Annotated in this window: 105 protein-coding genes and 1 pseudogene (2 of these 106 running past the window's edge); 77 read left to right on the top strand and 29 right to left on the bottom strand. The window is 40.1% G+C overall.

The window, feature by feature from the left end:
- Positions 1–389, top strand: partial view of a transposase gene (locus WCV65_RS19565; protein WP_338778822.1) — the 3' portion only. 163 nt of this gene lie to the left of the window's left edge; 389 of the gene's 552 nt are visible here — the last part of the coding sequence; its start codon lies off the left edge, out of view; it ends in the stop codon at positions 387–389.
- A gap of 560 nt (positions 390–949) precedes the next feature.
- Here WCV65_RS19565 and WCV65_RS19560 read toward each other — a convergent pair.
- Together WCV65_RS19560 and WCV65_RS19555 are read right to left on the bottom strand one after the other, a co-directional pair.
- Complete coding sequence (locus WCV65_RS19560; RefSeq protein WP_338778821.1) at positions 950–3,694, bottom strand: DEAD/DEAH box helicase; 2,745 nt, start codon at positions 3,692–3,694, stop codon at positions 950–952.
- Positions 3,687–5,276 (bottom strand): SWIM zinc finger family protein, encoded by a 1,590-nt coding sequence (locus WCV65_RS19555; RefSeq protein ID WP_338782374.1) that lies wholly within the window; start codon positions 5,274–5,276, stop codon positions 3,687–3,689. Before WCV65_RS19555 ends, WCV65_RS19560 begins: the two co-directional genes overlap by 8 nt.
- Positions 5,277–5,564: 288 nt before the next feature.
- Between WCV65_RS19555 and WCV65_RS19550 the strand changes: the two genes are divergently transcribed.
- The 26 genes from WCV65_RS19550 (at position 5,565) to WCV65_RS19425 (ending at position 33,932) form a co-directional block, all read left to right on the top strand.
- Positions 5,565–5,705, top strand: a complete 141-nt coding sequence (locus WCV65_RS19550) for a hypothetical protein (protein ID WP_164462274.1) — start codon at positions 5,565–5,567, stop codon at positions 5,703–5,705.
- A 275-nt stretch (positions 5,706–5,980) separates the two neighbouring features.
- Positions 5,981–6,115, top strand: a complete 135-nt coding sequence (locus tag WCV65_RS19545) for a hypothetical protein (protein ID WP_338778820.1) — start codon at positions 5,981–5,983, stop codon at positions 6,113–6,115.
- A 195-nt stretch (positions 6,116–6,310) separates the two neighbouring features.
- Positions 6,311–7,048 carry a Wzz/FepE/Etk N-terminal domain-containing protein gene (locus WCV65_RS19540; RefSeq protein ID WP_338778819.1) on the top strand — a complete coding sequence of 246 codons (738 nt, stop codon included), beginning with the start codon at positions 6,311–6,313 and terminating at the stop codon, positions 7,046–7,048.
- Positions 7,038–7,745, top strand: a complete 708-nt coding sequence (locus WCV65_RS19535) for a CpsD/CapB family tyrosine-protein kinase (RefSeq protein WP_338778818.1) — start codon at positions 7,038–7,040, stop codon at positions 7,743–7,745. The genes WCV65_RS19540 and WCV65_RS19535 overlap by 11 nt, the downstream gene beginning before the upstream one ends.
- A 117-nt stretch (positions 7,746–7,862) precedes the next feature.
- Positions 7,863–8,627 carry a CpsB/CapC family capsule biosynthesis tyrosine phosphatase gene (locus tag WCV65_RS19530; RefSeq protein WP_338778817.1) on the top strand — a complete coding sequence of 255 codons (765 nt, stop codon included), beginning with the start codon at positions 7,863–7,865 and terminating at the stop codon, positions 8,625–8,627.
- A 248-nt stretch (positions 8,628–8,875) separates the two neighbouring features.
- Entirely contained in the window at positions 8,876–10,687 is a 1,812-nt protein-coding gene (locus WCV65_RS19525; RefSeq protein ID WP_338778816.1) for a nucleoside-diphosphate sugar epimerase/dehydratase, read from the top strand.
- Between the two features lie 289 nt (positions 10,688–10,976).
- Positions 10,977–12,107, top strand: a complete 1,131-nt coding sequence (locus tag WCV65_RS19520; RefSeq protein ID WP_338778815.1) for an aminotransferase class I/II-fold pyridoxal phosphate-dependent enzyme — start codon at positions 10,977–10,979, stop codon at positions 12,105–12,107.
- Complete coding sequence (locus WCV65_RS19515; RefSeq protein ID WP_338778814.1) at positions 12,107–12,751, top strand: sugar transferase; 645 nt, start codon at positions 12,107–12,109, stop codon at positions 12,749–12,751. Before WCV65_RS19520 ends, WCV65_RS19515 begins: the two co-directional genes overlap by 1 nt.
- The gene (locus WCV65_RS19510) at positions 12,748–13,365 is read left to right on the top strand and encodes an acetyltransferase (RefSeq protein WP_338778813.1); all 618 of its coding nucleotides are present in this window, start codon (positions 12,748–12,750) and stop codon (positions 13,363–13,365) included. Before WCV65_RS19515 ends, WCV65_RS19510 begins: the two co-directional genes overlap by 4 nt.
- A 2-nt stretch (positions 13,366–13,367) precedes the next feature.
- The gene (locus tag WCV65_RS19505) at positions 13,368–14,594 is read left to right on the top strand and encodes a glycosyltransferase family 4 protein (protein WP_338778812.1); all 1,227 of its coding nucleotides are present in this window, start codon (positions 13,368–13,370) and stop codon (positions 14,592–14,594) included.
- A 5-nt stretch (positions 14,595–14,599) separates the two neighbouring features.
- Positions 14,600–15,637, top strand: coding sequence for a polysaccharide biosynthesis protein (locus WCV65_RS19500; RefSeq protein WP_338778811.1), 1,038 nt, complete (start codon positions 14,600–14,602; stop codon positions 15,635–15,637).
- A 13-nt stretch (positions 15,638–15,650) separates the two neighbouring features.
- The gene (locus WCV65_RS19495) at positions 15,651–16,760 is read left to right on the top strand and encodes a capsular polysaccharide biosynthesis protein CapF (RefSeq protein ID WP_338778810.1); all 1,110 of its coding nucleotides are present in this window, start codon (positions 15,651–15,653) and stop codon (positions 16,758–16,760) included.
- A gap of 3 nt (positions 16,761–16,763) precedes the next feature.
- Entirely contained in the window at positions 16,764–17,897 is a 1,134-nt protein-coding gene (gene wecB, locus WCV65_RS19490) for a UDP-N-acetylglucosamine 2-epimerase (non-hydrolyzing) (RefSeq protein ID WP_338778809.1), read from the top strand.
- The gene (locus WCV65_RS19485) at positions 17,887–18,876 is read left to right on the top strand and encodes an acyltransferase (protein WP_338778808.1); all 990 of its coding nucleotides are present in this window, start codon (positions 17,887–17,889) and stop codon (positions 18,874–18,876) included. Before wecB ends, WCV65_RS19485 begins: the two co-directional genes overlap by 11 nt.
- Positions 18,877–18,898: 22 nt before the next feature.
- Positions 18,899–19,930: a glycosyltransferase gene (locus WCV65_RS19480; RefSeq protein WP_338778807.1), complete on the top strand. Its 1,032-nt coding sequence runs from the start codon at positions 18,899–18,901 to the stop codon at positions 19,928–19,930.
- On the top strand, positions 19,930–21,042 hold the full coding sequence (locus tag WCV65_RS19475) for a glycosyltransferase family 4 protein (RefSeq protein ID WP_338778806.1): 1,113 nt from the start codon (positions 19,930–19,932) through the stop codon (positions 21,040–21,042). Before WCV65_RS19480 ends, WCV65_RS19475 begins: the two co-directional genes overlap by 1 nt.
- 54 nt (positions 21,043–21,096) lie before the next feature.
- Positions 21,097–22,278, top strand: a complete 1,182-nt coding sequence (locus WCV65_RS19470) for a glycosyltransferase (protein ID WP_338778805.1) — start codon at positions 21,097–21,099, stop codon at positions 22,276–22,278.
- Positions 22,279–22,295: 17 nt separating this feature from the next.
- Complete coding sequence (locus WCV65_RS19465) at positions 22,296–23,519, top strand: hypothetical protein (RefSeq protein WP_338778804.1); 1,224 nt, start codon at positions 22,296–22,298, stop codon at positions 23,517–23,519.
- Complete coding sequence (locus tag WCV65_RS19460) at positions 23,516–24,514, top strand: glycosyltransferase (protein ID WP_338778803.1); 999 nt, start codon at positions 23,516–23,518, stop codon at positions 24,512–24,514. The genes WCV65_RS19465 and WCV65_RS19460 overlap by 4 nt, the downstream gene beginning before the upstream one ends.
- An 11-nt stretch (positions 24,515–24,525) precedes the next feature.
- Entirely contained in the window at positions 24,526–25,614 is a 1,089-nt protein-coding gene (locus WCV65_RS19455) for a polysaccharide pyruvyl transferase family protein (RefSeq protein ID WP_338778802.1), read from the top strand.
- A gap of 482 nt (positions 25,615–26,096) precedes the next feature.
- Positions 26,097–27,629: an oligosaccharide flippase family protein gene (locus WCV65_RS19450; RefSeq protein WP_338778801.1), complete on the top strand. Its 1,533-nt coding sequence runs from the start codon at positions 26,097–26,099 to the stop codon at positions 27,627–27,629.
- A 95-nt stretch (positions 27,630–27,724) separates the two neighbouring features.
- Positions 27,725–28,945 (top strand): acyltransferase, encoded by a 1,221-nt coding sequence (locus tag WCV65_RS19445; protein WP_338778800.1) that lies wholly within the window; start codon positions 27,725–27,727, stop codon positions 28,943–28,945.
- 501 nt (positions 28,946–29,446) lie between these two features.
- Entirely contained in the window at positions 29,447–30,028 is a 582-nt protein-coding gene (locus WCV65_RS19440) for a YdcF family protein (RefSeq protein ID WP_338778799.1), read from the top strand.
- Positions 30,029–30,413: 385 nt separating this feature from the next.
- On the top strand, positions 30,414–30,779 hold the full coding sequence (locus tag WCV65_RS19435) for a DUF4238 domain-containing protein (RefSeq protein WP_338778798.1): 366 nt from the start codon (positions 30,414–30,416) through the stop codon (positions 30,777–30,779).
- Positions 30,780–31,990: 1,211 nt separating this feature from the next.
- A complete protein-coding gene (locus WCV65_RS19430) occupies positions 31,991–32,779 on the top strand; it encodes a hypothetical protein (protein WP_338778797.1) in 789 nt (262 codons plus the stop codon).
- A gap of 520 nt (positions 32,780–33,299) precedes the next feature.
- The gene (locus WCV65_RS19425; RefSeq protein ID WP_338778796.1) at positions 33,300–33,932 is read left to right on the top strand and encodes a hypothetical protein; all 633 of its coding nucleotides are present in this window, start codon (positions 33,300–33,302) and stop codon (positions 33,930–33,932) included.
- Positions 33,933–34,199: 267 nt separating this feature from the next.
- Here WCV65_RS19425 and istB (WCV65_RS19420) read toward each other — a convergent pair whose 3' ends face one another.
- The 3 genes and pseudogenes from istB (WCV65_RS19420) to WCV65_RS19410 all read right to left on the bottom strand — a co-directional run.
- A complete protein-coding gene (gene istB / locus WCV65_RS19420) occupies positions 34,200–34,790 on the bottom strand; it encodes an IS21-like element helper ATPase IstB (protein WP_338778795.1) in 591 nt (196 codons plus the stop codon).
- Positions 34,791–34,797: 7 nt separating this feature from the next.
- Positions 34,798–35,562: an IS21-like element helper ATPase IstB gene (gene istB, locus WCV65_RS19415; RefSeq protein WP_338782372.1), complete on the bottom strand. Its 765-nt coding sequence runs from the start codon at positions 35,560–35,562 to the stop codon at positions 34,798–34,800.
- A pseudogene (locus WCV65_RS19410) lies at positions 35,562–36,146 on the bottom strand (IS21 family transposase); the annotation flags it as partial. The gene istB (WCV65_RS19415) and the pseudogene WCV65_RS19410, both read right to left, overlap by 1 nt.
- Positions 36,147–36,775: 629 nt before the next feature.
- On the opposite strand from WCV65_RS19410, the gene WCV65_RS19405 reads away from it, so the two are divergent.
- The 14 genes from WCV65_RS19405 (at position 36,776) to WCV65_RS19340 (ending at position 51,954) form a co-directional block, all read left to right on the top strand.
- Positions 36,776–38,320, top strand: coding sequence for a YifB family Mg chelatase-like AAA ATPase (locus WCV65_RS19405; RefSeq protein ID WP_338778794.1), 1,545 nt, complete (start codon positions 36,776–36,778; stop codon positions 38,318–38,320).
- 25 nt (positions 38,321–38,345) lie between these two features.
- Positions 38,346–39,125, top strand: coding sequence for a transposase (locus tag WCV65_RS19400; RefSeq protein WP_338778793.1), 780 nt, complete (start codon positions 38,346–38,348; stop codon positions 39,123–39,125).
- 224 nt (positions 39,126–39,349) lie between these two features.
- On the top strand, positions 39,350–42,610 hold the full coding sequence (locus WCV65_RS19395) for a dynamin family protein (RefSeq protein WP_338778792.1): 3,261 nt from the start codon (positions 39,350–39,352) through the stop codon (positions 42,608–42,610).
- 12 nt (positions 42,611–42,622) lie between these two features.
- The gene (locus WCV65_RS19390) at positions 42,623–44,572 is read left to right on the top strand and encodes a dynamin family protein (RefSeq protein ID WP_338778791.1); all 1,950 of its coding nucleotides are present in this window, start codon (positions 42,623–42,625) and stop codon (positions 44,570–44,572) included.
- Positions 44,573–44,664: 92 nt separating this feature from the next.
- Positions 44,665–46,356, top strand: a complete 1,692-nt coding sequence (locus WCV65_RS19385; RefSeq protein ID WP_338782370.1) for a dynamin family protein — start codon at positions 44,665–44,667, stop codon at positions 46,354–46,356.
- Positions 46,349–46,720, top strand: coding sequence for a hypothetical protein (locus tag WCV65_RS19380; RefSeq protein WP_338778790.1), 372 nt, complete (start codon positions 46,349–46,351; stop codon positions 46,718–46,720). The genes WCV65_RS19385 and WCV65_RS19380 overlap by 8 nt, the downstream gene beginning before the upstream one ends.
- Before the next feature lie 300 nt (positions 46,721–47,020).
- Entirely contained in the window at positions 47,021–47,593 is a 573-nt protein-coding gene (locus tag WCV65_RS19375; RefSeq protein WP_338778789.1) for a hypothetical protein, read from the top strand.
- Positions 47,594–47,802: 209 nt separating this feature from the next.
- Positions 47,803–48,258 carry a 5'-nucleotidase gene (locus WCV65_RS19370; RefSeq protein WP_338782368.1) on the top strand — a complete coding sequence of 152 codons (456 nt, stop codon included), beginning with the start codon at positions 47,803–47,805 and terminating at the stop codon, positions 48,256–48,258.
- Positions 48,259–48,376: 118 nt separating this feature from the next.
- Entirely contained in the window at positions 48,377–48,751 is a 375-nt protein-coding gene (locus WCV65_RS19365) for a hypothetical protein (protein WP_338778788.1), read from the top strand.
- Positions 48,752–49,518: 767 nt separating this feature from the next.
- A complete protein-coding gene (locus WCV65_RS19360) occupies positions 49,519–49,746 on the top strand; it encodes a hypothetical protein (RefSeq protein WP_338778787.1) in 228 nt (75 codons plus the stop codon).
- Entirely contained in the window at positions 49,747–50,076 is a 330-nt protein-coding gene (locus tag WCV65_RS19355) for a type II toxin-antitoxin system PemK/MazF family toxin (RefSeq protein WP_338778786.1), read from the top strand.
- A 695-nt stretch (positions 50,077–50,771) separates the two neighbouring features.
- A complete protein-coding gene (locus tag WCV65_RS19350) occupies positions 50,772–50,936 on the top strand; it encodes a hypothetical protein (RefSeq protein ID WP_338778785.1) in 165 nt (54 codons plus the stop codon).
- A gap of 112 nt (positions 50,937–51,048) precedes the next feature.
- The gene (locus WCV65_RS19345; protein WP_338778784.1) at positions 51,049–51,336 is read left to right on the top strand and encodes a hypothetical protein; all 288 of its coding nucleotides are present in this window, start codon (positions 51,049–51,051) and stop codon (positions 51,334–51,336) included.
- A gap of 108 nt (positions 51,337–51,444) precedes the next feature.
- Positions 51,445–51,954, top strand: a complete 510-nt coding sequence (locus WCV65_RS19340; protein WP_338778783.1) for a hypothetical protein — start codon at positions 51,445–51,447, stop codon at positions 51,952–51,954.
- Positions 51,955–52,046: 92 nt separating this feature from the next.
- On the opposite strand, the gene WCV65_RS19335 is transcribed toward WCV65_RS19340, so the two are convergent.
- Positions 52,047–52,217: a hypothetical protein gene (locus WCV65_RS19335; protein ID WP_338778782.1), complete on the bottom strand. Its 171-nt coding sequence runs from the start codon at positions 52,215–52,217 to the stop codon at positions 52,047–52,049.
- A gap of 155 nt (positions 52,218–52,372) precedes the next feature.
- Here WCV65_RS19335 and WCV65_RS19330 point away from each other — a divergent pair, with 155 nt between their 5' ends.
- The 17 genes from WCV65_RS19330 to WCV65_RS19250 all read left to right on the top strand — a co-directional run bounded on the left by WCV65_RS19330 (position 52,373) and on the right by WCV65_RS19250 (position 69,624).
- Positions 52,373–53,473 carry an Ig-like domain-containing protein gene (locus WCV65_RS19330; RefSeq protein WP_338778781.1) on the top strand — a complete coding sequence of 367 codons (1,101 nt, stop codon included), beginning with the start codon at positions 52,373–52,375 and terminating at the stop codon, positions 53,471–53,473.
- 809 nt (positions 53,474–54,282) lie between these two features.
- Entirely contained in the window at positions 54,283–54,669 is a 387-nt protein-coding gene (locus WCV65_RS19325) for a DUF5082 family protein (protein WP_338778780.1), read from the top strand.
- A gap of 12 nt (positions 54,670–54,681) precedes the next feature.
- Entirely contained in the window at positions 54,682–54,957 is a 276-nt protein-coding gene (locus WCV65_RS19320) for a DUF5344 family protein (protein ID WP_338778779.1), read from the top strand.
- Between the two features lie 25 nt (positions 54,958–54,982).
- Positions 54,983–56,548, top strand: a complete 1,566-nt coding sequence (locus tag WCV65_RS19315; protein ID WP_338778778.1) for a T7SS effector LXG polymorphic toxin — start codon at positions 54,983–54,985, stop codon at positions 56,546–56,548.
- Positions 56,549–56,560: 12 nt separating this feature from the next.
- Positions 56,561–57,343 carry a hypothetical protein gene (locus WCV65_RS19310; protein ID WP_338778777.1) on the top strand — a complete coding sequence of 261 codons (783 nt, stop codon included), beginning with the start codon at positions 56,561–56,563 and terminating at the stop codon, positions 57,341–57,343.
- Positions 57,344–57,358: 15 nt separating this feature from the next.
- Positions 57,359–57,745 (top strand): hypothetical protein, encoded by a 387-nt coding sequence (locus tag WCV65_RS19305; RefSeq protein ID WP_338778776.1) that lies wholly within the window; start codon positions 57,359–57,361, stop codon positions 57,743–57,745.
- A gap of 20 nt (positions 57,746–57,765) precedes the next feature.
- Entirely contained in the window at positions 57,766–58,710 is a 945-nt protein-coding gene (locus WCV65_RS19300) for a hypothetical protein (protein ID WP_338778775.1), read from the top strand.
- An 11-nt stretch (positions 58,711–58,721) separates the two neighbouring features.
- Positions 58,722–59,153 (top strand): hypothetical protein, encoded by a 432-nt coding sequence (locus WCV65_RS19295; RefSeq protein ID WP_338778774.1) that lies wholly within the window; start codon positions 58,722–58,724, stop codon positions 59,151–59,153.
- 329 nt (positions 59,154–59,482) lie between these two features.
- On the top strand, positions 59,483–59,770 hold the full coding sequence (locus tag WCV65_RS19290) for a DUF5344 family protein (RefSeq protein WP_338778772.1): 288 nt from the start codon (positions 59,483–59,485) through the stop codon (positions 59,768–59,770).
- A gap of 23 nt (positions 59,771–59,793) precedes the next feature.
- Complete coding sequence (locus tag WCV65_RS19285; protein ID WP_338778770.1) at positions 59,794–61,605, top strand: T7SS effector LXG polymorphic toxin; 1,812 nt, start codon at positions 59,794–59,796, stop codon at positions 61,603–61,605.
- Complete coding sequence (locus WCV65_RS19280) at positions 61,602–62,228, top strand: SMI1/KNR4 family protein (protein ID WP_338778768.1); 627 nt, start codon at positions 61,602–61,604, stop codon at positions 62,226–62,228. Before WCV65_RS19285 ends, WCV65_RS19280 begins: the two co-directional genes overlap by 4 nt.
- 101 nt (positions 62,229–62,329) lie before the next feature.
- Positions 62,330–62,830 carry a hypothetical protein gene (locus WCV65_RS19275; protein ID WP_338778766.1) on the top strand — a complete coding sequence of 167 codons (501 nt, stop codon included), beginning with the start codon at positions 62,330–62,332 and terminating at the stop codon, positions 62,828–62,830.
- A 66-nt stretch (positions 62,831–62,896) separates the two neighbouring features.
- Positions 62,897–63,316 carry an SMI1/KNR4 family protein gene (locus WCV65_RS19270; RefSeq protein WP_338778763.1) on the top strand — a complete coding sequence of 140 codons (420 nt, stop codon included), beginning with the start codon at positions 62,897–62,899 and terminating at the stop codon, positions 63,314–63,316.
- A 53-nt stretch (positions 63,317–63,369) separates the two neighbouring features.
- Positions 63,370–63,780 carry an immunity protein YezG family protein gene (locus WCV65_RS19265; RefSeq protein WP_338778761.1) on the top strand — a complete coding sequence of 137 codons (411 nt, stop codon included), beginning with the start codon at positions 63,370–63,372 and terminating at the stop codon, positions 63,778–63,780.
- Positions 63,781–63,892: 112 nt separating this feature from the next.
- Positions 63,893–64,342, top strand: coding sequence for a DUF1569 domain-containing protein (locus tag WCV65_RS19260; protein WP_338778759.1), 450 nt, complete (start codon positions 63,893–63,895; stop codon positions 64,340–64,342).
- A gap of 200 nt (positions 64,343–64,542) precedes the next feature.
- Positions 64,543–66,804, top strand: coding sequence for an Ig-like domain-containing protein (locus WCV65_RS19255; protein WP_338778757.1), 2,262 nt, complete (start codon positions 64,543–64,545; stop codon positions 66,802–66,804).
- Between the two features lie 393 nt (positions 66,805–67,197).
- Positions 67,198–69,624, top strand: coding sequence for an EAL domain-containing protein (locus tag WCV65_RS19250; protein WP_338778756.1), 2,427 nt, complete (start codon positions 67,198–67,200; stop codon positions 69,622–69,624).
- A 72-nt stretch (positions 69,625–69,696) separates the two neighbouring features.
- Here WCV65_RS19250 and WCV65_RS19245 read toward each other — a convergent pair whose 3' ends face one another.
- From WCV65_RS19245 to WCV65_RS19235, 3 genes are all read right to left on the bottom strand, one after another.
- The gene (locus WCV65_RS19245; RefSeq protein WP_338778755.1) at positions 69,697–70,593 is read right to left on the bottom strand and encodes a helix-turn-helix domain-containing protein; all 897 of its coding nucleotides are present in this window, start codon (positions 70,591–70,593) and stop codon (positions 69,697–69,699) included.
- 129 nt (positions 70,594–70,722) lie between these two features.
- On the bottom strand, positions 70,723–71,934 hold the full coding sequence (locus tag WCV65_RS19240; RefSeq protein ID WP_338778753.1) for a PqqD family protein: 1,212 nt from the start codon (positions 71,932–71,934) through the stop codon (positions 70,723–70,725).
- Positions 71,931–73,061: a ThiF family adenylyltransferase gene (locus WCV65_RS19235; protein WP_338778751.1), complete on the bottom strand. Its 1,131-nt coding sequence runs from the start codon at positions 73,059–73,061 to the stop codon at positions 71,931–71,933. The genes WCV65_RS19240 and WCV65_RS19235 overlap by 4 nt, the downstream gene beginning before the upstream one ends.
- Before the next feature lie 538 nt (positions 73,062–73,599).
- Here WCV65_RS19235 and WCV65_RS19230 point away from each other — a divergent pair.
- Positions 73,600–74,268 carry an LPXTG cell wall anchor domain-containing protein gene (locus tag WCV65_RS19230; RefSeq protein WP_338778750.1) on the top strand — a complete coding sequence of 223 codons (669 nt, stop codon included), beginning with the start codon at positions 73,600–73,602 and terminating at the stop codon, positions 74,266–74,268.
- Entirely contained in the window at positions 74,265–74,837 is a 573-nt protein-coding gene (locus WCV65_RS19225; RefSeq protein WP_338778749.1) for a class D sortase, read from the top strand. Before WCV65_RS19230 ends, WCV65_RS19225 begins: the two co-directional genes overlap by 4 nt.
- Positions 74,838–74,875: 38 nt before the next feature.
- Here WCV65_RS19225 and WCV65_RS19220 read toward each other — a convergent pair whose 3' ends face one another.
- From WCV65_RS19220 to WCV65_RS19200, 5 genes are all read right to left on the bottom strand, one after another.
- Positions 74,876–75,661 carry an HAD family hydrolase gene (locus WCV65_RS19220; RefSeq protein ID WP_338778748.1) on the bottom strand — a complete coding sequence of 262 codons (786 nt, stop codon included), beginning with the start codon at positions 75,659–75,661 and terminating at the stop codon, positions 74,876–74,878.
- 68 nt (positions 75,662–75,729) lie between these two features.
- Entirely contained in the window at positions 75,730–76,026 is a 297-nt protein-coding gene (locus WCV65_RS19215; RefSeq protein ID WP_338778747.1) for a hypothetical protein, read from the bottom strand.
- An 89-nt stretch (positions 76,027–76,115) separates the two neighbouring features.
- Entirely contained in the window at positions 76,116–76,547 is a 432-nt protein-coding gene (locus tag WCV65_RS19210; protein ID WP_338778746.1) for a DUF350 domain-containing protein, read from the bottom strand.
- A gap of 25 nt (positions 76,548–76,572) precedes the next feature.
- Complete coding sequence (locus WCV65_RS19205) at positions 76,573–77,823, bottom strand: glutathionylspermidine synthase family protein (protein WP_338778745.1); 1,251 nt, start codon at positions 77,821–77,823, stop codon at positions 76,573–76,575.
- Positions 77,823–78,143, bottom strand: coding sequence for a hypothetical protein (locus WCV65_RS19200; RefSeq protein WP_338778744.1), 321 nt, complete (start codon positions 78,141–78,143; stop codon positions 77,823–77,825). The genes WCV65_RS19205 and WCV65_RS19200 overlap by 1 nt, the downstream gene beginning before the upstream one ends.
- A gap of 106 nt (positions 78,144–78,249) precedes the next feature.
- Here WCV65_RS19200 and WCV65_RS19195 point away from each other — a divergent pair, with 106 nt between their 5' ends.
- Both WCV65_RS19195 and WCV65_RS19190 read left to right on the top strand, forming a co-directional pair.
- The gene (locus WCV65_RS19195) at positions 78,250–78,690 is read left to right on the top strand and encodes a hypothetical protein (protein WP_338778743.1); all 441 of its coding nucleotides are present in this window, start codon (positions 78,250–78,252) and stop codon (positions 78,688–78,690) included.
- Positions 78,687–79,076, top strand: coding sequence for a DUF2809 domain-containing protein (locus tag WCV65_RS19190; protein WP_338778742.1), 390 nt, complete (start codon positions 78,687–78,689; stop codon positions 79,074–79,076). The genes WCV65_RS19195 and WCV65_RS19190 overlap by 4 nt, the downstream gene beginning before the upstream one ends.
- Before the next feature lie 17 nt (positions 79,077–79,093).
- On the opposite strand, the gene WCV65_RS19185 is transcribed toward WCV65_RS19190, so the two are convergent.
- A complete protein-coding gene (locus tag WCV65_RS19185; protein WP_338778741.1) occupies positions 79,094–80,893 on the bottom strand; it encodes an SEC-C domain-containing protein in 1,800 nt (599 codons plus the stop codon).
- 547 nt (positions 80,894–81,440) lie between these two features.
- Between WCV65_RS19185 and pepF the strand changes: the two genes are divergently transcribed.
- The 5 genes from pepF to WCV65_RS19160 all read left to right on the top strand — a co-directional run bounded on the left by pepF (position 81,441) and on the right by WCV65_RS19160 (position 86,207).
- Positions 81,441–83,354 (top strand): oligoendopeptidase F, encoded by a 1,914-nt coding sequence (gene pepF / locus WCV65_RS19180; protein WP_338778740.1) that lies wholly within the window; start codon positions 81,441–81,443, stop codon positions 83,352–83,354.
- A gap of 281 nt (positions 83,355–83,635) precedes the next feature.
- Complete coding sequence (locus WCV65_RS19175; RefSeq protein ID WP_338778739.1) at positions 83,636–84,187, top strand: signal peptidase I; 552 nt, start codon at positions 83,636–83,638, stop codon at positions 84,185–84,187.
- 22 nt (positions 84,188–84,209) lie between these two features.
- Complete coding sequence (locus WCV65_RS19170) at positions 84,210–84,806, top strand: CalY family protein (RefSeq protein WP_338778738.1); 597 nt, start codon at positions 84,210–84,212, stop codon at positions 84,804–84,806.
- An 86-nt stretch (positions 84,807–84,892) separates the two neighbouring features.
- The gene (locus tag WCV65_RS19165) at positions 84,893–85,651 is read left to right on the top strand and encodes a hypothetical protein (protein WP_338778736.1); all 759 of its coding nucleotides are present in this window, start codon (positions 84,893–84,895) and stop codon (positions 85,649–85,651) included.
- Positions 85,638–86,207, top strand: a complete 570-nt coding sequence (locus WCV65_RS19160; RefSeq protein ID WP_338778734.1) for a signal peptidase I — start codon at positions 85,638–85,640, stop codon at positions 86,205–86,207. The genes WCV65_RS19165 and WCV65_RS19160 overlap by 14 nt, the downstream gene beginning before the upstream one ends.
- Positions 86,208–86,234: 27 nt before the next feature.
- On the opposite strand, the gene WCV65_RS19155 is transcribed toward WCV65_RS19160, so the two are convergent.
- The 10 genes from WCV65_RS19155 to WCV65_RS19110 all read right to left on the bottom strand — a co-directional run bounded on the left by WCV65_RS19155 (position 86,235) and on the right by WCV65_RS19110 (position 94,641).
- Complete coding sequence (locus WCV65_RS19155) at positions 86,235–86,558, bottom strand: helix-turn-helix domain-containing protein (protein WP_035404906.1); 324 nt, start codon at positions 86,556–86,558, stop codon at positions 86,235–86,237.
- Positions 86,559–86,951: 393 nt separating this feature from the next.
- Positions 86,952–87,110 (bottom strand): hypothetical protein, encoded by a 159-nt coding sequence (locus WCV65_RS19150; protein WP_338778732.1) that lies wholly within the window; start codon positions 87,108–87,110, stop codon positions 86,952–86,954.
- Between the two features lie 29 nt (positions 87,111–87,139).
- The gene (locus WCV65_RS19145; RefSeq protein ID WP_338778730.1) at positions 87,140–87,493 is read right to left on the bottom strand and encodes a hypothetical protein; all 354 of its coding nucleotides are present in this window, start codon (positions 87,491–87,493) and stop codon (positions 87,140–87,142) included.
- Between the two features lie 1,258 nt (positions 87,494–88,751).
- Positions 88,752–89,081: a hypothetical protein gene (locus WCV65_RS19140; protein ID WP_338778728.1), complete on the bottom strand. Its 330-nt coding sequence runs from the start codon at positions 89,079–89,081 to the stop codon at positions 88,752–88,754.
- Positions 89,082–89,610: 529 nt separating this feature from the next.
- Positions 89,611–90,405, bottom strand: coding sequence for a hypothetical protein (locus WCV65_RS19135; RefSeq protein ID WP_338778726.1), 795 nt, complete (start codon positions 90,403–90,405; stop codon positions 89,611–89,613).
- 21 nt (positions 90,406–90,426) lie between these two features.
- The gene (locus tag WCV65_RS19130) at positions 90,427–90,759 is read right to left on the bottom strand and encodes a hypothetical protein (RefSeq protein WP_338778724.1); all 333 of its coding nucleotides are present in this window, start codon (positions 90,757–90,759) and stop codon (positions 90,427–90,429) included.
- 28 nt (positions 90,760–90,787) lie between these two features.
- Complete coding sequence (locus WCV65_RS19125; protein ID WP_338778722.1) at positions 90,788–92,329, bottom strand: LXG domain-containing protein; 1,542 nt, start codon at positions 92,327–92,329, stop codon at positions 90,788–90,790.
- A 21-nt stretch (positions 92,330–92,350) separates the two neighbouring features.
- A complete protein-coding gene (locus WCV65_RS19120) occupies positions 92,351–92,623 on the bottom strand; it encodes a YwqI/YxiC family protein (RefSeq protein ID WP_338778720.1) in 273 nt (90 codons plus the stop codon).
- A gap of 15 nt (positions 92,624–92,638) precedes the next feature.
- Entirely contained in the window at positions 92,639–93,022 is a 384-nt protein-coding gene (locus WCV65_RS19115) for a DUF5082 family protein (RefSeq protein WP_338778718.1), read from the bottom strand.
- Positions 93,023–93,363: 341 nt separating this feature from the next.
- Positions 93,364–94,641, bottom strand: a complete 1,278-nt coding sequence (locus WCV65_RS19110) for a GTPase (RefSeq protein WP_051860537.1) — start codon at positions 94,639–94,641, stop codon at positions 93,364–93,366.
- Between the two features lie 139 nt (positions 94,642–94,780).
- Between WCV65_RS19110 and WCV65_RS19105 the strand changes: the two genes are divergently transcribed.
- From WCV65_RS19105 to WCV65_RS19090, 4 genes are all read left to right on the top strand, one after another.
- The gene (locus tag WCV65_RS19105; RefSeq protein ID WP_338778714.1) at positions 94,781–94,972 is read left to right on the top strand and encodes a hypothetical protein; all 192 of its coding nucleotides are present in this window, start codon (positions 94,781–94,783) and stop codon (positions 94,970–94,972) included.
- 59 nt (positions 94,973–95,031) lie between these two features.
- Entirely contained in the window at positions 95,032–95,253 is a 222-nt protein-coding gene (locus WCV65_RS19100) for a hypothetical protein (RefSeq protein ID WP_338778712.1), read from the top strand.
- Positions 95,254–95,488: 235 nt separating this feature from the next.
- The gene (locus tag WCV65_RS19095) at positions 95,489–96,490 is read left to right on the top strand and encodes a sugar-binding protein (protein WP_338778710.1); all 1,002 of its coding nucleotides are present in this window, start codon (positions 95,489–95,491) and stop codon (positions 96,488–96,490) included.
- Positions 96,487–97,905 carry a sensor histidine kinase gene (locus WCV65_RS19090; RefSeq protein ID WP_338778708.1) on the top strand — a complete coding sequence of 473 codons (1,419 nt, stop codon included), beginning with the start codon at positions 96,487–96,489 and terminating at the stop codon, positions 97,903–97,905. Before WCV65_RS19095 ends, WCV65_RS19090 begins: the two co-directional genes overlap by 4 nt.
- 27 nt (positions 97,906–97,932) lie before the next feature.
- Here WCV65_RS19090 and WCV65_RS19085 read toward each other — a convergent pair whose 3' ends face one another.
- Positions 97,933–98,562 carry a hypothetical protein gene (locus WCV65_RS19085; protein ID WP_338778706.1) on the bottom strand — a complete coding sequence of 210 codons (630 nt, stop codon included), beginning with the start codon at positions 98,560–98,562 and terminating at the stop codon, positions 97,933–97,935.
- A gap of 206 nt (positions 98,563–98,768) precedes the next feature.
- Here WCV65_RS19085 and WCV65_RS19080 point away from each other — a divergent pair, with 206 nt between their 5' ends.
- Together WCV65_RS19080 and WCV65_RS19075 are read left to right on the top strand one after the other, a co-directional pair.
- Positions 98,769–99,074, top strand: a complete 306-nt coding sequence (locus WCV65_RS19080; RefSeq protein ID WP_338778704.1) for a transposase — start codon at positions 98,769–98,771, stop codon at positions 99,072–99,074.
- Positions 99,047–99,943: an IS3 family transposase gene (locus tag WCV65_RS19075; protein ID WP_338782110.1), complete on the top strand. Its 897-nt coding sequence runs from the start codon at positions 99,047–99,049 to the stop codon at positions 99,941–99,943. The genes WCV65_RS19080 and WCV65_RS19075 overlap by 28 nt, the downstream gene beginning before the upstream one ends.
- A gap of 589 nt (positions 99,944–100,532) precedes the next feature.
- Here the strand turns inward: WCV65_RS19075 and WCV65_RS19070 are convergent.
- Positions 100,533–101,438, bottom strand: coding sequence for a CPBP family intramembrane glutamic endopeptidase (locus WCV65_RS19070; RefSeq protein ID WP_338778702.1), 906 nt, complete (start codon positions 101,436–101,438; stop codon positions 100,533–100,535).
- Between the two features lie 144 nt (positions 101,439–101,582).
- Between WCV65_RS19070 and WCV65_RS19065 the strand changes: the two genes are divergently transcribed.
- Positions 101,583–102,227, top strand: coding sequence for a competence protein ComK (locus tag WCV65_RS19065; protein ID WP_338778700.1), 645 nt, complete (start codon positions 101,583–101,585; stop codon positions 102,225–102,227).
- 27 nt (positions 102,228–102,254) lie between these two features.
- Here the strand turns inward: WCV65_RS19065 and WCV65_RS19060 are convergent, their stop codons facing one another.
- Positions 102,255–105,092: an EAL domain-containing protein gene (locus WCV65_RS19060; RefSeq protein ID WP_338778698.1), complete on the bottom strand. Its 2,838-nt coding sequence runs from the start codon at positions 105,090–105,092 to the stop codon at positions 102,255–102,257.
- Between the two features lie 153 nt (positions 105,093–105,245).
- Complete coding sequence (locus tag WCV65_RS19055; RefSeq protein ID WP_338778697.1) at positions 105,246–106,190, bottom strand: LytR family transcriptional regulator; 945 nt, start codon at positions 106,188–106,190, stop codon at positions 105,246–105,248.
- A 169-nt stretch (positions 106,191–106,359) separates the two neighbouring features.
- Here WCV65_RS19055 and WCV65_RS19050 point away from each other — a divergent pair, with 169 nt between their 5' ends.
- The 3 genes from WCV65_RS19050 to WCV65_RS19040 form a co-directional block, all read left to right on the top strand.
- Complete coding sequence (locus WCV65_RS19050; RefSeq protein ID WP_338778696.1) at positions 106,360–108,321, top strand: hypothetical protein; 1,962 nt, start codon at positions 106,360–106,362, stop codon at positions 108,319–108,321.
- A gap of 834 nt (positions 108,322–109,155) precedes the next feature.
- Positions 109,156–114,153, top strand: a complete 4,998-nt coding sequence (locus WCV65_RS19045; protein ID WP_338778694.1) for a lamin tail domain-containing protein — start codon at positions 109,156–109,158, stop codon at positions 114,151–114,153.
- A 194-nt stretch (positions 114,154–114,347) separates the two neighbouring features.
- Positions 114,348–115,343: the 5' end (the start) of a S8 family peptidase gene (locus tag WCV65_RS19040; RefSeq protein WP_338778692.1), read on the top strand. It continues 2,484 nt past the right edge of the window; 996 of the gene's 3,480 nt are visible here — the first part of the coding sequence; its start codon is at positions 114,348–114,350; its stop codon lies off the right edge, out of view.

Genomic DNA, 115,343 nt, shown 5'->3' with positions numbered 1-115,343 from the left:
GCCTCATGTCCAATCACATCCACCTTCTTATCGAAACCGAAATCCAGCCGTTAGGCTCCATCATGCGAAACCTTCACTCCCGTTACGCCCTCTACATCAATAAACGCCACAAACTCGAAGGACACCTATTCCAAAACCGCTTCGGAGCAACGGAAATTATGAGTGATCAGCAATTCAGGGAGGTTAGCCGCTACATCCATATGAACCCTGTCAAATCCGGCATCGTCCATAACCCAAGCGAATACGTATGGAGCTCCTACGAAAGCTACATCCGCAGCACCCCAGATCCCCTCATCACCAAAACCAAACTCCAATCCATGTTCATTCAGCCATTCGAAAAAAACTACCAAAAATTCGTCGAAACTAGCAAACAGCCTACGGCTAATTAACACTCCGGGCGGCAGCACGACGGACTGATCAGAAAGGAAACCCGCCTTTCTGTCACTCCGTAACGTGTCGCTTCAGGACTAAATGGGCCGATAACCGCGGGCTGTACGGCTTGCGCCTACACCCCGCAGGTTCCTGTCCCATTTGCGGCAAGCCGCCGCCCCGAACGAGCCGAAAATCCCCTCGAAACTTGTTTACTAACATAATCAAGTTATAAGGAAATAGACAGCCGGCCGGCTGTCTATTTCCATTCCCTCATTCATTTGTTTGCACTGACCCCCGCTCCGCTAAAGCACTAAATCTCCGTCCCCGTCACTTACAAAGCTGGTAGAGAGAAGGGAGTGTGGTCATACTGCTCATTCCCCCGGTACTGTACAGCAATGGGGGTCAGTGCATTGCACTGACCCCCACTTCGCTAAAGAACTAAACCTCCGTCCCCGCCTCACACGAACCCAGACAGGAGAAGGGATAGCGCCTTCGTTCCTCTGACCCCCGATACGTTACCATACTGGGGGTCAGTGCAAACCTCCGGTGTAAGTGAACCTTACGGTCCACCCAACCACTAAACCGTCAACGAAAACAATTCCTCCAACTCATCCGTACTCAATTCCGTAATCCAGTTCTCACTCTGCAAGATCTCCTCATTCAGCGACTGCTTCTTCTCCAGCATCCCATCAATCTTCTCTTCAATCGTCCCGGTCGTAATCAGCTTATGCACATGCACAAACCGCTCCTGACCAATCCGGTACGCCCGGTCCGTTGCCTGGTTCTCCACCGCCGGGTTCCACCACCGGTCAAAGTGAATCACATGGTTCGCAGCCGTCAAATTCAATCCCGTTCCGCCGGCCTTCAGTGACAGGATCAAAAATGGCACGTCACGGCTCTGAAACTTCTCCACCATCCGATCACGATCCACCTTCGACACGCTCCCGTTTAAAAACAGCACGCCTTCACCAAACGAGCGCTCCAGCAGCTTCTTCATCATTTCACCCATCCCAATATACTGGGTGAAAATCAAACAGCTTTCATCCTGCTCTCTTATCGCGGTCACAAGCTCAATCAGCTTCTCCATCTTATTCGAACGCTCCACCACCTTGCTCGGCGAATCCTCCTTCAAATAAAGCGCCGGATGATCACAAATCTGCTTCAGCTTCCCAAGCATCTTTAAAATCAAAGCCTTCCGCTGCATCCCCGCAAGCTGACTCACCTGTTCAAACGTATCCTTCACAAGCTGCTCATACATCGAAGCCTGCTCCACCGTCAGCGGGATATACTCCTTCTGCTCCAGCTTCTCAGGCAGATTCAGCGCCACCTGCTCATCACGCTTCGTGCGCCTCAATAGAAACGGCCGGATATACCGCCGCAGCTGCTCCACACGCTCAGTCTCCCGGTCCTTCTCAATCGGCAGCACAAACTGCTTATGAAACTTATGCAGACTGCCTAAATACCCTCGATTAATAAAATCAAATATCGACCAAAGCTCCGTCAATCGGTTCTCCATCGGAGTACCGGTCAGCGCAATATGATGCAATCCCTGCAGACTCCGGATCGCCCGCGACTGCTTCGTATGGGCGTTCTTAATATTCTGAGCCTCATCGATACAAACCGTACTCCACGTAATCGCCTCTAAATCCTCTAAATCAGAATGCGCCAGCCCGTAAGACGTCAGCACAATATCCTGATCCAGCACATTGGCTGCAAACAGCTCGCCTCGAGACCTCATCGGCCCGTAGTGCAGCCTCACCTTTAAGTGAGGCGCGAACTTCTCAATTTCCTTCTGCCAGTTTCCAAGTACAGACGTAGGAGCAATAATCAGCGCAGGCGTATCTGGCTTCTCATTCGCCCTCACATACGTAAAGTAGGCAAGCATCTGAATCGTCTTCCCAAGACCCATATCGTCCGCGAGGCACGCCCCGAACCGGTTCTCACGCAGTCCAAGCAGCCAGTCAACTCCCTGCTGCTGGTAAGGCCGTAGATTTCCCTGGAAATAGTCAGGCACCGTATACTCCTGATCGCTTTTCATTGTCGTCAGCCTCTTCATCATGCCGCGCATCTGCTTGCTGAGCTCGATCTCAATCTCCGCAAAGGCACCACTCGCCTCACCGGAATCCTCATCCCGGTCCCCGGCCAGCTCCTGATGCAGCACATCGGACACATGCAGGCCTTCCTTCTCCGCCTTTTTCAGAAGCGTCTTTACCTGCTGGATGAACGCAGGATCAAGCTTAATCCACTGTCCCCGGATATTCACGAGTCTCCGCTGATCATTCACCAGCCGGTTAAAATCCTCCTCCGACATCTCAATCCCGTTCGTCGCAAACCGCCAGTTAAAATCAACCAGCGTATTCATGCCCACAAACGACTGTCCGCGGGGAGTGGAAGAGAGCTTCGCCTTCACCATCATCTGCGATTCCTTCACCACCTGCCACCATGATGGAAGCAGAATTTCAATTCCCATATTCACCAGCGTCTCACTGGACTCCGTCAGAAACTGCCACGCCTCGTCCTCCGTGACAAGGGTCACACCGCCTGTAAAACTAAGAAACGGAACAACCTGCTGAAACCGGTCCAGCTCCCGTTCCACTTCATCCGCAAAGCCCTTCCAGCCGCGAGGAAGACTTTTTACACCCTCATAAACGTGAAGCTCATCCTCACGTTTCTTATTGCGCAATAATACTTCGAGGCGCCATTCCCCGCCGTCATACTCCGGCTCATTCAAGCGAAGGCCAATCGTAAACGGCTTATCATCCACCACCCAGCCGATTCGCTCCAGCCAGTCCTGTTCATCCAGAAAATAACCGGTGAAGTTAAACAGCACCGGGTGGGCATCCGTAATCGCCCCCCACGCCATACGAAGACTCCGGTTCAAAGAAATCAAATCGCTGACAGCCGCAGAAAACCACTCCGCCTCAAAGCCCTCAAGCGCCTCACCCTCAGGCTTCCACCCAGACTGCCCAATTTGCCACGCCCGATAGTCCGGCATATACTCTCCAGCAGCCACAAGCTCATAAATCCGCTTGGCAGCCTCCTGGAACCCCTCATGCTGAACCGTCACCTCAGCCATCGAGTTGAACGAGTCATGCCCGATCAGTTCTGCCATCATCCATGGAGAAAGCAAGTAAGCGGGGGTCCCGATAAAGGTGATGTCCTCTAGATTTGTCCCGTAATGAGAGGACTCATGCCACGTGAAAAAGATCCTGCGCATTTCATTTAAATTAACCGGCTCTTCTTCACCCTTCGTTGCCCAGACGGTGAAATGATAGTCTTCTGTTTGTTCCATATGAAGTTCGTATCGCAAAGAACTATCCATCAATCAACTTTCCCTTCACCAATTCTTCCCGGAATGCCCGTAATCGTTTATACCGTTCCTGGAGCATATCCAAATAGTCTTCCCATTCTTCTTCACTTTTCATCTTCTTATAAAGACGTTTCACTTTTTTTAGCAAACGAACCGCCCGTTTATAGCTGTCCCGGTTCCGAATCTCCATCTCAAGGTAAATCGTCTGCTTATAAAGGGAAAGCACTGCTTCCGGCTCTGCCTTCTCCGCTTCCTTCAAAAACCGGTCCTCGACCTCATAAACCGGGTACCCAAGCAGCATATTCAGCTCCGCCCACTCATAATACCGTTCATCAAGAGCGAGCATATTTTCGTACTCATTATAACTATACGGAAGCAGCGTTCGGCATGCCTCTTCATATAAATCATCTTTTCTGGAAGCGCGCGCGTAAGCCCCGACTACATCCAGCAAAAACGCGGCACCGCTCCGGACTTCCTTCCTTGGAAGATCCGCCTCCACATATTCGGGACTGAGTTCCATCACATACGGCAGCCATTTACTAAGCCGGTCCCACTGCTTCTTTTCCGTCATTTCCTCCAGCCACAAAAAAGAAGAAGGGAAAAGGCTGACATTTCCGGCCCGCAAATAATCGAGAACGGCTTCGTCCTTTTTTAATAGAAAATCAATGTGCAGCATGCCCATTAAATCCTTTTTGGTGATGACCGCATCATCCTGCTTTTCCTCAAACGCCTTCCGTTCCATCTCCAGCCACTTCGGCCGGTTCATCAGCCCGGACCACAGCAATTTATAAATACCGAGCGTACCGGAATAGAAAGGATCCGGAGCCTCTAATAGCTTTCTGAAATAATTTGGACTGCCTTCAAGCAGCGGATCGAGTGCAAATGGAGTCGCATACCGCTTCATTTCCTCAAGCTCCGTCTCAATCGCATTCGCCATATGGTTCACATACACCATCGCCATATGCTGCAGAGAGGGGTCCTTGACCTTTGTCCGGTTATAGGAAGCGAGCATCCGCGTGATGGTCACAATCGCGAGGTGAATGACAAACAGCCGCTTGAGCTCAAGCTTCTTTGGTGCCTTTTGCTTTAATTTAAAAAAGAACTGATGATAGAGCCCCTGCATCGTTTTGACCTGCAACATCTCATATTCCCGTTCGAATAATTCATGCCAGCTTTCAAGCGAATCATCTTGCAGGACAAACTCCCGCTTCAGCAGCTCGCTCGCCCGGCGCATCTGTGACAAAACATGGGCCGCCCGATCGTCTTTCCAGGCGTCCACAAACGTTCCGACGCGCTCTACACTTGCATATACATATAAAAAAGCGGCCATTAAATGCCGGCAAAAACCGTTTGCAGGACAGGAGCAATAGCTTGCCTGGACGAAATCCAAATCAAGCGTAATTAACACAGGAGACACATCCTGTACCTTCGCCGAAATCCGCTCAGCGGAAACGTTCACATTATAGACACTTCCCTGACGGTAAAGAATCAGCCCTTTTTTTACAAGATTCCGGTCTTCTTCATCAGCCGGACTTAAGATCGTCCGCAGCCGTTCCGCTGTAAGCAAAACGCGCTCCTTATCAAGGTCTCGCATAAGCAAAAGCCATCTCTCCTTTCGGGCGGCAGAGGAAAAATGCACACCCGCTTGTCGAAACTTCAGATAGTCCTAGCACCATAGGCACTTCCAAAGAATGTATCCATTCCTATATTATAACGTAGAAAAATGTTTCGTTAAAAGGTTTCGAAAAAGGAAAATGCGGGGACATAATTGTCAGAACGACTCGAAGTTTATAATTACCTGTTGCGAAAGATGCAAACCGGGATTATAATAATCTTCGTGCATGCTGTATAAAATTGTAAAAATGAGAGGGAATCATGTACAATGGACACTAAGCAGATGAAGCAAGAGGAGTTTCTGCAAATCCTTATGCACGCCTACCGCACAGGCGAGCAAAGAAACGTATCAACGAAAGAAATGGTCGAAGAAATCATCTTGCAAATGAAAAAAGTGTACGCATCCTAGAAGATGTTAAGCACCCATTGCCGATCGGCAAACAATAAATGAAAAGGAGTCCGGCCACCCGCGCCTGACTCCTTTTCTGCCTACTAAAAGGATTTCATTAAATATAGAGCCGACAGACTCCCACCGCAGCAACCGCAAAAACCGCAAGATCCCCATCTTTGCGGTTTTTGTCATACTACGTGACTATATGCCTATAAAAACAAAATCTCCTCTTTCGATATTAAAAGTAAGACAAATTATCGACACCACTCGACAATCACAAGGGGAGATAAAACATGGCACATCACTGGCTCACTCCAGAGGAAGCAGAACTAAAGAGACAGCGAAAAAACAAAATAATTTCAATCAGTATTCCACTAATGGCCATCATTCTTGGAGCTTTGTTAACAATCATCGCTAACAGCATATAAGCAAAAAGGAACAGACTTCGAGGAGTCTGTTCCTTTTTTTAGGTTTAAATACACAGGAGGAAAAGGATGAAAAATAGCTCGAAATTGTAAATATAATGTATCTTTTTCCTAATTTGTGTGGTAAATTGCAAAATTGGATATTATAATTGCTTGTATTATTATAAATTCAATTTAATAAATTACACGGAGGCTACTATGGAAGAAACCATCAGCTTAAAAGAGCTGTTCCAGACGCTGAAAAAACGTCTCGCTCTTATTCTCATTATTACCGCGTTAGCCACTGCAACAAGCGGTGTCGTCAGTTACTTTTTTCTCACCCCGATCTATCAAGCGTCCACTCAGATTCTCGTCAACCAATCCAAAAATGATCAGCAAGTCTATGAAATGAGTCAGGTTCAAACCAATATTCAGCTGATCAACACTTACAGCGACATTATTAAAAGTCCAGTTATCCTGGAAAAAGTAAAAGAGCAATTAAAATTAGAAGGCTTGTCAGAAGAATCTATAACCGTTGCAAGTAAAACTAACTCTCAAGTTTTTCTGCTTACAGTCCAGAATGAGGATCCTGTATTAGCAACTTCTATTGCTAATACGACAGCTAACGTTTTTCAAAAAGAAATCAAATCCATTATGAAAGTAGATAATGTAAATATCCTTTCACAAGCAGACATCGGTGAAAACCCATCCCCAATCAAACCGCAGCCTGTCCTTAACATGGCCATCGCATTTGTCGTCGGCATTATGGCTGGAGTAGGTGTTGCTTTCCTTCTCGAATACCTGGACAACACCATTAAAACCGAACAGGATATTGAAAAGCTTCTTGAGCTGCCCGTATTAGGAGCGATTACAATAATCAAGGAAGATATGGAAGAAAAGGATAAATCCCGACCTTCCGCAATTGCCAAAACAAGAGGTGAAACATATGGCGCGTAAAGACCGGAAGCAAATCTTTCAATTTCAGAACCGAAGCTTAATCTCGATGAACAATCCGAAATCACCGATTGCCGAACAATACCGGACCATCCGTACAAATATTGAATTTTCGAATGTGGAGGGGAACCTTTCCTCCATGCTTGTGACTTCTTCAGGACCAAGTGAAGGGAAATCAACCACTTCCGCAAACCTGGCTGTTGTTTTTGCACAGCAGGGGAAAAAAGTTCTTCTGATTGATGCGGATCTTCGGAAGCCAACAGCTCATTTTACGTTCAAGCTCGATAATCATACAGGCCTCACCAATGTGCTAACGAAGCAAATGGATCTTCAGGATACAGTAAAACCAAGCGGACAGGATAACCTGCATTTACTGACAAGTGGTCCGATCCCGCCAAATCCGTCCGAGCTTCTTGCGTCCCGCAATATGAGAGCGCTGCTGGATGAAGCAAGAAAGCTGTATGATCTGATCGTTTTCGACACTCCTCCTGTTTTAGCTGTAACAGATGCTCAAGTATTGGCCAACCAAGTAGAAGGCGTAGTCCTCGTTGTCAGCTCAGGCAAAACGGAAATTGAGCGCGCTCAAAAGGCGAAGGAGCAGCTTCATAACGCGAATGCAAAGCTTCTTGGGGTGGTATTAAATAACAAAAAACAAGAAGACAGCCACTATTATTATTATTATGGTGGAAAAAAGTCATAATTCGACAAAATAACCCTCTATCACTAAATTAAGGAAGATGATAGGATAAAAATAGTGTTGAAATATAGTTTAATAGGTCAAAAGAATTAAAAATAACGCAAACTTGAGGTGTTTTACGTGATCGACATACATTGTCATATTCTCCCTGGTTTAGACGACGGAGCACAAAATTTGGATGATTCCATTCGCATGGCTAAAGCAGCTGCAGCAGAAGGGATCACGAAAATTGTAGCAACTCCCCATCACATGAATGGAACGCACATAAACCAGAAGGCTGTCATCGTGGATCACGTAAATCGCTTAAATAAAGCTTTAGACGAACAAAAAATTCCGCTAACCATCATACCCGGTCAAGAAACCCGCATCCACGGCGAGCTCCTTCAAGGAATAGAAAACGGTGAAATCCTTCCCATACAAGATACAAGATATATGTTGATTGAACTGCCATCCGGCCATGTTCCAAGATACACAGAAACGATGCTGTTTGATCTTCAGATTAAGGGGTTCACCCCTATCATCGTTCATCCAGAACGCAATGCAGAAATCATCGAGAACCCGGACCTCCTCTACAACTTAGTAAAAAAAGGATCGCTAACCCAGGTAACCGCAGCAAGCCTGACCGGTCACTTCGGGAAAAAAATACGTAAATTCTCGCTGGAACTAGTAGAAGCACAGCTCACCCACATCATCGCATCAGACGCACACAACACCACTACTAGAGGATTCCAGCTTTTAAATGGCTTAGATGTTCTTAATAAGGAATTTGGAAGCGAAGCCGCGTATCTTTATAGAGAAAACGCAGAAATTATCCTGCAAAATCATTCAATAGGCGGACATCCACCAAGTCGAATCAAAAAAAAGAAATTCTTAGGCATATTCTAAAGCAACGTTTTTCCATTCAGGTGATGCCTCCTTACCTTTATCAACGGAGACACTCGGCTGTACTGTGGGTGAAAACCTTAGACGCTTGTCGTCAGAAGTGCGGTGTGAGGATGGGTTGGATGCCCAATTTTATTAAGTTTAATGAAATATCTAATGAGAGAATAATGTTCTGTTCTTTCATTAGATATTTTCATTTATCGCTATTAAAGAATTGAGTCAAAGTATAAGCCCGAAAGGAGAGTGGTTAAATGACGTATAGAAAAAGATTGGCCTTTTTGGTGTTTTTAGATTCTTTTACCGTTGTTGCTGCTATTTATCTTAGTTATTTCATTATTAATCCATCCAAAGAGCTATTGAACCCAACGATCATTATCAGTTCATTAATTCTTCTAATTTCCCACCATGTATTTGCCTCCATTTATCGCTTGTATAAGAGGGCATGGGAATATGCCAGCATAAAAGAGCTTCTTGCCATATTTAATGCTGTTTCATTATCGGCGATTACAACCGGGGTTTTTCAGCAGATTGCAAACCAAGATGTGTATGTACGGATTTTGGGCATTACCTGGCTGATTCACATGGTGCTGATTTGTGGAACCAGATTATCCTGGAGGATATTTAGAGATCTATATTACAAGGTGTCCTCTGATAATAAGCGGACTTTAATCATTGGTGCCGGCATGACAGGAACCATGGTCGTAAGGCAGTTATTGAATAACCGTCAATCCAAGCTGTCACCTGTTGCTTTCTTAGATGATGATAAGAAAAAACACCACCTGCAGATCTTTGGTTTACCTGTAGCTGGAGGGATTGATGAGCTGGAAGAAGTTTGCCGGGACCTAAAGATCGATACAATTATCTTAGCCATTCCTTCATTAAATAAAAGAGAACTGAATACAATCTATAAAAAATGTGAAGAAACCGATATGAAGGTCCTTACCATTCCTAAGATGGAAGACATCATGTTAGGGAAAGTTTCTTCAAATGAATTTAAGGATGTAAAAGTAGAAGACCTGCTGGGCAGAGAGCCTGTAGAATTGGATATTGAAGGAATCACGGAAACAATATCTGGAAAAACCATTCTGGTAACCGGTGCCGGCGGCTCGATAGGATCTGAAATATGCCGGCAGATCTGCCGCTTCAGTCCATCAAAGATTATACTTTTAGGTCACGGAGAAAACAGCATCTATCAAATAGATATTGAACTGCGAAATTCATTTCAAGAAGAGATAGAGATTATTCCGGTCATCGCAGATATTCAAGATCGCGAACGCATATTTGAAGTCATGGAGCAGTACCAGCCATTTGTCGTTTATCATGCTGCGGCTCATAAGCATGTACCGTTGATGGAATACAATCCAAGAGAAGCAGTGAAAAATAATATTTTTGGCACTAAGAATGTAGCGGATGCAGCCGATGCATTTGGTGTAAACACTTTTGTCCTAATTTCCTCAGATAAAGCCGTCAACCCACCTAATGTGATGGGTGCTACGAAACGTTTTGCTGAAATGATGATCCAGCATCTCTCACAAAAGAGTTCCACCAAATTTGTAGCTGTACGTTTTGGAAATGTTTTGGGCAGCAGAGGAAGTGTCATTCCTCTATTCAAAAAGCAAATTCAGTCAGGTGGTCCAGTCACCGTTACCCACCCGGAAATGACAAGATATTTTATGACCATCCCTGAGGCATCCCGCCTTGTTGTACAGGCGGGTTCGTTGGCACAAGGCGGAGAAATCTTCGTCCTTGACATGGGAGAGCCGGTGAAAATAATAGATCTCGCTAAAAATCTCATTAAACTGTCTGGATATACTAGTGAAGAGATAGGTATAAATTTCTCAGGTTTACGTCCTGGAGAGAAGATGTATGAAGAGCTATTGAATGAAAATGAGATTCATCCACAGCAAGTATTCCCTAAAATACATATTGGGAAGGCGGCTTTAATAAACGAAGAGGCATTACTTAATTTTATGGAAGATTTCCCTGTATTAGAGACAGGTGAAATCAGGGGTAAATTGTTGGACATGGCAAATAATCGCATAAAGGTGACTGCTGCTGTTTAGGACTACTTGCATTCCCCACGGGAGGGTAATGAATAGTCATCTAAAGTGAAGATTAAATCCAAATGAATAATGAAACCTGAAAGGATCCTATACTTTAATAAAGGTAAGGATCCTTTTACCCTTCTTCCAGTGTAAAAGAACAAGCAGGAAAATAAAGTTAATCTAATTTTTAGTTAATGTTAAAAGCAGATTTAATTTAGTGGGCTAGTAGTTGGTTGGAAATACTTTATACTCCAATTAAGTCCTAATCTACTAAATTATTACTCAACTAAGAAAGGAAGTCGAAAAGATGGAATCGACAAAAGTAAAAGAAAGAATATTCCTTTCTTCACCTCATATGAGTGAAGAAGGTTATGAAATGCAATATATAAAAGAAGCTTTTGATACGAACTGGATTGCACCCCTCGGTGAAAACGTAAATGGATTTGAACGAGAGCTTGCTGAAATGGTTGGTTCTAAAGCTGCAGCAGCACTGTCGTCAGGAACAGCTGCTATCCATCTTGCTCTAAAAGCAGCTGGAGTCGGTGAAGGAGATATTGTATTCTGTCCAACACTTACTTTTTCTGCTACTGCAAATCCAATTATCTATCAAAATGCTATTCCTGTGTTTATAGATAGTGATTATGAAACTTGGAATATGAGCCCAAAAGCATTAGACGAAGCTTTTGAAAAGTATCCAGAAGTAAAGGCAGTGATAGTCGTTCATTTATATGGCTTATCTGCAGATATGGAAAAAATTATGGACATTTGCAAGAAACATAATGTAGTAATAATTGAAGATGCTGCGGAGTCTCTTGGTACTTACTATAAAGGTAAGCATACAGGAACTTTCGGTGACTATGGCATTTTCTCTTTTAATGGAAACAAGATTATCACTACTTCCGGTGGTGGAATGCTTGTTTCTAATGATGAAGAGAGAATTGCTAAAGCGAAATTTTGGGCCACTCAATCCCGAGATCAAGCAAGGCACTATCAACATAGCGAATTAGGGTTTAATTACCGGATGAGTAATGTGGCTGCCGGGATCGGAAGAGGGCAGCTTAAAGTATTAGATCAGAGAGTAGCCAAAAAGAACGCCATTTACCAGTTTTATAAAAAAGAGCTAACCGGGCTGGAAGGCATTGAGTTCATGCCTAACAATGAATGGGATGCACCAAATTATTGGCTAAGCTCGATAACGTTGTCTGGTAAGGTAAGGCCTATAGATTTATTTGAAGCATTGGAAGCTGAAAACATTGAGTCGAGACCAGTATGGAAACCAATGCATATGCAGCCATTCTTTGAAAAGTATGATTTTGTCGGGACGGATGTATCTCGGGCGTTGTTTGAAAATGGTGTATGTTTGCCGTCTGATACGAAGATGACAGAAGAAGACTTAGAAAGAGTCGTTAAAATCATTAAAGGATTGTGGTTAAAATAATGAAGAATTTTCAAGGTGCTATTTATAGACGGTTTGTAAAAAGACCGATGGATTTCATCCTTTCTTTAATCGCGATAATTGTTCTTAGTCCCCTGTTTCTAATTGTTGCTGTGCTAGTAAGAACCAAGTTAGGTAGTCCTGTATTATTCAAGCAAAAACGACCTGGATTAAATGAGAATATTTTCAAGATGTATAAATTTAGGACTATGACGGACGAGAGAGACGGACATGGAAATTTACTCCCTGATCATATTAGGTTGACCGAGTTCGGCAAATTCTTGCGTTCTACCTCTCTTGATGAGCTCCCGGAGCTTTTTAATATTTTGAAGGGAGATATGTCGATTATCGGCCCCAGACCACTGTTGGTGCAATATTTACAGCTGTATAGCACTCATCAAAAAAGACGTCATGAAGTCAGACCAGGGTTATCTGGTTTGGCACAGGTTAATGGCAGAAATGCAATTAGCTGGGAGGATAAATTCAATCTCGATGTTGAGTATGTAGACAATATAAGTTTTATTGAAGATTGGAAAGTCATCTTTTTAACCGTCAAAAAGGTCTTTGTTAGAGAAGGTATTAATTCAGGAACTGCAGCAACTATTGAGCCTTTCAAAGGAACTAAACAAGAAAGAATGAAACTATGAAAAACAAACTTTTGATTATTGGTGCTAGTGGACACGGAAAAGTAGTTGCAGACATTGCATTAAGAATGAACAAATGGCAGAACGTAGCATTTATAGATGATAACAAAAATATCACTACATCAATGGGTTTGGAAGTTATTGGTACATCAGAAGAAGTATCTTTACATATAAATGATTGCGATATTTTTGTTGGGATTGGCAATAATGTTCTGAGACAAAGTGTTCATGAAAAGCTGGAAGCGTCAGGAGCCAGTATTCCATCATTGATTCATCCGGATGCAATTATAGGGTCACAAGTGAATTTAGGAATTGGGACAGTGGTTATGGCTAGGACGATTATCAACTGCGGCAGCATTATAGGGAAAGGGTGCATTATTAATACTGCATCTACAATAGATCATGATAATTATATTGCAAATTTTGTTCACTTATCACCTGGAGTTCATTTAGCTGGATCAGTTACAGTTGGGCAAGGGTCATGGTTAGGAATTGGAAGTGTAGTTAGCAATAATGTAAGTATCACAGGTGGATGTACAATGGGTGCTGGTGCTGTTGTGATTAAAGATGTAACTGAAGCCGGAGTTTATGTTGGTGTTCCAGTTAGGAGAGTTTAGTTGTGAATATCCTATTTTTAACCCTTTTAGATTTTTCTACACTTGATGAAAGTGGTATATATACAGACCTGATGAGAGAGTTTATAAAAGATAACCATAAAGTGTACATTATTTCACCAACTGAGAAGAGAAAAAAACAACCTACAAAATTAATCGATAGTGAAAACTACAAAATACTAAAATTACAGATAGGTAATACACAAAAGACTAATGTTATAGAAAAAGGGATTTCGACTCTCACTCTCGAGTCAAAATTTAAGAGGGGAATAGAAGTTTATTTTTCCAATGTAGCATTTGATTTAGTGATTTATACAACACCTCCAATAACTTTACATAAGGCTATTGAGTATGTGAAGAAAAGGGATAGTGCCGTTACTTATCTATTATTAAAAGATATATTCCCACAGAATGCTGTGGATCTTGGAATGATGCGGAAAACTGGGATCGGAAGTTTAATATATAAATACTTTAAATCCAAGGAAAAAAAATTATATGAACTCTCTGATTACATTGGATGTATGTCCCAAGCAAATGTGGAATTTTTATTAAGACAAAATCCTGAAATCTCTTCTGACACAGTGGAAGTATGCCCCAACAGTATAGAGCCTAGAGAACTAAAGAGGGATCAACAAAAGATAAGGATAATAAAGGAGAAGTATAAGATTCCACTTGATTGTACTGTGTTTATCTATGGTGGGAACCTTGGTAAACCCCAAGGTATTGACTTCTTAAAAGAGTGTTTAAAGTCAAACAAAGATAATAGTCAGGTTCATTTTATAATAGCTGGTTCAGGAACTGAATTTGATAAGCTGAACGAGTTTTTTAATATTGACAACCTCAAGAATGCTCAGATATTTTCTCATCTACCCAAAGAGGATTATGAAATTCTTGCAAATACATGTGATGTTGGGCTGATTTTCTTAGATAAACGCTTTACAATACCAAATTTCCCATCAAGGCTACTTTCTTATATGCAAGCGTCAATGCCAGTGTTAGCAGCTACGGATGTAAACACTGATATAGGTCAAGTTATTGAACAAAACAACTTTGGTCTTTGGTGTGAAAGCAACAATGTTACACACTTTAACAAAAATGTTGAACAGCTATGTAGTAAAGAAGTAAGAAAACAAATGGGTGCTAATGCTAGAAAGTATTTAGAAGAAAATTATACCAGCAAGCATTCGTACGAAATTATAATGAGTCATTTTAAAAAAAATGAGAGAAGGTAAAATATATGTTCAAAAATAAAACTCTATTAATAACGGGTGGTACAGGCTCTTTCGGTAATGCCGTAATGGAAAGATTCCTAGACACAGATGTAAAAGAAATTCGTATTTTTTCCCGGGATGAAAAGAAGCAAGATGATATGAGAAAACGCTATAAAAATGAAAAGCTAAAGTTTTATATAGGTGACGTTAGAGACTTGGCTAGTGTGAAAAATGCTATGCATGGTGTTGATTATATTTTTCATGCTGCAGCATTAAAACAGGTTCCATCATGCGAGTTCTTTCCTCTAGAAGCCGTAAAAACTAACGTATTGGGCACTGATAATGTGTTAACTGCTGCTATTGAGTATGGGGTCAAAAAAGTAATTTGTCTCTCTACAGATAAAGCAGCCTATCCAATAAATGCAATGGGCATTTCTAAAGCAATGATGGAGAAAGTGTTAGTTGCAAAGTCAAAAACTGTTGAACCAGATAGAACTTTAATTTGTGGTACTAGATATGGGAATGTAATGGCTTCACGGGGGTCCGTTATCCCATTATTTATTGAACAAATTAAGAGTGGACAACCCTTAACTGTAACAGACCCTGATATGACAAGATTCCTTATGAGCTTAGAAGAAGCAGTGGAGCTAGTTGTCTTTGCATTTCAAAATGCGGATGCAGGAGATGTTATGGTTCAAAAGTCTCCAGCTAGTACAATTATTGATCTGGCCCAAGCTGTTAAAGAATTATTTAATGCAGATAATGAGATAAAGATTATCGGTACAAGACATGGTGAAAAAAGATATGAGACCCTACTCACTAAAGAGGAGTATGTAAAGGCAGAGGATTTACCAGGTTTCTATAGAGTGCCTGCTGATCGAAGAGAGCTTAACTATGAAAAGTATTTTGCAGAAGGAGATAAAAAGCTTACGTCTGTAGAGGAATATAATTCTGATAATACACAGATTCTTACCATTGAAGAAATTAAAGGGAAATTATTAGAATTAAATTATGTTCAAAAAGAACTAAATGAATGGAAGAACAGAGCCGAAGTAACGAGATAAAAAGGAGACTCTTATGAAGATTCTTGTAACAGGTGCAAATGGATTTGTAGGAAAAAACCTTATCGCAGAGCTTAAAAATAAAGGATATAATGATGTATTTCCGTATACTAAAGAAAGTGATCCTTCGCTATTAGAAGTATATACCAAAGAATGTGATTTTGTCTTTCATTTAGCTGGAGTAAACAGACCAAAAGAAGAAAGTGAATTTATGGAAGGAAATTTCGGGTTTACTTCTCAATTGCTTGGATTATTAAAGAAACATCGTAACATAGCCCCAGTTCTTATTACTTCTTCTATACAAGCAGAAATAGATAACCCTTACGGAAGAAGTAAAAAAGCAGGGGAGGATTTATTATTTAATCATTATTATGAAACTGATGCAAAAGTTTATGTATATCGACTTCCTAATTTATTTGGCAAGTGGAGTAAACCAAACTACAACACAGTGGTGGCTACATTCTGTAATAACATAGCTAGAGAAATCGATGTTCAGATAAATAATCCAGATGCAGATCTTAATCTATGCTATATAGACGATGTGTTAGAAGAATTTATTAAAGCTCTAGAAGGAAGGCCAACTGTTCAAGATGATTTCTGTGTGGTACCTGTAACACATAATATTAAACTTGGAGATTTAGCGGACCTTATAAAGAGTTTTAAAGAAAGCAGAACAAATTTAAGTCTCCCGAATATGGAGGATGCTTTAACTAAAAAACTATATAGTACTTACTTAAGCTTTTTACCAGAAGATCAGTTTTCTTATGATCTTACAATGAATTCCGACCATAGAGGTTCTTTTACAGAGTTTTTGAGAACACCTGAAAGAGGACAAGTTTCTGTAAATGTATCAAAGCCAGGGATAACGAAGGGAAATCATTGGCATCATACTAAAAATGAGAAATTTTTAGTTGTTAGTGGGGAAGGCTTAATTCGCTTTAGAAAAATAGATTCTGATGAATTTATAGAATATAAAGTAAATGGGGAAAGCTTACGCGTCGTAGATATTCCAACTGGGTATACACATTCAATTGTAAACGTAGGGGAAAACGACTTGGTAACAGTAATGTGGGCAAATGAATGTTTCGATCCAGAAAAGCCGGACACTTATTTCGTGGAGGTATAAATTATGAAGAAACTAAAAGTTATGACAGTCGTTGGTACTAGACCTGAAATTATTAGGTTGTCAGCAGTTATTAATAAATTAGTAGAATCAAATGCAATTGAACATACCCTTGTTCATACGGGACAAAATTATGATTATGAATTAAATGAAGTCTTTTTTAAAGATTTTAATTTAAAGAAACCAGATTTTTTTCTTAATGCAGCTACGGGAACAGCTGTAGAAACTATTGGTAATATTTTGATTAAAATTGATCCGATTTTGGAAGAGGTAAAACCAGATGCTTTTTTGGTTCTTGGTGATACAAACAGCTGTTTAACTACAATTGCAGCTAAAAGAAGGCATATCCCGATTTTTCATATGGAAGCAGGCAATAGATGTTTTGACCAAAGGGTGCCGGAAGAAACCAATCGCAAAATAGTTGACCATACAGCTGATATTAATTTAACTTACAGTGATATAGCCAGAGAATATCTTCTTAGGGAGGGTTTTCCTTCAGATCGAATTATTAAAACTGGAAGTCCGATGTTCGAGGTTCTTAATTCTAAAAAAGATGAAATAGAGAGTTCAGACATCTTAGAGAGATTGGACTTAGAAGAAGGAGAATACTTTGTAGTATCAGCCCATAGAGAAGAAAATATAAGTTCAGAAACCAATTTCTTAGATTTAGTGGATAGCTTAAATACTATCGCTGAGAAATTCAATATACCTGTAATAGTAAGTACTCATCCTAGGACTAAAAATATGATTGAATCTAAAGGAATTGTGTTTAAACCATTAGTGAAAACAGTAAAACCTTTAGGTTTTAATGATTACAATAAACTTCAAATTAGAGCAAAAGCTGTTCTTAGTGATAGCGGTACGATAAGTGAGGAGTCTTCAATTCTAGGCTTTAGTGCACTAAATATTAGACAGGCTCATGAGAGACCAGAAGCAATGGAAGAAGCAACAGTTATGATGGTAGGTTTAAAGAAGGAAAGAATCTTACAGGGATTGGAAATATTACAAACTCAGGAAAGTGACACAATAAGACTTGTAGAGGATTATAGTATGCCTAACGTGTCAGAAAAAGTACTAAGAATAATATTGTCCTATACTGATTATGTTAAAAGGGTCGTTTGGGAGAAAAATGGGAGCTAATATAAAAAGAAATACATTTGAAGAAAGACAATGTATAGACTCTATGAAGGCGTTCTCTATTATTAGTGTGATCTTTGCGCATACATCAAGTTCGCCAGAGGGGGCTGTTCCCTTTTTTAGCTTGTTGTCAGCTAATATAGGTACTGTAGGTGTAGTAGTTTTTTTTATCATATCAGGGTATTTATTTGGGAAAAAACAACCACCATTTTTTCTTTTTCTTAAAAAGAAAAAAGTTGTTTTTATTCCTTGGATATTTTGTGGGTCTTTAATATATCTTGTGACTCAGTATGGAGGGACTATAAGTGAACCTCTAACACTAACGAAGCTTTTTTTATATTTAATTGGCTATGATACATATTTGTACTATCTATCAATGTTAATTGTCTCTTATTTAGTACTATTTAAACTCAAAGAATATAATATATTTTTGTATCTATTCATCTTAATGACAGTTATTTCTGTCTTTCTTACCTCTTTAAATAAGTTATGGATGATCCAACCCTATATTAATCCGTTTAATTGGTTGGGGTTTTTTTCATTAGGAATCTTACTTTTTAAAAAAGCAAATATTACTAAAATATATATCATTTGTAGAAAATATTCTATGTTAATTATACTACTGTTTGTGGGTTTTCTCTGTTTATCTATTTATCTTAAAGAAGGATCATATTGGTCAAGTTTTTCATTATTTATTGAACTTAGCGGTGCTATGATTATTGTTATTATAGCTGGGAGAACCTTTTCAAACACATTAGTTAGATATATAGGTAAACAATCATTTGCAATATATTTGCTCCATATGCCTGTGGCCGGTATAACAAATATTATAATTAATAATACATTAGGTATTGGGATTGTACCTTTAATCAAACCCATTATAGTTTTATTTATAGTAGTTATTAGCATTAACACATTTGGAAATTTTTCTAGAAATACCTGGATTGGTAATAAACTCTCATTTGTTTTAGGAATGAGGTAAACTAGTTTATGGAAGGGATATTATGGACAACAATGTTTTAGTAAATGCAACTTCTCTTGGATCAGGCGGAGCGCTTACAATTCTTAATAATTATTTACAACAATTAAAAAATCAAGTTCCAGAGGATAAATTATATTATATTTTTGTTCCAGATACTTGTGATTATTTTAGTCATCCAAAGATTATACTAATACAAAACTCAAGAAATCCATATTATAAAAGTCGAAACTACTGGAATTTAGTGGGCTTTAAGAAGTGGTGTATTGACAAGAAAGTAAAACCTTATGAAATATATTCTATGCAAAACTATTTCCCTTTTGGATTTTCAGAGGATAGAGGAGTTAAAAAGAAATTATATCTTCATCAACCAATTCCTTTTTTTGAATATGAATGGAGTCTATTTAAAAAAAATGAAAGGAATTTATGGTTTTATAAAAATATATATATCCATTTAATAAATAAAAGTATAAGAGAAGCAGATAAAGTTATTGTTCAAACAGAATGGTTAAAGAAAAAGATTGTTTCAAAAGCAAGTATAAATAAAGACAATGTGCATGTTGAAAAGCCTATTCTAAACACTATAAATCCAAACTTATATACGCGTATCCCTGATTTGGAAGATACTACAACTCTGTTTTATCCTTCTAGTAAAAACTTATACAAAAATCATAAGGTTTTATATAAAGCTATGGATATCATTGTGAATAAGTTTAACTTAAAGAATGTTGTGTTATACCTTACTTTAGATAAAGCAGATGATACTGCATTAAAGTATATAAATCAATTTAATTTAGGTGCAAATATTATTTTAACTGGGGAATTGAACTATAAACAAGTGATGGAACACTATAAGTCCGTAGATGCGTTATTATTTCCAAGTAAAATTGAGACCTATGGTTTACCACTTGTGGAAGCACAATTTTTTAATCTGCCTATCATTGCCTCAAATTTGGATTTATTTAAGGAAGTAATCGGGGATTATCCTAGAATAACATTTTGTGGAGTGGATGATGAATTTGATTGGGCAAATAATATAAAGGGTATGATTAATTAATGAAAGTACTATTTTTAACTAATATCCCTTCACCTTATAGAGTGGAATTTTTTAATGAACTAGGGAAAAAGTGTGATCTAACAGTATTGTTTGAACGAGAAAATGCTAGTGATAGAAATGAAAAATGGTTCGATAATAATTCAAATAACTTCAAGTCCTTTGTACTAAAAGGTATAAAAGTTAGGGCAGATTCAGCATTAAATATTGGAGTTATAAAATTCCTGAATTTTAATTACGACATTATTGTTATTGGTGGTTATGCAACACCAACATCTATGTTATCCATACTATATCTAAAGGCAAGGAGAATATCATTTATCCTTAATGCTGATGGTGGATTTATTAGTAAAGATGAAAAATTCTTCAAAAAGAGTATTAAAAGCTTTTTTATATCAAGTGCAGAATATTGGCTGAGTACCGGAATAAGAACAAGTGAATATTTAAAATATTATGGTGCAAATGAAAATAACATATTTCAATATCCATTTACATCTATTACAACAAAAACAATTACTAATAAAAGAGTGTCTGTCTTTGAAAAAAAATTATTAAAAAATAAATTGAATATTCATTCAAATAAAGTTGTGATTTCAGTAGGCCAGTTTATTCATAGAAAAGGCATGGACATCCTACTTAATTGTTGGAATGAAATAAGAGTTAGTGGGGAAAAAGTAGAACTTTTATTAGTAGGTGGTGGAGAATTAAAAGAGGAATATCAAAGAATTATTAAAGAAAAGGATATAAGTGTAAGAATCATTGATTTTAAGCCAAAAGAAGAATTGCAAATGTATTATAAAATTGCAGATATAATGGTATTGCCAACAAGAGAAGATATATGGGGATTAGTAATTAATGAGGCTTTTTCATATGGTCTGCCTGTTATAACTACAGATAAGTGTGTAGCGGGTATAGAACTTATAAAAAATCATGAAAATGGCTATATAATTCCAATGAAGAACATAGAGGCGTTACCATACAAGATAAATGAGTTACTTTCCAATAGTTTACTAATTGACAAAATGGCGAAAAATAACTTGGAAAAGATTAAAACATATACAATTGAAAATATGGCTTCTAAACATATGTATTTATTTAAAAAGGTTAAATTGTAATTTTACTCTATAGTTATAAAATTATACATTGTATTTTAATACAGGGAGAAAATAATGAAACTATTATATATAGGTTATGCAATACCAAAGGATATTTGCGATCATCAAAGGGGAGCATCGGTTGCCGGAAACAATATGCAAATAGGTGTCGTTCAAGAACTCAAAAAGAAATTTAAAGATGACATGGAGATATTAACGATTTATCCTACAGCACCTTATCCTAAAGTTAAGAAACTGTGGGTAAGGAAAAAGCAGTTGAGAATCTCGGACAATTGTTATGTTAAATGCGTAAGTTACCTAAACATACCTATAGTTAAACAAATTTGGCAGGTATTCTCAGTGTATGTTGCTGCACGAAAATTCATATCTAATAATAAACAAACTAAGATACTGACCTTTAATGCCTTTCCTGCGATTGGACTTCCTGTCAAATATCTATCAGAAAAGTACAATTGCGAAACCATTTGCTTATTGGCAGATTTACCTATAGATATGGAAAAAAGAAATATCATCTCAAAATTTCTAAGAATTCTCATGGATAAATTAACAGAAATATCAATAAAGAATTTTGATAAGCTAATAGTACTAAATCAAAGAGCTATAAAAGAATATGCACCAGAAACTCCATATATTATTGTGGATGGAGGATTTTCACCTAAAGAAAACAAATGTGAAAAAGAAGAAAAAAGAATATATGAACAAAGTGGTGAGGTGATCTTACTCTTCTCTGGGTCACTCGTAGAGTATAATGGAATTAGACAACTAATAGAATCTATGAAATACGTATATAATAATGTTAAATTATATATTTATGGAGATGGACCACTTAGAAGATATGTAATGGATCAATGTATCACTTATTCAAATATAGAATACAAGGGAAAGGTTCCAAATGAGGAAATGATTAAAATACAAAAAAAGGTCTACATGCTTATAAATCCGAGGCCAAAAGATGATCCAATAAGTTTGGTTACTTTCCCATCTAAGATTTTTGAATATATGTTAAGTGGAACACCTGTACTCACTACGAAATTAAATGGCCTTACCAAAGCTTATCTTGAACATATTAGTATATTAGATGATGAAAATGCAGAAAAGATGGGAGAAAGTATAAATAAGGCTTTAAAAGTACCCTATAATGAATTAATGTCTAAAGCAGCTTTTGGAAAAGAGTTCATACTGAAAGAAAAAAATTGGGGAAAACAAAGTAAAAAGATTTTTAATTTTATTAAATAATTAATGTAGGGATGTTTATGAAAAATAAAGAGAATATAAAAAGTAGCTTAAATTGGAATGCTTTTCTGTCATACTTTATAATTATTGATATTTTATTTTTTCCTTATTTCAAGTACTTTGTTATCCCATATTCCTTAGTGATAGTATTTCTATGGACTTTAAGAAATTATTCTAAACTTAAAGTTGGATTAGATTTTAAATTATTTATTTTTATAAGCTTTTTTGTTTTACTGAGTACTTTTTTATCTTATTTTTACACCCCACATTTTATTAATGGATACGATATATGGGGAGACAATTTAAAACGACCTATACAACTTTTGTCATCTTTTTTATATTATTTCTATTTTACTACAAAATTAAAATGTGTTTTCATTCCTATTAAAAATATCTTATTAGTTTTTATTTTATTTGTAGATGCACTAGCAATAATAACTATTTTTGATGTGGCTATGTACTTTGATATAAAAAATCTATTTTCAGTAAGAGACCCATTTGTAGATTATTATTATGCAACAACCAATGACTATTTTTTTAGGTATAGTTATTTGTGGGTAGATCCTAATAATGCAGCATACATACTGGTTTCAGTATGTATATTTTTGGTTTTTAATGAAAAATTAAATTCATTAACTAGATTATTTATTTTTTTGTCAATCGGATTAATATTGATTACTTGTATGAGTACAGGTGCATTCCTGGCTATGGCAATTGTAATGTTGTTTTCATTGTTTTCTGCTATGAGGAATATTAAATTTAATATTACTTTTAGAAAAAAAGATTTATTTATACTTCTGTTTTCAGTATTTATTATTTTTATATTGTTACTAAACATTAATAGTTTATTGAATTTTGATATGTTTAATTATAGTTTGAATAGGGTGACAGAAAATAATCCAGAGTCTAGGGAGTCCGTATATGATGATTTATTAAAAACAGAGCTTATAAAAAACGTGGTCATTGGAGATGGATATACACTAACCAAAGATGGTCAAATTAGAAGACCGCACTCTGATCATTTTAGAATTATATACGGTTACGGCTTTCTTGCATACTTTAGTTTACTTCTTTTACTTTTTAGAAAAAGAAAAGGGAGTAAATTTTCAAAGCATATATTTATAATACCTGCATTTATATGTTTTTCTATAAATAGTATAGTAGATGAGCAGAAGATTTTTATTATCTATTTAATATTACTCGCATATTTGGAAAGTAGTAATATCAAGGAGTCTAAAATATGAAAGAGCAACCCTTATTATCTATAATTGTTCCTGTATATAATGTGGAGAAGTATTTAGCAAAATGTTTAGATAGCATAATTGATCAGACATACTCTAATCTTGAGATTATTGTTGTTAATGATGGGTCTAAAGATAAGAGTAAATTAATTTGTAATGATTATGCTTTGAAAGATAAAAGAATTAACGTGATACACAAAGAAAATGGCGGTCTATCTTCAGCACGAAACACTGGTTTAGAAATAGCAACGGGAAAATATATTGGTTTTGTGGATAGTGATGATTGGATAGATAGCGATATGTATGAAACTTTGTTGTCTAGTGCTACAAAATTTAATTCTGATATTGTTGAATGTAATGTGAGATATGTTTATAAAAATAAAATTGAAGAAAATGTAAGTGGCGAAACAATAGTGTGCGATAACAAAGCAGCACTTTCTTACTTCTTAAGTGATTATAAATATTTTAAACCAATGGTGTGTAATAAAATATTTCATAGAAATATATTTAAAAGCTTAAGGTTCAAAGAGGGTTATATACATGAGGATGGTTTCTTTACCTATAAAGCTTTGTATAAAGCCGAAAAAGTTGTTTATACTGCAGTGGCTAAGTACAATTATTTGCAGAATAGAGATGGTAGCATTATGGATGCTAAATTTAGTATGAGTAGATTGGTAATATTGGAAGCTTTTAAAGAAAGGACATTATTTTTTGAGGAAAATGGAGATAATAAACTTGCAAATAAATCAATGGATGAATATTTAAGAACACTATTAACTTTTTATGTTAAAGCAAAAGAAATAGAAATAGCTGAAAAAGATAAAGGGTTAGGAACTGTCCTTCAGTCTGAAATATTGTCGAATTATAAAAAAGTAATAGATGGTCCATTTAGTTCAATGTTAAAATTACGTTTTTACTTATTTAAAATAAATCCTTATTTATATATATATTGCTTTAAAACCATTATTACAATAAGGAAAAAATTGAAGAAAAAATAGGTGGTCATGAAATGAATTCAGTTAAAAAAGTATTTAAAAGAGTACCGTATATGCAGAAGGGCATTGCACTGGTAAGAAAAAAAGAATATGACATTAAAAATTACAAAAGGGTAAGTAATAACATTAACCATCAAAGGGGCGAAAATAATCAACCAATTATTTATTTGTTTGCTTGCCCGAGACATCGTAATTTAGGTGATCATGCAATTGTATTAGCAGAAAAAAAATTAATTAAGGATTTGTGTCCTGTCTACAAAGTAATTGACATTTATCTTGATGACACATTTATTGCTGCTAAAGAGATTAGAAAGCAAATAAAAGAAAACGATATAATTGCTTTTAATGGTGGTGGGTATATAGGGGATGAGTATTTACATGCTGAGAAAGCGATTAGATATTTGTTAGGATTATTTAATGATAATAAATGTTTATTTTTTCCTCAAACAATATTTTTTAGTAATACTGAAAGAGGAAGAATAGAGTTTAATAAAACTATTGAGGAATACTCTAAACATCCAAATTTATTGCTGGTAGCAAGAGAAAATAAAAGCTACAATATAATTAAACAAAATTTCACTAAAAATAAAGTGATATTGGCCCCTGATATTGTATTCTATTTAAATGAATCTAAAGAAAATATCGTAAGAAATAATATTCTGACTTGCTTACGAGATGATGTTGAAAGTAGCCTTTCGGTTAGTGAAAAGAATGGAATAATTAGTGAGTTAAAAAAGAAATATAATAATGTGAAAATTACGGATACTTTATCCAGTGAAAATGTGTCAAGTAGTGAAAGAGAAGAAAGCTTAAAACAAAAACTTGATGAATTTAGATCGTCGAAAATAGTTGTAACGGACAGAATTCATGGGATGATTTTTGCTGCAATAACTGAAACTCCATGTATTGTATTGAATAATTATAACCATAAAGTTAAGGGAACCCATGAATGGATAAAAAATTTGAATTATATAAAGTTCGTTGAAAATAAGGATGACCTATTTAAACTTGTTGAAGATCTTCAAGGATTGAAAACAGATAAATTTGACAATAATTTTGCATTAAAATACCATAAGGAAATTTGCAACTTTATAAATTCCTAATTATGCAATGAAAAGATGCTAATAATAATAATGATAGTCATATGGGTAACGTATTCGGTGAATATATTATTTAACAACTATAACCATCTAAAACTTAACTCAGTAATGTATTAATATTATTTAATTTGAAAAATATAAAGAAGTTTTTTTCGAGAGGAAGATTTCTTAACGACTGGAATATTGTATCTAGCAAAAATATGAAACATAGAGCGACTTAATCCGTTAGTTATGTTAATAGGTTGTCTAAAGTAGTTTAAAGAAAAGAGACTTTTAAAGAGCGTTCTTAAATCATAAAACACCTGTAGATAAGTAGGTGTTTTTTTGTATTAGAAAGAAAGCTCACCAATTTTAATTTTGTATGATGATACGATTAGAGATAGGTCACGATGTGTGAAATACAATAGTTAGGGGGCTCTAACAACATTGTTTAAGTACTATGTATGTAGGAGGCTCCTTAAAAATTTAAGAACGGGAATGATTATATGGATAATGGTAATGTAAAATTAGCTACCATAATATCTTATTCTACCCTAATAGTTGGCACTATATTATCATTAGTAATTCTACCATATATAATTAATACACTTGGAAGTGTTGAGTATGGTTTATTCACTCTTATTAATTCAATAATTGCATATATATATTTAATTGATATGGGGTTAGGTAGTGCTATTGTTAGGTATAATTCAAAATATTTAGCGAAAAATGATTTTGAAGGTTTAAAATCCCTTAATGGAATGTTTTTGATTATTTATGGCTGCATGAGTTTAATAGGATTATTAATAGGTTTAACTATCTATTATAATTTAGATTTTATATTTAATAGGGGATTAACAAAATTAGAAATTGAAATGACAAAAGGAATGTTCTTAATAGCACTTATAAATATAGTGACGTCATTCCCCCTCTCTATATTTACAGGGATAATTACGGCTCATGAAAGATTTGTGTTTCTAAAGGTATTAACAGCTATAAGAACTATATTAAATCCAATATTAATGTTAACTGTATTAACATCAGGCTATGACGCAATTGGAATCATTATAGCTTCAACTATATTTAATATTATCTTAGGACTTATAAATGTGTTTTATAGTTTTAGTGTTTTAAAAATAAAGTTTGTTTTCAAAAAAATTGAAGTTCAACTATTTAAAGAGATAGTAAAGTATTCATTTTATGTATTTTTAGGTGTATTAGCTTATAACATATTTTGGAGTACTGATTTATTTGTTATAGGAATTTATGTAAGTGCCTCTTCTATTGCAATATATTCTGTTGGTAGTCAATTAAATGGCTATTTTACTAACTTTTCTAAAATTATTTCTAGCATGTTTTTGCCAAGACTCACCAAACTAAATGCTATTAATAAAAATGATAGAGAAACAATGGAATTGTTGATTAAAGTATCACGAATTCAATTTTTTATAAGCTTTTTTATGTTAATAGGATTTATATTAGTTGGAAAGCAATTTATTCTGATTTGGACAAATGAAGAATATTATTTAGCATATTATATAGCTTTAATAATTATGGTTTCTCAAGTTTTTTCTATAATACAAGCATTGTTTGCACCCATGCTTGAGGCGCTAAATAAACATAAAATAAAATCATTAATATATTTAGCTGTAGCATTTATTAATCTTATATTAACGTTAATATTGGTTCAAATTTGGGGGATTATAGGCTCTGCAATTGGTACTGCAATAGGAATGTTTATAAATGCTATCGCTAATAACATTTACTACACAATAAGTCTTAAACTTGATATGAAATATTATTGGTTACAAGTTTTAAAGCTTCTTTTTCCTTCTATAGTCGCTTGGCTATTGGGATACAGCTTAACTAAGATAATAATTATAAATTCATATTTATCATTAGGCATATTTATCTCGATTTTTAGTTTTTTATATCTATTAGTATTTTGGTATACAGGGTTTAATAGTTTTGAGAAAAGTATCATTAAAAGTCCTTTCAGGAAAGGTAAAGAAAACATATTTACTATAGTAAAACGATAAAAACTCCATTCTTATTACCTTAATTTCTAAACTAGCAAATGCAAACTATATACAAAAATCTCAGATTAAAAAGTGTATAGAGGGAGATTATATTGGTGAAAAAAGATCGTATAGACTCATTAGATTCCCTTCGGGGAATAGCATCAATGATAGTAGTGATTTTTCACACTGTAGTTTCATATCCTGCATTTTATAATGCAAATTACCATTTTAAATTTGAAAGTCCGTTTCTAGAATTACTTATTACTTCCCCATTACATACCTTTGTAGCAGGTGGGGAAGCTGTATTATTATTTTTCATATTAAGTGGGTTCGTTTTAACATTGCCATTCACTAATAAGAGTAATGACATTTCATATTTTGAATATATAAAGAAAAGGTTTTGTAGAATTTATATACCTTATATTTTAATTATGTTATTTTCAATAATGTTAATGTTTCTCCTAGCAAACTATAACGGAATCGATTCATTGAGCCCAGCTTTCAATAACCGTTGGCAGCACCAGATAACCGTCGGAAGTATTATTTCTTATTTATTTATGATTGGATATGATCAAACTAATGTAAATGGGGTAGTATGGAGTCTTGATCATGAAATGAGGATATCTCTAATATTTCCTTTTTTAGTTTTATTGTTATTAAAGTCAGCATGGTTAAGAAACTTTTTGTATCTGACAATTGTTTGTTTAACATTAAAATTTGGTTTATTAGGGCTTTCCTTATTTATAAAAAATGCTTTCCTTTCAGCTTTTATATATTCTTTATCTAATACAAGTTACTATACTATACTTTTTTTAATTGGAGCTCTTTTTGCTAAGAATAGAAAAGAGATATGTGCAATTTTTATTTCTTTAAAGACTACTCTAAAATGGGGAATTGGGTTACTTGGTTTCATTTTCCTAAACTTTAAATGGATTTTTTATGGTTTATCAGCATATAAAAGCAATTTTGTATTCTTCAATATGATATCAATATTAAATGATTTTATGGCTGTTTTAGGTGTAATATTATTAATGTTAGTGGTATTATGTTCTATTAAAGTTGATAAGTTTCTAAATAAAAAGCCACTACTTTGGTTGGGTAAAATTTCCTATAGTTTATATTTAGTTCATACGCCAGTACTAATGGTTACGATATACTACTTTAAAGAAGTTTTCCCTCTATACTTTTCAATTCTTATTGCTCCAATCCTCGCATTACCGGTAGCACATTTATCGTTTATTTACATTGAATTACCTGCTATCCGATTAGGGAAAATAAAAGGAGCAGTAAATAAAACCTCAAAGAATATAAAATTTGCGAAAGCAAAAAGCTAGATGATATTTAGAAATAAATTACAAAATTGGTACCTGTAACGCTTCATTTTTTCACATTGGTGCCTGTGGTCAAGCCCAAAAATTATAGATATTAGTGAAATTAGACATTAAGCTAAAACTTTTTAATTTGTATAATAGGTTTTGTAGAAGCGAATCGGATATTTTTTTGGTTCGTTTTTCGTTATAAGAAGCATCGGGACGGTTCGCGCGCTTCTTTTTACATTACTAATCATGGAACTAAATAGTTCATGTGAGCCTATATAAGAGTCTGTTAATAATGTTTAAAGACGTCCAAATGTTGAAGATATTGGTTGTCCAAGTATTACTAATATAATGTCCTTGATACTTTTGGAGCAGCGGTTCCGATAAACAATATTTCTTAATTCTCTTATTTGGGGCTGTGGTGCTTTCTACCTTCATTTTGATGTGTTCATATATTTTCTGTTTTTTAAAACCGAATGGAATAAAAACTAAGAACAAAATTTAATATTAAGGAGAGGTATGATTATTAAAAAGCGAATTAAAGGGTTTATTTATTTCCTTTTATTCACACTTATCGTTATATTTCTTTTAATAAATAGTAGACCACATCTAATAGTAGATGAAAGACCCGTAAAGGCTGATGCGATAGTAATTCTAAGTGGTTCAGTTGTCAGATTGGATAAAGGGATAGAGCTTTTCCAAAAAGGTTATGGACAGTACCTTATTCTATCTACACCTTGGGGTTTAGGATTAACCGATAAAACAGTACATACACTTCCAATACCAGAGAAACAATTACTCCTTGAAAAAAATGCGACAAGCACCTATACAAATGCACTATATACAAAAGAATTATTAGAAGAGTACAATCTCAAGTCGGTTCTAGTAGTTTCCTCTGATTATCATATGAGAAGATCAAAACTTACATTTGATCGAGTTTTTAGAAACTCAGAAATACATCTTACTTATGTTGCTGCTGACAAAAATTCTGATCCATATTGGTTTTTAGATAGCAACGCACGTAAGATAGTGATTTCGGAGTATGTTAAACTAATCGGATATTACTTTGAATTGTATAAAAAGTATGATTTAGGTGAGTGATTGAACACTTAGTGATATAGTTTTACTGACGTTCTATAATGTCTACCAGAAACTAACGGAGTTTTTGGTAAATATAAAGGGAAGCAGCTCTGTGCTTCTCAACAATCTTTTAAATCCACCTGAGAGTCTTCATTCTTTGTTGTAGAAGCAGCGGGACGGTTCTCGTGCTTCTTTTCCCGTTGTATGGGGGAGAAAAGATTTGAATTTTTCACGGGACCTTGTTTTTCCCAGTAAATGACATAATAATAAAAAGGAGTTTTACTTTGTCAGTCAAAAATCAACATTACTTACCTCAATTTTATCTAAGGTCATTTTCTAATGGGACAAAAAAAGCAAACGAAAAATATGGCAATATAGTAAGTACTAAAGAAGTAAGAAGTACGATATGGTAAAAAGGACTGCATCGGAAGATTACTTCTACGAACTTCCAATCTATTTGCAAAATGCTGTTAGAAAAAAATTTGGTGAAGATGATTTTAACCTTGTAGAGACTACATTAAGTGGGTATGAAGATATTTTTTCAAAGTATTATAAGGAATTTCTTAAAGAACTTGGAGAATCAAAAGATCTATCCATATATCTAATGAATGAACAACCTAGAGGATGGATTTCTTTTTTTGTTACGGTACAGTTTTTTCGTACAAAGAAATGGAGGAATACAAAACAAAATGAATATGCAGCTGCTTATGATAAGGTTAATAAACCTCTAGGTAACATATTAGATGATTGGAATTTACATAATTATCGTTAAGAAGTTGCATTAAAGTAGGATTAGAAAAACTAAACCTACAAGTAAATTTTATAGCTAATTGTTTGTGGACTATTGGAAAAAACAGTTCCCGAACTATAAAATAAAAAGCCGAGTCAAAGAAGCATCGGACGGTTCTCGTGCTTCTTTAGAGTCAAATTGTTTCGGGAAAGAGCGTTCTAATTAAACTAGCAAACCTTAAGAAAGCTAACTGAAATGAAAATGGGTGGTATGGCAGATAGTTATCAGCAATAAAGCCAAGATCGCGAATATCAATCAATAGCCAAGTTAAACAGGCCTTAAAAATACTGTGAATTTCAAAGATTAAGAGACTTTGAATACTCCTTATTTTCTCCCCCAACTGTTCCCATCCTATCAATAATCACCACTCCAAGCCGATATATATATAGAAAGAAAACCTCTATCAAATCCCTCATTAAGGAGATCCAACCAAAAATGGAACACGCATCAATGTACAACATTCCACTCGTTATCCTTTCCATCAATATTGCTGTTTTTTCGTCATTTGCTGCCTCCGAAGTGAGTATTAAGGTGAAGCCTCTAGCCCGTTAAATTTGGCTTTCGTCGGGTGTTTTTGCATGGGCCCTGGGATTTGGGCAATGCATTTTGTTGCGATGCTCGCGCTTCATATATCCATGTCGATTTTATATGATTATGGCCCCCTTAGCTGTTATTACGTTAAGTGATGAAAGCTATACATCCATGATTTATTTGATGTTGGATGTGGAGAATTTGGAGTCATTAATTGATGAATCTACATCTAAGGAAGAGCATAAAGTAAGATTAATTCAAGAATTTAGATATACTACGAGTTATACAATTGAGGAAGCGAAGCATAAGATTTAGAGTCTAGGTGTAGTCTTGGATAATTTTAACGACATATATGATTATCATATTATGTTAGAAGCCATTATCTATAATGCTGCCTTTTTGTTACTCAAAAAAGGCCTGACTTCCCTGATTCATAAAATCAGTGCTGTATCATATCCAATAAATCTTTACAGATGTTTCTGCCTAAACCTTGTGAAAGAGATAGCAGGATGAACAGAATCAATCAGCTAGATAAGGAAATCGATAAACTGGCTGTATTAATCGGCTTTCCAACGGGAATGTTCCATCCCATGAGAGACAGATAGTAATGGAATTCGAAAGAATCTCTTCTATATAAAACAAACACTAGGAGGAGTAAGGTAATGGAAAAGTCAAAGTTAAAGTCAATTGGTAAAAAGGTTTTAAAAATTGCAGGTGCAATTGTAGTAGCATTCATTCTTCTATTAATCGGTGCTGCAATGGGTGAAACTGGCGAGAAAATTCAGTTGAAAGAAGGTAAATTCAACGTAACGGAATTGAATGCAGAAATTGAAAAGCTTAAGGGAGAAAAGAAAGATTTATCTCAGTCAGTTGCAAAAATCGAAAAGGATATGAAGTCCAAGGAAGCCGAACACGAAGAAGTAGTTGCGATAATTGCTAGCAAAGAAAAGGCTCAGAAAGAACTGGATGAAGTCGATGCAAAGCTTAAGGACACTAAGGGCGCACTGGATGCAGAATTGAAAGATGGTCGTACAAAGATTGAAGCAGAGTTGAAAAAAACTCAAGTAGAAAGTGATGAAAAGCTATCTGGAATTCAAGGTCAAATTAAAGAAGCGCAAGGTGAATTATCAACTGCTCAAGCAGAAGTAAAAACTGTTCAATCTCAAGTAGATGAAAAGAAAAAGGAATTGGCATCTGTTAATGGTAAGATTTTAAAAGCAGTGGGCAAACCTAAGACTCTTGGGGCAGGTCAATATATCGTTGTCTCAGACGTGCCTGCAGGACGTTACACAGTGACTCCAGTAGGTGAAGGCAGTAATTTCTTTGTACATGGGGATGCAGGAGTAAATACAATCCTTGGAAGGCATGGGGAAGAGTCATACACGTTCTTCACAGCAGAAGGAGATGTAATTGAAACGCTCGCAAAAGTAAAGTTAACACCAGTAGAATAAAGATTTTAAAAAAATGTCGATTCCCTATATTATCGGAGGAATTAAATCAGAAGCACCGGGACGGTTCTTGTGCTTCTTTTTCCATTTGAGTATTGCATTGGTAAAGAGCCACTTGAGCGGATGTTTGAGCTACCTTATGCTGATAATAGAGCCACTAAATGCAACGGTTAGAGCCAATTTATCCGCCATGGACTAAAATACCAACTGTAAACAGCTCCTTCTATTCATAACTGTACCAATTGATGGAGTAGCACTTGTCCATAAAATCTTGGAAAGCCTTTTGTTTTTTATAGATTTTCGCTCCATTATAGAACTGCAGTAAACCTTTTCTGTAGTACTTCCGATTTCCCTCTAAAATAGGATGTTTAATGCAAAAATAAAAGGACAGAGTATAGCAATGATTTTTTATAACGCTGCAGCTTATAATGCTGGAAAATAAAAAAGGACTCACTAATTAGATAAATATTTGAATACAAATGATAACTTTAAGACTAAATGAAGTGATAAGAGGGGGAGCATGGTGAATAAAATAATTTACTCTTTTTTGTTAATATTTATATCGACTTCACTCATCGGATGTAACAGTGAGAATACTCAAAAAACTAAAATGGAAAAAAGAGCAGAGGAAACAAAAAATGTTGAATCTCAAAAAGAAGAGGTTGAAATTGGAAAAAACGACGAACGAACGGAGCAAGTTGTACAAGCTCCAACAACAGAAAAAATTGCTTTAAGTGAAGAAGAAAAAGAATATCTTAAAGTATTTGAAGATGCTTTAGACAATGTATTTCTAACGGATTATACGGCTGTTCTTGATTTACTTCAGGAGGCGGAAAATAAATCATCCCTATATAAAGATGAAAATTGGAAAAACGAGTTTAAAGACAGAGTAGCAAAAATAGGAACATATGGTAATGTTTTAAGAGAAGGGGATAAAAATAATGGTGTCCCCGAGAAATTCAAAAATATAAATACATTGGCAGTAGAATGTACAGAATTAGTTTTTATGGGAGGTGTGGCCGTATTAAATGGAGCAACAAATGATGATACCGAAACTATTAGCAATGGTATAAATATATTGACATATAGCGTAAATGATAAACTCGATGAAATAAATGCAGAAGCCCAGTTAACACGAGAAACCTTTGAATTTTAAAAGGATGGACTTTAATATTCATTCTTTTAATTTTGGTGGAGAAGCATCGGGGCGATTCTCAAGCTTCGTTTTGCATTATGTAGAATAATTGGAAGGTTAAATGTATCAATGAGATAAGCAACATTCTTTTATGAACTATAAAATAAAAACCCGAGTGAAACTATATAATAGAAAAAAACGAACTTTTAAGGGAGAAAAACAATTATTAAAAGCGGCTTAAAGGTGTTAGTTATTTCCTTTTATTCACACTGATCGCTTTGATTCTTTTTATAAACAGTAGACCCTAATATTGAAGGTGGCAGCGTGATGCAATAGGCGATCCAGAATAGCCGTAGCCAGAACTTCATCTCCAAATACGTTTCCCCATTCCACATAGGACTTGTTAGACGTCAGAATCATGGCCCCTTTTTCATATCTTCGCGATACGACTTGAAAAAACACATTTGCTGCCCGTTCATCAAACGGAAAATAACCCACTTCATCGATGATCAAAAGATCTGGACGGCTCCACTTGCTGACAAGCCTGTTGAGTGTACCTCTGGCATCTGCCTTACGGCATTCAATTGCTATGTCTTCTGCCGATAGAAACAGGGCAGTGGCTCCCTGAGTGATTGCTTCTAAGGCAAACGCGATTGCTAAATGAGTTTTGCCCACTCCAGGCGGGCCAAGGAGGATTCTATTCTCCCCATTGGCGATATACTGGCATGTAAGCGTTTCGTTTACCCGTTGTTCGCTAATGCTGGGCTGAAACGAAAAATCAAAATCATGGATGGTCTTTGTATAGGGCAACCTGGCTCGTTGTATCCTCTTAGCCAGCTGCCTGTAGACGTCAAGTTGAATTTTACACTTTTTGCTCATTTGCTTTTTACACTTTTGCTGAAAAGATGCTTTTCCGATTTTTCATTCGATGACTTTCTTCATCTTCTTTCCCATAAATGACTTCTACACGATGAAGTAATCGATCCAAAATGGCCGTTGTTATGCCTTGGTCCCCAATTAAATTCCCCCATTCATCCGGACTTTTATTGGAGGTTAGGACGATCGAACTTCGTTCGTATAGATGGTTGATCAAATGAAAGAATAAGTTTGCCTCTCTTTGATCCATCGCCATGTACATCATGTCATCAATGATGACCAGGTCTGCACTTCTGAGTCGCTTAAGCTGCACCTTTGACTTGTTCAAATACTCCTCTGTTTTTAAGAGCTGGATAAGCTCTCCCATCGTGACAAAGTAAACATGAAATCCTCTTTGGACTGCTTCAAGCCCCAACCCAACGGCGATAAATGTTTTCCCTATGCCTGGAGGCCCCAAGAGGATTAGGTTGTACTGCTGCTCCAGCCAGTTCAATTCCCTAAGTTGGTTTAACTGACGGGCAGTCAACACATTTTGTCCTTCCAATTCAAATTCCTCTAACGATTTCACAAAGGGAAAGCGAGCCCATTTCATTCTTTTCTCTAGACTTTTAGCTTCTCGTTTGACCAATTCATACCGTGTGATGGACTCTAAAAATTCCAGGTAGGTCCACGATGCCTTTTCAGCTTCGCGGAGAAGCCGTGGCAGCTCCTCTGCAGTTTCTGCTAAACGCAACTGACGAAATTGATTCTGTAGTTCATTCACTGTTTTATTCATCATGCCCGCCCTTCTAAAATAGAAGTGTAGGTATTTAGAGAACGGGCAGAGGCCTTGATTTCGGAATGTCTAGGTGAGTGGGCCTGGAGAGATTTAATTTCCTGCTCTGGGGCATGACTAGATAAATGATGGTGATGGGCCATATCCCGGAAATCATTGCCGCTATAGAGTCTTTCCGTCGTACACCGGGTCATAACCGCATCTATACCAGCTGAATACTTTTGGATCACCTCTTGAATGATGGAGAAGTGATCCCGCCGATACCTAGGGTATCGCTTACTGATTTCATCAAGATAATCGGCTGCTTGCCTCTGATCGGTAAAATAAGAGATCAGCCGTTGTTTTAATTCATCGATTCCTTTCGAGCGATCACGTGTATGGCTGCGATTTTGAATCAGCTTTCCTTTCTCTAAGCTAATCTCATGCTCGGCCAAAATTTCCCCTTCCACTTCTTCTCGAATGATAAGTGTTTGGGATTCTCCAGCTTTAACTTCAATGAAAACAAGGTTTTCAGAATGGGCTTGATAGGTCCCAAGCGGGACGGAATAACGATTTGACTTATAACGTATCGTGTTGTCCTTACTCTTCAGAAGCATCGGGACGGTTCTCATGCTTCTTTTTACATTATATGGTTTAAATTGTTCGCAATAAAACCTAATTACAGCAAACTGCTGAGTCCTGTAATGTCCGTATCTTAACGTAATTATTTGTCCTGGAACTGACGGGTTTTGTGACCGATTTTTACTTCGTCAGTATTAATTTGAATCACCGGGAACATAGCAGGGGAGATGATTCAATTGTGCATACTTTTGAGCCACATAATGCGGATGAAGAAGCCACCAAATGCGGAGTGGTGAGCCATTTGCTTTTATCGTTAAATTTAGTAGAGTAGAAAAAAATGTATAAATATATTTGTTATATTTGAGATAATATGGTAGATTTATAACTAATAACTCGAGTCTCATGCCTTCTACTAACCCACTCTTTATCATCTTCAAGTAAGGATGTTGTCTCATCCTTTCACTTCTAACTCTGTCATTAAATGATTCGAATACCCATCTGGTTTCATCCGCAAATACTACTCATCTTTCCACCTTCAGCACCTTCATTTTTTACCCATCTCCTTATATAAGTTTTTGACTGCCTCTTTTAATATATCCCTCGATGAAACAGCAAAAAATTAATATTAATCATGTCGACTGGAGGAAGGATCATGTCCGCAAAGGTTACGAGTATTGGTTTGAAAGGATTAGAAGGCTACTGTGTTCAAGTCGAAGTGCAGGTGATTGACGGGATGGAATCGATTGTGGTGGTGGGACTGCCGGATGCATCAGTCAAAGAGTCGAAGGAGCGGGTGTCTGCTGCATTAAGGAGCTTGGGTTTTCCGTTGGTAGATAGGAGAGTAATCATCAATCTGTCACCTGCCGAGCAAAAGAAAAACGGTCCTTTGTTTGACTTGGCGATTGCTCTCGGTGTGCTTAAGAGCGGGAACTTCATGAAGGATTCAATTCCAAAAGATGCCGGTTTTATCGGCGCATTATCGCTGGATGGCACAGTACTTCCGGTTGAAGGGATGATTGCTGCAATTTTGGCTGCAAAGAAGCTGAAGCTGCGGACGCTTTATCTTCCTTTTGATCCCACTATCCCGAAAATCGAGATTCCTGAATTAGAACTGGTTTACATCGAAACTTTGCAGGACATCCTGAACGTTTTATCAGGGCAGCAGCTGCTTCCTGTTGACCGTTCAGCAAATTTAGTAGAAGAAGTCCGGGAAATGGAACGGGATTTTAACCAGATTCTCGGCCATGAATTTGCCAAACGTGCCTTGGAGATTGCCGCAAGCGGTGAGCATTATGTGCTAATGGATGGCCCGCCCGGCTGCGGTAAAAGTCTCTTGGCTGAAACGTTTCGCTCCATCCTACCGCCTCTGACGAAAGAAGGGCAGCTTGAAAAAATCAGTCTCCATCAATTAGCAGGTGCCCCTTATACCTCAATCACCACTCCACCGTATCGTCACCCCCATCATTCTGCTTCAGCCGTCTCCATCATTGGCGGCGGGACGAATCCGAAACCTGGAGAAGTGTCCCTGGCCCATCGTGGTGTTCTCTTTCTTGATGAGCTCGGAGAATTCTCAAAAAAGACATTGGATATGTTAAGGCAGCCACTTGAGAACGAAACCGTTACAATCAGCCGCGCTCATTCCACTGTGACATACCCCGCAAAATTCATCTTCCTTGCAGCTATGAACCCATGCCCGTGCGGATATTTAGGCTCTCATGATCAATACTGCAGCTGTTCTGATAAGCAAATCAAGTCTTATAAAAGCCGTGTGTCAGGCCCCATATTAGACCGGATTGACATTCTTCTTTCCTTAAAAGCAGTAAACCTGAATCATGACTTTAATGGCATTGAAACCTCTTCAGCTATAAAGGAACGAGTAAGGGAGGCGAGGGAAAGACAATACCTCCGTTATGGAAGGGAAGTATGCAATGGCAGTGTTCCTTTCGAGGAGCTGATCAAAAACAGCCCATTAAACTCTGATCAGCAGCGAAACTTACAAAAAATATTTATTGCGAACGGACTCAGCAACCGAGTACAAATCAAAATCATTCGCCTCGCAAGGACCATCTCGGATTTGGCAGGGGAGGACGGTATTTCCGAGGCCTCTCTGACCGAAGCCTTTTCACTGCGGAAAACGGTTCGAACTTCTTTTGCATCGTTAACAGGAGAAGAGAGAAGAGAGATGACGTATAAATGATCTTGATTGAAGGTGAGTCAGTCTGATGCCGCGATATGCCAGGGAAAAAAGTAACAGTAGCGTCTACCATGTGATCATCAGGGGGGCCAACCGACAGGAAATCTTTCACGATGAGGAAGATCGCAAACAATTCGTCGATACCTTGTTAAAATACAAAATCAAAAGGGCTATGAGGATGTATGCGTGGTGTCTGATGGGGAACCATGTCCACCTCCTGATGAAAGAAGAAAGCGAAAGCATCTCACTCGTGATGAAAAGGTTAGGCATCAGCTATGCCAAGTACTACAACTGGAAGTACAGAACGACGGGACATCTTTTTCAAGACCGATTCAAAAGTGAAAATATTGAAGACAATAACTACCTCCTCACCGTCACAAGATACATCCATCAAAATCCCGTTAAAGCTGGAATTGTACCCTGTCCCGCAGAATGGAAATGGAGTAGCTGCTGCGGCTATTATGGTCAATTTGTTTATCCCCCGGACCTTCTTGATCCTCATTTTCTATTAAATATGTTCTCTCCAGATCTATTGATTGCCCGGATTAGATTTAAAGAATTTAACGAACGTAAAAATAACGATCAGTGCTTAGAAGATCATGATGAAAGCAGAAAACGGTTATCCGATGATGAGGCAAGAGCGGAAATTAGAAAATGTCTTGGGAACCTGGAAATACCGCATATCAAGAGTCTGCCCAGGGAACAGAGAAATACCGTGTTAAAAAAAGTTAAAACCATTACTGGTTTATCTCAAAGGCAGGCTGCAAGGATATTGGGGATTTCTCCGAATTTGATTTTTAAGGCTTGAGGTGGGAGGAAGCGTGAGAACCGTCACCCCGGTTCCTGATTCCTCACCGCTACACGATACGTTCATCAATACTCCATAAAGGAAGGGATTTTACCGCACTCTCCAATAACCCTCCAAAATATCATACTAAATACCTTTATTATGGGTAAAAAAGTAAAATAATTAAGTTTTTTCTGGTATAATATTCATAGCTTAAGTTGGTAAAAAGAGAGGGCGACAGAATTTTGAGTTGGACACAGTCGTTTAAAGAGGGGCTTGATCATTTGATTAGCCTATGTTCAGAGGATGAAACATATCTTTCAATTAATAAGCAGATTAAAGAATTACGGCAGGATATAGATGAAAAATTGACAATTATGGTTGCGGGCGAATTTAATGCAGGAAAGTCAACATTTATAAATGCTATGCTTGGTGCCAAAGTCCTGAGTTCTGATGTTACCCCCGAAACAGCTATGGTGACTAAACTGACTTATGGTCAGGAGAGAAAGGTGATTGCTCATTTCCAGGATGGCCATTCTGCCTCTTTCAACAGTGAATGGTTCGAGCAGTTAACGGCCGAACGTATAGGCGAATTTGAAGACATTCGAAAGCAGCTTTCATATGTTGAAATTCAACTTCCTAATACAATCCTCAATCACATTACGGTTATTGACACTCCTGGCCTTAATGCAAACAATGAATTTCATACTAATGCGACCGAGCGTTTTTTAGAAAGAACGGATCACGCATTTTTCTTGTTCCATGCTATGTATGTAGGAACAGCCACAGAAAAAAGATGGTTGGAAAAATTTAATGAAGTAGGCATTAAACCTTTTGGTATTATTAACCGAATTGATGAATTGGATGATGAAGAGGATGAACTTGGAGAATTAATCTCTTTTCACCAACCTCGCCTTGGACCCTACATTCGAAAATGGTTTGGAGTTTCTGCTAAGGATGCACTTGAAGGTAAAATGACTCGAAACTCCCAAATGTTAGAATGGAGCAATTGGCAAGATATTGAACATATTATAGAAAACATAAAGGAAGATGTATGGAGAAAGCAGGAGCGGGCTTATAGCAGGTTGATCTCTCCTCTGCGCCACTTAAATCAGACTTCTTTGGAAAGAAAAATATCCTTGCCTTTAAAAAATCTTAAAAGTAAAAACATTGTCAACATTGTTACCAGAAAATGGCCGGAACTACTTGATTTGAAACATAGTCTAGATGAACAAAGAAAAGTAAACCAGATCGAGATTGATGAATGGAATCAGATTTTGCGTACACCTAATTATACAGCGAATGGCTTTACTAAGTTTCTTTCGGATGTTAAAGAAAAGCTAGACAAAAACATTTCTCAAAGCGGAGTCTTGTTAAACCATACTCTTATATCAGAATGGGAGAACTTACTCCTTCATAAATACTTCACTTTTAATGAAACTCGCAAAAGGTATTATACAGAGCTTGAGAATTTAAATAGGGAGAGAACCGTTCTCGAACAGGATTGGAAGGATATTTGCAGTTCATCTTTCCTTAGGAAGAAAGGGAAACTCGCAAAGCATGAGAGAAAACTCGAGTTTTACAATCATACAAGAGAGAAATTGAATGAGAAGCATAAGGAATTAAATCAATCTTTTAAAGAGATAACTAAAACCATAAAAGAAATCCAGCAAAGTGTAATAGATTCTATAGGGAATGATTTCAGTTTCAGTGTGGAGACTATAAATAAAAGGGTCAGCATTTGGAATAATGAAATTGAAAAAACGAAAACTTTTATTAGATTCCCAAAGCAGGATGTTAATCAAATAGAGTCCTTCACAAATTGGATGCATACTTTCAATATTAATGTTGCTCAAAAGCTAATAAGCAATAACTCAACTAATAATCAGTCCCTATCCTTTAATGAAGTGTCATATTTGCTTCATAGCATTCATCAAATAAGTGATGAATTGCCTGATGAAGAGTTTTTTTCACAGTGGAGAGAAATTAAAATGTTTTCAAAGGAACTGCATAGCAACCCTATTTTGAACATTCCTAATCTAACCCCGACAGAACTTTTATCAGGTGAACTGGGTGTATTGCCTGCTCCTTTAAATCATAACGTTGAAGCAGAATTAAATTCTTTAATTACAGCACGAAATAAATGGCTTTTCCCCTCAATAGGATTCATGATTTTAGCATTGCTTATAGGCAGTTCTTACATCAATAGGCATGAGTCCTATCCCAATGATAGCGATGAAGGTAATGTTGAAGAGACTGCTAGTCTGGAAGAGATGGATAGCTATTCAGATAATTCAGATACATCATTAGTAACCGACGCAGCTGAATCTCAATATATTGAAGGAGAACAGACACTAGAGAGCAGATTGCCTAGAGATCAGGTTGAACGCTTTATTGATTCAATGTATGAGCAGCTTGGATATGATCTATTAAGTCATGAACATCTCTTTAGTAAAGAAGGATGGGAGCAGTATTCCTACTACTATAGCCAAGTATCTAAAGAAACAACGTTTGAATCTGTTATCACCAATATTGAGTATGTGTCAGAAACTCAAATTGAAGTAATAGTTGATGAGAGCTATCAGAAATCAGATGTACAAAGAGTATATCAAGCCAATTACACTTTAATGATTAACTCTTATACTGAAGATTTGACTATTGATAACCTAATTGTTGAGAACTTCTCTTACAAACTTGCCAGTAAAACAGTAATGGAAATTCTCGTGGAAGATGGAGAGATTGAAAGTTTTCTGAACGATTTTAGAAGCTCATACTTGCAGGCATTAAATGAGGTTAATACAGATTATGTTGATGATTTCTTTGACCAAGAAGGATCCGCCTCCAAAGATATTTATACATATATCGAATCCATATCAGGAGAAAATTTTATCTTTGAGGAGCTCGGATTCCAAGTGGAACATATAGAAAAAGTAGAGACTAATAAATATCAAGTTACGACGACTGAAAGCTTTGCTTTAACGGATCCAATAGGGGAAAAAACAAATAATGAACGGAAAAAGGAATACTTTATTAAAGTTTTACCAGAAAAGCGGCTTTTCATAGAGAAGATTACCACAAAAGATGCTACAAAAGAGGTCGTAAAAGTCCCTACAGTTCAGCTTGTAACAATTCAGCAAGTCTATGATTTTATTACTATTTATTACAACTCGCATGAAGAAGCTTTTAATGGCTACGGATTTAGTAATCTTGAGAATTTTTATGATAATGGGACTCCTGCCTATGAGAGTGCAAAAGCCTACATCAATAATGCAAACAGCAAGGGATTAAAAATGAATAACCTTGAATTGAGTATTGAATCTGTTATAGAGGCTGACGAAAATCATTATATTGCTACCGTGCTTTTGGTAGATGAATATGCTTATGAGGATGGGGCAAAAGAACAAAAACGAATTCAAGCTAATTATAAAGTACGGATATTAAATAACGGAGATTTGCGGATTTCGGAAGAACCGATTGTGAAGATACTTGAAAAAACAGAGTATTAGGGAGCTGGCAAGATGAGTTTTTCATTAGATTATTATACTGATAAGAAAGAGCAGCTGCTCGTTCAGCTTAACAAGCTGCAAGCGGTCCTGAAAGATATGGGAAATAGTTCGGATCTGGAAAAGCTTCAAGAAGCCAGGAATCAGGTTTTACAGGAACAATTTCAAGTCGTAGTAGTGGGTGAATTTTCGCGAGGAAAGTCAACGTTTATCAACGCTCTATTGGGAAAAAAACTCCTCCCTTCATCGGCCAAACCCACGACCACGTTGCTGAACACGATAACCTATAGTGAAGAGCCCTATATTAAGCTTCACTTCTACAATAAACCGTCAGAAGAAATTAACGAAGAAGCTTTTAAGCAGCTTGTAGCAGCAAAGGATCCTATTCTAGGAGATATTCAATCTCAAAAGGCATATGAGCAGCAGATTGAACTTTTCAAGAGCATTGAATATGCAGAAATTGGCCAGCCATTATCTTTTTGCAAAGATCATGTGAAAATTATTGACACTCCTGGTACAAATGACCTTGATCCGGCACGTGAGCAACTGACTAATGGTATTATCCCTCAATCGGATGTAGCCATACTCCTGCTATCAGCTATCAAAATTTTGTCAGAATCTGAAATGAGTTTCTTAAAGGATAGGATTCTTGAAAGTGACATTCAGAAGATTTTCATCGTTGTAAATCAAAAGGATCTTTTGAGTTCTTCTGAAGAAATAGAGAAGGTTTACAATTATGCTTATAAAAATTTGAAGGATACTCTTGTTGAGCCGAAAATTTATATGGTCGCAGCGAAGGATGCTTTAAATGCCCGGCGTGTAGCCAATGGGGAAGTACTTGTTTCAAAACGCGGCAAGCCTATTCATTCCAAACCAATTGAAGAATCAGGATTCTTAGAGCTGGAATCTGCATTGAGTGACTTCCTTCAATTTGAAAGAGGGGCAGCCAAGCTACAAAAGATTCTGCAGAGAACGGATAAACTTATTACTTATGTGCTTGAAAAACGGATTGATTTTGAATATAGGTCTTTAAACCAAAAAATTGACGGTCTCCATAGTAAGGTCCAAACATTTCGTCCGCGTCTTGAAAAAGTCAGGATAACTGGTAAAGAGGCGTTAAAAAAAATTGTAATTGAATTAAATAAGGAAGAATCTAAATTCAATAAATGGTATGAAGAAGAGTTGAACAGAATCACTTTGAAGGCTTTGGACACTTTTGACAAAAATCAATACTTAGATATTGAAGAAATCACAGGAAAGATAGAAAAAGCTATAGCTCCAATGCAGAGGAACCTCCACGAAGAGAAGAAAATGAAAATGTCTAATACAGCCAAGTCAGTAATACAAGAAATGAGTAAGCAGTTGAACAATGAATGGTTCAGGCTGGAAGGGGATCTTCTTAATCTTGGTTCTTTTGGTGAGCTTTCAAATGAAATGGTGTCGGTAGAGTTCATGTTAGAAAAGGAAAGTAATTATTCTATATTCGATGATATTTTTAATGAACTAGATCATGCCTGGGGTAACAGTACTAGTTTTATCGGTAAACTTACCATTGGTGCAGGGTATGTGGCCACAGCGGCGTTGAATATAGCTTCATTTTTGATTGGGAGTACCTGGTCCTGGTTAACAGGTGAAAATAAACAGACGAAATTCCGCCGTAAACTGTCTTCTCAGATGGAGTCTACAGAATCTCAGCGCCGGCTCCAGTTTAAAGGTGAGTGGGAAGGCATGGTCAATTCAATATATAAGAAGTATCAAAAAATTGTTAATGAGAACGTACAGCAGGTTGAAGGACAATTGAACAAGCTTATAGAAAACTCAATGCTTGAAGAAAAAGATTTAGAGCTCGAGATTGAATTCCTGAATCAGAAAGAATCTGTATTAAACCAGATAAAAAGCAATCTCGGCAGCCTGAATCAGGACCTCTTGAACACTCAAAAAGAGAAGGCTGGTGCGGTGAGTTGAATTATACACTCGAGAAGGATTTGCTTATACAAAAGGTAGAGAAACTTAAAGAGAGTATAACTGGGTCATTACTAGAAAGTTCCCAATTGAAAGTGCTTGAAGAACTTGGTGAGGATTTGGAACAAGATTACTACACGATTATGGTCATCGGGGAATTTAAGCATGGTAAGTCTACTTTCGTAAATGCTTTGCTGGGTAAGGACCTTATGCCAAGGGATGTGACCCCTACTACAGCGACTATAAATGCGGTTTTCCATTCTGAAAAGTCGGCATTGCAAGTTTTGAAAATAGATGGACAAATTGAAAATAAGGAACTTACTTCAGAACAATTGAATGGGTATACGGCTTCTGCAGACTTTAATATAGAAGAAATCAAGTATTTAAAGTTATTTACGGATGCCGCTTTGCTGAAAAATAAAGTAGTGCTTATTGACACTCCCGGAGTAAATGATATAAATCAACAGCGTTCTGATATCACGTTTCAATTTCTTCCAAGAGCAGACGTCATTATCTACATGACTTCAATGGATGCGGCCATAAAGCAGACTGAGAAAACGTTTATTCAGGAATTTTTATTGAAAAATGGACATGACAAAATTATCTTTGCTGCTAATTTTATGGATAGGATTGATGATGAGGAACTGGATGACACGATTGACTATATTGAGCGGAGAATCCAGACACTCTTAGAAGGGGAGAGGATTGAGCTGTTCCCGATGTCAGCTCGTGAAGCCCTGGAAGGAAAGTTAAATGGGGATGAAAAACTGCTTCGATATTCGGGAGTGCCTGAAATTGAGGCGGAAATTGTAAAACGTATTGAAAGTGGTACACGCAGCATTGAAAAGCTCGAACGTTTTCAATGGAGGTTAAAAGCGAGTGCTGAAACAATTATAAATGAAATTGAAACTGCCAGGGGATTATCTGGCCAATCACTTGAGTATCTTCAAACTCAAGTAGGATCAATTACAAATTGGTTATCCAATCGTGATATTTGGAAAGGTCAGCTGCAGACTTATATAATCGATCGTGAAAATGAAATTAAATATATGGTGCGGAAATCCATTCAGCATTTCGGCAGCTCTATACAAGAAGATATTGAGAATCGGATTAGGCTCTATCATGGTGCAGACATCAAAAATTTAGTTGAATCTCAAATTCCGATTGCTGTAAAATCTCATTTTAATGTATGGGTTAATCAATATAGTGACTATATTCATGAACTTTTGCGGAGAACACAAACCGAAGTGGTTAAAGGGTTATCATCTGCGTTCAATCAAAGTGTAGATATTCAGGGCGTTAAAGGATCAAGTCTCCATTTTGCAGAGTCAATTCCGATACTGAATGCCCAAACGGGTAACGCTAATGTAAAAGCAGGACTCGTTCTAGGCGGAGCCGGGACATTAGCTATTTTGCTAGGTGGTCCGTTCTTTTTACCGATAGTCGGTATGGCGGGTCTTCCGCTTCTGTCTCAAAAACTTGCAGAAAAACAGCTTGAAAACATCAAACCAGAATTAATGACTGCCGCTCGCCGTCAAATCACCCAACTGGTTGATAACTTTGAAGGACAGGCTCATAACTATGTACACCGTACAATAAGCCAAATTAAAGAGTCGTCAATGGAGGAATTCTCACGTCTTCTTTTATCTTACGAAACCATTCTGAAAAATGAAATCAATAGCAAACAAAAAGAAGCTTCAGCCATTCAGATTTTTCATGACAGACTGGACAAGATGGATGAATTAATTAAAAATGAAATTTTAGAAGGAGATAAAGTACATGAGTGAACATTATTTGCAGACACTATCTGATTCATTTGATCATGACTTTGGACAAGATAACAGCGATAATTATAATTTTGACAACCACACGTTACCTGGCACGTACGATAGTTCGATTGATTTTTTAGACTATCAGGATCCATTGAAACATGCTTATAAACATCACTTTAAACCTCTAACATTAGATTTAAACAACCTTCATTTTGTGTCGCCCCACCATGTTGATGGCTATTCTAGAAGTGATGGTACATATGTAAAAGGGTATTTCCGAGACGGTGACGGAAACACGGCTGTTGACCATACCTTAGATTTGGGTGGCGGGTACAACAGGAGTAACCCCGATGGAAGTCCATTTAACAACTTGAAGTAAGTAAATTGGAAGACTGCTAGGTAGAATTAAAGAGCTGGAGAAAAAATGCGCAGGTTATACCTCAAGCAACTCGTTTCCAGCCCTCTTTTGATAATTTAATATAGTGAGATTCAATTCCTAGATGCTTCTATAGTTACAATGGGAAAGTTTGTTGAGACAAAATTGATAAGAATAGTAAATATTAGAGTAGCACAGGGAGTTTCTATCGAAACCTTTCTTTTTCATATATTATTTCTAGGTAATTAGATTCGTTTATATTTAAATTGTTTTTAGGTGTTTATTCACGCATGGAGGTACGTAATGACTATAATCGTGATAGGAATAGTGCTCTTTCTTCTTTTTATTCTTTATTCTAAAAGAAAAATTAATGAACTTGAAAAACATTGTAAAACAATTGGAGTACACGTAGATGATGTTCATGATTTTGATAAGGTAAAGCTAATTGATGGACTACCGTTGCCTTTGCACAGCCAATGTTATTTAATAATGCATAAAATGATGATATGCATTATACATGATAATGGGAAATTTGTAATAGAAAATAGCCAATTAATTGGTGCGCATAAAATGACCAATAAGGAAATATTAAACACTTATAGGAAGAAGAAGAGCTTAATTGGACGATCCTTAATTGGTGGTCTCGCTTTTGGAGGAGCTGGAGCTGTTGTTGGAGCTATTAGTGCTACTAACGGAGGAAGAGAAAATACAGTGGTAGAGAAGGATTTCTTAGTGATTACTTATAGGAAATCTAATTATGAAGTCGCCTCATTAATATTTGAAGAGGGGTTTTCTACTATGAGTATAAATCGCTCTGTGGCTACTATTAATGAGAAGTTGGTACAGAAAAATCCAGATCGTGTAACTCGATTATAAATTATTATATAAACCAACTTCATTGAATAGCTGGATAGCTGATGAACAATTTCTGTATTAATTACAGCCATCGAAGCAGCTGTTTTCGATGGCTGTTTATATTCCACATGAAAAACTGGCTCTTCCCGTTGCATTTAGAGGCTCTATTATCCGCATTAGGTGCTCAAAAGTCCGCCCAGGTGGCTCTTTACTGATGCAATACTCAACTCATTTATGGAGATAACCATGAAACAAGATTTCAGGAAACGAATATTGGCAATTTTGTAGCCGACAGCTACCGCTCCTTTTACAACGGGGACTTCGGCATGATGAACAGCGGCGGAATCCGGACCAGCATTCCTGCCGGCGAATTTACACTGCATGATGCTTACGCCATTCTTCCTTTTCAAAACAAAGTGATCCTGGCTGATGTAAAAGGAGAAACCATTAAAGCTGCACTTGAGAACAGAGTATCAAGAGTTGAAAGTCTGGGGGGAGGATTTATGCAAGTCTCAGGCATGACCTATTCCTATAACCCTGCTAAACCAGTAGGATCCAGAGTGGAAAACATTCTGGTCAACAATGAACCGATTGATATGCAAAAAACATACAACAGCCATGTTAAACTACGTATTCAATGGCGGGGACGGATACATCATGTTCAAAGACAGTCAAATACTTGTTAATGAGGCAAACGCTCGAACGGATGCGGAAATTTTAATGGAAGCATCGGGACGGTTCTCGTGCTTCTTTTTCCATTTTACAGGGTAATAAAAGTAAGGAATTTTCCACGAAATTTCACTCGTGATGAAACGATTAGGCATCAGCTACGCCAAGTACTATAACTGGAAATACAGAACGACCGGTCATCTCTTTCAGGACCGATTCAAAAGTGAAACTATTAATAACTACCTCCTCACCGCAACAAGATACATCCATCAAAATTCCGTTAAAGCAAGAATTGTTCCCCTCCCCGCTGAATGGAAATGGAGTAGCTGTCTTGGCTATTATGGTCAATTTGTTTATCCTCCGGACCTTCTTGATCCTCATTTTCTATTAAATATGTTCTCTCCAGATCTATTGATTGCCAGGATTAGATTTAAAGAATTTAATGATCGCAAAAATAACGATCAATGCTTAGAAGATAGTGACGATTCGCAGAATAAAGTTATCCGATGATGAGGCAAGGGTAGGAATCAGAAAATGTATTGGGAACTTGGAAATACTGTATGTGAAGAGTCTCCCCAAGGAACAAAGAAATAAAGTGTTGAGAAAAATTAAAGCAATCAGCGGGTTGTCTCAGAGGCAAGCTGCGAGGATATTGGGGATTTCTCCGAATTTGGTGTTCAAGGCTTGAGGTGGAAGGAAGCGTGAGAACCGTTACTATGCTTCCTAAAATAACGACCAGTGCTTAGAAGATCATGATGAAAGCAGAAAACGGTTATCCGATGATGAGGCAAGAGCGGAAATTAGAAAATGTCTTGGGAATCTGGAAATACCGCATATCAAGAGTCTGCCCAGGGAACAGAGAAATACCGTGTTGAGAAAAGTTAAAACCATTACTGGTTTATCTCAAAGGCAGGCTGCGAGGATATTGGGGATTTCTCCGAATTTGATTTTTAAGGCTTGAGGTGGGAGGAAGCGTGAGAACCGTCGCTGTGCTTCATGCCAATTGAATCGCCAACACTAGGCATTGTTCATCATTTGGATTGTGGTAGCCAGTATGCTCAAAGAAATTCCTGGCGATTCTGTGGGCAATTGGGGTGAGGAGAAAGTATTGCAAGTCAATAGGTGAACGCTTACAAAAAGGAGTAATTCTCCCCTTTTTTAAAGGTTGACAATCCTATATCTAATTCGCTATATTAGTTTACACAATTATATTTGTTAGACATTGCATATACTACCATGAAGGTGGTGAGTATGTGAAAAAAGGGAGGTTTTTTAGAATGTCAGTAACTCAACGGAAAAGCCAGGTCCCACGACGTGTCAGGCTTAGCGCTACCGCTTTGAGACGAGCTCGTAACAATCTCAATGTCTATAATCAAAAGCTGTCTGCTTCCATTGATTTCGATTCAATTGTTTCTAATCAAGAGCCCCTTATTATTGGAGAAAACGGTGTAGTTCAAAATTACAATCCGAATAATCCAGTACACAGAAAATGGCTGGAAGATTAAATGCAGATCGGTGATATATATTATATATCGTTTCCTTTTGATCCTCCAGCGCAAGGCGGCAAATTTCGCCCTGCGCTTATTTTAGGTTTCCGTGATAATAAAGCTTTGGCTGTAGCAGTAAAAATAACTAAAAGTAGTCCCAATCAAAATTTTCCGCACCGGGTTCCTATCACATACTGGCAAAATGCGGGGCTTAAATATATGTCTTATGCACAAATCAATAACCCCACTTCGCTTTCCATGACTTCCAAGCCTGTTTACGTAGGAACCATGCACCCAGTAGACTTAAACAAAGTTTTGACTGCATTTTCAAAGTTTCATAGTAAATGATAGTTACATACACATTGGTATGCTGTGTGACTGCTAACCTTAAGCATTATGACGGTTCTGGTGTTTTTTTACATGCAGAGAGCCACCAGTGCAAAACTTTTGGGCGGCCTAATTAGGATAAGAAAGCCATAAAGTATAATAAGTGGCTTAATGCTGCAAGTTAATTCGGAAATCTTTTACAATAAGAGAATAAAAGCTCATAATTAATTTTGTTATGTTTTAATTAATATGATAAATCAATAATGAATGACTCACGTCTCATGCCTCCTTTATCAACTGCATATATGGATATTGTCCCATCCTTTCATTTCTAAGCCTTTCATTAAATTCTTCGAATACCCATCTGGTTTCATCCACAAATACTACTCATCTTTCGACCTTCAGCACTGTCCTTTCTTTTAATCCCATTCTTATATAAGTTATTGACTGCCTCTTTTAAGATATCCATTAATGAAACGACAAAAAATTTATATTAATCATGCTGACCAGTTGAAGGGATGATTGCTGCGATTCTGGCCGCAAAGAAGCTGAAGGTGTGGACGCTTTATATTCCTTTTGATCCAGCCATCCCAAAATTGAGATTCCTGAATTGGAACTGGTATACATCGAAACTTTCCGGAAGTATGCACCGGGACGGTTCTCGTGCTTCTTAGAAGAATGATATAGTACTGCTTTATAGCAATGCGAGAGGAATCATGCATGATTTTAATGAGTATGTCATTGAAATTTCCAAAAAAAAACTGCTCGGCATCATTAAAGGTGTAGACCCATCCTTTTCTAAGATTTTAAGAAATATTATGGCAAAATTCACACCACTTGCATCAGCTGGGATATGGAAGGAAGTAAGCAGGTATATTTAAGCACGTATTTAAAGGAAAGAACCGAAAAGAAATCACCGTTAGGTATATGGTTTTACCGGATATAGAGGACGGAGTTTCCGGTTTTTACACCAATGCTCAGGACTCGAGATGTGTGGAACCAACCAAACCATATTCGAGCGGGGTGTGTCACACTATAGGACATGAATTAGACGAAATCGCTCTAAAGGCAGGCTTTCAAACGAGAGAAGAGTTTGCTGCAGATCGTGAATCTAATGGAGATAAATACTGGAAGAAATCCTATGGAAAAGAGTTATCCGCTGCGGTGGGCAAGAGGCTCGAATCAAAAGGGATAGAATGGGAGATTGATGGCGAGAAGCTTCTGTTCCGGTGCCTGAAAGGAGAGTTTGTTCCATGGCCTCGTAAAAGAAACAATACATAGTGGCGATTTGAGTAAAGAGGGGTTAGATGATCTTCTGTTTCCATCATATGTTTCATGTTACGATCATACAAAGCCCCACCCAATCTCAATACACAAAGGAGCCACCTCATGCTTATACAATGTACGAAAAAACTTCTCGATGAACTAAAAGTAACACCTGTTGAACAGGTGGAGGAAGCAGATCCTTTACTATGCTGGCACGCCAACATGCTGAAGGTTGGCAGGCATAAGTTTCTGATCCTCGTGAATGACAAAAATCGTTACTGCATTGTTCTTTATGGATTGAAGGCCCGGGATAAAAAGAGATTCACTCCCTTAATCCGAGACGCAATTCGCGAAGTGTTTCAATCAGAATTCATTGATGAAGAGATCATCAAAGAATATTTGAGCACATTATCCGAGCTTACTTTTGCCAAAACGAAGGATCGAAAGCTGGTGGCGAGGTTAAATAAATCGTGTGAAATGGTTTATTTCGGTGAAGACTACCTCGATATGGATGCCATTGTTCAGGTAGAAATGAGCAAGTGGATGAGTTCCCTGCTGGTTGGAGATGGCAAGGGCGCTTATTTTTATCCCAATGAAGCGATGTATAAGGATTTAACGGATTTTTTGGGGTAGTCTTTTATCAAATTCTGGTTGGAACTGTTCGAGTGAGTGGAATTATCCAAGGCTGCCTGATCAGCAGCCCTGGAAAAAATTCTATCAATCTCTTAAATAAACAGATTAATGATCAGCATCCCGGCAAATCCGATAAAGGAAGTGATGGTGACCATAAACGTTCTGCCGATAGTTAGGTTAAAGTATTCCTTGTATATCCAAAAACCGGCACCGTTTATGTGGGAGAAAGTCAAATCAACAAGAAATAATTTATTAAAGAGCATTTAAAAGCAGATTTGGATTTTTGTTTGCACTTGCTGGAAAGCTAGTAGTTAGAGGTTTCGGGACTTTAGTTTTGTTCATATTTAGGTACTATTTCCTCCAAAACCTAATATAAGTAATCCGTAGACGAAAAATAAAGCATTGGAGGATGAATCGGATGCGGATGACAAACTTTGGTAAATGGGCCGCTGCCTCAATACTAGCAGCCTCTCTTCTGCTGCCGGGCTCAGCTCAGGCAGCCGGTGAAAGCAAATCAGCTTTTATTGTGAACTTGAAACAAGAGTACAAGACGAACTACAGGAACAGCACCTCCGTCATACATAAGGAGATCTCCAGGTCGTTAGACAAAAAGCTGAAGCGATCTGCCTTGGATGAGAGTGACCAAATCCTCGAGAGGGAGCCGAATGATTACACGCACAATGCAAACGGATTGCCGCTTGGCTATTACGGGGTAGGTACATTTTCCAATCTTGATATCGACGCATGGAAAATTACCGTTCCCCGTTCAGGGGCCATTTGGGTCGGCATCACATCCGGCTACAATGGGGTGAGCGGGACGGACGCAGTGCTGGTCCTGACTGACGGGAACGAAGAGCCGATCTACCCGGCCTATATGGATGAAGACCGCGAAACGGGAGTCATTGAATTTGTCTTTGATCTTCCTGCCGGTGAGTATTTCATCCATGCTTTTGACTACAACAATGCAAACGACGGCGGAGCCTATGCGGTGGCAGCGGATTATCTGGAAGTCAATGCAGATCAAACTCCGCCGGACCGTCCGCGGATGAACAAAGTGGATGATAATGATAAAGCGATAACCGGACTTGCAGAGCCATATTCCGCTGTCGGCGTATACGTGAACGGGAAATATTACGCATCCGACTATGCCGCGGCCTCCGGCAAGTTCAAGGTCTCAATCCGTCCGATCAAAGCAGGCAGCCGGGTTGAAGTCTTTGCGATGGATGAGAGCGGGAACGTAAGTGATCCTGCATCTGCAGTAGTATCAGACAAAACCCCTCCCCGACTGACTGTCAATAAAGTCCGCTCAACGCATACAGTCATATCCGGAAAAACGGAAGCCGGAAGCCGAATCGAGCTTAAAAGAGGAGACAAAGTAGTCGGAAAAGGAAAAGTCGACAGCAAAGGAAATTACAAAATTGCCATCAAAAAGCAAAAAGCCGGAACTACTTTTGACGTTGTAGCCACAGACCGGGCCAAGAATACAAAAAAAGTAACAATTAAAGTAGTGAAAAAGTGAAGAAAAAAGAGCCTGGGCTTATAGTGCCAGGCTCTTTTTGTGTAGGTTGCTGGTGGATGGAAGCTGTGGATTGAATTTTGGAAATTCCATCAGCACATTTTATTTAAGCTGTGTGCATTTCATAAATGAAAATTCAATAAGATCTTCTTTTTTTAACGAAAATTTAGATGATGTTCATTCCGTTTATTAGTGAATTCCATAAATATTATTCAATCATACTAGCCTCTTCAACATTTACTATATTTTTATTCATGTTAATTGGGTAATAGAGCATGTGTTTTGTAGAGGTGGAGGGAGAGTATTTCGGTCATCAAGACTATTTTTTGAAGCTGAGGTTAATAAATAAGGACTTTCTGCCAATTGGGCAGACTGGAAAATAATGATAGGATTTATTGTAGGTAATGATAGAAAATTGACGACAGGTACGGATGAGAGGAGAACCCTGCAGCTCAACATTCCGCTTCCCTCCACAGAAAGGCTCGGAGAAAACAAACTTCGCTATACTGTGGATGGATTAAGCTGCAACTCCATCATCCACCCAATCAACGGCTCTTCACCGAATTGCGTTTAATAAATCTTTTGAATAAATTGTGTAACAACACTTTTTTAATATAAATTACCTACAATAACGATAACTCTCGTAAATACCGTATACATTTTTCTGCAAATTAGCACTTCCCAACTTCTCGTATACTTTTAACTCGAATAGAATGGATTTTATTGGTTTATTATGTATTTATTAGGTTTCTTTAAACCTGTTTATGGGTAAAAATACATAGGTTTTCCACAAGAATAAGGAGGAGAACAAAATGAATGCTTCAGCGCTTCACCTTCAGCTTACAGGCCAAGTAGAGCAATTATATGAGCAAATTAGAGATTATGGAGACAAAGTTAAGCGGCTGCAATCTGCTTCCAATAATATATCTGAGGATCAACGTGATTTTATTCAGAATAAAAAGCAGTTAAATCAGCCTGAACTTTCAACCCAGATATGGAACGGCAAACGCGCTGATCAATTTCAGGAGTTCCGGGAAAAAATGGCTGGTGAATATAATGAACTTTCCAGTACAGATACAAACGAGATTCTAAATGAGATTGAAAGCAAAATAGACTATTACCAAGACCAAATGAATGCCCTTCAACACAGCATTTCAATCTTGAATGTTCAAATAAGCAACATAAAAGAAGAAAGTTGATAGAGGTGACCTATGGAAATAAAACTTATTGAAAGTGAAGTTAAGGAAGCGCTGCGAAAGCTGAGTACCACCGTGCAAAACCTTCAAACAGACAAACAAGAGCTATCATTTTCCCACTCAAGGCTTCAGCTCAAAACGGAAATTGAACAGACAGAGCAAGCTTATTACGAGCTGATGCAAAGCTATCAAGAAATGCTGCTCAAGATTTCACGGGACGCCAGTCAAAAAATCACTGATTATGCGGAAAAAGAACGCCAATTAGCCAAAACCATGGAGTACAGCAGTTGAATTAATTTCAGGAAGGTGTTTTTAGATGAAAGTCATTGATGTGTCAGAGGTTTTAACCACTATGAATCACTCCTTATCGAGAAAAAAAGAGGAGAAAAAACGAGTACTGGACGTTCGGAACGCCTTAAACGAAGTCGTTTTTTTAAGTGATGATGCCCTTTCAGGCCAAGGCGGAAATGCCATTAAAACAAACTTCCGGGAAGTTCACCTTCCTGTAATTATGCTGATTAACCAATTTTTAGACACCTATACAAATGAACTGGATAAAGTGATGGAGATGATTTCTGAATTTGAATCACATAATGGATATATCCAGGAAGATTTTCTCGTGCATGAGATAAAAAACGGTTTATCTTCCTTTGAGTCTGCCGCTAAATCAATCACCGCTTCGATCAACAAGGAACTTGGCAGCGTTAATGATCTGGTAAGCCCACCTCCCCTATCCTTTGATATCCTGGAAAATTTCATTTCAAATGCAGAGAAACACACGAAGGATACAGTTGATCAACTTCATCAAACGGATGAGAAAGCAAGCAAGAGTATAAAAGATGTAAACAATGATTTGAGTGAAATAGCGAGGCTTGTTTCACAGGTTAAAGAATGGAGCAATGACGGGGTTTTTTTAAGAGAATCTACATTGAACAAGATTGAGAAGTACTTTGATGAAAATGATAAACTTGCTGAGCTTTTGGATTCAGCATTGGAGTTGTCGATTGAGCAGGGTGATAATACTTTCTTAGGAAAATTAGCTGATTACCTGGATAAAGCCAGTAAGCTTGTCGGTATAAAAGATGCCACAAGAGGGGCTCTGGCAGCCGTGATTCTATCCTCAGGAAGGCTCGTTTTCGAAGAGAAAGGCAATGGGAAATATGCGATTAAAGCTGCTGAAGCCTGGAAGCAGAACTCAAGGGGAAAGTATGATTCAAGGCTCGCCTCAATCATTTACAAAGCGTTAAAAAAAGGTGAAAAGGTTCCGGTTAATTTTATTAGCAAATATTTTGATCAATTTGGAAGTGCACCTGCAAAAGTACTCAAAAAGATTATTGGCCTTCATCCTAATACTACTACCAAAAACTTTTTAACGATTCTTAAGGAGTCGCATCCGTTCATCGTTTTTGATGAAGCAAAGGCCGCTCAATATGGGAGGTTCCCAATTGATATAGGCAAGACGTTGTCACAAGTAAAGGTTTCCAGCTGGAAAAGTGTATTAAAGAGGGTACCTTATGTTGGTCTAGCTGTTTCTGTAGCAACCAACGCAGGTGAATTCGCAAGTGATGAGAACAAATATAAATCAAAGGCGGAAGTGAACGGTAGATTTGCAGCCGGACTTGGAATGGATGCAGGGGTAGCGGGTTTAACTGCCGGAGGGGCGTTTATAGGGACAATGATCTGTCCTGGGCCCGGAACCGTCATCGGAGGAGCGGTCGGTGCAGGGATTGGCATTGTCTCTTCAATCGCATTAGAAGACAAAGTAAAAGAAGCTGGCGGAAAAGCCGGAAAGTGGGTTGAGGAAAAAGGAAAAGAAATAAGCGAAAAAATGGATAATGTAGGTAAAGACCTTCAGCATATGGTATCAGGATTGTTTAGATAAGGGGATGAGTATATGCTACTTATGGAAAAAAGTATTTCTTTGACGACCGATGAACTAGCTGCCGTTTTGGCCTTATGCGGCTTTGAAGATATGGCTACAGATGTATTCAATAGTAAGGAAGTACTGATGAATCAAGACTTATTGGGCGATTATGCTCAAAATATTGAAGCTTCGTTAAAGATAAAAGGATTTTGGGATCCAGAAAGAGATTCTTCTGTTCCTGAGGGACTTGAAAATCTTATTACCTTAATCGCTCATTCAAAAAAGAAAGTTCGTTTTGTAAGCGGACAAGAAGTACTTTTTCTTCATCAGGCAAGCAAGTCTGACGTGGTTGCTCAATATATTAGTGATGGCATCCATCATTTTCGCCTGTCTTCTATAGAAAGTGATATAGAATCTGAAATGAAGGAATTTCTTCATATTAATGCGAGTAGTGCAGATCCTAAGCTAGAACAACTGCTGTTAACTGAAGAAATTTTCAATCAGCTCCATACTATTAATGAAGAAGCCCACGAGCAAATTCTTCAATCCAAAGTCCCGGATTCTCTAAAACGTTTTTTAGAAGACTTCAAGAGAAACCATTATGAATTTAACAACCTGTCCTTCCTCGATTCAAACTTTGCACAAAAAGAACTGAACGTGACTTCTGTCATGTTTTATTTAATAGAGAATGGATATGTATGGTGGTTAGATTATAATAAAGTCGAAGAAGATAAAATATATGTACTGCCAATCTCTGTGAAAGAGTTTATGAGCGTGATAATGGATGCTTTGAATCAATATTTTAAGCGGTAAGTTCAGGAGGTTCTTATGGTGAAAGAAAGGGCGTACGGATATGGAATCGGGCTGGTGTTTTTAACGCTAGTCAGTCTCCTAATGGGCAGTAACGGCATTCCTTATCCAAGTTCAATCCTATTGCTTCTCTTATTTATTAACTCTATTTTTGCATTATTTTCAATTATCATTCCTAAGCCTATTTTGCGGCTTTATGAAACGAATGTATTTGAAAATAAACGGACAGTTTCAAACTATCTATTTGAATTTTTAGCTGTTGCTTTTTCTGGTTTGAATTATTATACAACCAATGTACTATACAGGCTTCCCTTATTTATAAGGCTTCCCTTACATATTCTTTTTTACCTTCTGCTTTTGTGGCAGCTATTTTTAGCAAGCGGGTTATACATGTTTAGTGAATAAAGAGGAAAGGAGGAGTTCTTTTGGAGAAAATAAGCACCTATTCTGCTGAAGAAATTCTAAAAGTTTGTCATCTTTTAAAATTACATAATTTGTTCAAAAGCTATGCTGAAGAAAATGAAATAAGTGCTCAAAAACTGAAACAGATTAAAAAAGAAACAGACAGCTCTTACTTTGGAGAAAGGTATAGGGAATTAAGAGATTATTTGGAACAAATCAATACCTATACTTATAGAATGAAAATGGAACAGCCAAACTTCTCTCAACGGTTATTTTTCAATTCATTCAGAAATAAAAAGTGGCTTTGCGAAACTGTTCAACATGGTTATTATTCTTATTCGTTCAAACAAACAAATGTGAATATAATAAAGGAACTAAGCAATTTTTTTAAGCTGGATGAAAGCTCTGAAATCAATGATTTAAAGGTTAATGTAAAAGTCAGTACAGCCTATTACAATGGCATTCACCTCATGCCTGAACAAGAGTACCTTGATATGATGCGTGATCCTCATTTATCTGAGACGAACCAATTATTTCTAAAAGACTTTTTAAGGAACGAGAGGCAGATTAATTCTGTTGCCTTGAGTAAAACAACTGACATGCAGCATAATCTGTATGGAACTGCCTTTATTCCTTCAGGTAACACATTATGGCTGATTGAAACGGATAAGTCGGATGTTTTGTTTTTGAGTTCTTCTGTAACGGGCTATTTGAACATGGTCCAGTCGGATATCAAGTCGTTATTAACCTCAGCCGGAGACCAAAAAAACGAGGCGAAGTTTGGGGCTCTTCCTTTCTTAAGAAACAGCAGTCTTGTTCTTCTTGGAATAATTATTCTGTTTTTAGTCAATGTACAAATGTGGCAAGATTATCGGTGGTTCATGATGGTTTTGTTCTGGGCTCAGTTCCAGATTTTAATCGTCCTATTAGCATTTATCATTAAAATAAAACCATCGCCAAAACATTAAAGGGGGATATCATGTCCTTTCTCAAACACTTATTCAACATAAAAAACAATACAAACCAAGAAACGATGGACAACCTGCGCAGCTTACATAAAGAATACTCCTTACAAGATAAGGTCTATGAAAAATTGATTCCTTATATGGAATTAAAATTTGAAACCGTTAAAGAGGAGTACCGGTTTGGAAAATGGCTAAGTGATTGGAATTATGATGCAGACGGAAGACTAATGTTTCTCTATGAAAAGTTAACAGTACAGGATTTTATCGATGCTCAAAACAGTGATGATGAGATTCTTGTTCAATTAAGAGAGGAAATTCAGTTCTTTGATTTTATTCAAAAGAAAGAAATTCCAAGTGAAGTTCACACTTGGGATGAGGCTGCACAAAAGGGCTATCATCTTCTAGCTGAGGAGCTTCAGCAGTATATTTTGATTGCCTTGAAATAGAGTAAAAGTTTCTTATAAAGAAGCGTCGGGAGGGTTCTCGACGCTTTTTGACGTTTATCTACTTTTCCGTCCATCCACCTCCACCTTCATTGCATCCCCTATCCTCTTATATTCCTAGCGAACTTAAAAAGACACGCTATCTTACCGCTTCATTAGTGGGTTGAAAATCATACAGATTACGAGAATGAATCGAAGCATATTGGTTATATAAGACTATATTTTGTCGTATCTCTCACCAAATAAGGACTTTCTTCCAATTGGGTAAATTGGAAAAAAATGATAGAATTTAATGTAGATAAAGATAGAAAATGGAAGGCAGGTGCGGATGAGTGGAAACCCTTATTAAACTGAAGCATGCGGATGTCGTGGATCAGCTTAATCAAATAAGCCAGACGCTTGAGCAGCTCAATCTTCCGCTTCCCTCTACAGAATTGCTCGGAGAAAACAAACTTCGCTTAACTGCGGAGTGGATCAAGCGTGAGAATGAGATTCATAACATGATTGAAGAATACAAGAGGGCGGTTCAAAAGAACATTGAGGATACGAGGGCGAACATCGATTACCTCCGGGAACAGGATGAGTCGATTACCCATTTGCCAATGGGCCCGCTAAAATAAATGAGGAAAGGTAAGCGTGATTCATGCCGAACGTATATGATTCAGAAGCCTTGCTGACGACAATGAACGAACGTGCGGAACAATATAAAAACCTTGCCGTGCAGCTGCAGTCTCTTAATGAAAAGTACACGGCCATTATCCAGGATGAAGAATTCCAGGGGAATGGAGCCGAAGCAATTAAAAGCTTCTACCAGGAGCACACGGTCCTCGTTGGAAAATGGTTGGATTTTATTACTATGCAGCTCGCTTTTATTGGGAGCATCGAAGGGAAAATGGAGGACTCCAGTCTCGCTCAAAAAACCTTCATTCGAGAGGAATTCCTGGAGGGAGAGCTGCGAAACTCGATTGAAAAATCAAGGCAAATGGTTGAAGCGCAAAAAGAAGACCTTACCCGAATCTTGTCAGGCATCAACGACATCCTTTCATTGGAGGTATTCTCTTCCAAATCATTTGAAGTAAACATACATAAAGCCTCCAAAAATTCCGTTGAGACCACTGAAGATATGCATAAAGTAGATATTTCTCTCACAGACGATTATGCAGTCTCTGAAATGAATCAGGTGCTCATCAAAAACTTCTACACCCAGCTGACTGGAGCCACTAAAGGCGCAAAAGGCGTAAATCCAATGGGATTCGATGCCGCTGCATTCAGGAGCGGAAATGTATATAAAGACATCGCTCAGGCTGACCGGAATGCATTAGTCTTCGTAGAAGCGAAAAACAAAGAATTTAAAGCGAGAGAAATCAAGGAATTAAAAAGCAAACTCGATGTCTATAAACTTTCCCAAGACGAATATCTCGAAATTGCCAAACAAATAGGATACAAAAACCTGACCGACGAACAGATGAGCAACGTAAAACGATATGAAAGCTACAAGCGGGACCGCGAAATAGCAGACGGAATAAAAGACGGCTTCTACCTCGCGGGCAAAGACTTCGTAGTCGGCATCAAAGACATGGTCACCAAACCCCAGGAAACCTTCGGGGCTATGGGCAATTCCATCATCCACCCAGTCGACACATACAGCATCATGTCCAAAGCCATCGAAGAATCCTGGACCCGCGACGTCATCAACGGAGACGCCAACTCCAGATCCCGCTGGATCAGCTATGCATTGGGAACTGTGGGGACCTCGGTTGTGGGAACGAAGGGATTTGGGGCTGCGGCGAAGAGTGGTGCGGCTGCGAAGGTGGGGAATGTTGCTAAAATTGCAGCTAAAACAGGAGTGAATAAAGTTAGCAAAGCTGCTGTGAATTTTACTGAGAACTTTAATATTAATTACGGTACATCACCCGCTTTTGTAGGTATACCCGGAAAAATTCCTACTAATGTTTTTAATGACCACAAAATAAAAGAGATTTTATTGGTTAAGGCTGAAGCACTTAAGAGTCCTCTGGAAAGAATAGAACAAAGAGGATTCGCAAAAAGGCCAGGAGGATATTTTGCAAAAGATATAGATGAACATGGTTATTTAAGCCCTGGTGTAAATAGGGCACCAGGACATAAGAATATTGCTGCCGACAAAAGAGTACAGTCTCACCATCCTATTCAAAATGAATGGGCTAAAAGATGGGCTATAAAAGAAGGGATTGAATATAACGAAAAGAAAGCTCCAGCTGTTCTTTTGCCATCTAGTTCAGGTTTTCCTCATGCGAAAATTTCTGCTCTCCAAAGACAAAGAAGAAAAGTAATGGGATTTGAAACTGATATTAGAAGCGAATTTAACATAAGTTATAAAGAAATGATAGAAGCTGGAGTTGCTGAAAAAACTGCAAGAAAAGTCACAAGGGACGCATATAAATATTTTGATGACCTAGGAGGTTTCACGAAATGATTGATCTCTCAAACATTCCTAATCTAATACTCAACTCACCAGGCAGTGAATCCGAAATACAGAAAATAGAACAATCAATGTCTGGTCAGCTCCCTGATGAATATAGACAATTTTTAAAGCAAACAAACGGTTTCTCAATAGGTGGAGGTATTGCAATTTACGGTACTGAGGACATTGAAGAACGAAATGAAACTTGGGAAGTAGATGAGTATGCAAAGGGATATGTAGCTATAGGAGACGACGGCGGAGGAAATGTATTCCTCATGAAGCAAATTAGGGAAGACAATCGAGTAATAAGAGTTGATTCCGGCACTATGGATCCGGTTCATGGCAATGAAATTTCGGCAGACTTTAAAGAGTGGATTAAAACTGGCTGTAAAAGCGAGACTTTGCAAGCAACATCAACAGATGAATGCAAAATTATATTGAAAACTGTTCCTGCTAATGGAATAAAAGACTTAATAAAAATTAAGACTGTTTTAGGAATTGATATCTCTTCAGCCGAATTGTTAAAGGGGTCAAAAAATGTTCCTTATACTCTAGTTGATGGATACCCTTACGGGAAAGCTAAAAAGCTAGTCGAAAAGCTAGGGGTTATAGGAGAAACTTTGGAGTTAAATTAGAATATTCTTAAAGACTGCTGTTAATCAGCAGTTTTTTTATGATTTATGCCCTTTACGAGCAAGTTTACATGAGACTGTATGAGGTGAAAGTATGAATAGCAATGACTAATGAAATGGTTGAGTTATATTTTCTTGAGCCTGAAGTATCCGGCAACCACGGTGAACAAACGGTTTATGGATCAGCAGAAAACGTGAAAAGAGAGGGAATCTCCGGAAAGATTCAGTTTTTGCATTATGAATTCCAAGGCTGGCTTGGAGATGATCTAGCAGAGGCGACGCCTGCCTTTATCATATCCAGCAGGCTGGAAGAAGCATTAAGGAATAGCCATTTAAAAGACTGCAAAATAGAACCCTGCTTAATTACAGCCTCAGACGAATTCAAAGAACGGCAGCCGGATATAGCGATCCCGGCCTTCTATAGATGGATCCCGCTTGGAACAATAGATGTAGAAGGTCAAACCTATAAAAATTGGTCAGGACATCATTTTTGTTTGTCAGCAAAAGGTGAATTAGTAGTTACGAAAACAGCTCTTGATCTTTTAAAGAAATTCTCCATGGATCACTGTGATGTTATTCCATTGACACCAGTTCAGATTTCATAAAACTTTAAAATTGATTCGGTTGAAAAATGAGATGGGTAGCAGCCACCAGGCCTATGAGGTGAAAGTATGAATGAAAAAATTAAAGCAATGATTCATGCATATCAAGAAAAAGGTGATTTTACGGGTGGAATCTCTGAAATGTCTATATGTAATGCTGAACAGAAATTAAACTGTAATTTTCCTATTGAATATAGAGAGTTTATTAGAAAATATGGTTCAGGAGGTATTTGCGGGGTTGAAGTGCTTGGAATTGAAAATGAGGATCATGCCTCGGTAGTGAAAAACACAGAAAAATATAGGAAGCTCGGTCTATCAAGGGAATACATAGTGATTGAATACATAGATGAGTTTATATATTATTTACACATTAAGGGAAATGAAGTGATTAGATGGGATGAGTTTAGCAAAGAGGAGATAATTAGGTACGAATCGTTCGAATTTTATTTAGAAGATAGCTATAGAGAGGCAATTGAAAATCTGGCTTGAATAATTCTTTGAACAAAATTGCGAATCCAGCCTTATAGAAAAGAGGGCATCCAATGGAAACGAGAGTAATGGAAAAAATTTATCTAGGAATTGCAAATGCCTTAGTGGATATAATCCCTGAAAAGTGGTTCAAACTTTACCTATATGCTGAAGTTAGAGAGGGCTATAAAAAAGTATTTTACTATTATTACCCTGCTCCAGGAGAAAAACCAATTTATAGTAACGATCTTTCTGAGATTTTTGGCATAAGTGAAACGGAATTTGATCAACAAGAAAGACCACTTTACAAATATTTTTCTGAATTACAAGAAGAGCATAAATTGCAAAACCAAGTACCTTGGACAAACCTTACTTTAATTTTAGAGAGTAATGGAAATATGAAAATTAATTATGACTACAAAGATATTTCTAAGACTAGTCCGGTCGAGAAACAGGAGTATTGGGAAGCTGAATATTTAAGGTAATCATTTAAATTAAGTACCGATCTATTCGGTGTGGTGTATTCTTTTAAAGAGGGTTAAGAGAATTTAAATAGAACTTATCCATAACTTGTTAATACCAAGAGGGGGATATCTAATGAAAAATATATACCATTTACCAGCTTCAGAAGAAATCTTAACCCGGATTGACCACTTGAAAGCGGACTTAAGACCGGAATGGGGGCAGATGAATGCTGCTCAAATGCTTGCGCACTGCTCCTCTTTTCAGGACCTGGCCATGGGTCACTTATCCTCTCCAAGAAGCCGGCTGGGAATGATAATAGGGCGCTTTGTTAAACCGATCTTTTACAACGAGAAGCCGCTGCCTCAGAACATGTCCACCATTCCTGAGATTATGGTTAATGATGAAAAGGAATTTGAAACAGAAAAGGAAAAACTGAAACAAAAAATAAGAACGCACCAGAAAGATGGACCAGAAAAATATCCAGCCGCCATCCATCCCTTTTTCGGCAAATTGACTCCAGACCAATGGGGAAAAGGGATCTATAAGCACCTTGATCATCATTTGAAGCAGTTTGGGGTTTGAAGATGATGCAAGGTTTTGGCTGTACTAATTCTCACACTGGATCCTCTTTTCACTAAATGCATGCTATTGATCCCCAGTGCCGTTTAATTCACTTCTCACGTGTAATGTAAGTCATTATTTTTGATGAAAATGGTAAGATTCCATGATATATTCATTAGGAAAGTCCTGCATATAAATAACTAATTAGATTGGGGAATAGAATGTTTAAGTTCATAAAATCAAAATGGCTGCTGCTTCCCTTGAGTGCCTTATTGCTGATACCCGGAAATTCTCAGGCTGCCAGTTATATCATGAGTGACGAATATAAGCCGTTGTTTGCCGCAGAGGGATCCTCTCCCGTTTTGCATCCCAACGGAAAACTGCTCGTTACCGATCATGTTCTTTATAATATTGAAACTGGACAAATGGTTAAAAAGTTAGCAGAAAGAACTGATAAATATTTCTTGGACTATTTTACAGATAACGGAAAGTACCTTATCTCAAGTGGTGACCAGACAATAGTAAGAGATGGTTCGAATGGGGAGCCGCTGTTCGAGCTTCCCATCGTCTGGGGCGATTTCAGTTCGGTTTCTTTCAATGAAAGCATCGTTGCCTCTGTAAGCGGGGATGCGGATGATATTTATTCCAAGCATATCCTGACTATTACGGATCTTGAAACGAAGGAAGTTCTCCTTTCAGAAGATTATGGGAAGAGTGTAGAAAACATGGAAGTCTCCCTTCATCCTTCAAAACCGCTTGTTGCGATTACCTATAATAAAGATGTAGAGATTATCAATTATGATACGGGTAAAAGTCTTTATAAAGTTACAAATCCATTTGATGCGAAGAATAACTTTCATGCAATTTGGGATATTGCTTATAGTCCTGACGGGAAGAGGCTTGTCCTCATCAGCAGTGAAAAACATGAGAATATGATTTTATTAGATGCTGAAAATGAATACTCCATTCTTCCAACGGATGCTTCGCGTTATAAGAACGTTCTTTTAGCCGGGAATGATACACGGTGGTTGGAAGTTGGATTCACACCGGACAGCAAGCAGGTTTATACAGTTGGCTACGATGGAATTCAGTTTTATCATGCCATGTCCGGAAAGCTCGAAAATACGATTAAATCTTCAGATGCCGGCAGGGCGATGTTTATGAGTTTCTCTAAAACCAATAAAATAGCTAGGGAAACCGTGCTTAACAACTCCGGTTATGCTTATGTTGAGGTCTATGATTACCCCCTTCAAAAACGAACCGGTGAATCTCTGCGTTTTGAAGATCCTATCTTAATTATGAAGGAAGCGCGATCCACGTATTATGGGATGAAGTGGATAAGCCCATCTGGATCAGAAGAGCAGATTATGCCGGGTGATGTAAAGCTTCGGGTCGGTGACAGCAATATTATTGAAGTAGATGAAAACAATAAATTATGGGCCAAGAAATCAGGCAGTACGATCCTATATGCTGAGTACAAAGGCTTTTCTGCGAAAATGAACGTACACGTAAAACCGCAGGATCACAATCGGATCGCTGTTGATCCTCTTTATGATTCAAATTATTACGTAACGGGAACGTATGAACCAAATCAAGAAATTTTTGTGCACTACGACAAAGTGCAATACCGTACTGTATCCAATTCTGCTGGGGCCTTCTCTCTTTATCTGGATAAGCCTCTGACGGCCAATTCTCGAGTATGGGTGTCAGCTTCTGACGAAGAAGATGAGGAATATGTATTAAGAGATACAGTTGCCCCCGAAGCTCCAATCATTAAGCCGGTTACAGACTCTGCCCCGATTGTGGAGGGAGAGACGGAAAGATTTGCGACTGTGAAAATACACACAGGGACAGAAATGAAAACCATTCAGGCTGATCAAAACGGCAAGTTTCAAGCCAGGCTCACGGCTCTCAAAGGCGGCCAGCTCCTATATGCAAAAGCCATTGACCGTGCTGGAAACATGAGTAAAGAGAAGACAGTAAAAATTTCTGATACAAAAGCCCCGGCCCAACCTGTACTTGCACCGGTCACAACTGAGAGTACTGCAGTGACAGGTAAAGTTGAGAAAGATTCAACTGTCTACATTAAAATCAATGAAAAAACCTACAAAACAACTGCAAAAAACGGAGTGTTTTCATTAGCCATCCAAAAGCAAATGGCGAGCACCCCGATTTCGGTTTATTGCATGGACGCGGCTGGACACAAAAGCTCAAGTGTAAGCACGAAAGTAACTGATAAAACTCCCCCGCCTGCACCGGTTCTCAAGCAACTGAACACAGCTTCCGTTAAGGTGGCCGGAAATGCAGAAACAGGGACGATCAATTACATCGCAATTAATGGCAGGACATATAAAGCGCAATCAATAAATGGCAGTTTTTCATTGGCCATTCAAAAGCAGAAAAAAGGTACCTCTATATCGGTATATTCCGTTGATCCATCCGGGAACAAAAGCAAGACCGTATCAATAAAAGTTGCTGGATAATCAAGCTGAAAAGCTCCTGAAGAGAAATCTTTGAGGGGCCTTTTCTATTTATGAAGGCACCTAAATTTCCTGATAGAGGAAGCATCAGGACGTTACTCATGCTGCTTTTTCCGTCTTATGGGGGTATAGAGTTAATTTGTTTGCGTTTTCAAATAAATACCTGACGTCCCATAATGTCCGACTAAGCGATTGCCCGAAACGGAAATCAACAGACGAATTTATGAGAGGTTTGATTATTTTAAAAGGTCCTGCGAGTAGACATTCTGCAGAATCTATTTAAATAACCTCACTCCCCCAACTCTCCCCACCCTATCAATAATCCCCTTCCACCAACCGATATACATAGAAAGAAAACCTCTATTAAAATCGCTCAATAAGGAGATCCAACCATAAATGGAACACGCATCAATCATGTACAACATTCCACTCGTTATCCTTTCCATTATCATTGCTGTGACCGCTTCGTTTGCTGCGCTTGATGTCAGTATTAAGATCAATAAAGCGAAGCCACTTGCGCGGTATATCTGGCTTTCGTCGGGAGCTTTTGCGATGGGCCTGGGAATTTGGGCCATGCACTTTGTTGCCATGCTCGCACTTCATTTATCGATGCCGGTTTCGTATGATTATCAGATTGTGGTCATATCGATCATTCCTGCGATTATTGCTTCCGGTTTGGCGCTGTATGTGATTAGCAGAAAGACGGCTGCAGGAACGATAAGAATTATCGTATCTGCTCTGCTTATGGCGATTGGGATTGTTTGCATGCATTACACCGGGATGGCGGCAATGAAGATGGCAGCTACTATTCAATATGATCCAGTAATATGGGGGCTTTCTGCTATCATTGCATTTATCACATCGGTTGTGGCTCTGTATTTGCTGCAGTTTGTCAGTCAAAATCACCGAAAACCAGGTATTTGGCGGATCAAGGCCGGAAGTGCCCTGATCATGGGAATCGCGATTGCCGGGATGCATTATACCGGAATGGCCGCCGCGAAATTCACTCCGCACTCTCATCATATCATGTCGAAGGAAGCAGCTATTGATAATACGCTATTGGCCTATTCCATTGCATTTTGTATGCTGGTAATCTTCGGCATTGTGTTCATTAGTATGTTTGTGGATCAGCGGTTTGAACATCAATCCATCCAATCAGAAAGAAAATTCCGTTCTGTCTTTGAATCAGCGAATGATGCAATCATTTTAGCGGACTCAAGGGGTGTCATCATTTCATGGAATCAGGGAGCCGAGAAAATGTTCGGCTACAAGGAATTAGAAGTCACCGGACAAAAGCTTCAAATGATCATTCCGGACAAATTTAAAGAGGCGCATCAACGGGGAATGGACCGCTACATTTCCACAGAAGAAGAGCGGGTGGTCGGCCAAACCGTGGAGCTTGAAGGACTGAATAAAAACGGGAATGAATTCCCAATTGAGCTTTCGTTAGCGTCCTGGAAGGAAGATCAAGAGATTTATTTCAGCAGCATCATCCGCGACATTACGGAGCGCAAAAAAACCGAAATGAAAATCAACCAAATGGTCTACCGGGATGCCTTGACGGATTTGCCGAACCGCCTGCTTTTGAATGACCGGCTTTCTTCAGCAATGAATCAGGCGGACGCCAATCAGCAGCAAATCGGCATCATGTTTATGGATTTGGATCGCTTTAAAAACATCAACGATACGTTAGGCCATGACGCCGGAGATCAGCTGTTAATTGAGGTGGCGAAGCGAATTAAAGCCTCCCTTGATAAGTCAGACACGGTCAGCCGGCAAGGCGGGGATGAGTTCATCATACTGCTGCCCCATACAAGCACGGCTGAGGTGACGAAAAAAGCCCAAACGGTCATCGATTTGTTCAGTCGGTCCATCACAATCAAGGACATTGAGCTGTTTGTCACCCCGTCAATCGGGATTGCCATGTATCCGGTAGATGGCCGGGACATTGATAGTTTAGTCAAGAATGCGGATACCGCAATGTACCGGGTCAAGGAAGATGGGAAAAACAACTTCCAGTTCTATGCCCCGAGTATGAACGAAATCGTTTCAAAGAAAATGCAGCTTGAAAACGGAATGCGGAAAGCCTTGAAACAAAATGAATTTAGAGTGGTTTACCAGCCGCAGGTGGAAGTAGCGACCGGGAAAATCATTGGGGTAGAAGCGCTGCTCCGCTGGCATCATCCCGAATGGGGCGTCATTTCCCCTGCCGAATTTATTCCGATTGCAGAAGAAACCGGGCTGATCCTTCCAATCGGTGAATGGGTGCTCCACGAGGCATGTCTTCAAAATAAGACGTGGCAGCAGAACGGCTATCAGCCGCTCCGTATGGCCGTTAACATCTCATCCCGCCAATTTCAGCAAAGCAACCTCGTCGAAATGGTTAGAGACACGTTAACGAAAACAGGTCTTCATCCAAGTTTTCTCGAGCTCGAATTAACGGAGAGCATCATTCAGGACTCCAATCAAGCTGTCCATAAAATGCAGCAGCTTAGGGATATGGGGATTCACCTATCGATCGACGACTTCGGAACCGGCTATTCGTCCTTGAGCTACCTGAAAACTTTCCCCATCAATACGCTCAAAATCGACCAAACGTTTACTAGAAACATCTACACGGATCCAAAGGACGCTTCCCTCGTCGACACCATCATCAACATGGCACACAACCTGAATCTTAAGGTGATTGCAGAAGGCGTTGAAACAGAGGAGCAGCTTCAATTCCTGGAGACAAAAAACTGCAACGAAGCACAAGGCTACTACTTTAGCAGGCCTATTTCAGCGGAGGATCTTGAAGTGATACTGGGTGAGGAAGTGGCTTAAAAGTTTGAGAGAAGAAAACCCGCTGGCCATTTTCGGCCAACGGGTTTTTTGAGTTTAGTAGAACTTGATCGTCTACCGTCCAGGCTGTTCCTTTCTGCCGGAGTTCTCTAAGTCTTTTTCAGGGATGATCCTGCATCCGCCCTTTCCCAGCAGCTCAAAATAATCCCGGGCTTTTTTAAAATAGCTGGCTGCCTGATAAGAGTCGTTTAAACAGTTGTAGTTTTGGCCCATTAAATAGTGAAGTTCCGGCAGAAGATAAAGAGAGTAGGCACTCAAACACCATTGAATGGCTTTATGGCAGAGCTGAATCGAGTCATGGTGGTTTTCGAGCTTGAATTTTGCTTTGGCGCAGTTGAAGTAGATTCTTGTTTTAAGTGTTTTATCTGTCAGATTTGGCACGCGTTCGAGGTGCTGAATAATGGTTTGGTGCTGCTGTGCCAGCTGTTTGTAATCCTCCAATTCAAGCAGAAAGACGCATTTCGTGTTGAGGATTTCCATTTCGCGTTCGGTCATGGTTTTGGATGTGAAGCTTGTGAGGGAGATGGCTTGATCAAGCATAGCGATCGCCTCTTTCTGCTTTTGGGCGATATTAAACAGCCCGATGGCATCGTGCCAAATAAGCAGCTGCTGATAGGAAGGGGTGGTTTTGTAAAGAGGATTTTTTTTCTCAGTCTGTACGAGCTTTTGAATCTCTTTGTATTTCTCTTCACGTCTTAATGCAGTTAACTGTGACTCTACTTCTAGAACATAATGATAATTTGAAGTAGTGGCTATATTGAAGAAATAACTGACGTCCACTCCAAGCCTTTGGGCAATGAGGTAGAGGGTAGGAGCATACGGATACACATCGCCTTTTTCGATTTTGCTGACTTGAGCTTGAGAACAAATGCCTGCTGCAAGCTCTTTTTGAGACATGCCGATGGCCTTTCTCAGGAAATAGATTTCTTTACCGATTTTTGAAAAGTCCATTTGTTTTCCTTTCTTTCTTAAACATAACAGGGACTCTTAGCTGCAAAGGACAGGGAAGGGTATGTTCAGAATGGGTTGTAAAAAAATAAAGCAAGAATCTCTTGCTTTATTTCGGCTGAAAAACAGTATTCATATAGCTTCCTGCTCCCGATTGGCGGGATTGTTTCGCTGCGCAATCCGTTCTTTTCGTGCATTTTTTAATCCAATCAGCCAGATGACCAGCTCGATGGCACCAACGCTTATGACCATCAGGCTGTCCCAGAAATAGTAGGAGCTGTAGGTGTAGGTGCTTAGCGAGCGGATTGCATAAGAAAGGGTATACCAAAGGGCAGGAACTTGAAGATAAAGGGTTAAGGTCACAGATACAAAGCCTCCGATGATATAAAGGACACCAAACCATTTTGCGTTGTTCTTTTCATGAAGCGGAAGGGATGCCCATTCTGCCGGTTCTTTCCGGAGAACAGTTTTCCGTAAAAACATGAGACTGTGTTCATGCATAGCAGATGTATTTTTCCAATTCGAAATGACATAATAAATGTCTGTTCGGAGGAAAATAATGAATTGCCATACAAATCCATATAAGGTTGTCAGTGCAATCATTCTTGCGAAAGAAATCACCAGTTCTGAAGAAGAGAGCAGCTGAACCGCAAAGCATCCGAGGGCAATGACGGTATTCCAGGCCATGCCGGCTAAAAATGGAACATAGCGGTTTTTCTTAGGCTTTCCCCAAAGCCCTGTCATATCGGTTTCAGCAACGAGGAAAATCATTCTTAAATTGAGCCTTATCTTCGAATGGACTTTTTCTTTGGAGGCGGCAAGCAGATGGGCGAATTCGTGAATCAGCGTAAGGCCCCAGCCTACTACAAGGAAAATCAATCCGCTCAATCCGACTGGCTCAAATACAAACATATCCCGGAATGTAGGGATGAGAGATGGATAGAGAATGAGTAAAAGAATAAGGGCTGCAAAAGAAACCGCATACAAAAGGTTGGCTGTCTTGCTGAAGAACAGGCTGCCTAATCTGAATAGGACAGGATTAACTTCTTTACGAAAAGAATCGTTCAGCACCTCTGAATCGATTTTATAAATCAAATCGCAATCTTTCAACATCTCGACAAAATCAAGGACGTCCACATCTTCTCCGTATTTACGGTCAATTTTCTCTTTCACCTGCAGCAAGGTATTCTTTCCGTCCAGAAGCCTCACAACATCAACGGCGACTTCAGGAACCCGCAGGAATTCCCCAATAGATGAATCCCCAATGGAAAATTCATCTCCTTCCGGCTGGATGGAAAGGTGGGAGCAGTCGACAATGGATTGAAGGGTAAGCGCTCTGCTCATGCTTCTGTCAATTCCCGTTCTGCCAGCTTTTGAAGCTCCTCAAATGAAGCCAGCTGTTCAAATGAGCCTGAGCACGTCGGACAGCAGGCAAGCCTTCCTGTTCCGAACTCACTCTGTTCAAGTGTTAAATCTGAGAGATCCATTGTCAGCATCGGTTTGGATACAGGAGAGATGCCGGTAAGAAGCTTAGCTGCATCTGTCATCATAAGTCCGGTTAATAATGATACGTTCGGGCCAAACCCGGTGTTGACGTTCGAAAAAATCTTTCCGTAGCTTTCCTTCAGACGGTAAACGGAATCCCGGTGCAGCGACATGGTATGAATCAGCATACAATCATAGCAAGGATCCCCATTAGCAGGAATGACCCGGTCAAGCTGGACGATTTGGTGGTTGACTCCCCCGCTATAATAAGGAATATTCAGCTTTATACAAGCGGCACTGACCCATCGCAAGGAACTGATAGCCGGCTGGTCAATCATATTAATGACGACATCCGCCCCTTCAAGAATAGGAAGCAGGTCCATGTAAGAGCTTATCTCCAGATCATGGACAGTCATGCTGATTTCAGGATTGATCTTCAGTACTTTTTCCCGGGCCGCGTCCGTCTTTAACCGTCCAATATCTTCTTCATTATATAGACACTGCCGATTCAAGTTGGAGCGCTCCACAATGTCAAAGTCCACTCCGACGATTTCGCCAATGCCCATACCTGCAAGAAAAGAAGCAGCAAGGCTCCCTCCGCCTAACCCGAGAACCACAGCCTTCTTGTCCCGTAAACGATTCTGTATTTCATACTTGCTCACATCCAGGCTTGAGAATCCGGAAAAATAGTTCAAATTTGACCGGTAGCGCTCAAGTTCCGTCTTTGTATAATGGGGAGGCTGGTACTCATATTCAACAAATCCAAGGCTGTTCAGGGACTCAATCGCATCTGCTACCTCTTCCTTTGAAAGGGAGAGTTTCGACGAAATTTCGTCGATTGAATGGTCTCCATCCAGCAGCCTGCATAATTGATAGATTCCTCCATCCGGATCCTCAATGTCTGTCGCTACATAATTGAGAGTGATTTCAATACAGCCTTCCTTTTGAATAATCGGCAGCAGTGTCTTCTTTATGGCAGGGTTCATCTTCGTTGCCTCCCTCTATGTCTAAGCGGCAAAGGCCGCGGGTGATTTTATTTGAAGTAAGAATAGACCATATCTAGTGAATAGAATGGTCTATCTTCTTTATTCACTTTTTTATTCGATTAAGAAGTATGAGGCGGTCTGTACTGAGTAGGAGCCAATTTCTCGGATTTACGAACAACGATTTTCATATGTAGTACCTCCTTTGCCATAAGATGCTTCTTACAGGTTTTATCCTATCATTTATTAGAAAATATTGATTTTTTAAAAATCTTATATTTTTCCTCGTGAATAAGCAGTTACCTGAAGAAATCTGTCGTTTTTAGATGAAAATATAACTCTAGGAATATTTTTATATACATCAGTACTAATTCACCTGATATCCATAAAATTTATCGTGTTTTTCTGCAGCAGAGCGGTTTCAATCGGAAAGAAAAACTAGAAATTTGTTGAAGGATAGTACTTTATAAAAAACAAAAACGGGATTATAATAACTTTAATGTTCTTTATTGAGAAAACGAAGGGATAAGGGAGGATTCCAATGAAGTTATTTTCGGTTTTTATTAAGTGGTTTGCTGCAATCATCATTTTCCTTTTTAGTATGGCTCCTATGGTTCCTGTAAAGAAAGCCAGTGCAGCTTCAGAGCCTTCAGAAATCAGCCTTTCTGTTAACCCAAATCCTTATTTATTCTCATTGAGTAATTTAAAACCTGGAGATTGGTCCACCCGGAAAATCGTTGTAAAGAATGAAGGAAAGCAAGCCTTCCAATATCACATGTCGGTCAAAAAAAATTCAGGATCAGATAAATTTTATAATGTTTTAGATGTAAAGATCAGCAGCCAGGGAGAAACCCTGTACAGCGGTCCATTAAAAAGCTTCAAGTTGGTTAACCCAAGATTGCTGGAAAAAGGGCAGGAAGAAACGTTCGTTATTACGGTTCAATTTCCAATAAGTGCAGGAAATGAATATCAAAAACTGCGGACTGAGGCGGTATTTTCCTTCCAAGCAGCAGATCTGGTGCCGCCTGCATCGGACCAAGACCAAGTAGGCGGAGTAAATACAGCATCGAACGGCAATGCTCAATCTGGTCTTCCTAAAACGGGTGAAGAGAGCCCTGTAATGATTGTCTTTACAGGAATCTTATTGATGACACTGGGATTTGGTTTGTTCTTCTATAAAAAGAATGCCCTTCCTAAACTGGGCGGATGAGAAGAATCCTCTCTCTTGTTTTAATCCTATCCGGGTTCGCAACGGCCATTTCACCGCAATGGGTTTCCTGGCATTCAAAGGTTCAGGAGGAGCATCTTCTATCCCAATGGAAGGAAGCAAAAAGGGAACTGGCGGATTTGGATCAGTATGAAAGTGTAAAGGCTTCTACCACTATAAAAATAGCAGGCAGTCTCGTAATTGAAAAAATAAATCTGGAGCTTCCCATTGTAGAGGGAGCGGGGCAGGAGAATTTGAAGGCAGCCGCCGGTCACATTACTGGCACGGCCGCACTTGGCGAGGAGGGAAATGCGGCTATTGCCGCGCATCGCAGCCGCACATTTGGGAGAAAATTCAACCGGCTTAATGAACTGAAGGATGGCGATATGATCTCAGTAGAAACGGAACAGAAAAATCTTTTGTTTACTGTTTATAAAAAGACAATTGTTCCTCCATCTGATACAAGCGTTTTGGAAAAGCAGGGGGAGGGGCAAACGTTAACCCTTATAACGTGCGACCCGGTTGAAAACCCGACGAGCAGACTTGTGATTTTTGCCAGGCTGGTTCCTTGAGCCCCATCCTTCCCGCAGCAGTGGGCAGGATGGGTTTTTTAATCCAACAATCCTAAACTCTTAAGACCGTTGGAAACCCCCGCTTCATTTACACTCGTCGTCCGATGCTTCGCATACGAAAACAAATCCGGATGAGCATTCCCCATCGCAAAGCCTTCTCCAACAGCAGACAGCATTTCCTTATCATTCATCCCGTCGCCGAAAGCTATAGAGGACGCGGCCGGCACATTTAACTGATCAAGAAAATGCTTCACTCCGACGCCCTTGTTAACATCCTCTCTTATCACATCAAAGCAATGGTAAAGCTCCTCGACATTTACCTGAGACAGATGAATGTGATCGGTTTGATAGTGAATGGACCCCTGATGGCTGTCTGTGATGACCGTGATCCCTAAAATTCCTTCCGGGCATGCTTCTGTTAAGGCTTCATTTTTCGTTAAGTGCAATTTCTCCATGAATTGCTTTGTTCTAGGTGAGTCAGGTGAGGTGAAGAGGTTTTTATCATGAGTATAGAGGACAAGCTCATGTCCTTTGCTTTGGGCAGTGTCGATAAAGTACTGAACGTCTTCTTGATTCATTGCCCACTTAAAGACATCCTGGCGGTTATGGATGGCATAGGCTCCGTTGTAGCCGATGTAAGACGTGACCTTCAGCTCCTCAGCAATAGGCGAAATTTCATGAAGTGGCCTTCCTGTTGCAAGGACAACGGTCAGCCCTTTTTCCTGAACTTGGGCAATGGCGATCTTTGTTGACTCATCAATGGTGTTGTCCGGTTTTACGATGGTTCCGTCGATATCGAGGAACAGGACTTTGTAAGGGCTCATTTTCAATCCTCCAAGCTTCATTTCTATTTAGCATATCAATTTACAGGAGAAAAAGAAAAAATAGGGCATCACGGTGCGCCTAATACAAAACAGGCAATAGCTAACGAAAATAAAAGAATCGCATATAGCAAAATGAACAGTCTTGCGATCAACCAGTTGAATCGATCGTATATTTTAGTCGCAACGAAGTAAACAGGAGTAAATAAGGGAAAAGAAAGCAGCTCAAGCAGACAATTATCCATCGTCAGCCAATTGTAGAGTCCTTTTCCGGCGCGTTTGCTTAGAAGGAATAATAGACTGTACAGAAAATGAAGAATTAAAAGACTGCCTATTAAAAACAGCGTTTTTCCTATAATTTCGTTCAAAATTTTCATCCTTTTATGGGTTGGATTTAAATCGGCTTAATAGAAAAAAGGAAAGGAGACAGCGGTCCTTTCCTTTTGAACATGTAATATCACTGATTCTGCAGCATCTCATAAACCGCATCATAAGAAAGCGAGCCCGCAATAATCAGCCCGACGGAAACGGAAATCATGAAAAGCAGGATGGCGACGGCTTTGTTGCCTTCTTCCACCTTTTTAGCAAGGGAGATTTTCGGAAACAGAAGGTGCTCAACGATCCAGTAAGATAAAATTTGTGCGGCCAGGCCGAATACGCTCCATAGGCAGTAGTCCACTACATTGAGTGAGTATTGGGCAGCGGCCCAGATAACAATGGCGAGGCCGAGCATTTTGCCTCCGAGCTTGATGGCGGCGGCTGTATTAGCCTCCTCCAAGATCTGCTTTCGTTCACTCATTTTGGTTGTGATGCTGAACAGGACAGCTCCGATAAGGAGAGTTGCCAGGCCAATCACAAGGTAGGTAAGAGTATGGAACAATGCTTCCATTTTAATCGTCTCCTTTAATTGCAAATTAAGTGCGGATTCCGGCTGGCAAAAAGTACGCCTCGTTTCCTGTAATGGCGCTTCCGGCTCTGATTCCGAAGGCTTCCGCTTTCTTTCCGATCACAAATGAACCGACTAACAGGTGAGCCTGATCTTTACCATAAGGTGTCTCGATGGCAGAGGTCGGCAGCTCCTGATACTCCTGATAAACCTTAAGGGAATCGCTATACGTTTTCAGTGTGTTTTCAGCTAAAGGTGCTCCGTCACTCCCAAATACCGTTATGGTATCGCCTTCTCTTCCGAAGGCGGGCTTCTCAACGAAGGCTTTTTCTTTCTGAATGAATGGCTCTTTTTCCAGATAGGTCGGAAGGAAATGCTGTCCGATCCATTCGTGCTCGGTGTCGCTGAAATAGGAGTGCCCGTTTTCATGCAATCCCCAGATGAGCGCCTGAACTGCCTTGGACTGAAGCAAAAAGGAGGACAGCGGGTTCAGGATGGCAAGTCTTTCGTCTTTAACGAGCTTCAGCAGCTGTATGCCAATGGCCGTTCCGTCTTCACTCCGGTCATTCACGAGATGCTCAATCGGATACGTTTGCCTGTAGAGCACATCAATTTTTACGCCAGCAGGGGTGTAAATTCCGTCGCCTTCTTTCAGCTGGAGTTCATGGATGGGCACAATTTCATGAGGGTATCCAAAAAGGCGGCCGAGATAAGCGGCGGTATGCCAATCCTCTTCATGATCGGCATGGGCGGTGAACACAACCTTTGGCGCCTGCTCTTGATCCCAAAGCTCCCGAACTGCCTGTCGGATTGCGTTCTGAAGCGCTTCTTCACAGCCTTCGTTCGGGTCCTCCAATCCAAAATGCCTGGCAGCCCATCCGTTTACATGGAAAAGCTCATAAATAAAGGTCGGGGTATCGGCATTCAGCTCGAAATGCTTCCAGCCGCTGCTTGTTTGTACAAGATCCACCCGCCGGATCACGCCTTCATTCTGCAAGGGATTTAACCGCAGAAATGGTACGGATTCTTCCGGGAAGCCGAGTTCGAGCATCGACTCGTCAGGTAAAGATCGAAGAAGCGGGGCCGTTTTATCATAGATGGCCGCGATTCGCTCGGTTACCTCCCGGATTCTCTGTGCTTCAGCCATCCCTATTGTTTTGATATCGTAAAGTGCATAAGGCTCTCCAAACAGGTCATGCCAAAAGCTAGGGATGGTTTGATAGAAATTTTGGCGCTTTTTTTCATGCTGGGGATAGCGGATGCGCGGCAAAGCTTCCATTATCCGCCGAAGCCGCCCTTTGATCCGCTGCCGATTCCAGTTTTGCCTTTGCTTATGTAGTTTTTATAGGACGAACTCTTTTTTAAAGCGTTGGAACTGGCAAAAAAAGATCCGCCCCAGAAAAAGTAGCCGAAATGGGGACTGGTGTCATCATCGCATTGCCAAGTCTCCGTGTCATTATCCCATTCCCAATCATCACATGATTTATCTTTAGGCTTAGGGGGTCTGTCCTGTGACGAACAGCCTGACATCCCAATCGCCAAAACAGAGGCTGTCGCCGTAAGCAGCACATTTTTCATCATATGTTCTGTTTTGTTCACAATGAACCTCCTAGCAGCTAATGGATTCTTTACCGATTTTAACACAGTTTTTTTCAAAATAAACAAACTTTCCCATATAATAGAGTGTAAAAAGGATGTGTCAGCCATGCACCGTATACTCGAATACCGACTGAATGATCCCCTGAATGACTTTCCGGCAATCTACCATTTTAAAGATCTCGATCCGATGCAGATTTTTTGCAGACGAAGCTGCGATTATTTTGTGATAGAAGGATCCGTTTATGAGGTAACCAGTACCGCTCTTGAACAGGACCGGTTCGTTATTTATCTCAATCCGGACAAAGAGGAGCAGCCCTTTCCCTCTGCTGTACAGGACCGCCCGCTTGGAATTGAAATTCGCTTATATGAAGAATACAAGGAAAGTCCTGAATTTATGTATATCTCATGCTTCGACCATGTAGAAGTCTTTTCCCGTCTGGACTCAACATTCCTTACTATAAGAGGAAAGGAATATGAGCGGATCAGCGCGGAAATGGATCAGGACCGCCGGGTGTACGTGCTGTACGTGAAAGAAACCGGAGAATGAATCGTTCCCGAATTTTTTACGGCCTCCTGCTTATTCTGATGGTCGGACTCGGTCTCTATTCAAGAAGGCTGTCTCCATTCCTTCCGGGATTCATCAACACCTACCTCGGAGATGCCATATGGGCGGCGATGATTTTCGTCGGTTTTGCCTTTCTTTTTAATAGGAGAAAAACAGCGGTCATTGTGGGAGCCGCCGGTTTCTACTGCCTGCTCACAGAGTGCAGCCAACTCTATCAAGCCGCCTGGATCAATGACATAAGGGGAACGTCTCTTGGAGGCTTGATTCTCGGGTATGGTTTCCTTTGGACGGATTTAGCCGCATATGCCATTGGAATTAGCATTTGTGCAGGCAGTGAATACATAGCAAAGAAACCCTCTGTCCGTTAAGGAAGAGGGCTTCTTTCTTATACAAATTCAGTTTCCGTAATCGCTTTTGCGACATCCTCAGAAAGATTGGTTCCATTTCGATCATCGAGCCACTTCGCAAGAGTCTTCATCGTGCTTGCGAATTCCTTAAGCTGGGTTTTGCTTGTTTGTGTATAGAGGGCAAATAAGTCCTTGCCGAACACATCGTTCCAGAATGTCTGGCTGCAGTCACTCCAGCTGTTTAATGATTTACCTTCCAGTATTTCACGAAGATCCAATAGGTTGTTGCGGTATTTTCGTACGGTGTTTTCTGACTTTCCCATGGATTTTTCACGGTAAAAATTCATTAAATCAGAAGCAAAAAACGTATGAATGGTATCCGGTCTGAAGCCCAATGCTTCATAGAAAGGGATATCTTCCTCCTCAAAGAGGTCACCGCTGCTTTTGCCAGGAGGGGAAGCAGGTGTGAGAGCAGATGTCCGCTTCTCTCCTCCGGTTACGAAAGGAGAAAGAGGGAGACCCAATTCCCTGCGGATCGTATTGAAATCCGGTGTCAGATCTCCGTCCTCCATTTGCTTCGAATAGTTGTGCTCATAGTTTTTCAGCCAATGTTCGGCATCCGCTTCCCGTCCTTGTTGGCACATCTCTTTTAAGGAGAGGTTATCATAAGCGGGAATCTTCTGATTCAGGTCCATGTTCAGGAAAGCCTGGGCAATTGGTGCAAATTGCTCGGGAGAAGCCTCCTCAGAATGAAACACCATATTGCTGATTTCAGCATGAAACGGAATGGTAATCGCTTTGGAAGACTGGTCCATGTAGGATAGCGCCACACCCGTTTTCTTCATCGTATGTTTAAAGGCTTCTGCATAATCAGAGCCTATACATGTAAAGGAAAGAATCCCATTTCTCACTTCTATCGTTCCATAAACATCGCCAAGGAGGGCCGAGCCCTTCATTTCGGTGTCCGTGAACGTTTTCCAATCACTGGTCCAGCTGGCCGATTTCTCTTCTGCCCATTCGTTAATGAGGAATTCATCGTGATGATGGAAAAACTCAAGAAGAGCTTGATCATTGAGCACTTTATAGGTTACTTCAATCTGCTCAATCACCTTGGACTGATCCCCGGACTTTTCGCTTTCCTTTTGAACAATCTCTGCCATCAGCTCAGGGAAATAATGCAGCAGGACTTCTTCATGAGGAAGATTTTCCTTCTCCATAAGCTCCTTCGTCATGGAAAGGGCTGCCTTTATGCCTTGAGGAGTGGTGAAGGCTCTCAGGCCGTTAAACAAATATTGATTTTCAAAGGGCTCCAGCATGGAAAGCGTCCCGTACCAAGGGATAAACTCGCCCGTATTCTCCGGTGAACGCGGAACCGGGAAGGTTTCTCCCGTGAACTGATCCTCAAAAAGAACCGAGTGCTCTGAGCGGTCAATGGCCTGCAGCAAACGTGGATTCAGCGAAATCCAGGTGCTCAGCATGAATTCCTCATCGGCGTTCAAATGAGCGTGGTTCTCCTCATAAAACCACTCGATAGGCCGTTTGCCATTCTCAGCCTTCCGCAGAAAGTATAGATAGAACTCAAAAAATGAATCTTCAATATGCCGGGGAACAGTATTCTGTGTTCTCTCTCTGAATTCCATACGGAAGGAATGAATCTCGGCGTGATTATAATGCTCTTGGAAGAAACGGCTTACTCTGCGGACGAGCTCTTCCTTCTGCTGCAGGAACCGATCCTGCTTCACCTCAGTCAGCTGAACCACATTCTCCTTCGACAAACAGCACTTCTTATATTTTTTCCCGCTGCCGCAAGGGCACGGGGCATTTCGATTAATGGACATACAATTCACCTATCTGTTTTAGAATTCTTCAATAGTACAAGTTAAACGTATTTTTGGGGGGAGGTCAAGGGAGGCGGGGGTATATTGGGGTAGTGCCGGGCCCTGATAAGCGCTGGATTATGCTGAGGCTGACGCGGGCGCCTGACCCGAACCGCTTCACCGCAAGTGGGGGCAGAGGGAGCGGAGACTAAAGTCTTATGTGGCAAGGGATTGAACAGTCGGTGCCACAGCTTTATTTTGGCAGAGAATGTGGGGACTGGCACGGTGCCAGTCCCGTTATGCTTCACCGCAGCCGGGGACAGAGGAAGCGGACCGCGGAGCCAGATATACCAACCGTTTGGAGAGTTGGTGCCGGAGCTTTGGTTCTTTAGCAGAGTGAGGCACAGACCCCGCTCCCCGTTTGTAATAATTCCACCCATTTAAAGGAAACCTAAATAAAAACTCCAACAACAAATAACTATTTTTTCAGAAAAGAAGGAATAATGTAAATTCTTGTTGAAATATAAGGGTGTTATAGAAAAATATACATAATTTGGAGGGTCTTTTCATGAAAAAACAGCTTATAACAACTGTGGCAGCGGCTGCGATCGCCGTTTCAGCAGTGGTACCGTACAACGTCCTGAGCACTCCGGTTGCCCATGCCGAGGAGCAAGCGAAACCGAATTACAAAAACCGCGACGAAATTCCAGTGGAGTATAAATGGAATTTGGAAGATATGTATAAATCCAAAGCAGCGTGGGAAGCGGATGTAAAGAAAGCCGAAGATCTGTCTGCGAAGTTCAAAAAGAACCACCAGGGCAAGATTGGGAAATCCGCTCTGAATCTTACAAATGCATTAAAGGACTATGCAGCGCTATCCGTTATTTCCGATAAAGCCTATGTTTACGCAAACCTTTCGTTCGATGTGAACCAGTCTAATTCGTCTCTGCAGGCTTTGACAGACCGTGCGGAAAAAATGTCCGCGAAGGTTTCAGCTAATACTTCATGGTTCAAGCCGGAAGTCGTCAGCATTCCAAAAAAAGAAATTGAGCGTTTCCTGCGCAATAAAATGACGGCTCCCTATAAATATTTCATTAAAGATATGATTCGCACGAAAGACCACACCCTCACAAAGCAGGAAGAGGAGCTGCTTGCGAAGGTATCTCCATTGAATGATACGGGTTCAGGCGTTTATGCGATGCTTGCAAAAGATGTGAAGTTCCCGATGATCAAGGACTCCAGCGGGAAGGACGTACAGCTGACACGTTCCAATTTCATTTCCTATATGGAAAGCAAGGACCGCAATGTTCGTAAGCAAGCGTATGAAGCATATTATCAAACGCTTGGAAAGTTCCAGGATTCCTTCTCGCAAACACTGACGGCTCAGGTGAAGAGCCACAATATCGGTGCTGAAGTTAGAAATTATAAGTCTGCTTTGGAAGCGGCTGTTGTGCCAAACAACGTCCCGTCAAAAGTATATGATCAGCTGATTTCTTCCGTTAACAAAGGCCTGCCTTTAATGCACCGCTATATGGAATTGAAGAAGAAAATGCTCGGAGTCGATGAGCTTCATATGTACGACATCTATACACCGATAGTGGAAGCAGACGAAACCTACATTCCATATGCAGATGCAGAGAAAATGGTGCTCGAAGGTCTGAAGCCAATGGGCGAAGACTATGTAAATACATTGAAAAAAGCATTTGATCAGCGCTGGATTGACGTCTATTCTACAGATGATAAAGCAACGGGCGCTTACCAATGGGGTTCCTACGGTTCACATCCATACCTGTTGTTAAATTATCAGGGAACGAAGGATGATGTATCGACGATTGCCCATGAATTAGGTCACGCTGTACACTCTTACATGTCGAGCGAAAAGCAAAACTATTTCAACTCGAACTATGCTACCTTCACTGCGGAAGTTGCTTCCACACTGAATGAAGCATTGCTTTGGAACAGTGAATATAAAAACGCCAAAACAAAAGAAGAAAAAATGTTCTTGCTGAATCAGCGTCTTGAAAACTTCCGTACGACGCTATTCCGTCAAACCCAGTTTGCTGAATTTGAAGAAGCGATTCATGAGCTGGACCAAAAAGGCGAAGCGCTGAACGCAGAAACGTACAAGAAAGTCTACGGGGACATCAATAAGAAGTATTACGGAAAAGCGATGGCGGCGGATGAAGAGATCCCAATGGAATGGGCGCGCATCCCTCACTTCTATAACTACAATTTCTACGTATATCAATACGCAACAAGCTTCGCAGCTTCAACGGCTCTGTCCAAACAAATCACGGACGAAGGCGCACCGGCTGTTAAGCGCGTGAAGGATAACTTCCTGACTGCAGGCGGATCCTCCGATCCAATCAGCATCCTGAAGGGTGCCGGAGTGGACATGTCCACATCCAAACCGATTGATCAGGCGATGCAAGTGTTTGAGGAAACATTGAATGAAATGGAAAAATTGATGAACGAAAAGTAATGGATGAGAACCGGCTCTTCAAATAGAGCCGGTTTTTAGTTAGGTCATACCGTGTCGAAAGAACCAAAATGCGGATCAATATGTTCTTTATATAAAACAAAAAGACCGTAAAAAATATGAAAAAGTTAGAAAAATGAAGAAAAGCGAAGGAAACTACAGAAAATATTCGTTAAAAAGAACTTTTTGGTACAAAAGACCACTTCCGATTTTGTGGGTCGTACGATATACTCAGTGTGTAAGGTTCTTTAACAAGAACACGTAAGGAGAAAGGCGCTGGACTTGTGAAAATCCAATTCGTAAAAAGATTTTTATGGGTCTTAATCATTACGCTCTCTTTGTTCTTTATTGGGAACAAACAAACCATTTTTCCTTATCAAATCAAAAATGTTCTATCCGGTTCGATGGAACCAGCCTTCTGGACAGGATCTGTCATCCTCATAAAAACCCCGGACCCTGATGAAAAAATCAGCAAAGGGGACGTTATCACGTTTGAGGTAGAGAACCACGCCCTCATTACTCACAGAGTCGTGGAGGTAGTTAGGAAGGAAGACAGGGAGCAATACCGCACAAAAGGCGATAACAATGACGGCCCTGATTTGGAACAAGTAAAACCACAGCAAATAAAAGGCATCTATACAGGCCTAACCATTCCATTCCTAGGCTATCTATTCATCCTGGTAAATTCAAAATTCGGCAGCCTGCTGTTTATGGTCATCCCAGGAATCCTCCTACTCTATCTATCCATTAAACTCCTGAGAACCAAACCAAATGAACCGGTTGCAGGTAAAAAGATTGGTGCTTCTTCATTGAAGAAGTTCAATATAAAAAACTAAAAGGGTATGGGAGGAAATTTACATGGCATTCAGTAAAAAACTTGGTTTGGGTCTTGCGTCAGCTGCACTTGGTTTGTCTTTAGTTGGGGGCGGTACATACGCGTTCTTCAGTGATAAAGCGGATGCTTCCGGATCATTTGCTTCTGGAACTTTGGATTTGAATGCAAATCCTACTACTGTCATTGAAGTTGGCAACATTAAACCTGGTGATTGGATGAACCGTTCTTTCCAATTGAAAAATGACGGAACATTGGATATTGCCAAAGTTCTTATGAAAACGGATTACACGTTAACAGATTGGAAAGGTGACAACGCTGGAGAGGATTTCGGAAAGCATATCCGCGTAAACTTCTTATTGAATAAAGATAAAGTAGATACAGTTGTTTGGTGGACGACACTTGACCAGCTTAAAAACATGTCTCCTGATGCCATCGATGGGAACTTCTTCTCCCAATGGTTTGGTGAAAAAGGCGGTAAATTGGCAGCTGGAACAAGTGATGAATTAAAAGTTCAGTTCCAATTTGTTGAAAACGGCAAGGATCAAAACAAATTCCAAGGAGACCAGCTTCACCTTAAGTGGTCCTTCGAAGGACAGCAAGGCGCTGGAGTAGAAAAATAATTTTTATAATGGCAGGGAAGGCGGGATTATCCCGTCTTCCTTTCAAAGCTTTATCACGTCCTTATTGAAATATTGCAGAATGGGGGATGACTGTCATTCGTCACTCAAGGAAACGTAAATTTCTTGATCATAATAAAAAATACCTTTACATCACACAAGCTGCAGCTTTATGGGTAACAGGAATGTATTGCGCAACCAACCTGACATCCCAGCCAACTAATGCGTATTTCAGCGATTCCATAGAAGACACGATGGACATTCAAGCGGGTACTTGGTGGGATGGAAGTGTCCTGTCCTTTGTTAAAAATGAGGAATCGGAAGTTGAATCCTGCGAACCTGTGAACCTTCCATTTACCATACAAAACAGCGGATTTACGATGATCGGTACAACCACGTTTGACGTTCTCTTCAACGGAAATGAGATCCTGACTAATCAAGCCCTCCATGAAATTGAAAGCAATCAATCCGGCAGCCTTTCCGTCCTAGCTGAAAAGGAAGGGACGTATCAAGTCGTCGCAGAACAGCGGCCGGGATTTAATAAAGATTACGAGCACACAGCCACATTTACAAGTGAAGCCATTACCGTAGCCTGTCCGCCTCCTAAAGAAGAGGAGAAAACCAAAGAGGAAGAGGAAAAGGATAAAGAAAAAGAAACCAAACCTGAAAAAGAAACCAATCCTGCTGATGAAACAAAACCGGATGCAGAGAAACCTAATGAAGATCCAACCGTTGAAGAATCAAAACCGGAAGATGTGAAAGCAGAAGAGCCAGTGACAAAAGAAGAGACAGTGCCGGCTAAAGAAGAGAATACCAGTCTGGAAGGTGATCAGATTGAAAGCAATTAAAAAGATGATTAGCACGAGCATTACAGCACTTTTATTTATCGTCCTCCTCTTAATGATTGCAACAGTCGTATCCTCAAAGGCGTCAGGCGGTGAACCGCAGCTTCTTGGGTACCAGATGAAGACCGTTCTTTCAGGATCAATGGAGCCAGGAATTCATACAGGATCCATCATAGCTGTCAAACCTGGCGGGGATATGAAGCGCTTCGAAAAAAATGATGTGATCACGTTCAAGATGGACGAAACAACCCTTGTAACGCACAGAATTATCGACGTTATGAAAAGCGGAGATCAGGTTTTGTATAAGACAAAAGGGGACAACAACAAAACGGCCGACACGGAGCCAGTCTTGTCTGACAATGTTGTTGCGGAATATTCAGGTGTGACCATTCCCTACCTGGGCTATTTTATTGATTTCGCTAAATCGAAAGAAGGCAGTGCACTCCTGCTTGTGCTTCCAGGTATCCTGCTTCTAGGGTATTCAGGAGTCACAATCTGGAGAGCGATGGCAAGACTCGAGGAACCAAAAAAACTTGCTGAAAATGAAAAGACAGTCTAAATCGTTGAATTTAGGCTGTCTGTTTTATTATTGAGCGTTCTTATTTTTCCATTTATTAAATTCAAGAAACTCCTTAAATTGCTCCTTCGTTACCCCAGAATGCATAGCTTCTTTCACTAAACCTGACCACTCCGTATCCAAACCCGAACTTTCTTCTGTATCATTAACAAGGGTATTCACGGACTCGCCTAAAACAGAAGAGACTTTTTCCAGGAATAACACAGATGGATTCGTTTGGAGATTTCGTTCGATAGAGCTTAAATAAGACTTTGCTACGCCTGCACGGTTAGCCAGTTCTGTAAGGGATAGGTTACGTTCTTTGCGGTATTTGCGAATGCGTTCTCCGATCATTTTTTCACTCCTGTTCGTCATTTTGGTACTATCATACCATATAACGAATTGGTTTTTGCTATAAAAAGAACAATTTCGACAAATATTTTTCGACAAAACCGTGGTGAAGGGACCAATAGAGCAGTTTTTTCGGATTGTCAACTCATTGCCTCGTATAATCAATTCGTTCAATATGACGAACAGAAAAACAAAAATTGAACCTGAAAGTTGAACCACTTCTCATTGAAACAGGTTTGTAATACTGAAAATGATAAGATTCACAATAACAGTGCCTATTATCATTTATAAAACCCACCAAGCCATAACGACTCTTTTAACGAACCAATTACGATGCAAGGCTTTTTTTCTGTAAAGATAAGGACCGATTCCAAAAAGAACGAAGATCAAAAAATTCTATGTTTTCGAGAAAATATTCCTCGGATTGTATACTACACCATCTTCAAATTGTTCATAAAGGGTATCCCCAAGCAAAATAATGCAAGCCGCATATGTACATTGAACGATAGAAAGAATAAGCACGGTATGTTTGATGATTTCGGGTATGAGAAGCATAGCATTAACTCCATAGTTGTTAAGTCGAATTAACTAAATACAGTCAGTGCATATTTTACGCTAGACATAATGATAGCAAATAGAATAATGCTCCCAATAAATAATCCAATGCAAAAGAGCATGAAAATAAGCTTTTTTACAATCCAGGAGTGTTGATCCAGTTTTCTGTATATGTAGGGGCCAATTCCAAATAACGTTACCCCGATAATTAAAAATACATATTCAAGCCCCGATCTTTTTGAACCTTCCTTATGGATTCCGTTTTCGTACATATCTAAAACGAGACTCCCTGTTAGTAGAATCAGGAAAGCATAAACGTTCTGAGCTCCCAAAAGAGCAATTAGTGTATTTTCTAATATTAATAGAGAAATCTCAGTATTCATATAGATGCTCCCGCAATTAATTTCCTCATGCTAGCTAAAAAAATATAGAGTTCGACTAATTACATTAAATAAGATAATTGCGATTATTCCTGCAAGTACGAGATAAAGAACGTATAGTAATTTGGATAAGATCCAAGATTCTCGTTGACTTTTGTAGTATAGAAATGGACCTAGGCCAACAATGGAGTATAAGAAAAAGTTAATAAGTTTACCAAATACATTAGAGCCCTTATCGAAAATACCCCATTCAAAATATTCTATTTGTCCCCTGCCTAAAATTAACACAGCAAAGGCGTAGCCGAAATGACCTGCTAGAATGGCTAACATACATAATTCTATAATCTTAATTAGGCCTGTGGAAATCATCTTTTGAGCTCCTATAGATGTATTTAACTATATGGGGATTTATTATTTTCCTGTGAATTATCACTTTCCTATTAAGGATTGTTCTTAACCGGTAATTAAATTGCCTAAGCGCGATATAATATAATAAAAAATAATCCCAGATATGATAAGGCAAATCAGAAATAAGGAATATAGTAATTTAGATAAGATCCATGAACGATTTTGAGTTTTGTAATATATATAAGGTCCAATGCCAACTAATAGTCTCAAAATGAAATTTACTATTTTCTGAAACCAGTTTTCCGGCTCCTTAAAAATTCCCCATTCATAGTATTCTATTTGTATTTCCCCTAAAATCAGTATCACAAGAGCGTATGCAAATTGAGAACAAAGGGTAATAAGGATACCTATTTCAACTACTTTTAAGATTGCAAACCCCATTAAGTTATTTTCCTAATAATATGTATAGTAAAGTTACCCCAAGGATAGAATTCATGCAGGATACATATGGTTCAATGCTCACCCCCTCCCTCAGGTTATATGTATAGTCTAAGAACAGAACTTAAGATTGAATAAAATAGGATACAGATAATTGAGAATAAAAGATACCAGCCTATGTATTGTAATTTCCTAGTTAACCAGGAGCGTTTTCCATTATGCGTTTTTTTATAAAAATAGGGTCCAATTCCAAACAAAAATCTTAAAATAAAATTTGTGGTTTTCGTAACCCAATGTTCTGGATCCTCGAAAATCCCCCATTCATAATATTCTAAGAGTATATTTCCCATGATGATTAAGGTGAAAGCATATGCGTTCTGACTGACTAAGAGAATTAAAACGACAGCTTCAATTAATTCTTTTGGTGAATGCATGATGAAGACCCCTTAGACTGATTTGTTAAACCAGCATTTGATCAGTAAAATAAATCAAGGACGAAGCTAATGAATAAATAAGATAAAAAACTGCCTGCAACAACCAAGTTGGTCCATATGAAAAAAATCAGTTTTCTAAAAAGCCAAGAATGGTGCTGCAGCCTCTTATAAAGATAGGGCCCAAGCCCGAAAATACCTTTCAGAATAAAGTTTGTTGTTTTTGGAAGCCAATGTTTAGGCTTTTCAAAAATCCCCCACTCATAATAATCGAGAAGAGTGTTTCCAATCAGCAGCAATGAAAAACAATAGGAACATTGCGCCGTGAGCATCAGAGCTACACCGATTTTCAATATCTCTGTTATTGATTCCATGAGTTAAAACCCCTTCAAATGATAAACCTAAGAATATGACTGACAGCATTAAATAGAATGATAGCAATAACTCCAGCTATGATTAGATAAAGAATATAAATCAGTTTAGATAAAATCCATGAATTTCTTTGGGTCTTATAATAAAGAAATGGACCGAGTCCCGCGATAGAGTACAAAATAAAGTTGTTACATTTCAAAAATATGTTGTTAGTATTTTCTCGAATATTCCCCACTCAAGGTATTCTATTTGTACTCTCCCTAGAATCAATACAGCAAGGGCGTAACCGAATTGACCAGCTATTATAGCCCCCATACAGAGCTCTATAATAGTAATTACACCGTTAGAAATCATGTTGCGCTCCTTTAGAAAACTAGTTTTATATTTGACTTTTTAGTATCGCATGAAGTTAAAACACGAACCGAAAATCAAATGCTTTTTGTAAGGACTTAAATCCATTTTTGTCTGGTAAGGTTCGTTTTTTCTAGTGAATAACAAAATAAAAAACTGCAGGAATTCCCTGCAGTTTCCTTATGATGATGCTGCAGCAACAAACCCAACCCCGTTTACCACTTGATACCACTCATCTTCAGGGGTTAGGCGGATGGACACAGGGGTTTTTGCATCATCCGTATATTCTGCCACCCATACCCCGTTCGTTGAAGGGAGGAAGAATACAATGTTTTCTAGATATGCATCTTCTTGTTTTTCAAATAATGAAAAATTTGAAATGTTAAAGAGGGACCAATCGCTTTCCTTTAGGTCTGCTAAAAATTTCTCGAAGCTTTGACTCTCAGATGCGTCCATATTAGAAAGAATTTGATTCATATGGTCCTGCTTGCTCAATGCATCAAAGTCACTTTCTGATAAGTTGAATTCATGATTTTTAAATTCGCTGGTAAACTCAAATTTATAGTAATCTCTAATAAGTTTAGGGATTTCTTCTGTTTCTACATAAAAGAATTCATGGATAATATCTTTATATATAATATGAGCGAGCCAGCCATTATCTGTTGCTTTATGAAACATGAATGCACTTTTGTTCGGTAAATCAGAGCAACGAATCATTCTTTTGGATTCTACGTATGATTGGATGAAGGTGTGCATAGTCTCGCTGATTGGCAATAGTCCTGCTGCTTCTTTCTGTTCATCCCAGATTTCTTTGAGAATCAATTGGGGAATGGTGACCTGAGTCACCAGGTTCCAATCTTTTTCAGTCCGATCACCAAAAGAAGTAACTGCAATCCCGTTAGAGAATTCTGGATAACCGCAAATTGAAACTAATATCGCGAGCTCCTCCGTTGTACATACAAGCTGATAATTCATTCATAGCTCCTTTCTTTATTATTAAGCAAGTAGGTTTGTTATACTGCTTAAAATAAGGTTGATAATAACAAATACTATGATCATTAATAAGACCCATGAAGTCATAATTGCTCTTTTAACAAACCAGTTATGGTGTTGAGCTTTTTTCTTGTATATAAAAGGGCCAATACCGAACAAAATATACGCTACGAAATTCCATGATTTAGAAAAGATATTTTTTGCATTGTGTATTACACCATCTTCAAACTGGTCATAAAGAGTATCTCCAAGTAAAATAATGCAAGCAGCAAAAGTACATTGGATTATAGAGAGAATAAGCACTGTATTTTTTATAATTTCTGCTACAAGAAACATTTTTTAACTCCTTAGTTGATGATTAGATTTAATTAAACCAGCCTATTACAGAATTCGTCACATTATTGGTGATTTTCTTTGCTTCTTTTTCAATTGCACGTCCGGCTGCTTCTCCAACATCCTTAATTTTATCACCAACAACAGAACTCGCTATACCACCGACTAAGCCTCCAACAGCACCTCCAACTACTGTGCCTACGGGACCTCCGATTGCAGTTCCAGCAATTGCCCCAATTTTAGCACCGGCAGAGATTGCTACAATGTCTGTCCCAATGCCTGCTACCATTCGACCACTTCGTTCCATTACAGATTTTTTTGCATTTTCAGCACTGAAAAATTCTCCAACATTTCCAGCAGCTGAGACTGCATAGGATACGTATGGTACTCTTTTGGCAACTGTTGTAAATCCTTTTGCGTTCAAAGTATCCTTTACCAATCCTTTTATGCCATGTCCTATACGTTTTTCATATCCTTTTAAAAATGTTTTCCCATCTAGCCAACCATTGAAGTTTTTTGGATAACCAGCAGCGTGCTTAACTAAGTGTGAAGGACTATCATAAGACTTAATGAATTGATGAGCCAGCTTTTTGATAGGGTTTGTAGGTGTTGCTTGTTCTGCAAAATTCTTAAGCCACTTTGCATGCGGGTTTCTATGCTTTCCTTTGGCAGTCCATTCCCTATCGATCTGGACTGTAAATTTGTAATTTCCTCTAACCCGATCCCAAAAACCGGGTTTGATGCCGCCTTTGTATTTCACTTTAAGCTTTGAACTGAATTTAGTTGTTAATCCTGTTGAAATAAGTTGAAAACCCATTAATGCATAGTCCCCGTTACCAATGCTTTTTCCGACATTATCCAAAACTGACATTGTGGTGTCTCCAACATTCATTAATCTTTTAATCAAAAGGTCACTTTTTAAGGAGTCGTAATTTTTATTTTTGGACAGCTGCCCCGGCACATACCCCCCAACTGACAGTTTCCCGCTTTCATACATACCGGAAATTTCACTGACATATGACTTCAATTTTTGCACGTCCTGGTCTACGGTCGTGAGCTCAGAGGTTTGAGTTTGGTCATACTCAGTTAGCTGCTTGAGGGTTTCTTCCATGTCTTTCTTTCCATCACTTACTTTACCAGCTACACCGCTGTCGTCAAGATTACTTACGGGTGCGATGGATTTGATGGTATCGATGATTCCGTTTGCTTCGTCAGTCAGATCGGAGGTGTAGTTTTTGGTTTCGTTCAGTCCCTGGGTCAGTTCACCCTCCAGAAAGCTCTGTTTGATCACTCCATTTTTTTCTGGCTCAAGCTCGGTCAGATCTTTTTTCATTTTCTTCAAAACGCGCTCGTAGTTCTCGAATAAGAAATCATAGTAGGCGAGAAGAGGCTTATGTGTTTCACCGTAAAAGGAACGGATTGCCTGGCCGCCTTTACCGGTAAGGGCTGTATGGAGGTTTTCGATGGATTTGACATCCGCCTCCATTTTCTTTAGCTGCTCTTTTTGTGATTTGATTTCTGCCAGGGCTGTTTTAATGCCTTGGCTCAATGATTCGACGTCAAGAGTTTTCATTGCTTAGAAAACCTCCTTTCTTTATTTGAAGGTAGACGCCAATTCGTCGTCTGTATCCTTCATGGATTGGACAGATTCTTTTGTTGCCTGGATGTTTTTTAAAAGAAGCGCTTTGTATTGATCTGCGGCATCTTGAAGTGCTTTATTCAACTCGTTAATTTTTTTTACAGCATCCAGTTCGTTTCCGCTTGCGAAGTCGCTTGCCAGGGAGGAGGTGAAGCCTTGAGAGGATGACTGCAGCCCATCGACTGCTTTATTTACTTCATCAATATCTAATACAATTTCTTCACTCATTTTATGTACTCCTTTCTAGTTTGCTTTCGCAGCGGCATCTGCCTCAGCTTTAGCCTCAGCAGCAAGTCTTGCTTCTTCTTTTTTAATCTGATCTTTTAAATTCGTAATCTCTGCTTTTAATTCTTCTATTTTCCCTTGAATCTGATTGAGGACATCCTCAAGCTGCCCATCGTACATGTCTTTATATTCTTCTTTTAATTCTGTTCGGATTTTATCGAAATCCGTTGCATGATCCCCTTTATAGGTGTCTGAAGTCAGCTCAGGTTCCTTGCACATTGTAATCTTTGCTTTAAATTCCTGCTGAATTCCTTCTAGCTTTGGTTTAGCGGTTTCAAGCTTCTCGAGCTGGTCCTCTTTTATTCTTAATTGTTCATAAAGATAGGATAAATAGGACGACATGATCCGTAACCCCCTTGAAAATTAATATCTATTGTAATGTGAAATTTCGTCAAAATATGTAAGCATTATTCTATGATAAACGATGGGATAAATTAGGTTGAATGGGTAATTTACCTTATATTAGAAAAAAACAGTGTGACTTTTGCAGTAATTTGATCTTTATTTAGTGTTTTTACCCAAATTATTGAAAAGTTAACCAGATTATTCTATAAAACTAGTGCTTAAAACACGAGAAAAAATCAGCCTGCTTAAATAGCAGGCTGATTCATGAATTGGTGACCGTAATTCTATAGTGACTAAAAATTAAATGTCGAGCTTTTTCGATAAAACGTTATGCCTATTTAGCTTTTCACCGCAAGCTCCTCAATTTTCTCCTTATTCTCATTCATCCGTACCTTCATCCCAATTGAAAGCTTCTCCATAATTTCAGTAGTGGAGTAGTCCTTGTAGCTGATTTCCTGTCTTAAAAAGTCCGCACATGTATTAATAAAGGAGTTGGCGATGGCTTCGGTGACTTTCCGATTGAAGCTCCCTGCGACGAGTCCGACAATCGGAGAAAGAAGCAGATTGGCTTTACCGACCGTTTTTCCGGCGAGCTTGGCTAGGGTGGAGGCGCCTTCCTTGCTCAGCTGCTTCGTACCGTATTTAAGGGCAGCTTTGCCGATTGCGCGCCCGCCTTCAGAGGCAACGAATGGAAGCAGAATGGATTGCAGGAGCGGCCTTGCTTCCTTAGTGAACTTCAGGAAGTTGCGGTTTACGGGAATGCCCATGACTGTCATAATGTCTTTCGCCATATACAAGTAAACAGCGCTTCGGCCCATCATATCCATGCCGATCGGGAATGCTTCAGCCGCGTGGGCGAGATTTTTATAGCTCACCGGGCTGTTTGAATCGAGCCGCTCCTGAATCAGCTTTTTTGCTGAATCAATTTTCCGTTCTACTTCAATTTTCTGAGCCGCCGTAAACGCCCGTCTAGTCGCTTCCGGAATGATATCCAGCGTCCTGTCGATCAAATCGGTTAAACCATGCTGAGGAATTTTTACCTCGCCCAGCAATACTTTTTCCTTTGCCAGTACCCGGCAAATCGGAAGGTGGGGGAGCTCTTCTTTTATAAATTTTAGAAACGCTTCATTCTGATCGAAGGTTTGCGTTAACACAATGACGACCGGCATGTATTCGGAAAAGCTGCGGATCCACTCAATTTCTGTACTCTCGAGCCGTCTGCTTTCATTAGAAATGCAATACCACATAATATGAAGGTGGTCCGCCGCATCTGTAGAAGAAGCCCGTTTCCGAATTTCGCTGACAATCTGTTTGCGTGAGATCTCACGCTGCTCCAGGTCAAGCTCCATCCCTTTTGTATCAAAAAGGTGAACCGGTGCTTCCGGAATCCGATACTCAATAAGTGCCTGTGAAACCGGCTTGCCGACACCGGTCTCCGCCTCATTAAAACCAAATACCGCATTAATAAGCGTACTCTTCCCAACGCCCGTTTTCCCGGACAGGACAATGTTCGGCTTAATAAAATTCCGGTTAAAATCTTCGTTCAGCTCTGCCAATTCATCCTGAAGCCTTGCCAAAACCTCCGCCCATTGTATTTCATCACCGGTTTTAACCATGGTTTTGCCCTCCTTTAGTCGTTAATGATACATACCCGAATATAGAGGATTGTATAACGTGATTCCTTAAATTTCCAATGATTTTGTGGTATATCGATTTAATTTGTATAATAGAAGAAAACAAAACAGGAGGCTCCCCATGAACAATCTATCCTTCTGGATGTGGTACCTGATAGCAGCTGTCTGCGGCGGACCCATTCTTTATAAATTTTTCGGAACTGACACAACTTCACTGCTTATTGCCAGTGGAATATACTTTGTCATCGTCATTATTCTCCTGAACAAATGGAAAAACCGAAGGGGTCAGCAAAAAAATCAATCGGATGTTTAAGGTTTGCAAAAACGGGTAAATATCCTCTTACAAGATTATTTGATTGAGAGGTAATGACTATGTTTAATTTTGACCGAGCATCCTATATATCCTACTTAAAGCTGGTTCGCAACGTTTCTCTCCTCGGAGTCCTCGTCTTCTTCGGCTACTACTTAACGCTGCAGCTTCAGGCGGGAACCGCCCAAATGGGATTCGTGTACACAGGATTCGCCTGCGCCATCATCGCAGCCATCACAAGCTATTCCATCATGAAAATGAGAGACGCTGCACGCAGCAGGTGAGAAGGGGAGACCCTTCTTTTTTTTGTGTGCGTTGCACTGACCCCCGCCGCATCACCGCATCAGGGGACAGAGCACAAACCGCCGAACCTCATGCGGCACAACGGAAAAAGTGAGAGGGGGACGGAGTTTTAGTCCTTTATCAGAGCGGGGGTCAGTGCACACACCCAAACTTCCCCCTTCCCAACCCCCGCCAAATCTCCTACAATAGAAATAAAACGCTTACAAGGAGAACCTCATGGCGTACCTCAAACGATTTCTCTACCTTTCTGCTATTCTTATTTTTGCAACAACGGCTGCCATGACCATTTACTTTGGAAAGGAAACCTTTCATGTGACGGAAATTGCAGCAGGGAAGACGGATCCAAAGCATACGTTTCATTTTGTCCTCATTCCTGAGGAGCTAGATAACGAGTACTGGAGTCTGGTCGAGGAAGGGGCTCAGGATGCGGCGGCGGAGCATGGGGTTTCTCTTGAATTCCTTGGTCCGAAGCAGGCAAATATAGATGAGCATTTGAAAACGATTGATATGGCGATTGCGGGACAGGTCGATGGACTGCTGACACAGGGGATTGTCGATCAGGAGTTTACGCCGCTTTTAAATAAAGCAGTAGAAAAGGGTATTCCGGTTGTGACGATTGATACGGATGCGCCGAACAGTGAGCGGTCGGTGTATATCGGGACGGATAATTATTATGCCGGTTTTCTTGCGGGAAAGGCGCTGATGGCTGATACGAAGGGGCCTCAGACGGTTGGGATTATTACCGGGAGTTTCGAGGCGTCCCATCAGAAGCTGCGGGTGCAGGGGTTTTTAGATGCAATTAAATCACAGTCTCGTATCAAGGTCGCAGCTCAAAAAGAATCCAATATTACCAAGGCGGGTGCGGTAAAGGCCGCATACGAATTTTTTCAGGAATATCCGGAACTCAATGCATTTTACGGGACGAGCGCTCTGGATGGGATCGGCATTGCGCAGGTAGCGGAGTATTTGAAAAAGGACGGGCGGACGTATGTAATTGGCTTCGATACGTTGCCGGAGACGCTAAAATACATTGAAAAGGGCACCATCCAGGCGACGGTCGTTCAATATCCGTATCAAATGGGCTATAAAGGGGTCGAAACGCTGCTGCAAATCAAAAAAGGGCTCAGTCCGGAACCGATTCAGCATACGGATACGGCCATTATTCGAGAGTATGACCTGCCGCTCACTCCGGGCAAGCCAGAGGGGGCCCAGCAATGAAATCGATCCGCAGCAAGCTCCTTATCTATTTTTCAGTCTTTGTCGCGCTATTCAATATCGTAACCTTCTCTATCTATTTCAGCAGCAATCGGATGGTTTCCGAGTATCACCAAAGCTTTCAGGGGTTTCTTTTGTTCAATGAAGTTTCCCAGCAGGCGAGCTCTATTTATGAAAAAATTAATGGCTTCGCCGTCGAAAAAGATGGGGAGTTTGTACAGGAGTATGATCAGCTCAAAAAATCCTTCAGTAAAAATTACAATCGGCTGGAGCTAGAAAAACCTGCGGGAGTAGGCGATCCTGAGCTTTTGAAATATCGAAACATGATGAAGAGCCTGCTTGAAGAAAGTGATGCGACCATTGAGGAAGTGAAAACGAGTCAAATTGAGGATTACCTGAGGCACTTAAAGGAAGTTCAGAATATCTCATCTTATTTGCAGGAATCCACCCTCACCCTTTTGAACATGGAGCTTTTTGAGTACCGTGCATTTTATCAGGATATGGAAAAGCGCAACCAGGCGTTTCAATGGTTCACGATCAGCCTGTTTTCTTCCACACTTCTTCTTGCGCTGCTTTTGGCTCTTTTTTTCTCAAGAGGCGTCACCCGGCCCATCCGGCAGCTGTCTGATGCAGCGAAGGAGATTGCTTCCGGCCGCTTTGAAGGACCGTCCATTGCCGTCAAATCCAGAGACGAAATCCGTGTTCTTGGAGAGTCGTTTAACCATATGAAGGATAATTTAAAGCGTCTTATTGAAGAAATGGAGGAAAAATCAGAGCTCGATCAGCTGCTAAAGGAGCTTGAACTCAAGCACCTGCAAAACCAGATCAACCCGCATTTTCTTTTTAACACACTCAATACGGTTGTCCGGATGGCCTACTTAGAAGATGCCCCGGTTACAAGCCGTCTAATTGAATCCGTTTCCCAGCTGCTCCGCTACAGCCTTGGCAATCTCAACAAAACGGTTACCCTTTCTGAAGAAGTGAGCGTGGTTCAGGAGTATTTTTACATTCAAAAAACCAGATTTGCCGATCGAATTGCCTTTACAATGGAAATCGATGAAACCTGTTTGAAAAAGGAGATTCCTAGTCTTACTCTTCAGCCGCTCGTAGAGAACGCGTTCATTCATGGAGTGGAGAACAATGAGTCCGGCGGGGAAATTGCCCTGCGGATTTTCTCGCGCAGGGGGACGCCGATTATTGAAATTACCGATAATGGGGAAGGGATGACAGAGGATCAGGTGCAGAAGATTTTTGACCAGCAGGATCATGCGCATGAAATTAGCAGCGGCCACTCAACCGGAATCGGCCTCCGAAACGTGATTCGCCGACTTGAACTTTTCTATAAGCGAAAGGATGTCCTGCAAATACAATCGAAAAAAGGTGAGGGCACGACAATCCGCATTATCCTAAGTATATGAAAAAAAGCCAAGACATCTTGGCTTTTCCTAATAGGATTGGGGAGAGCTCCCGAGCAATGCCGAAGCCTGATCCATATACATTCCGACATTTAATAGCGCCTCCGTACACTGCTCTATCGCAGCAATATCCATTGAATCAACAGCACCCGGGTAATGCGCTACAACATAATCAATCTCCTTGCCTGCCAAAAGAAACAAATCATGAACCTCCGCCATTCCCGGAGGCGGCTGAAGACTTTTCAAATCATCGCTCGCACTCTGCATCTGCACCAGCGCTTTCGCCATTTCCTTCGTCCAGCCCGAATCGGTCAGAAGCGATGGATCCCCGCTTGCCTGCATATTCAGCTCCCCAAAAGCATAAAGCCCCGCGGACAGCTGTTCAAGCATCGGACTAACCTGATCCAAATACTGCATCTCCGCATCGCTCACATCCGGAACAGCAGGCGCTGCAGGCTCCTCCGCAGCAGGCGGTTCCTCAGGTGCAGGGGCTGGTTCAGGCACTGGCTCTGGAGCCGGCTCTTCTTCTCTCTGAACAGGCGGGCTTTCTTTTTCAACAGGGGGCTCTTGAACGGTTTGAACCGTCTTGGGTTTCTCATTAATCACACAGCCGCTTAGCAAAAAAAGCGAAACAATCAGCAAGGATAAAGCCTTCTTCAAATAGAGTCCTCCTCAAAACTAACCCATTTTGGTATAGGGTTATCGTATGGAGGAGGGGAAAGGGCTGTGCATGGTTATTGTGTTTGGCGGGAGTATGCAGGGGGCTGACCGTGGGGGTGAGGGGAGGGGCCTGTGCTATGCTCCCCATATAGTTTACAGGGTCTCCTTAGACATGTTAGTGTCTTCAATCAAAGGAGGAGATCCAGATGAGAAAATACTCAGCGGAATATAAAAAGAAAGTGGTTAAGTTTTATCATGACCATGCAGATATGGGCTATTTAAGTGTGGCTAGGGAGTTTGGCATCCCTTCTGACGAAACGGTGAGACGGTGGATTAAAAAGGATCAGGTAAAAGAGAAGCCAAAACCAGAAAAGCAAGAGGGGCAAACGACGAGAAGATGTCTTCCATCTGGATGGCCTAAACCAAGGACGCTAATGGAAGAGAAAGCTTTTTCAGATGCGGAGAATGCTTACTTAAAAAAGTTATTAGCCTTGAGAAAGGAGGGCAGATAACCAAATCAGAGCGATTTGAAATCATTCATCATTTGGTGGAGAACTATAGTATCTACAAACTTTGTCTCATAGCTGGTGTTTCCCGATATGGCTATTATAAGTGGAAAAAGAGGCTCTCACGGCCTCTAACTAAGGAGGAGAAGAGAAACCAGGAAATGGCCCTTCTTCTCAGGGAGAAGTATTTTGAGGAAAAGGGACGACAAGGATACCGCCAATTGACCACCTATTTGAGGGATCACCATGATCTGTTCGTCAATTACAAACGTGTAAGAAGGTTATTGAATAAGATGGGGCTGCATGCACGTCAGAGACGTAAGAAAATCAGACATTACGATCAAGAAAGCTACTTTGCACCTAACCTTTTAAAACGTAATTTTAAGACCGATTATCCGAATGATAAGTTATGTATTGATATCACTTACGTCTATGCAGGGAGTAAGCGATACTATCTATGTGCCATCATTGATTTATTCAACAAAGAAATCATTGCTTATCATTTGAGTGACAAGAATGATACGGAGCTAGTCTTGGATACGCTCAAAAAAGCAGATAAAAAAAGAGACCTGAAATGTGCCACCCTGCATAGCGACCAGGGACACCAATTCACGTCTCATAAATACAAAAACACACTTATAGGGTATCAAATCGTCCGTAGTATGTCTAGAAGGGGGAACTGTTGGGACAACGCACCGATTGAATCATTCTTCAGTCATTATAAGACAGAAGGTCTTTGGTTAGATCGTCCCCGCACGTTACAACAATTAGTGGAATCGACAGATGAATACATGGAGTTCTATAATCAGCGAAGATACCAAAAGAAATTAGGCTATCAATCACCGAAAGAGTTTTCTAAAAGCGTATCAAATTAAAAGAATCGACCCTGTAAACTTGACAGGGCGCAGTGCACTGACCCGCTCTTCTTCACCGCAAGTGGGGACAGAGGCAAGGCGCCTTAAAGCCTTGTGGGAGAAGAGGTTATCAGGCGAGGTGCCAGAGCTTTCGTGATGCAGAGAAAGTGGGGACTGGCACCGTGCCAGTCCCGTCATCCTTCACCGCAGAAGGGGACAGAGGAGCATCTCTTCAATCCCTTGCTGCATAAGGGTTTACAGATGGCGGTGCCAGAGCTTTCACTCTTTAGCAGAGTGGGGGACAGGCCCCGCTAGTCAGTATTTAACCCTTAAAACCGACACTGACCCCCACCGCATCACCGCAGCAGGGGTCAGAGGAAAGAAGCCGCCGCTTCAAATGGATATTGAGTTTGGATGATGGGGGGACGGAGGTTTAGTGCTTTATCAGAACGGGGGTCAGTGCATTGCACTGACCCCCGCTGCACCACCGCATCAAGGGACAGAGCAGCATCACTGCCATCCCATCCAGCACTAAGTTCAGCGATCGAAGGGGACGGAGCTTTAGTCCTTTACCGAACCGGGGGTCAGTGCAAAACCAGTGCAAAACCATTCAACCCCGCCCAACCCCATACCTCCTCACACTCAGCCAAAAAAACCCCCCAAATATAATCACCGTCCCAATCAGTGACGAAACGGGATCCACGTCACCTGATACGGAGAACACAGCCGGCAGTTTGCCTCCAACTGAGAGCTCATCGGATATAAATAGAAACAAAAAGATGTTGTTCGCCGCATGAGCACCGATTGAGAGCTCGGCTGTACCCGTTTTCAGTGCGATAAAGGTGAGCATGAATCCGGCGACGATGTATTCCAATCCAACCAGCAGCGCGGACCGGCCCATTTCGGGGTTGGCGAAGTGGAGGGATCCGAACACGAGAGCGATGATCAGGGCGATCAGGATGGGATGGCGCAATCCTTTTCCAAGCCATTGAACGAGGAACCCTCTGAAGAATAGCTCTTCAACGGTTGTTTGGATCGGCGTGAAAACCAGTACCAGACCGAGAAGAATTAAAAATTGCGAGGGGGATGTCTCGTTATTCAATGCAAGGCCATCCTTAAATAGGAGCCAATCGGCTACATTGAGGATCAGGTAGATTCCGATAAATATTCCGAATCCCCAGCCGATTCTTCCCCAATCCAGTCGTTCGCGATGGGTAATGAGAGACCGGAGCGTGCGTTTATGGATAAATCTTATCGCTATATACAATCCGAGCAGCCAGAATAAATAGGTGGCATGAAGCAGGACAAAGTCAATGAATGGGGAGAGTCCGACCGCACTGCCAAGGACTGTGTCAAAGTATGTATCCGGATTGCCGTCAAGGGCTGTTAATAGTAAAAGGCCAATGGCGTATACCGCTCCTCCGAGGACGATAAATAAAAGGATGACGAGCAGTGAAGAGATGTACCGTTTCCAGGAGTTCTCCCCGGTATCTGTTTTCCAATAAGTGTCGGTCATAATGGCTACCTCCGATTCTCGAAACAAAATATACAATTTATTTACAAAAATAACATATTTAGTGTTATAAAAGTCCTATATAATGATATTTGAAAATAGTTATATGTTACTATTTGAACATTCCGTTAAAGGGGGTGAAATGAAATGAAGCTCAGGAAAAGCAAAAAATCCCTTAACACTCAAGCCCTGCAAGGAAGCGTGTTAAGAGATCAGGTGCAGCAGAAAACTGCCTGTCCATATCATACCATTTATCTTAAATTAGCAGAAGGGGGAGAACAAATGAAAATCGTTGAGCAATATTTTATTCAAAAGAAGACCATGGCTCTCGAATCGAAATGGGACGAATATGGTCATGTGTATACGATTATTCATGAAGAGCATGAGAAGCTGATCATCAAGAAACCCGCAACGTTTGTGATTGAGTTTAATTGTGTATTTTATGGAAGCAGCTATAAGGGGCGTTTAAAGGCAGCTGGAGAAATATTGGTGGGACAGAAGCTGCTGCCAGTATGTATATGTGAATTCAATGACATCTATATGTTTCCAACCATGTCCCCTAAAAGTGATCAGGTTATCTGGCTTGCAGTCGATCATGTGAAGGAAGTTCGGTCATCGAAAAACAAATCGGTTGTGATTTTATCTAATGGAGATCAATTGTTTATCCCTCTGTTAAAAGAATACATAACAAGTAAGATTGGAAAAACCTCTCAGCTTGCCATGACCCTTCAGCAGCGGCGCAGGTATTTAATGGAACATAACTTTTGGAATGACAAGTATCCGTTCAAATAGAAAAAAGGGTGACCGAGCCATATCCGGTCACCCTTTCGTTTTTAGCTGTTTCATAATCTCTTCGATTGGCTGCGGTCTGCTGAACACATAGCCTTGTCCCTGAGGACAGCCGATTGAGTGGAGGAAGGCGGCTTGTTCATTCGTTTCCACGCCTTCTGCGATCACCGTCAGGCTCTTGCTTTCGGCAATTTGAATGACGGCTTGAACGATGGCTGCATCCTGTTCATTGCTAAGAATGTCCTGAATGAAGGAGCGGTCGATTTTAACAATATCGATCGGAAGGATTTTTAAATAATTCAATGAAGAAAATCCTGTCCCGAAATCATCGAGGGCGATGGCAATGCCTGCTTCCTTCAGTGTTTGGAGCTGCTTCAAGACGAGATCAAAATGGTCGATTACAACGCTTTCGGTGATTTCAATTTTAAACTGCTGTGCAGGAATGCTGTGCTCATGAAGCTTATCCATAATAAAAGCAGGCAGGGATTCATGATAAAACTGCTTAATGGAAATGTTGACGGCCACATTCAGATTGCCGCAGCCTGCTTGTTTAAGCTGATTCAAATCGTTCGCTGCGCGGTCGATGACCCATTCACCAATTTTGCGGATCATCCCGGTCTCCTCAGCCACAGGGATAAATTCAGCCGGGGACACGCTGCCGAGGCGGGGGTTGTTCCATCTGATCAGCGCCTCAAGGCCGGTCGTTTCCCTCGTTGCAAGCGATACCTGCGGCTGGTAATGAAGCGTGAATTCCTCAAGCTCCAGCGCCTTTAGCAGTTCATTTTCTATCTGGACTCTCCGTGCTAAATTGTTGTTCAGCTCCGGATTAAAGAATTCAAATGTGTTCTTTCCCTTTTCCTTCGCACTATACATGGCAATATCAGCAGTTGAGATCAAGTCATCAATCGTATCCGCGTGATTTGGATAAAGGCTGATTCCGATGCTGCACGTTACACTGACTTCATTTTCACCAATGGATATGGGCTTTGAGATTTCTTCAAGCAGTCTTTTAGAAATAGACTCAATGGATTCTTCTCCGTTTGCGGGAAGGGCGATCAGGAATTCATCGCCCCCATGGCGGCATAATATCGCGCGTTCCCCGCAAATGCCGCGGATTGTATCAGCAAGCTCCTTCAGCAATTCGTCACCGGTATCATGCCCGAGGGAATCGTTGATGAGCTTAAAGCGATCCAGATCACAGAACATAACGGCAACGGAACGGTCAAACTGCGAGGCGAGCCTCAGCTCTTTTTCCAGCTGTTCCGAAAAGGAATACCGGTTATGCATATTCGTCAGGACATCAAAATGGGCAAAGTACTCGAGCTTCTTTTGTTTGTTTCTGAGCTCAAGCATGACCCGGTTAAAATCACTAATCAGCGTTTCGAAGCTTTTGATCAGCCTGGAAACCTCTGTAATACTCGTTCTAGGCCATCGTATTTTCTGAGATGTCACTTTTGAAGCAGAAAGCTGATCTGTAATAAAAGAAAGCCTGCGAATGGATGATACCAGCATATTGCTCAGCCAATAGGCGATGAAAAATGAGAATCCGATAATAATCAGGACCAGGCCGAACAGCTTAATATAGCTGAGGTACAAATCATTTTGATACGGCTCAATTTTTACCGTTGTAAAGGGATGCCAGGGGATAAATGGAATATCCGCTTTTTCTGCTAAAAATGATTGCTTCCAGCGCTTCATTTTATTCGTATTCAGCTCTTCAGCAGGCTGCATAATAAACGGTTTTGATAAATTGACGTCACTCGAAAGCTGGCCGTTTTTCAGCTGGCTCAAATCATACATCGTCAAGGTATGCTCATCATATAAGCTGACCTCGATGTTTTCATGCGGCTCCATTCGATTCAGCATGATGAGCAAATCCTTAAGCTTATAGGTTGCAACGGCAAAGCCCGTGTAATTATTTTCATGAATAGGAACAACGATGCTCGTCATCTGCTCTCGAGTGAATTGATTAAAGTAAACATCCGTTACATAAGGGTGCAGCTCTGTCAGCTTGAGCATGGTCACGTCATAGAACGGGAGATTTGAAGCTTCTGAGTAGAGGTAATCCAATTCCTTCCGATGGTCAAAAACATAAATATCCTGAACGAACGGAAGCGTGCGGCCAAGGTCTTTCAAATGATTATCCATATTGCCGCTGCTTGCGATATAGAGTCTCAATGTATTTAGTGATGCCCGGTGAGTGGACTCCCAGCTCGTTAAAGAGGTGCTAATCATTTGCGTTTTTACGGAAGCAATTTCTCTAATATCCGTGAGTTCACTTCGGTATACTTTATTCCCCTCATAGACAAGCAGGAACATGGAAGGAATAAGAAAGACGGAGGTGAAGGTGATAAAAAGGAGCTCCTGAAAGCTTTTTGTTCGTGCTTTTTTCAAAATGTACTGCTGATAAATCAAATGAAGAATTGAAAAAATAAGGCAATTTAATATTCCGTTGACCATATATTTCAGAGCGACAATTGTGGTGTCCAGCACCTCAGTGCCAATTACCCCGTAATAGAAGAGAAAAATGAGCGGGGTTCCGATGGCAAACCAATACAATGCATCGAGAATGACGACATTCAGACCTCTCCTGCGGTGAAGCAAGTATACGATGAGGCATTCAGCGGTCAAAATAAAGACGCCAAAAAAATGATTCCACAAATAGAAGGTGACAAGGCTTGTCAATAGGGAGGCAGCCAGTCCAGGCTTAAAGCCATATGTGTAGATGATGATGAAAACAAAGATGGATCCAAATAAAAAATCAATGCCAAAAAACATTTCAATCGAGAAATAGTTACCGAGAATGCCAAGTATCGTTAATGTGATGGTTCCCAGCCATGCTAGCGGGTTTTTAAAGTGTGGAGTCAATGGAATCACCATAGTAGAAATTTGTCGGATTTTGAAGTCTGCTAGCATATTATAAGTGGGATTAGGAATTTTGCGCTAGAGGAAGAAGAAGGAATTTATATAAAATGAGTCTTTATACCTAGTTTAAAATAAAAAAATCCGGTTTTACCGGATTTAGTTAGTGCTGGCTGTGCTTGGTGTGATGTCCAGGCTCTCCTGCAGTTCTTTAGTTAAGGCAGTGCGCGTTTCTTCAGGCACCTCGAGGTAATACACCCCATCGATTTTTGTCCCTTTTCCATCAATTGAATGCTGAACCATTTTGCTGCTCGCATCCCGATAATTTGAAACCATATCCCACATATTATCAAAGGAAAGGTTCGTTTTCACATTGTTTTCGACGACACTCAGCATATCGCTGAATTTTGTAATGGATTGAATAGTGGCTCCTTTGGCAATGACCGCTTCAATTACTTTACGCTGACGAAGCTGGCGGCCGAAATCGCCATCCGGATCCTCATACCTCATCCTTGAATACTTAAGTGCCTGCTCGCCATTGAGTGTAATCGTACCTTTATTAAAGGTTTCATTTTCATAGGTGAAAGCAAGGTGGTTGTTGATTTGGATGCCGCCCACTGTATCAACAATCTGCTTAAAGCTTTCCATGTTGACTTTTACAAAATAATCGACATCGACTCCGAGGAATTTCTGAACAGTGGCAATGGTCATCGCTGTACCGCCAAATGCGTAAGCATGATTAATTTTGTCCGTCGTATTGTTCCCGACAATTTCCGTTCTTGTATCCCTTGGAATACTGACCATGTGCATTTCTTTTTTATTCGGATTGACCGTCATGTAGATAAGAGAATCGGAGCGGCCGGGATCATCCTTCCGTTCGTCCACGCCCATAAGCAGGATGGAGATAGGGTCTCTCTTTTCCAGGTTCACAATAGGCGTCGTCTTTTCGATTTTGACCTCTTCCTGAATATTGGCAACGGTATCATTTGTTCGTTTAATTAGATATCCCGCGTATAAACCGGCTCCCAGCAATAAAACCCCGATGACGGATAGAGTGATCCATAGCCACGTTCTCCGTTTCTTATTCTGTTTTTTCGCTCTCAAGCTTTTTTCCCTCGTTCCATTCATAATAGTCTATTTAAACCGATACATAAGTAGGGATTGACAGTTAGCGTTACTGATGAAATTTTGCCATATCTAAGTAAAATTGTCTATAAAAACTTGTAAAATACTAGAATGCTAAAGGGAAATACAGGAAGGAAGAACTGAGGAAATGAAAAAAATTTTGATTAGTGCATGGATTATGACGTGTTGTTTAGGATTTTTCCTGCAGCCTAAAGCAAGTTCAGCTCCAATTTTTCAAAAAATAGGACCTCAAATCACCAATTTAAATGTAACAGCAGCAGCAAGTGCCATGAATAAAAAAGGGGAGCCGCTCATGTATACCGTGTTGCAGGGTCTTCCGGCCAAACTCATTGTCACCAATTTATCCACTGGAAGAGTGGTGGATTCCGAGTCTCTGGATGGTTCAACGGCCGGCTGGTCTATACACGCCGATTCCGAGCAAGTATGGATTGGCACCACTCCAGGGGAACTGCTCTACCGTTATGATCCGAATTCTATGAAGCTTGCGAAAGCAGGAAAAGCAACCTCGAAAAATGGAACGACGATTTGGGGACTTGCATACAGTGCGCAGAGCGGAATTGTTTATGGGGTTTCTGCCAATGAAGGAAGGCTTTTCAGCTATGCATCCGGCAAATTTAAAGATCTTGGAACGGTCGTTTCAGGGAAAAAGGATGCGAAAAGCGTGGCAGCGGATGATGCAAACCGGCAGCTGTTTATTGGAACCGGCTCACCTGCAACGCTCGTTTCATATGACATTAAAACAGCGAAAAAGCAGAGCATGCTTCCATCCAGGTATATGTCACAGAAGCAGATTGATTCCATTAGAGTGGTTGGCTCGCTTGTTTTTGTGAAGCTCAATCCAGAAAATAAGATTCTCGTATTTGATGCGAAAAGCAAGAAGCTGACAGGGGAGCTCGCGGCAACCTCTAAAGGGGTGTCACCTAAATCCCCTAAAGAAAATGCCGTTTATTATGCAAATGGCACATCCCTGTACCGGTATAATTTAAGTTCTAAAAAATCGGAGCTTGTGGTAAATAACCGAATTCCAACCAGTATCGTGTCCCTTGATTTCGTTGTATTCCCAGGTTCACCCGAAGCTGTTTTAACAGGCAAGGTAGGAAATGCCGACCGCTATTTTACCTATAAAGCCTCTAGCCATTCCTATGAAAACCTGAATCTTGTACTGCCTCCGCAAGCGGTAGAGGTACATAAAATCGGAGCAGGGGCTGACGGGAAAATATACAGCTCCGGATTTTTGAACGGAAAGATGGGAACATACCACCCTTCAACTGGAACAAGTGTCATACAAGAAGCAATCGGCCAAATGGAGAGCATGGCTTCAGCGAATGGAAAGCTGTACTTTGGTGTCTATCCCGGTGCGAAAATATTGGAATACAATCCGTCTGCTGCTTGGGTTGCCGGAAAAAATCCTAAACAGGTCGCAGCTTTTGATGGAAGCGGCCAGGACCGGCCAATGGCAGCTGCAGCTGTACCCGGTTCAAAACAAATTGTTTTTGGAACCGCACCGAGAGCGGGGAAAAACGGAGGAGCGCTTGCCATTTATGATACAGCGAGCCGAAAAGCTTCTATCCGCCATCAAATCGTAAAGGACCAAAGCATCGTTTCCCTTGCATATCATTCAGGGAGTAAAAAAGTATACGCCGGAACCTCCATTTTCGGGAAAGCAAATGTAGATAAGAACAAAACAAACGCTGTGCTGTTTGCCCTTCCGGCAGGCAATTTAATGGCAAAGCCTGAAATCATCCGCCTTCCGTTTAAGCACGTACAATATATCTCAGCCCTTGCCGCTGCCAAGGATGGCCGAATCGTCGGAATAGCGGATGGAAACGTGTTTATCTATACCCCTGGAAAAGGTGTCACCATCCAGCGTCCGGTCGTGAAAAGCGTCTCAGGCTACACACCTCATGCATCCCTTGCCATTGGAAAAGACGGCAATGTATATGGCACGGTGGAGAAGGTATTGTTTAAGCTTGATATGAAAAGCTACAAAACTTCCATTATACGGAATGGTACGGATCAAGTAACGCCGGATCATACAGGGACACTATATTTTCACGACAAGAAGGAGTTGTGGAAAGTTAGTCTATAAACCTTGTCGGTAATGGCGGCAGGTGCGAAGATTTATCCGACAAATAATGTGCAGCGGACAAATTAAGGGTACGATCGGCTAAAAAAGTGTAGAGGAAGGCTAAAAAGCAGAGTGGAACGGCTAAATAAAGTGCACCACCGGACAAATAAAATGCAACGGACAAATTCCGGTTCCGATCGGATAAAAAAGTGGGGAGAACGGCTAAAAACAGAGCGGAACGGCTAAATAAAGTACTCCATCGGACAAATAAAATACAGCGGACAAATTAAGGGTACGACCGGCTAAAAAGTGGGGAGAACGGCTAAAAAGCAAAGCGGGACGGCTAAATAAAGTGCGCCATCGGACAAATAAAATGCAGCGGACAAATTAAGGGTAGGATCGGCTAAAAAAGTATGAAGAACGGCTAAAAAGCAGAGTGGAACGGCTAAATAAAGTGCGCCACCGGACAAATAAAATACAACGGACAAATTCCGGTTCCGATCGGCCAAAAAAGTGTAAAGAACGGCTAAAAAGCAAAGCGGGACAGCTAAATAAAGTGTGCCATCGGACAAATAAAATGCAGCGGACAAATTCCGGTTCCGACCGGCTAAATAAGATGCGAGATTGTCTAAATAGTAAGTTTGACCGGCTTTATAAACTCCACCATAGGTACCTAGCGAATACTTGCTACGTAAATAACAACAAGCATTAATCTAAAAAAGTCAATCGGAAAATTGTTAATTTTTACATTGTAAAATTAATTAATATTTACGAATGTTTTAAAAATTCCCCCAGCTATCTTAGTAATCCATATGTAAAATTATGGCGATATTACGAGGATAGCGGGGGTTAATCATGAGGAAGAACAAGCTTTTATCTGGATTTCTTGTATTTGTTTTTACCTTATCAACAATTGTAAGTGCAATACCTGCTGGTGCTGTAAAGGCAGCAGAGCAGGAAGTGAGGGCGACACAGCTTTTGATTACGGAGATCTCTCCAAATAATAAAGGTACGGATTCGTTTGAATACATAGAGCTTTATAATCCAACCGATTCAGAGATGGACTTAAGTAAATGTAAATTTGTTTATCAATATCCAAAGACACCTGGATCTGATTACGAAATTACTCCAATGCCTCCGGTCACGATTAAACCAGGGAAAACGGCTGTTTTATGGTTCAACCTTAACGGTAAAACAGCTTCAGACTTTAATCAGCATTATGGAGTAACACTAGGAGAGGATAACCTTTTCGCTTTTAAAGTGAATTTTAAAGGGTTTGCTAATGGCGGTGACCGCGGCATCCTAATAAAAGATGAGAACGGCCAGCCTGTTGTATCCGCTTCTTACCTTCCCAACGAATCAAACGATGAAGGAGCCGATATCCATTTCAAGGCACCGGAGTCCGGGACTGCAATGAAAACGTTCAAAACACTTGCAGTGCCGACACCAGGAACCATCGAGGAAGAACAGGCTTATAAACCGGCAGGACCGGATACAGAAGCTCCAAGCATTAAATTCGAACCGGTTGCAAGCGGGTCTGCTTATTCTCCGATTTTGATTAGAGCAGAGATTAAAGACAACAGAATGGTGTCACAGGCTCAGCTACACTATAAAAAAACGGGTGAATCGGAGTTTAAAGCTGTTCCGATGACAGCGTCACCTGATAAACCAGATTCCTACACAGGCCAGATCGACGGCAGTGATGCTGTGGCGGATTTGGTCTATTACGTGAGTGCTTCAGACGGAAAAAATACGGCGCAAACTGAAGAGGCGACGATTACCATCGCTCCATCGAACGCCAATCCTGCAAATGTGCCTCCCCTTCTCATAACAGAAGCTGTGCCGAATTCAACGAACGTGGGCAGCTCGGATGGCTATGAATTTATTGAGGTCTATAACAACACAAACGAAGAACTGAACTTTAAAGATTATAAGATTCAATACCGCTCAGGCGCTGAAGCGGCAACAGATATTGTATGGCCGTCCATTCCGGAAGAAGCCGTAATTCCGGCAGGGGAAACACTCGTTTTCTGGATTATAAACGCAGCAAATCAGGATAAAACGGCTGCAGACTTTAATAAAAATTACGGTAGTAATCTAGAGGAAAACAAAAACCTCGTCAAAATTTACAGCGACGGAATGTCCAACACGCTGATGAGAGGTCTTGTCGTCGCGACAAACAGCGGAAGGGAACTGAACGTTGCGTACTACAATGATGTTCCGAACGTCAACGATGCAGCCACTGATAAAGGAATTAATTATACGTTTCCTCAGGATGGATCAACGAAACAATTAAAGGTGAACGCCGCGAAAGAAAAGGCAACGCCGGGAGCAGTTAGGGAATATCAGGTTCCATCTAAGCCGGTTCAGCTTATTGAAGATAAGACCAGTCCAACAATCAATGATTTAACGGACAAAACAAGTACAGACGAACTGAGTGACTTTGCTATTACTGCTGAAGCGCTGGATAATGAAGAGGTTAAATCCGTAAAATTATTCGTTAGAACCGACAATGGAGTCTATAAGGAATCGATCATAAAACAGGACTATAACGATACGCTATACCACCATACCGTCTACTTGCCGGATTTAATCGGCAAGAAAACGCTGGACTATTATTTTACGGTTTCGGATGGGAAAAACGAAACGAAAACAGAACCTGTCCGAGTGAATATCAAAAGCAGTCTTGATGCCTCTGCACTTCGGCTGAATGTGAAGGATGGGGAGTATGTCGCCGGAGACAAATTGTTAAGAGCGGCTCCAGGAGACGCACAATTTATGCTTGATGGAAAAGCATTCGAGGGAAATGGCTCTTCTTCTCTGGAGCACGAGGCGTATTTTGCGGTTGATGTAAATAATGTAAACACCTTCTTCCAAAACGGAATGACGATGGGCGACGACATACTCCGGATTTTTGATGATTTCATTATTAAATGGCAGACGATTTACGTTCCAATTGAACCGAACCGCCTTAAGGCAGGCGACAACATACTAACTGTCCGTTCAGGAACTAAAGCGAGTCCATTTGATCTTGAATCTGCTGAGAACCGCGACGACTTTGATATGAAGAATCCGAGGCTTGTTCTTAGAGACGGCACTATCATTAAAGATCCTGCCCATTCAAATCCTGAAAACAACTTGAATGTCGGAGATGGGGCAGGTTCTTCCAAATTTTTTGATTTTCATTTTAACTTAACCGATGAGCACCTTCAGGCAAAAGCCTATACGTGGAATACAAAAACGGCTGCCGACGGAGAACATACGGTTAGCATAAAAGATGGCAGCCAGACGTTAACGAGAAAAGTCATCGTTGATAACACAGCACCTGAAATAAAACCTACTATAATAGAAGGAAAAGAATATAAAGGGGCATTTTCTATAGATGCCGCGGTTACTGATGCGGGATCAGGCTTGAGGAAATCGGAAGTGAAACTAGACGGCAAGGATGTAAAGCTTCCGCAGCAGGCATCTGCTTCAGCCATGACCCCGGGCAGCCATACTTTATTCATTAAGGCGGAGGACAAGGCCGGAAATATAAAAGAAGAAACGATTACGTTCAAAACGGTTTCTGAAAATCCGGATCCGCCTCAATTAATCAGCCCGGAAATGAATGCGACAGCAGATAACAATCCGATTCTCTCTGTTCGGACTGCCGATCCGACAGGCGATACCATGAACGTTTCCTTCTATAAAGGATATACGTATAACGCGAGCCAGAAGACACAGGTGGAAGTGTTCAAAAATGCAGTAGATATTGAGCCTCCTGCAACAGCTGTGCCGGCAGGGGAAACGCCACTGTCAGATGAAGAACGGGCACTCGTCTCGAAAGCGGATAACCAATACGTCACGACAGACTCAGGGACACAATTTCCCTATCATCGCTTTGATGTAAAAGTGGAGGGTCAATTGGATGCTAAGGACCGTATCGAGCTTTCATGGAAAGGCCACTCGATAGAGGGCAGAAAAGTGACGATGTATGCATGGAATCATCGTAATGCCCATTGGTCTGTTATTGACTATTCTGTTGCGGGCAAAGAGGATTTCATTTTAAAAGGAAATGCAGCAGCAGGAGAGTTTGTGAAGGACAGCAAAATCAATGTCATGATTCAGGATGAAATCCCTGCATCGTCCAATGACTATGACTATACATTTGTCTGGATGTCAGACACGCAGTACTATTCCGAAAGCTATCCTGAAATCTATAACTCTCAGACAAAATGGATAGCAGAAAACAAGGAAAAGATGAAAATAAAATATGTGATGCATACTGGCGATCTCGTGAATATGGCGAACCAGGAATATCAATGGGAAGCGGCCGATAAGTATATGAAAACGCTGGAGGATGCGAATGTACCATACGGGGTGCTTGCCGGGAACCATGATGTTGATCACAAAACAAGTGATTACAATCAATTCTGGAAATACTTCGGGGAAGACCGTTATAAAAACCAGCCATATTACGGTGAATCCTTCCAAAATAATAAAGGGCACTATGATTTGATTTCAGCGAATGGAAATGACTACCTTATGCTGTATATGGGCTGGGGAATCGATGAAGAAGGAATTGCCTGGATGAACAAAGTATTAAGTGAACATCCGGACCGCAAAGCCATTCTGAACTTCCATGAATATATGATGGCGACAGGAGTCAGACATCCTTTGGGTGATAAGCTGTTCAATGAGATTGTTGTACCTAATAATAACGTTATAGCTGTTCTAAGCGGACACTATCATGAAGCCCGTCTTCTTACCGATCAAATAGATGACAATGGAGACGGCAAGCCGGATCGTGCGGTGCCTCAAATGCTTGCCGACTATCAGGCAGGTCCTGAAGGCGGTCAAGGCTATATGAGACTTCTTCATTTTGATGCGGATTCAAACCGGATCATCGTCAATACGTACTCCCCGTATATGAAAGATTACAATTTTTATAATACGGGAGATTTTCCAAACAAGGACGAGTTCGTGCTGAATCTTGATTTAACTCCACAGGATAAACGGGTGGCAACCGACTATTTTGCTGTGAATGTCTACACAGATGAAAAGATCGGTGAAATTCAAAATGTGAAAAGCGGGGATTCTGCATCCATTCAATGGAACGGCCTGAGAGAAGGAACCGTTTATTCCTGGTATGCAGCAGCGAGCGACAAGTTTACCGGTAAATCCGAATCGGATATTTGGAGCTTTACAAAAGGGAAGCCTGCCGTGGAAGATACCCCAGTTCCGCCGGTGACCCCGGACGAGCCGGAAACACCAGATGAGCCTGATACTCCGGATGAACCGGAAACAGAGCTAGAGCAGCCAGAGGATATTAAAGCCGAATCCCTGCCGGAAGGAAGAGCGGCAGTCCGGACGAAAGCCGGAATTTATAAGCTTGAACCCGATGGGAAGCTGAATTTATTGCGTACAGCACAAAAGGGAGAGTCCATTCGTGTGTATGGCGCAGGGAAAGATTGGCTGAATGTCGGCGGAACCTATTATATGAAGCGTGAAGACGTCAGTGTCTATGAAGGAAGAGTGCTTATTAAAAAACAGATGCCTCTCTATTCTCCGGATGGGACTGTGAGCCGCATGCTGAAGCAAGGAGAAGCGATCAAGGTTTATGATAGGAAGGAAGGCCGCTTTGAAGTGGGCGGCGGCTACACCATTAGGAAAGATCATGCTGCCCTTTATTATGAGGGAATGGTTAAGATTACAGAAAAAGCCGTTCTATATCAGGATGGAAAAGCTTTAAAATCTTTAAGTCCGAATCTTCAATTCAGAGTATATGAAGTGAAGGACAACCGACTGCAGCTTGGCGGCGGTGCCTATGTTATTTTCAACAGCGACCGAATGATCTACCAGAAAAATTAACAGGAGTCGGACTGCACCAATACCTGCAGTCCGACTTTTTTTGATCTCCTTCTTCATTCCCCGGGAAATTTCCGTCTTTCCTGCACAAAACCTGTCACAAAAAAGACTCAAATAATAAAAAGGTAAAATGTGGGTGGCGTCGTATTTGTTTTAGTGGAGAATATTTCCACTGACAAAAAGACGGGGGTAAAATTGTGAGAAAACCATTAAAAAAGGCATTAAGCGGCATTGTAACCGCAGCACTCATCTTCAGCGCACTGCCGGGAGTATCTGCAGCGGCCGTAGAAAAAGGACCCAAATCAGAAGCTGCTATTAAAGAGCTTTTAAAACAGCATCAAGGCAAACAAGGGAAAACAAGCAGTGTAAAAAAAGAAAAAGATCAGAAGTTTGCGGATAAAACGTTAATGATTAAATACAAAACACCGATTTCCGCTCAGGCTCACCAGCGCGCTGGAGGAAAGCTCATCCAGCGGGTAGCGGCACTCGGTTATGATATTGTTCAGGTGAATGGAAAGATCTCCATGGAGGATGCGGGGAAAAACTATGCATCGATGCCTGGAGTGTCATCTATTTCTAAAAGCGCTTTACTGAAACAAGCAGGAGGGCCGGATTTAAAGGCGTCTGTATTGTACCACTTAAATACACTGAATATCCCGGAAGCGTCAAAATTGGCCGGGAAACATAAAGTGCGGGTTGCCGTCGTTGACACAGGCGTGGATGCGAAGCACCCTGAACTGAAAAATAAGATAAAAGGCAATAAAAATGTGATGAATCCTGCCCAAAACGGGTTGGTTGACGTTCATGGGACTCATGTTTCAGGGATTATTGCTGCTGAGAAGAACAACGGGACTGGCGGATACGGCATCAACCCTAATGCAGACATTCTTTCGATCGACGTATTTAACCGATCCTTTTTTGCTAATGACTATGTCGTGGCCCAGGGAATTCTTACGGCCATTGAACAAAAGGCTCAAGTCATCAATCTCTCCTTGAGTTCTTGGTTCCCATCGCCAATCATTGAGGATGCCGTTCAAAAAGCGATTGATGCCAACATTACCGTCGTTGCGGCAGCTGGAAACAGCGGACTGAATATACAGGAATACCCGGCATCCTTCGAAGGGGTTATCGCAGTTGGAAGCACAAACAGCAAAAATAAGCTTTCCGGCTACTCGACTTTCGGTCCATCAGTA

This window comes from Metabacillus sp. FJAT-52054 (assembly GCF_037201815.1).
Taxonomy (GTDB): Bacteria; Bacillota; Bacilli; order Bacillales; family Bacillaceae; genus Metabacillus_B; species Metabacillus_B sediminis.
This window is presented reverse-complemented; position numbering and strand designations above follow the sequence as displayed.

Excerpts from the sequence above, each read along its gene's own strand:
- WCV65_RS19235 (WP_338778751.1), bottom strand. The coding sequence starts at position 73,061 with ATGAACCCTGCCATAAAGAAGACACTGCTGCCGATTATTCAAAAGGAA.
- WCV65_RS19555 (WP_338782374.1), bottom strand. The coding sequence starts at position 5,276 with ATGCGAGACCTTGATAAGGAGCGCGTTTTGCTTACAGCGGAACGGCTG.
- WCV65_RS19320 (WP_338778779.1), top strand. The coding sequence starts at position 54,682 with ATGGAAATAAAACTTATTGAAAGTGAAGTTAAGGAAGCGCTGCGAAAG.
- WCV65_RS19250 (WP_338778756.1), top strand. The coding sequence starts at position 67,198 with ATGGAACACGCATCAATCATGTACAACATTCCACTCGTTATCCTTTCC.
- WCV65_RS19080 (WP_338778704.1), top strand. The coding sequence starts at position 98,769 with ATGAGAAAATACTCAGCGGAATATAAAAAGAAAGTGGTTAAGTTTTAT.
- WCV65_RS19275 (WP_338778766.1), top strand. The coding sequence starts at position 62,330 with ATGACTAATGAAATGGTTGAGTTATATTTTCTTGAGCCTGAAGTATCC.
- WCV65_RS19430 (WP_338778797.1), top strand. The coding sequence starts at position 31,991 with ATGGAAAAGTCAAAGTTAAAGTCAATTGGTAAAAAGGTTTTAAAAATT.
- WCV65_RS19125 (WP_338778722.1), bottom strand. The coding sequence starts at position 92,329 with ATGAAAACTCTTGACGTCGAATCATTGAGCCAAGGCATTAAAACAGCC.
- WCV65_RS19560 (WP_338778821.1), bottom strand. The coding sequence starts at position 3,694 with ATGGATAGTTCTTTGCGATACGAACTTCATATGGAACAAACAGAAGAC.
- WCV65_RS19210 (WP_338778746.1), bottom strand. The coding sequence starts at position 76,547 with ATGGAAGCATTGTTCCATACTCTTACCTACCTTGTGATTGGCCTGGCA.
- WCV65_RS19240 (WP_338778753.1), bottom strand. The coding sequence starts at position 71,934 with ATGAGCAGAGCGCTTACCCTTCAATCCATTGTCGACTGCTCCCACCTT.
- WCV65_RS19310 (WP_338778777.1), top strand. The coding sequence starts at position 56,561 with ATGCTACTTATGGAAAAAAGTATTTCTTTGACGACCGATGAACTAGCT.
- WCV65_RS19485 (WP_338778808.1), top strand. The coding sequence starts at position 17,887 with ATGGGAGCTAATATAAAAAGAAATACATTTGAAGAAAGACAATGTATA.
- WCV65_RS19115 (WP_338778718.1), bottom strand. The coding sequence starts at position 93,022 with ATGTCGTCCTATTTATCCTATCTTTATGAACAATTAAGAATAAAAGAG.
- WCV65_RS19100 (WP_338778712.1), top strand. The coding sequence starts at position 95,032 with ATGTTTAATTTTGACCGAGCATCCTATATATCCTACTTAAAGCTGGTT.
- WCV65_RS19195 (WP_338778743.1), top strand. The coding sequence starts at position 78,250 with ATGCACCGTATACTCGAATACCGACTGAATGATCCCCTGAATGACTTT.
- WCV65_RS19515 (WP_338778814.1), top strand. The coding sequence starts at position 12,107 with ATGAAGAATTTTCAAGGTGCTATTTATAGACGGTTTGTAAAAAGACCG.
- WCV65_RS19535 (WP_338778818.1), top strand. The coding sequence starts at position 7,038 with ATGGCGCGTAAAGACCGGAAGCAAATCTTTCAATTTCAGAACCGAAGC.
- WCV65_RS19295 (WP_338778774.1), top strand. The coding sequence starts at position 58,722 with ATGTCCTTTCTCAAACACTTATTCAACATAAAAAACAATACAAACCAA.
- WCV65_RS19285 (WP_338778770.1), top strand. The coding sequence starts at position 59,794 with ATGCCGAACGTATATGATTCAGAAGCCTTGCTGACGACAATGAACGAA.
- WCV65_RS19065 (WP_338778700.1), top strand. The coding sequence starts at position 101,583 with ATGAAGCTCAGGAAAAGCAAAAAATCCCTTAACACTCAAGCCCTGCAA.
- istB (WP_338782372.1), bottom strand. The coding sequence starts at position 35,562 with ATGAATAAAACAGTGAATGAACTACAGAATCAATTTCGTCAGTTGCGT.
- WCV65_RS19495 (WP_338778810.1), top strand. The coding sequence starts at position 15,651 with ATGAAGATTCTTGTAACAGGTGCAAATGGATTTGTAGGAAAAAACCTT.
- WCV65_RS19540 (WP_338778819.1), top strand. The coding sequence starts at position 6,311 with ATGGAAGAAACCATCAGCTTAAAAGAGCTGTTCCAGACGCTGAAAAAA.
- pepF (WP_338778740.1), top strand. The coding sequence starts at position 81,441 with ATGAAAAAACAGCTTATAACAACTGTGGCAGCGGCTGCGATCGCCGTT.
- istB (WP_338778795.1), bottom strand. The coding sequence starts at position 34,790 with ATGAGCAAAAAGTGTAAAATTCAACTTGACGTCTACAGGCAGCTGGCT.
- WCV65_RS19405 (WP_338778794.1), top strand. The coding sequence starts at position 36,776 with ATGTCCGCAAAGGTTACGAGTATTGGTTTGAAAGGATTAGAAGGCTAC.
- WCV65_RS19375 (WP_338778789.1), top strand. The coding sequence starts at position 47,021 with ATGACTATAATCGTGATAGGAATAGTGCTCTTTCTTCTTTTTATTCTT.
- WCV65_RS19330 (WP_338778781.1), top strand. The coding sequence starts at position 52,373 with ATGCGGATGACAAACTTTGGTAAATGGGCCGCTGCCTCAATACTAGCA.
- WCV65_RS19355 (WP_338778786.1), top strand. The coding sequence starts at position 49,747 with ATGCAGATCGGTGATATATATTATATATCGTTTCCTTTTGATCCTCCA.
- WCV65_RS19245 (WP_338778755.1), bottom strand. The coding sequence starts at position 70,593 with ATGGACTTTTCAAAAATCGGTAAAGAAATCTATTTCCTGAGAAAGGCC.
- WCV65_RS19260 (WP_338778759.1), top strand. The coding sequence starts at position 63,893 with ATGAAAAATATATACCATTTACCAGCTTCAGAAGAAATCTTAACCCGG.
- wecB (WP_338778809.1), top strand. The coding sequence starts at position 16,764 with ATGAAGAAACTAAAAGTTATGACAGTCGTTGGTACTAGACCTGAAATT.
- WCV65_RS19230 (WP_338778750.1), top strand. The coding sequence starts at position 73,600 with ATGAAGTTATTTTCGGTTTTTATTAAGTGGTTTGCTGCAATCATCATT.
- WCV65_RS19325 (WP_338778780.1), top strand. The coding sequence starts at position 54,283 with ATGAATGCTTCAGCGCTTCACCTTCAGCTTACAGGCCAAGTAGAGCAA.
- WCV65_RS19205 (WP_338778745.1), bottom strand. The coding sequence starts at position 77,823 with ATGGAAGCTTTGCCGCGCATCCGCTATCCCCAGCATGAAAAAAAGCGC.
- WCV65_RS19105 (WP_338778714.1), top strand. The coding sequence starts at position 94,781 with ATGAACAATCTATCCTTCTGGATGTGGTACCTGATAGCAGCTGTCTGC.
- WCV65_RS19305 (WP_338778776.1), top strand. The coding sequence starts at position 57,359 with ATGGTGAAAGAAAGGGCGTACGGATATGGAATCGGGCTGGTGTTTTTA.
- WCV65_RS19465 (WP_338778804.1), top strand. The coding sequence starts at position 22,296 with ATGAAAAATAAAGAGAATATAAAAAGTAGCTTAAATTGGAATGCTTTT.
- WCV65_RS19120 (WP_338778720.1), bottom strand. The coding sequence starts at position 92,623 with ATGAGTGAAGAAATTGTATTAGATATTGATGAAGTAAATAAAGCAGTC.
- WCV65_RS19335 (WP_338778782.1), bottom strand. The coding sequence starts at position 52,217 with ATGCTCTTTAATAAATTATTTCTTGTTGATTTGACTTTCTCCCACATA.
- WCV65_RS19390 (WP_338778791.1), top strand. The coding sequence starts at position 42,623 with ATGAGTTTTTCATTAGATTATTATACTGATAAGAAAGAGCAGCTGCTC.
- WCV65_RS19220 (WP_338778748.1), bottom strand. The coding sequence starts at position 75,661 with ATGAGCCCTTACAAAGTCCTGTTCCTCGATATCGACGGAACCATCGTA.
- WCV65_RS19070 (WP_338778702.1), bottom strand. The coding sequence starts at position 101,438 with ATGACCGACACTTATTGGAAAACAGATACCGGGGAGAACTCCTGGAAA.
- WCV65_RS19110 (WP_051860537.1), bottom strand. The coding sequence starts at position 94,641 with ATGGTTAAAACCGGTGATGAAATACAATGGGCGGAGGTTTTGGCAAGG.
- WCV65_RS19460 (WP_338778803.1), top strand. The coding sequence starts at position 23,516 with ATGAAAGAGCAACCCTTATTATCTATAATTGTTCCTGTATATAATGTG.
- WCV65_RS19150 (WP_338778732.1), bottom strand. The coding sequence starts at position 87,110 with ATGCTTCTCATACCCGAAATCATCAAACATACCGTGCTTATTCTTTCT.
- WCV65_RS19315 (WP_338778778.1), top strand. The coding sequence starts at position 54,983 with ATGAAAGTCATTGATGTGTCAGAGGTTTTAACCACTATGAATCACTCC.
- WCV65_RS19225 (WP_338778749.1), top strand. The coding sequence starts at position 74,265 with ATGAGAAGAATCCTCTCTCTTGTTTTAATCCTATCCGGGTTCGCAACG.
- WCV65_RS19435 (WP_338778798.1), top strand. The coding sequence starts at position 30,414 with ATGGTAAAAAGGACTGCATCGGAAGATTACTTCTACGAACTTCCAATC.
- WCV65_RS19095 (WP_338778710.1), top strand. The coding sequence starts at position 95,489 with ATGGCGTACCTCAAACGATTTCTCTACCTTTCTGCTATTCTTATTTTT.
- WCV65_RS19130 (WP_338778724.1), bottom strand. The coding sequence starts at position 90,759 with ATGTTTCTTGTAGCAGAAATTATAAAAAATACAGTGCTTATTCTCTCT.
- WCV65_RS19480 (WP_338778807.1), top strand. The coding sequence starts at position 18,899 with ATGGACAACAATGTTTTAGTAAATGCAACTTCTCTTGGATCAGGCGGA.
- WCV65_RS19050 (WP_338778696.1), top strand. The coding sequence starts at position 106,360 with ATGAAAAAAATTTTGATTAGTGCATGGATTATGACGTGTTGTTTAGGA.
- WCV65_RS19090 (WP_338778708.1), top strand. The coding sequence starts at position 96,487 with ATGAAATCGATCCGCAGCAAGCTCCTTATCTATTTTTCAGTCTTTGTC.
- WCV65_RS19155 (WP_035404906.1), bottom strand. The coding sequence starts at position 86,558 with ATGATCGGAGAACGCATTCGCAAATACCGCAAAGAACGTAACCTATCC.
- WCV65_RS19185 (WP_338778741.1), bottom strand. The coding sequence starts at position 80,893 with ATGTCCATTAATCGAAATGCCCCGTGCCCTTGCGGCAGCGGGAAAAAA.
- WCV65_RS19350 (WP_338778785.1), top strand. The coding sequence starts at position 50,772 with ATGCATGATTTTAATGAGTATGTCATTGAAATTTCCAAAAAAAAACTG.
- WCV65_RS19475 (WP_338778806.1), top strand. The coding sequence starts at position 19,930 with ATGAAAGTACTATTTTTAACTAATATCCCTTCACCTTATAGAGTGGAA.
- WCV65_RS19520 (WP_338778815.1), top strand. The coding sequence starts at position 10,977 with ATGGAATCGACAAAAGTAAAAGAAAGAATATTCCTTTCTTCACCTCAT.
- WCV65_RS19190 (WP_338778742.1), top strand. The coding sequence starts at position 78,687 with ATGAATCGTTCCCGAATTTTTTACGGCCTCCTGCTTATTCTGATGGTC.
- WCV65_RS19545 (WP_338778820.1), top strand. The coding sequence starts at position 5,981 with ATGGCACATCACTGGCTCACTCCAGAGGAAGCAGAACTAAAGAGACAG.
- WCV65_RS19340 (WP_338778783.1), top strand. The coding sequence starts at position 51,445 with ATGCTTATACAATGTACGAAAAAACTTCTCGATGAACTAAAAGTAACA.
- WCV65_RS19500 (WP_338778811.1), top strand. The coding sequence starts at position 14,600 with ATGTTCAAAAATAAAACTCTATTAATAACGGGTGGTACAGGCTCTTTC.
- WCV65_RS19400 (WP_338778793.1), top strand. The coding sequence starts at position 38,346 with ATGCCGCGATATGCCAGGGAAAAAAGTAACAGTAGCGTCTACCATGTG.
- WCV65_RS19265 (WP_338778761.1), top strand. The coding sequence starts at position 63,370 with ATGGAAACGAGAGTAATGGAAAAAATTTATCTAGGAATTGCAAATGCC.
- WCV65_RS19045 (WP_338778694.1), top strand. The coding sequence starts at position 109,156 with ATGAGGAAGAACAAGCTTTTATCTGGATTTCTTGTATTTGTTTTTACC.
- WCV65_RS19145 (WP_338778730.1), bottom strand. The coding sequence starts at position 87,493 with ATGAATACTGAGATTTCTCTATTAATATTAGAAAATACACTAATTGCT.
- WCV65_RS19510 (WP_338778813.1), top strand. The coding sequence starts at position 12,748 with ATGAAAAACAAACTTTTGATTATTGGTGCTAGTGGACACGGAAAAGTA.
- WCV65_RS19255 (WP_338778757.1), top strand. The coding sequence starts at position 64,543 with ATGTTTAAGTTCATAAAATCAAAATGGCTGCTGCTTCCCTTGAGTGCC.
- WCV65_RS19135 (WP_338778726.1), bottom strand. The coding sequence starts at position 90,405 with ATGAATTATCAGCTTGTATGTACAACGGAGGAGCTCGCGATATTAGTT.
- WCV65_RS19470 (WP_338778805.1), top strand. The coding sequence starts at position 21,097 with ATGAAACTATTATATATAGGTTATGCAATACCAAAGGATATTTGCGAT.
- WCV65_RS19360 (WP_338778787.1), top strand. The coding sequence starts at position 49,519 with ATGTCAGTAACTCAACGGAAAAGCCAGGTCCCACGACGTGTCAGGCTT.
- WCV65_RS19270 (WP_338778763.1), top strand. The coding sequence starts at position 62,897 with ATGAATGAAAAAATTAAAGCAATGATTCATGCATATCAAGAAAAAGGT.
- WCV65_RS19380 (WP_338778790.1), top strand. The coding sequence starts at position 46,349 with ATGAGTGAACATTATTTGCAGACACTATCTGATTCATTTGATCATGAC.
- WCV65_RS19550 (WP_164462274.1), top strand. The coding sequence starts at position 5,565 with ATGGACACTAAGCAGATGAAGCAAGAGGAGTTTCTGCAAATCCTTATG.
- WCV65_RS19140 (WP_338778728.1), bottom strand. The coding sequence starts at position 89,081 with ATGGAATCAATAACAGAGATATTGAAAATCGGTGTAGCTCTGATGCTC.
- WCV65_RS19455 (WP_338778802.1), top strand. The coding sequence starts at position 24,526 with ATGAATTCAGTTAAAAAAGTATTTAAAAGAGTACCGTATATGCAGAAG.
- WCV65_RS19170 (WP_338778738.1), top strand. The coding sequence starts at position 84,210 with ATGGCATTCAGTAAAAAACTTGGTTTGGGTCTTGCGTCAGCTGCACTT.
- WCV65_RS19450 (WP_338778801.1), top strand. The coding sequence starts at position 26,097 with ATGGATAATGGTAATGTAAAATTAGCTACCATAATATCTTATTCTACC.
- WCV65_RS19165 (WP_338778736.1), top strand. The coding sequence starts at position 84,893 with ATGACTGTCATTCGTCACTCAAGGAAACGTAAATTTCTTGATCATAAT.
- WCV65_RS19440 (WP_338778799.1), top strand. The coding sequence starts at position 29,447 with ATGATTATTAAAAAGCGAATTAAAGGGTTTATTTATTTCCTTTTATTC.
- WCV65_RS19280 (WP_338778768.1), top strand. The coding sequence starts at position 61,602 with ATGATTGATCTCTCAAACATTCCTAATCTAATACTCAACTCACCAGGC.
- WCV65_RS19525 (WP_338778816.1), top strand. The coding sequence starts at position 8,876 with ATGACGTATAGAAAAAGATTGGCCTTTTTGGTGTTTTTAGATTCTTTT.